This window comes from Erwinia tasmaniensis Et1/99 (assembly GCF_000026185.1).
Taxonomy (GTDB): Bacteria; Pseudomonadota; Gammaproteobacteria; order Enterobacterales; family Enterobacteriaceae; genus Erwinia; species Erwinia tasmaniensis.
This window is the reverse complement of record NC_010694.1, coordinates 230,687-346,029: the sequence shown is the minus strand read 5'-3', so window position 1 is coordinate 346,029 and position 115,343 is coordinate 230,687. Positions and strand designations below refer to the sequence as shown.

Here is a 115,343-nt window from a genome sequence, read left to right as displayed (position 1 = left end):
ATTTACCGGAGGTAATATCCACCTGACCGCCGCCAAAGTTAGGCGCGTACAGGCCGTACTCCACGCTTTCGATGATCTCCTGCGGCGTGGACTGACCCGCCAGCATATAGGTGTTAGTCATACGTGGCATCGGCAAATGCGCGTAAGACTCGCGGCGACCGTTGCCGGTTGGCGCAACGCCCATCAGCCGCGCGTTGAGCTTATCCTGCATGTAGCCTTTCAAAATGCCATTTTCAATCAGTACGTTATACTGGCCCGGCACGCCCTCATCGTCGATGGCAAGCGACCCGCGCAGGCCATCAATGGTGCCATCATCCACCACGGTACAGAGTTCAGAAGCCACCCGCTGGCCCATCTGCCCACTGAACATCGAGGTGCCGCGACGATTAAAGTCGCCCTCCAGGCCGTGACCGACCGCTTCGTGCAGCAGCACGCCCGGCCAGCCCGCACCCAGCACAACGGGGATCGTGCCCGCCGGGGCCGCCACCGCGTCCAGATTAACCAGCGCCATGCGCACCGCTTCACGCGCCCAGGCCTCCGCACGTACTTCACCCGCCTCATTGGCGAGGAAAAACTCATAGCCAAAGCGCCCGCCGCCGCCGCTGGAGCCGCGCTCACGCTTGCCGTTTTCTTCTACCTGAACACTTACCGAAAGGCGTACCAGAGGGCGCACGTCGGCAGCCAGCGTGCCGTCGGTGGCGGCAACCAGCACCTGCTCATAGACGCCGGTCAGGCTGGCAGAAACCTCCTGCACGCGTTTATCTGCGGCGCGTGCGGCGCTGTCGACGCGGTGCAGGAGCGCAATTTTCTCTTCGCGCGTCAGGCTCTGTAACGGATCGAGCGCCGGATACAGTGCTCGATGGGCTACGGCCCCCAGGGTACGTGACTGGCCATTGCCCTGCTCACGTACGATGCTGCGCGCCGCCGTTGCGCTCTGGTGCAGCGCATTTAGCGTGATCTGATCGGCATAAGCAAAACCGGTTTTTTCGCCACTGATGGCACGAACGCCCACGCCCTGGTCAATATTGTAAGAACCGTCTTTGATAATCCTGTCTTCCAGCACCCATGACTCATGAAAGCTGGACTGGAAATAGAGGTCGGCGTAATCCAGCTTGCGTTCAGACAGCTGGCCGAGAATGGAAAAGAGGTCGCTTTGACTCACATTGTTTGCAGTTAGTAACTGCTCACTTACCAGATTCAGACTCATGAACTCTCGCTTTATATGGATAAGCCTGTCATTGCTGCTGGCTTCATCACTTAACTGGGTTTGGATTAATGGCAACGGGGGTAGCCTGAGGCAATTCCCCAGCTACGTCAAATTCACTTCCCGCTGTCCTCACGCGGTTTACGCATCACTTCGTCAATTTGCGGTTTATCGATGGGGCCACTGATGTGATAGCGCAAGACGGAAATCTTATTCCACAATGGCCCAAGCACCTTGCTGGCGGCGAATACGGCAGCACCGATCACCGGGTTCACCACGAATGCCGTAGCAACGCCCACCGATGCTGAAATTTCCGGAGCCACCGTGGCCTGTAGGTTGATTTGACTCCGCACCAGGTCGACATCACCATTTATCGCAATATCCGCCTCCAGACCGTCTACCAGCAGATTATCGGTATGCATCACGCCATTCTCAATCCAGGCCGTGGCATTAACCGCATCAAAGTAGAAACCCTGGCTGAAGGTATCGCTGAAGTCGAGGCGCAGCTTGCGCAGCAGGGCGTCAAAGCTGACCAGCCGCAGCAGCTGTCCGGCCCGTCCGGTGGACACGTCGGCAATCTGACCCGCGCCGAGATGCGATTTCAGCACGCCGCTCAAGGTCTCAATGGACGGCTGCCACGGCGTTGAGCGCCAGTGCAGATCGTATTCAAAATCAAACGGCGAGTCGCGCAGCGGCGAAGTCATGCCAAACCAGCTGGTCGCCCGATCGATTTTCCTGCCGCTCAGTGAGCCTTTTAGCGATGTGCGCTGCCCACCGGTACGGTTTACCCACTCACCGCTGGCCGTAAGCCGAGCGTTCCCGCTGTCTATCAGCCCATTTTGCAATTTCAGCGTATCGCCGGACGGGGTCAGTTCAGCCTGGATGCGGCCAAAATTCTGCCCACGCAGCCAGCACTCATCGCAGCTAAGGCGCAACGCTGGCCAACTGCTGAAGTTCACCGTGTTGGCGTGGTCGGGCAGCGGAGAAGCGCTCTCTTTGCTGCTCCACTGCGGATTATAATAGAGGTATTTCAGGTTAACCGCCCACGGGGCACCCTGCCTGATAGCCAACGAGCCTTTGATATCCTTGCCGTTGGCATCCACCGTCATTTCACCCGTCGTCCCCTGGCGCAGCGTGGCGGTAAGATCCCGCCACTGCTGGCCCGCCAGCGACAGGGCCGGGGTATGCAGGTGAATATCCCCCGGAAGCAGCGTCCGGTCGGCTTTACCGCCAGTACCCATGCCGGCCCCTAACAGCCCCAGCCAGGCTTCGCCGTCCAGCGCCGGCAGATTTAACATCATGCCGCGGCCGTCCGGCAGCGCAGGGATGCGTTGCGTATCGTTTTCCCAGATGCCGCGCTCTACCCGCAGCGGGTTACCCAGCAGCCAGCGACTGTTAAAACGCTGTCTGTCGCCAAGCGCACCGCTCAGCTCAAAACTTTTCAGGTCACCTTTAGCCGCCAGTTTTACCGGTAGCGTACTGCCCGATGCTTTCTCAAGAGGAGAAGGTAAGTGACTACTTACATCCTTCAGATCGCCGTCGATATCGATCTGGTAGTTGGCTCCCCCCCGGTGCGGCAAGGCAATCTGTACCTTACCGCGCCACGGCAGATTGCCGCTCAGCTGCTGGAGTACCGCGGGCGGTAAGGACTTCATCTTGCCCGGCTGCCAGTCCGCATTAAGATCCACGCCAATGCGGTAATCTTTATCGCCTTCCTGGGTTGTAAAGCGTACGCCAAGCGGCTGCCCGAACCAGCGGGCGCTCATGGCATCGCTTTTCAGATTGCCGTTATCATAAACAAAACGCCCGCTAAGCTGCTCGAAGCGCGTTTCAAGCGGCTTAATCAACAGCGAATTTTGCTTCAGATTTACATCCCCCGTGGCCCGAACCTCCTGCCCGTCCAGCGGTATATCAAGATGTAAGCGACCACTTACATCTCCACCAATCTGTAGCTCATCCAGCGCGGCACCCAGCGAGGATTTCAGCGGCGAGTGGTTAAAATAGTCGCGGATCTGCGGGCCTTCACCCTTAATATCGCCGTTAATAATCAGCTTCTGCTGCATATAATCCGGAATGACTGCCGAAATATTGCGTCCGTCAACCTCACCCAGCTTCACGTCCGGCGCCTGCATCCACAGCCCGTTGTTGGCAAAATCGAGGTCGATATCCAGGTTTTCCAGCGCTGGCCATCCGGGCTGAAACGCAAAGGTCGCCTTACGCAGCGGTACCGCCACCTCGAACATCCCTTCGTGCTGGGTAAACGGGAACTGATGGGGATTGCCGGAAAAGAGCAGCGTAGCGTTCTTCACCTCGCCCCCTTTAATCGCCCCGCTGAGGTAGTCGGTAAGGGATTTGCCCATCAGCGGTTCGGGGAAATAGCGCCAGGCGTCACCCGCGTTGGTCAGATTGATGCCGCCGAGAATGGCGAGGTGCGGGGCGCTATCCTTCTGCTGCTGATAGCGAAAATCGCCGCGCGCCCAAAGAGAGCGCGCCTGAATATCCAGCTGTCGACCGGAGAGCGTCAGTCCATCCTGTCCATACTGCCAGCGCAGTGCGCCACTGGCCCGTTTGATTTCCAGCGGCGCGCGGAACATATCTCCATAAGGCAGCGACGCTTTCTGAAGATCAAAGGTGATGCGCCCGTCGGCCACGCCTCCGGCCAGGGTGCCATCCAGGTTTTCCATGCCGGGCAGTAGCTGCCACTGCCGCCAGCTTAAATCGTGCCATTTGGCCTGAAAGCGCGTCAACTCCGGCTGTTGCAGCGGAATATCTACCGCCAGCGCGCTCACCTGGCCGCGCGGCTGTAGCGTACGCCAGTTTTCCAGCATCTCCGGCGATAGTCTGGCAAACAGCGGGATCAGCGGTTCAAGATGTTGCAAATCGAGATGGTTAGCACGTATCCGGAGCTCTTGTTGCGCCTCCGTTGCGGGCAGCTGGTCATTCTCTGGCAGCCACAGCAATGAGAGCTGTCCCTGGGGCCAGGGCCGATCGTCCAGTATAAACCGGGTCTGTGGCACATTCAGATCCCAGCCACCCTTGAAGCGGCTGATATGAGCAGTGAGATTATCAACGCTAAGATGATGTGACCGCGCATCACCCTGCCAGTTGGCGCCGCCCTTTTTCAGCCAGACATCCCCGGCATGAACGTTACCGTTTTTGACCTCCATCCAGGCGGCAAGGCTGAAACGTGCGCTTTCCAGGCTAGTATTGTCACGCATCCACTGTCCGAGCCAGGGTTTAACGTCTACGTCATCGGCCTGCATCCATACGCGCCCGGTGTCGAGATAGCCATTGCTGTCGCTCAGATCGAGCCGCACCTGTACCACGCCGTGCTGCCCGGTGATACTGGAAAGGCTGACCAGCCCTTCGGCACGATGGCGAGCCTTTTCATTCATCCAGGTCAGCTGTGGGATCGCCAATTTGGCACGCTGGCCCGAAAGCGTCAAAAAGCTGACTTCACTATCACGCAGGTCAAAATGGTCAAACTGGCGCAGGAAGAGATCGTCCAGGCTTTTGGTAGTGAGATTTGACTTACCGCCGTCGCCAAAAGACAGCGCGGTATTGGTCGAAAGGCGTAATTGCCAGAAGGTGAGATCGCGGAATTGCCAACGCAGATGAAGTAATGACTGCCAGATATCCAGGGCCAGCGTAACGCGCTGGATCTCCAGCTTCCCGCCGTCAGGAAGATCGGCCTCAATATTGCCAATCTCAAGGCGCGGGCCAAAGTTTTCCCAGCTTCCCTGTAACGCACTGGCCTGCACCTTCACACCCGTGGTCGCAGAGACACGCTCAAGGATCGGCGCACGCCAGCTGTCCATATGCGGCATCAGCAGGCGCAGGCCACTGACCACTAGCGCAATAACAACCACTAATGTTGCACAGGCCAGTAACAAAATCCTCGGCAGTTGCCTCACTCACCTCTCCTTGTCCGCTACGAAAACGCGCTTGCGGCCGGCCACCGTCAAAGGCCACCGGCGACAGATTTACATCATCACCACGTCAAATTGCTCCTGAGTATAGAGCGGTTCAACCTGGACTTTAACCTGTTTACCGACGAAGATTTCCACTTCGGCCAGCGCGTGTGATTCGTCGCTTTTCAGCGCCTCTCCCACTGACGGCGAGGCGTAGACCAGGAAACGGTCGGAGTCATAGGCATGATGCACTCGCACGATCTCACGCATAATTTCGTAGCATACCGTTTCAACGGTTTTCAACGTGCCGCGCCCTTTGCATACCCGGCAATCCTGGCAAAGCACGTGCTCAATACTTTCGCGCGTACGCTTGCGCGTCATCTCAACCAGCCCCAGCTGCGAGAAGCCGTTAACGCCGGTCTTCACCCGGTCTTTGCTTAGCGCCTGTTCAAGCGAGTGCAGCACGCGGCGGCGATGGTCTTCATTATTCATATCGATAAAATCGATAATGATAATGCCCCCCAGATTGCGCAAGCGCAGCTGACGGGCAATCGCCTGCGTTGCTTCAATATTGGTATTGAAAATAGTTTCTTCCAGATTGCGATGCCCGACAAACGCCCCGGTATTAATGTCAACCGTTGTCATCGCTTCCGTCTGATCGATAATCAGGTAGCCGCCGGACTTCAGCTCAACTTTACGATCGAGCGATCGCTGAATTTCATTTTCGACATCAAACAGGTCAAATATCGGCTGTTTGCCGGTGTACAGCTCCAACTTCGCCGTCATTTCCGGAATGTATTCACCGGTGAACTCCAGCAGATGCTCGAAGCTTAGCCGGGAATCGATACGAATGCGATCCAACGCGGCCCCGGCAAAATCACGCAGAATGCGTTGCGACAGCGCAACCTCGCCATACAGGCGACAGCGCGTCTTATTGCGTTTTTTACGTTCAATGACCTTGGTCCACAGACGTTTCAGGAACGCAGCGTCGGAGGCCAACTCGTCTTCACCCACGCCTTCGGCGGCGGTGCGAATAATGTAGCCGCCCAGCTCATCACAGTAGGCCGCTACCACGGCTTTCAGGCGGTTACGTTCCGCTTCGCTCTCAATACGCTGCGATACGCCAACGTGTGAGGCACCCGGCATAAAGACCAGATAGCGTGACGGTAAGGTAATGTCGGTCGTAAGACGTGCGCCTTTGGTGCCCAGCGGATCTTTCACCACCTGCACCATCAGATCCTGCCCCTGGCGCACCAGCTCGGATATATCACGCACGATGAAGTTTTTCTTTTCGTCACCGGCCACGCACTCGGTGTGCGGCATAATATCGGAAGCATGCAGAAACGCCGCTTTTTCCAGACCAATATCGACAAATGCCGCCTGCATCCCGGGTAAAACACGGCTGACGCGTCCCTTGTAAATGTTGCCAACGATACCGCGACGCGCTTCGCGTTCAATATGGATTTCCTGCAGGATGCCGCCGTCTATATAGGCAACACGCGTTTCGGACGGAGTAATATTGACCAGTAGTTCCGCTGTCATTTCAACCTCTCACTTCACGCAACGCCTGGAAATGACGCCACAGCTCCGCCGTTTCCACTAAGGGCAACCCAACCACCGCGTGGTAACTTCCATTGATTTTTCTGACAAAATTGCCGCCCAGCCCCTGAATGCCGTAACTCCCGGCTTTGTCCATCGGCTCTCCGCTGGCGATATACTGTTCGATATCTTCAGGCGTAAGCTGGCGGAAGGTCACCTCGGTCACCACCAGACAATCACGTATCTGTTGGCGATCGGCCAGCGCTACCGCCGTCATAACATGATGGGTCTGCCCGGAGAGTTTGGCCAGCATGGTGGCGGCCGCCACGGCATCAGCAGGTTTTTCCAACACGTCATGATTAAGCACAACGATCGTATCCGCACCCAGTACCGGCAGATCGCACGGGGCAACGGCCACGCCAGCCTGCGCTTTATCCCGCGCCAGGCGCTTAACATAGTGTTCTGCCGTTTCACCTTCGTTCCGTTGCTCTGCAACATCCAAAGTCAGGCGTTCGAATGACAGGCCCAGTTGGGCCAGCAACTCACGGCGGCGCGGAGAAGCGGAAGCCAGATACAGGGATAGCATATAAGTCCTTTATTGTACGGCAAACTGGCGGCGGATCTTTCTCATCAGCAGGAATAGCCACGGCCAGAGAACACCGTCGATAACGCTACTCCAGAATATTTCCGGGCGGAAAGAGACATTAACCACAATAAATTCTGACCAGAAGACGATGATATCCATCGTCAGCGACAACACCGTCACCATCAGCGCCTGCTGCCAGAGTGCGAGATTGCGGAATAGCTGGAATTTAAAGGCGACCAGGTAGGCAACAAGACTCAAAGCCAGCGCACGCACGCCGAGGGTCGAACCTGAAATAAGATCCATGATAGATCCCATCACAAATCCCGTACCGACATTCACCCGATGCGGCAGCGCCAGCACCCAGTAAATGATGATCAACAATAACCACGATGGCCGGAAGTATAGCAGCTGCTCCGGCCACGGCATGATTTGCAGCATTAGCGCGACGAGGAAAGAAAGCCATATCACCCAACGGCCGTGGCTGCGGTAGCTGCTCAAGGCCGGGCTCCCTGCACCGCTGGCACGGGGTCATTACCGGAGGGGGTGGCCGCGGGTACCGATGGGGCCGGGGGGCCTGCCATTTCGCTGGTCTGTGGCAGCACCTGCGGCATCATCTGCATCAAACGCTCATTGGCTACGCGATGCACCTCATCCGGGGCCATTGGCATGGTGCCGTTACGATCGGCCCCCCACAGCAGCAGCAGATAGCGCAGACGTTGCAGACCCGCCGTTGGACGCGCCTTAATCACGGTATAGGCGCGCTGGGTATCCAGTTTTACCGAGGAGACAACGCCAACGGGGTAGCCTTCAGGGAAACGCCCGCCGAGACCGGATGTCACCAACACATCGCCAACGCGAATATCGGTGTTGGCCGGCAGGTGTTCAAGCTGCAGATCTTCGGTACAGCCATTTCCGGCGGCTATCACACGAATATCGTTACGCAGTACCTGGATAGGCAGCGCGTGCGACGCGTCGCAAATCAGCAGTACGCGGCTGGTAATTTTACCCACCGCGATCACCTGGCCGACAACGCCTTTATCGCTGATCACCGGCTGCCCTTCATACACGCCACTGATGCTACCTTTGTCGATCACCACCTGGTCGGTGTAAGGATCGGTGCCGGTGGAGATCACCTGCGTCACCATTTTATGCTCGTCCTGACGCAGCGGTGATCCCAGCAATTCTCTCAGGCGAGCATTCTCCTGCCTGAACTGTCCCAGCATCAGCAATTCGCTGTTCTTTAGCATCAGTTCGCGTTGTAACGCTTTGTTTTCCAACTCGAGCTGCTGGCGCGAGGCCAATGTTTCAGAAACATTGTCCAAAATCTGACGGGGGCCGTTGGCCAGGAAATAGAACGGACTGACGGCCGTGTCCATATAGGTGCGGATACGGGAGAAGGCTCCCAGGCGACTGTCGGCAACAATTACGCCTATTGCCACAATAATCGCTAAAATTAAGCGTAACTGCAGGGAAGATTTCCTGCTGAACATCGGCTTCATAAACTCGGCGCATTCCTCGACAACATAAAAAAGGAGCGCGGGCAACGGCCCACCGCTCCTTCAGGCAGATTATTCTTCGCTGAACAAATCGCCGCCGTGCATGTCGATCATTTCCAACGCTTTGCCGCCACCGCGCGCCACACAGGTCAGCGGATCTTCTGCCACGACGACGGGAATACCGGTCTCTTCCATCAGCAGGCGATCGAGGTTACGCAATAGCGCACCACCGCCGGTCAGCACCATGCCACGCTCGGAGATATCAGATGCCAGCTCAGGCGGGCACTGCTCAAGGGCAACCATCACGGCACTGACGATACCGGTTAACGGCTCCTGCAACGCTTCCAGGATCTCGTTAGAGTTAAGGGTAAAGCCACGCGGAACCCCTTCGGCCAGGTTACGGCCACGTACTTCAATCTCGCGCACTTCGTCGCCCGGATAGGCAGAACCGATGCCGTGCTTGATGCGTTCAGCGGTAGCTTCACCAATCAATGAGCCGTAGTTACGACGAACATAGTTAATAATCGCTTCATCGAAGCGGTCACCACCGATGCGGACAGAAGAGGAGTAGACCACGCCGTTCAGCGAGATCACCGCCACTTCAGTGGTGCCTCCACCGATATCCACCACCATAGAGCCGGTTGCTTCGGAAACCGGCAGACCGGCACCGATAGCCGCCGCCATGGGCTCTTCGATCAGGAACACCTCACGTGCCCCCGCACCCTGGGCGGATTCACGGATGGCGCGGCGTTCTACCTGAGTCGCACCCACCGGCACGCAGACCAACACGCGCGGGCTTGGGCGCATAAAGCTGTTGCTGTGCACCTGTTTGATAAAGTGCTGCAACATCTTTTCAGTCACGAAGAAATCGGCAATCACGCCATCTTTCATCGGGCGAATAGCGGCAATATTGCCAGGGGTGCGCCCCAGCATCTGCTTTGCATCATGACCGACTGCCGCTACGCTTTTGGGAGAACCGGCGCGATCCTGTCGGATAGCAACAACGGAAGGCTCGTTCAGCACGATACCCTGCCCTTTCACGTAAATCAGGGTATTGGCAGTACCCAGGTCGATGGACAAGTCGTTGGAAAACATGCCACGGAATTTTTTAAACATACTAAAGGATAATCCTGCAAGCTGGGGGCGAAAAATAAAATCCGCTTACTCTACCAACCACACGAAGCAGCGACAAGGCGCAAAAATGTCCTGCTCCGGTGAAAAATCATGCTATTTCGTGCCGACAACACAACCTGTACGCTATCAAGCGCAACTGAGCCCGTCATTACGGCATTCAGACTTGGTTTCGAGACGGATAAACGGACATAACATACATAAAAATTAACATTTTTAGTTTTGCCTCGGTCGGCGATAACGCCGCTCTTGACCACGACCGCGCAAGTATTCTACGTGAAAACCCGGCGAACGTGAGACTAAACTCGATATCTTTGCGAATATTTTTTTACGCTGGTGTTAACCAATTGGGAAGCGGCGAAAAAGTCTCCCTGCCCCCCGGTTACGCCCAGCTCCACCAGCGTTTGCCACTCTTCCCTGGAGTGCACGCCTGCCGCAAAAACCTGGGCGGAGGTTTGCTTACAACTCTCAAGAAGACTCTGCACAAACAGCTGATTTTCGGTGCGCCTGTCGATATTACGCACCAGTCCCGGATGCAGTTTAATCAGCCGAATCTGGAACTGTTTGATGTAGGCCGTACTCACCACCTTTAATCCCGCCTGATTCACCGCAACGCTGCAACCAAAACCATAAAGCAGGCGGAAGACAGGTTCCAGACGATTAATGTGTTGACACACATCTGCTTCAGCAAGTTCAAATAAAATACGTTTTCTTTGCGATTTGGCGCATTGCAGCAGGGTATCACGGAGCCAGCGCATAAACGGACGGTGCAGCAGTGAGTCGAGCGTCAGGGGGACAGTCAGCGTCTCTTCAGGCCACCATTCCGCCAGCGTCACGATGCGCTTCACCAGCAGGCGATCGTAGCGTTCTGCCAGCCCCAGCTGCTGCAACATGGGCAGGTATTCGGCCGACAGCAGCTCTTTCTCACCGTCAAAAATGCGCGGCATGATTTCGCGGTGGTGCACCTGCCCCAGCCTGTTTACGGCGGGCTTCTGATACAGACGCGGCCCGCCCTGATTGACGGTATTCTCCAGCAGGGTGCGCCACTTAACGCTACCGCGTGCCAGAGACTGCTGCGCGCCTTCGCCGACTGACCAGCTGTTACCACCCTGTAGCACGGCATGCCGCGTTGCCCGTTCGGCGTTATCCATGACCTGCTGAGCGCTCTGCCCGCTGTGCCAGCCGCTGATACCGATATGGATCATATCATCGCGATCGACCATGCGCGTCGGTGGCAGGCTGTCTACCGCTTTAATCAGCTGTGAGGCGATGCCATCCGCATCTTTTACGCTACGGTGCGGTAGCAAGACGGCAAAGTCGCTGCGAAAATATCGCGCCAGTAATGCACCAGGATAACGCAAAACGAACGTTGACAGCATATTGGTCAAAGCAAAAAAATACTCCTGTACCTCGGCATGCCCCCAGCGTTCGCACAGGGTGTCAAAATCCGGCAGGCGGATCATCATCACCATGCCGTGCGTGCCCACCGCTTCGGGATCTTCCAGCAATGTGGTCAGCTGATTATCGAAAAACAGACGATTATTGAGGCCTGTGCGCACATCCTGCGCGGCAAAAGTGCGGATTAGCGTATCGATACGATTATGCTGCTCCCCCGCTTCTTTAAGATCGGACAAAAGCAGATCGATGGCGCTGCTGGCCATCGGCGGCCATTCATGAACCGATCCCGATCTCACGTCGCCCCTGTTTCCTTTAATCACCGCCCCGGCACGCGCCTCCAGCCGCTCCATTCCCTGTAACTGCCGGTATAGCCAGCGATGCGCCTGTAGCAGCAGCAGCAGCATAATCACCACCACGCCGATAATCGCCGACAGGCTTGAAGCACCAATTAATGAGGTAAACCAGGTGAGGGTAGAGTCGACCCACTGGATATGTAACGTCATATCCTTGTGTTGCGTCAGCGGCAGCACGGTTTGACGATAGCGGTTTGGCTCATCTTCCAACAGCGGCCGCTGAGGGCGTATCACCTCAAACAGCGGCCTGTTGTCTTGAATCAGCGCGATGCGTTCTATACGCAAGGGGCTCATGACCGGACGCAGCCAGGATGCGATCTGCTGGGCCGTCTGCGTTGATAATGCGCTATCCACTTCATCGGCTATAAGCTGAACCCGGTACTCTGCTCGCTGGTTGCTAAGATAAAAGAAGCTCAGCACACAGCCGACCAGCATTAACAGCATGGCCAGTGAACACAGCAGGGTAATGATTGCAGAGAGTTTGGTGGTTAATCGCATTCTTATGCCAGTTAAATGCGGTGGGCGAAATGTCATCAACACAGTACCGCGAACTGTTTGTTAACGATCGTAGGCAACAGGATGTCAGACTGTAGCGGCAGATGAAAATAACACATCGTGTCCAATAAATGCTTGCTTCGAATCAGATCAATATCCATTTTGGCGAGTATAGTCATAGCTGACCGTTTTTAGAGAATGATTATCCCGTTTTCAGGAGATCCTTATGCAAGCACTGGTTCTTGAACAGTCCTCAGGTGAAACTATCGCCACCGTCAAACACCTGCCTGATGACAGCCTCCCACCGGGCGATGTCACGGTCGACATTGACTGGTCGGGTATTAATTACAAAGACGCGCTGGCGATCGCCGGTAAGGGCAAAATTATTCGCCAGTTCCCTATGGTGCCCGGCATCGATTTCGCCGGCAGGGTAGAGAGTAGCAGCGATGCGCGTTTTCAGCGTGGCCAGTCGGTATTGCTGACCGGTTGGGGCGTTGGCGAAAACCATTGGGGTGGTCTGGCAGAACGGGCACGGGTAAAAGCAGACTGGCTGGTGCCGATGCTACAGGGCCTGGATGCCAGGAAGGCGATGATCGTCGGCACGGCGGGTTTCACCGCTATGCTCTGCGTAATGGCGCTGGAGGAAGGTGGCGTGACGCCAGAAGACGGTGAAGTGCTGGTGACAGGTGCCAGCGGCGGAGTCGGCAGTACCGCCGTGGCGCTGCTCAACGCGCTCGGTTACCGAGTCGTTGCCGTTAGCGGTCGCGCATCGACCCACGACTATCTGCACCAGCTGGGAGCCAGCGAGGTGCTGCCGCGCAGCGCGTTCAGCGAACGATCTCGCCCGCTTGAGAAACAGCGCTGGGCCGCAGCGATAGATACTGTCGGCGGAGAGGTGCTGGCAAGCGTGCTGGCGCAAACCCGTTATAATGGTGTGGTCGCCGCCTGTGGGCTGGCGGGGGGAACCGACCTGCCCACCAGCGTGATGCCATTTATCCTGCGTAACGTGCGCCTGCAGGGCATCGATTCGGTAATGACTCCGGTTGCGCGCCGTCATCTTGCCTGGAAGCGTTTGCAGCAGGCGTTGCCCGCGACATTTTATCAGCAGGCTACCACTGAAATCTCGCTGGCTGAGGCGGCGGACGCGGCGGAAAAATTGCTCAATAATCAACTAACCGGGCGCACGTTGGTGCGTATCCGCTAACCGTTTGCTGGTAAAACACGCAACGATCCATTATCACAGGCAGGGCCAAAGATGAAAGCCGTTAACCCACTGACAGAAAATGACGTCACGCCAGAGAGCCTGTTTAATGCTCGTCGCCGTACGGTGCTAAAAATGCTGGGCATGAGCGCGGCGGCGCTATCTCTGCCCGGTGCTGCGCGCGCCGACCTTCTTTCTTGGTTCAAAGGCGGCGACCGCCCACGCGCCGCCTCGGGCCGCCCGCTTGATTTCAGTCAGCCACAGCAGTTTCAGGCCAATCTTCCGCTGACGCCGGAAGATAAGGTGACGGGTTATAACAACTTTTATGAATTCGGGCTGGATAAAGCCGACCCCGCCGCCCACGCCGGAACGTTGAAAACCGCCGACTGGAAGATTGAGATAGATGGCGAGGTGGCAAAACCCCTGACGCTAAGCATGGATGACATATTTAAACGCTTTGCGCAGGAGCAACGGATTTACCGCATGCGCTGCGTGGAAGGCTGGTCCATGGTGGTTCCCTGGGTTGGCTTTGAACTGGGCAAACTGCTCCAGGCCGCCGAGCCCACCAGCAACGCCCGCTTTGTGGCTTTCCATACCCTGTACGCGCCGGACCAGATGCCGGGCCAACAGGATCGCTTTATTGGCGGCGGGCTGGATTATCCTTACGTGGAAGGACTACGGCTGGATGAAGCCATGCACCCCCTGACCCTGTTAACCACCGGCGTGTATGGCAAGGCATTGCCGCCGCAGAACGGGGCGCCGATCCGCCTGACCGTGCCGTGGAAATACGGATTTAAAGGCATCAAGTCCATTGTAAAAATTAGCCTGGTCAAGGCGATGCCGCCGACAACATGGAACCAGTTAGCGCCGAATGAGTATGGGTTCTACGCTAACGTCAATCCCCATGTTGACCATCCGCGCTGGTCGCAGGCGACCGAACGCTTTATTGGTTCCGGCGGTATTCTTGATGTGCAGCGCCAGCCAACGTTGCTGTTCAATGGTTATGCCGACCAAGTGGCGTCACTGTATCGTGGTCTCGATCTGCGGGAGAACTTCTGAGATGGTGCGCCTGACGTTACCCCAGATACGCTGGCTGAAAGTGCTGCTGCATCTGGCGGGCTTTCTGCCGCTGGTGTGGCTGCTGCTGACCCTCAATCAGGGCGGGTTCAGCGCCGATCCGGCGAAGGATATCCAGCATTTTACCGGCAGAATGGCGCTCAAGTTCCTGCTTGCCACGCTCGCGGTCACGCCGCTGGCGCGTTACGCTAAACAGCCGTTATTGATCCGCGTACGCCGCCTGCTTGGACTCTGGTGTTTTGCCTGGGCATCGCTGCATCTGGTGAGCTACTCTCTGCTTGAGCTCGGCATCAATCATCTGGGCCTGCTGGGATCTGAGCTGATTTCGCGTCCTTATCTGACGCTGGGCATCGTCAGTTGGGTGATTTTACTGTCACTGGCGCTGACGTCGTTCCAGCGCGCGCAACGCAAGCTCGGCAAGCGCTGGCAAACGCTGCATAACGCCGTCTATCTGGTGGCGATACTCGCGCCGGTTCACTATTTGTGGTCAGTAAAAACCTATTCGCCCCAGCCGTGGATTTACGCGCTCATCGCCGCGATCCTACTGGCATGGCGCTATAAAAAGCTAAGCAAGTGGCTGGCACGCTAATTCACAATGGCGACTGACCACGGGCTTCTTGCTGCCAGCCCTGTCGCCGTCAAAGATCAACTTCGCTGATACGCCCCCGACTTATAGGCTAAATGCATTGATATGGTGACAATGACTGCCTTTTTCGGCAGCCTGTCACCAATTTTCATCTGAAAAGGTGACAAACCGGCTTTAGCCATGTATTTTGTGCGATGCCTAAATTATCGCGGGAGATGGCAGCAAAATGAGCGACAAGTTGCATGTACTGCTTTTGAACGGCCCCAATCTGAACCTGCTGGGTACGCGTGAGCCGGAAAAATACGGCCACACCTCGCTGGACGAGATTGTCAGTGAGCTGACATTGCAGGCCAGTGCGCTGGGCGTCACGCTTAGCCATCTCCAGTCCAATGCGGAACATGCGTTAATCGACCGCATTCATCAGGCGAAAGGCAATGTCGATTATATCGTCATTAACCCGGCAGCATTTACCCACACCAGCGTGGCGCTGCGTGATGCGCTACTGGCCGTCAGCATACCGTTTATTGAAGTTCATCTTTCAAACGTGCATGCTCGCGAGCCTTTTCGCCATCATTCGTATCTTTCTGATATTTCTACCGGCGTGATCTGTGGACTTGGCGTCGACGGTTATTCCTGGGCTTTACAGACGGCGGTTAAACGCCTGTCACTATCTCATTAAACAGAGTACGGAACCACACTCATGGATATTCGTAAGATTAAAAAACTGATCGAACTGGTTGAAGAATCAGGCATTGCTGAACTGGAAATCTCTGAAGGCGAAGAGTCCGTTCGCATCAGCCGTGCCCCGGTCAATACCGGCTACCCAATGATGCAGCAGGCTTATGCCGCACCAATGATGCAGCAACCCGCGCTGGCAACCGCAGTGGCTCCGGCTGCCGCTCCGGCAATGGAAGCGCCCGCTGCTGCTGAGATCAGTGGCCATATCGTGCGTTCTCCTATGGTCGGTACTTTCTACCGCACCCCAAGCCCAGACGCAAAAGCGTTTGTGGAAGTCGGTCAGAAAGTTAACGCCGGTGACACCCTGTGCATCGTTGAAGCAATGAAAATGATGAACCAGATCGAAGCCGATAAGTCTGGCGTCGTGAAAGCGATTCTGCTCGAAAGCGGTCAGCCTGTTGAATTTGACGAGCCGCTGGTCGTCATCGAATAACGAGGCTACCCATGCTGGATAAAATTGTAATTGCTAACCGTGGTGAAATTGCGCTGCGTATTCTGCGTGCCTGTAAAGAGCTGGGCATTAAAACGGTTGCGGTGCACTCCACGGCCGATCGCGACCTGAAGCACGTGCTGCTGGCAGATGAAACCGTCTGTATTGGCCCCCCTCCGTCAGTGAAAAGCTATCTGAATATCCCGGCGCTGATTTCTGCCGCCGAGATCACCGGTGCGGTGGCTATTCACCCTGGCTACGGCTTCCTCTCTGAAAATGCAGACTTCGCTGAGCAGGTTGAGCGTTCGGGCTTTATCTTTATCGGCCCCAAAGCGGATACTATCCGTCTGATGGGCGATAAAGTGTCGGCGATCACCGCAATGAAAAAAGCGGGCGTTCCGACGGTTCCGGGCTCTGACGGCCCACTGACCGAGGATATGGATAAGAACCGCGCCTTTGCGAAACGCATCGGCTACCCGGTGATTATCAAAGCCTCCGGCGGCGGCGGCGGTCGCGGTATGCGCGTCGTGCGCAGCGACAAAGACCTGGAACAATCCATCAACATGACGAAAGCGGAAGCCAAAGCGGCTTTCAACAACGACATGGTTTATATGGAAAAATACCTGGAAAACCCGCGTCATATCGAAATTCAGGTATTGGCAGACGGCCAGGGCAACGCGATATATCTGGCCGAACGCGACTGCTCCATGCAGCGCCGTCACCAGAAAGTGGTGGAAGAAGCGCCGGCACCGGGCATCACCGAAGAGATGCGTCGCTACATTGGCGAACGCTGCTCGAAAGCCTGTATCGATATCAGCTATCGCGGCGCGGGCACCTTCGAGTTCCTGTATGAAAACGGTGAGTTCTACTTCATTGAGATGAACACCCGTATTCAGGTTGAGCATCCGGTCACCGAGATGATCACCGGCGTTGACCTGATCAAAGAGCAGCTGCGCATCGCTGCCGGTCAGCCGCTGTCGATCAAACAGGAAGAGGTCATTATTCGTGGTCACGCGGTGGAATGCCGTATCAACGCCGAAGATGCGAATACTTTCCTGCCAAGCCCGGGCAAAATTACCCGCTTCCACGCGCCGGGTGGTTTTGGCGTGCGTTGGGAATCCCATATCTACGCCGGTTACAGCGTGCCGCCGTACTATGACTCAATGATTGGCAAACTGATTACCTTTGGTGAAAACCGTGATGTGGCGATTTCACGCATGAAAAATGCGCTGGCTGAACTGATCATCGACGGGATCAAGACCAACGTCGAACTGCAGATGAAAATCATGTCGGACGAGAACTTCCAGCACGGTGGAACAAACATCCACTATCTGGAGAAAAAACTCGGCCTGCAAGAGAAGTAAGCGCGCCAGATGCCCGGTTCACCGGGCTGAGATCGACAGATGCAGGGGCCGATTAATCGGCCCCTTCTTATTGGGGAAGCGCATGGAAAAACGTTTTGTACAGGCCCATCGCGAGGCGCGCTGGTCATTTGCGCTCGCGGTGGCTTATCTCGCCTGCTGGGCGCTGGCCGCCTGGCTACTGGATGACCAGCAGGGGCTGACCGGTTTGCCCCACTGGTTTGAAATGGCCTGCCTGCTGGTGCCGCTGCTGTTTATTTTTCTCTGCTGGTTAATGGTGCGCGTTATCTTCCGCAATATCTCTCTGGAGGATAAAGGTGAAGCTTGAAATAATTTTGCCGCTGGCGGGTTATCTGCTGCTGGTCGCGGGCCTGTCGGTCTGGGCGATGCGCAAGCGGCGCGAAGGGAGCTTCCTTACGGAATATTTCCTCGGCAGCCGCTCAATGGGCGGCTTCGTGCTGGCAATGACGCTGACGACCACCTATATCAGCGCCAGTTCGTTTATTGGCGGCCCCGGCGCAGCGTATAAATACGGGCTGGGCTGGGTGTTGCTGTCGATGGTACAGGTCCCGGCGGTCTGGCTTTCACTGGGCGTACTCGGCAAGAAGTTCGCCATCCTGGCGCGGCGTTATCATGCCGTGACGCTGAACGATATGCTGTATGCACGCTATCGCAGTACGCTGCTGGTGTGGCTGGCCAGCCTCAGCCTGCTGATCGCCTTTATTGGTGCAATGACCGTGCAGTTCGTTGGCGGGGCGCGCCTGCTGGAAACGGCGGCCGGCATTCCCTACGACAGCGGGCTGCTGATCTTTGGCGGTACCATCGCGCTGTATACCGCCTTTGGCGGTTTCCGCGCCAGCGTGCTCAACGATGCGATGCAGGGGCTGGTGATGCTGGCCGGCACCGTCCTGCTGCTGGTTGCCGTGATACACGCAGCGGGCGGACTGCATAACGCGGTGCATACCCTGCAACGCATCGATCCCCAACTGGTTTCTCCCGCTGGCGTAGGCGATATTCTGACACCGACCTTCCTTGCATCGTTCTCGGTATTAGTCTGCTTTGGCGTGATTGGCCTGCCGCATACGGCGGTGCGCTGCATCTCCTACAAGGACAGCAAGGCGGTCCATCTTGCCATTCTGCTTGGCACCATCGTGGTGGCCGTACTGATGCTGGGCATGCACCTGGCGGGCGCGTTGGGGCGAGCGGTGATCCCCGATCTCCAGATCCCGGATAGCGTGATCCCGACGCTAATGATCGCGGTGCTGCCGCCGCTGGCAGCCGGGATCTTTCTGGCGGCACCGATGGCGGCGATCATGTCGACGATCAATGCCCAGCTGCTACAATCGTCGGCAACCATCGTGAAAGATCTCTATCTGCGGATATACCCACACCAGATAAACAATGAGCCCCGTCTGAAGCGGCTCTCTTCGCTGGTTACCCTGGTGCTGGGCCTGCTGCTGCTGCTGGCGGCATGGCACCCGCCGCAGATGATTATCTGGCTCAACCTGCTGGCCTTTGGCGGGCTGGAGGCGGTATTCCTGTGGCCGCTGGTGCTCGGCCTGTATTGGGAGAAAGCCAATGCCGCCGGTGCCCTGAGCAGCATGATCTGCGGCGCTGCCTGCTATACCCTGCTGGCCAGCCTGTCACTACAGCCCTGGGGATTCCACCCGATTGTGCCAGCGCTGCTGCTCAGCCTGCTGGCATTTATGATTGGCAACCGTTTTGGCCGCCCGGCGCTCGCCACAACGTCTGCCCCTACCCTGTTTGAATAGAAGAGACTCGTTATGCCCTGGATACAGATGAAGATGAATACCAGCGGCGCTCAGGCTGAAGAGCTGGGCGACGCGCTGATTGAGAACGGTGCCGTGTCGGTCACCTTCCAGGATACCCATGACAACCCGGTGTTTGAACCGCTGCCGGGCGAAACGCGCCTGTGGGGCGATACCGATGTCATTGGCCTGTTTGACGCCGAAACGGATATGGCCGACGTGATTGCCGGACTGGAACACCATCCCCTGCTGGGCAGCGGTTTTCACCATAAGATTGAGCAGATTGAAGACAAGGACTGGGAGCGTGAGTGGATGACCAACTTCCATCCGATGCGTTTCGGCCAACGTCTGTGGATCTGCCCAAGCTGGCGCGATGTGCCAGACCCGAATGCGGTAAACGTGATGCTCGATCCGGGGCTGGCATTTGGCACCGGCACCCATCCCACGACGGCCCTGTGCCTGACATGGCTCGATGGGCTTGACCTGGCCGGTAAGACGATTATCGATTTCGGCTGTGGTTCCGGCATTCTGGCCATCGCCGCGCTGAAACTGGGAGCCGCCGCCGCTATCGGTATTGATATCGATCCCCAGGCCATCCAGGCAAGCCGGGACAATGCCGAACGCAATGGGGTTTCAGACCGCCTGTCGCTCTATCTGCCGCATCAGCAGCCGGATAACCTGATTGCTGATGTCGTTGTGGCGAATATTCTGGCCGGCCCGCTGCGTGAGCTGGCACCATTAATCAGCGTGCTGCCAAAACGGGGCGGGCATCTGGGCCTGTCGGGCGTGCTGGCCAGCCAGGCTTCGGGCGTTTGTGAAGCATACGCCGACCTCTTTGAACTTGATGCAGTAGCCGAGAAAGAAGAATGGTGCCGGATTACCGGCGTACGGCGTTAAGCAAGGGCACTGGCAAAGTCCATAACCGCTTTGCCGGTGCTTTCTTTCACGTCACATGTTTTGTTTAACAGGCGAAATAACGGGGTTTATGTCGATATCTTGCTGACAATAAAAGAAAATTCTTTGTATGCAAAATCATCATATTTTACTAAGCCACTGTTAAATAAATAAATATTGCATGAAGCAGGGGCTGATTCCGTATTCCCTTAATCTGTAACGGCGTATTGTTCAAAGTTTGGCCTTTCATCTTCCTGCAAAAATGCGTAATATACGCCGCCTTGCGGACACACTATGGTCACTTTTTTTTCATGCGCATAGGAAATCACCAGCTTCGTAATCGTTTGATTGCGGCACCAATGGCCGGGATCACTGACAGGCCATTCAGAACCCTTTGCTATGCGATGGGCGCTGGTATGACCGTCTCCGAGATGCTGTCGTCGAACCCCGAAGTCTGGGCCAGCGATAAATCTCGGCTGCGTATGGTACACAGTGACGAACCGGGTATTCGTACCGTGCAAATTGCCGGTTGTGACCCGACAGAGATGGCGGGAGCCGCGCGCATTAACGCTGCATCAGGCGCGCAGGTGATCGACATCAATATGGGATGTCCTGCCAAAAAGGTGAATCGTAAGATGGCAGGTTCGGCACTGCTTCAACACCCTGAATTGGTGAAGTCTATCCTTTCAGCCGTGGTGAATGCAGTTGACGTGCCCGTGACCTTAAAGATCCGCACCGGCTGGGACAGCGACAACCGCAACTGCGTAGAGATTGCCCAATTGGCTGAACGCTGTGGTATTCAGGCCCTGACAATTCATGGACGCACCCGCGCCTGTTTGTTCAACGGTGAAGCTGAATATGACAGCATTCGGACAGTTAAGCAGAACGTATCCATTCCGGTTATCGCGAATGGAGACATTACTGACCCGCATAAAGCCAGAGCGGTGCTTGACTATACGGGGGCTGATGCCCTGATGATAGGACGGGCTGCTCAGGGAAGACCGTGGATCTTCCGGGAAATCCAGCATTATCTGGACACTGGGGAGCTGCTGGCACCGATGCCACTGGCTGAAGTAAAGCGCTTGCTCATCGGGCACTTACGGGAACTGCACGACTTTTATGGTCAGCGCAAGGGATACCGTATTGCCCGGAAGCACGTCTCCTGGTATCTCCAGGAGCACGCCCCAAACGACCAGTTTCGGCGCACATTCAACGCCATTGAGGATGCCAGCGAACAGCTGGAGGCGTTGGAGGCATACTTCGAAAATCTTGCGTAATTAGAAATAAAGAGCTGACAGAACTATGTTCGAACAACGCGTAAATTCTGACGTACTGACCGTATCTACCGTGAACTCACAGGATCAGGTGACCCAAAAGCCACTGCGTGATTCGGTCAAACAGGCACTGAAGAACTATTTTGCTCAACTGAATGGTCAGGATGTTAATGATCTGTATGAGCTGGTACTGGCTGAAGTAGAACAGCCTCTGTTGGACATGGTGATGCAATACACCCGTGGCAACCAGACCCGTGCAGCCCTGATGATGGGCATCAACCGCGGTACGCTGCGTAAGAAGCTGAAAAAATACGGCATGAACTAATAGCCTTTGGCTATCATGGTGTTTTAAAAGGCGTTTTACCTCATGGTATTACGCCTTTTTTATTTATTTTTATACAAAAGGCTGTACATCCGAGGGGGGCGACTACTGGAAGCGTAAGAACAAATTAGCGGTTGAAAGCAAGCCTGATATTGGTAACAGGTCCTAAAAATGAGGGCATCGTTTCAGTTACCATACCTTGTCACCACCACCAGCTATGCGATTATATGCAGTCATTGTGCTGCATGCGAACCGGCCGAAAGGCTGGAAATATCTTGGTAAAAGTACGTCCCGTTTAGTTCTTCATCGTGTCTATACGTGTTCCTTGCTATTATTCCGGCCTTTAACGTAAACCCAATCGGGCAGTTTGTGTCGTTACTGCTGAAGATGTGCAATCTGTGCGTCGGGCCGTTCACGTTTGTGGCAAAGAATTCATTATAAAAGTGCCCTTCACCATCATAATGATCTGTCCAGAAGGTCATCATCCCCGCAAAGGCTCGGGTCACGACCTTTCTGCATATCCTGTCATAAGCGTAAGACAGCTGCGTGAGCAGGAGTACTGCCCCTGCAACCGGGCCGGGTCGCCAAGAGCAATTAATGCCCCTGGGCGACATGCGTTGAGTGGCTGTTGTCTATCCTGAGCTCATAAACCATCGTTGCGTTTGGTGGTACTTTCGGTGGATAACCTTCAGCGCCATAGGCCAGACCCGCCGGCACCACCATGGTCAGCGAGCCATGATTCTTTATATAGCTCATCGCATCGCGGAACAGGGGCGGATATGCCTTCAGGGGTTGAGATAATACGTTGCTGGTAAGTGACATATCCTGAATAACGGTCCCGTCCGTTAACGTCTCTTTGACCACCACATCGACAATATCGTTTTCCTGCAACGGCGTGTCACCTGCATAATCTACTCGATACAAAAAACCGGACGGCGATTGTTTGACGCCCTTTTGCTTTTTAAACTGTGCGAGAAAATCCTCACCGCTTTTTTGCTGACTGATTGTCATCTTCTTACGCGCGGCGTCGACCGCCTGCTCCGAGTCAGCCAGAGCACGGCTCAGTTCATCAGCGGACAGCTGATACTTCCCGGCAAATGCATCCACCACCCCGGCGAGGACAACCTGCCGGTCAGCGTTCACACCCCATCCCTTGCGCTGGTTGAGCAGTGTCAGAATATCACGCCCCAGCGCATCACCCGCAGCATAGGCCTGTTTTTGCTCGGGCTCTTTCAGCATCTGCGGCTTTGCCAGCAATGTCGCCCGTGAGCGCAGGCCGTCTGCATCGGACTGCGCCTGATGCAGTTTCTGCGACTGCCTGGCCAGCTCGGCCTCCCCCCCGCTCAGCTGCCTGGTCAGCTTATCTTTTTGGTCTTTATACGTTTTATTCTCCTGCTGTAACGCCAGCAGCGACGCCTCTTTTTGCTGCTTAACCTGCTGCAACTCCTGTACCTGTTTTTCCAGTTCCGTCAGCTGCTGATCGCGCTGTGCCAACCGTTGGCCCAGCGCGATCTTCTCTTCTTGCAGAGGCGTGACCAGCGCCGTATGCAGGCCTTTCTGTTCCTCCTGCAATTTTTTGAGTTCAAGTTTAAGGGCATTCTGTTGAGCCTGTTCCGCCTCCAGCTGCTGCTTCAGCGTCTGCAACTGTGCCACCATCGGCGACTGCTCGGGGTTATTTTTTGCCTCCCCCTCCTGCAACTGCTGTGTCAGGAGGCTAATCTGCTCTTTAAGAGTAACGATTTGTTCATCTGCCTTGCGCACGGCTGCCTGCTCACGCCTGGCGCTCTCCTTCGCCCGGGCGATCGTTGCATTAGCGCGCTTCTGATCAAACATTCCCGTTACGCTATGGTGTAGCTCGCTGAGCAGCTTACGTAGCGGCGTCCAGTCAGCCATCTTGCTCTGCCCCTGTAGCGCCTCTTCCGCCCGGACGCGACGTGCAGTTTCTGCCACCAGCGCCTCCTCCTGCTGTTGAAGGGTGGTCTGCAGTCTGGTCAGTTGCAGCTCCCGCTCCTTCAGCGTGCGCTGCAGCGCATGACTCTCCGACTGCCTGCCCGCCGCTGGCTGGTTGACCTGCTCTTGAGAAAGGAGGGGGGCGAACGCTTCCTTGTGCCTGCTGCTATATTTTTCGGCAAACTGTAATAAGGCCGGAATACCGTCATCTGCGCGGACGCTCTCCGCGCCCCACAGCAGAGGTAACACAACGGCCAGACGGCGTAACCGGGTACTCAACATCATTTAGCCGACTCCGCCATCTCAGACAGCCCGTTCATCAGTGCCTGGCTAATATTTGCGCACAGACGCTTAGCTTTATAGCTGTAAAGCGCATCCACGGCTTCCTGAGTATTGCCATTCACCTGTGTGCGCACCACAGCATATTTAGCGGTGCTACGCATCAGCTTGCTGAACTCGTTCTGGTATAAGTTATATTGTCTGGTGGATATCTGCTTCAGCGCCTCCATCTCTTTTTGACAGAGCATCATTTTTGCCGATCCGTGCTCAGGCTCTGCGCTTGGCTCCGGTGCCTCGATAGTTTCAGATTGCTGCACGCCGGGCTGTTGCTTCGCGGGTGAAGATGCTGAAGCGTCTCTTTTACCCACTGACGGTTTAGCCATTTCACAGCCGCTTAACAGCAGGCTACCGCCGAGCAACAGGCTCAGTGACAGAGTACGGCAATACAGAAGGTGCATGTTTCTCACGGTAAAGGTCTCTCTATTTGTTCAAGTCCACCACTGCGAAGCCAGTGGTACAGTTCTTCATTACGTTTAAATCCCAGCTTGCGCATCACTGAGCGCTTGTGTGCACTGATGGTTTTGGGGCTGATTTTCAAATACTGAGGCAGGCTTACAGGCGACATTTCCTGCGCCATACAGCTTATTACACGTACTTCACTTCTCGTCAGCTTCAGCAGCGCACAGCTGCCGCATGCGGTGACAGGCAATGTCAACGTCTCCCGCACCCCTAGTCTTTTTTCGACCAAGGTAAGAAGATCCCCGGGGGATGCGCCCCGCCACAGCATGCCCTGCTCACAAGTGCAGCGGAGATCGTCCCGCTGTCTGCTGCACAGCTGGATGTACACCGGTGGCCTTGTCTGGCTCTTAACCGCCCGCCGGCACAATCGCCCCGGCAGACGGCTAAGGGCAGACCAGAACACCAGGTCAGCATGCTTAATGCTCTCCTCACCGACAAAAAATATCTCCTGCCCGATGCTTTTAAAATGACGCAATAAAATGAACTTAATACCCAGAATAAAGAACCGATCGGTATCGAGAATGCACACGCCCATGATTTTTTTCATCGGTTTCTCTGGTCAGTTTAGCCAGGGGACAATGCGGTCTGAAAACGGACATCGGCCGGAAATAAAAGACCCGCCTGACGAAAAAATGTTTGGCCGGCACCTCTTGTTCCTGATGCTGTAAAATCGCGATCAAATTGACGTAAACACCGGTATCGATGCGACGCTGCAAATAGTCCTGCACCCAGCGTGCGAGGGATGGCATGGTTTACCACTGAGAGACGCTACCCGCCATCCCGGGTCTGAAATACCTGCCGGGCTGGCACACCACAGCGGAAGGCTAAGCAGAATCACGTCAATAAAGAAAAATGGCAGTGCAGCGGTGGTAATATAGTCATTTTTTCTATTAACATGACAGCGAGAAATAATACAATCAGCGCCTTACATATCCATATAATAACATTCACAGGGAGCAACACTCCCGCCCCTGACTGGTTTTGAATATAGTCGTACATACCCAGCATCATTAATCACACAGGGAAAATAAGGATAGTTTTAGCCAGCGAATAACATTAGTTATATAAATAATTAAATATCAAGCGGAAATTAGTGCAACAAATCGCTTATCGCTTACGTTAAAATGCAGACAAGCTGCCGATAAAAAATTCATTATTCAAATAGTGTGCTAAACGGGGGTAAAAATTCAGCCCCCCGTCAGAAAGCAGCATATCCCGGATCCGTGCGATTGTTCCCATCAACACACAGGGATAAAACCCTGCACGAACTTCTTTATTCTGGTTCAGTATGGTGATACGGACACAACGATGGCTTTTGAGTATTCACCCGGTTTGGCCGATTTTTCTACAGACAAATCAGATTCAAACTGAATTTGATTGTTTGACAGAAGCGTCGCTTTCAGTTGCGTCCGTACGCCCGGCGCAAGTTCAACATCAGAGGCGCCCACAATTTCCAAAACGGGTGAATTCCCACATGAGAGCGATCCATAGAGGGTCTTTTTGTCCCTCGACGGCGCCATCATTTCCCCGTGATCGATCTTCGGTGGCAAAGTCACCGTACAGGTCACCCCAGGAGGTAATGGCTTGATACAGAATCGGTTGCCAGAGTTCGCTGCCTGCGTTGCATTTACAATCGCAAAGGGAGTGTGCAATTCGCTAGCCACGAGGTGTCCAAACATGACACATTCACCTCCCGGTGCAGCGCCGGTGTGGCCTCCCCACGTTGGCGATGCACTGCAAGGTTGAGAAACGTCCCACTCCCCAGGTTTCTTGTAACGACAGCCAGATAGGGACGGTGAGTGATCGCGAGGCGTCCAGTTGCATTGGGAAAAGGGTATACCGCGAGATTTATCCCCGAATTGGCAATGGACGCCATAAGAACCTACCACCGCAGAGGCCGTGTAAGGGAACGGTACTACTGGCTCTCCAGACTCTAGCAGTTCCATCGTACCTCTATAATACACCAACTGTGAGCACTCTCCCTCCGCGCTATTATCACAGTCAGTGATTGTTACATCGGTCATAGCGGGATACATGATCGACATGCAGGGTGTTGAAATAGTGAACAACATTAGTATAGTAAATAAACGCATTATTTTTCCTTTTTATGTAGAAGGGAATTTCGTTTTAAGAAAAACCTCTTTACCTCTGTAGGGTAATATTGATACAGCCTTATTCATTTATCCTTACAGAGATAAAAGCCACACAAACTTCTTTATTCGCTTGCTCAGTATGGTGATACGGACACAATAACGGCTCTTGCGTATTCACCCGGCTTGGCCGATTTTTCTACAGACAAATCAGATTCAAACTGTATTTTATCTCCTGACAGAAGAGTCGTTTTTAGTTTTGTCCGGACGCCCGGCGCAAGTTCAACATTAGAGGCGTCCACAATTCCCAACAACACCTCCGCTTTACCTCTTTACCACACGAGGTCCGAGCACAAAGCGTCGGAACAACTCCTAATTTCCACATGGGTCAACACAGGAAATCGGATCGAAAAGGATGGTGTTGAAATAATTAACAGCATTAGCATAGCCAGTAGACGCATTATAGTTACCTTATTATATAGAACGTCATCATGTTAGAAGAAAACTTCCTTATCTCATTCTCACTCTGATTATATCTATTAATTACGTAGACTACGGTTAACTAACGTACGCATTTCCGATAATTTAATCAGAGAATATTTCACCCGGCGTTTACTGATAAAATTCTACTTGCCTTATTTTCAATCGGGACTAACCGAAATTTATAGATATAACAGTACCAAAGCGGATTTAAAGTAAACCGTTTTTCCCCGTGGGGATTTACACTCATCGCCAAGTTTAAGAGCTGCAATATTCCGATCTTACTCATACTCCAGATGGAAGGTCGCCACTGCGCTAAACGCCCCTATTCTGATTTTCTTGTCTTTAATTGCCTCTGGTTCACCTTTGATATAGGCCTTGAGGGCGATCACATTGCTGCCATTAGTAATATCCTGAGCGCTACCCGGCTGGTTTAACGCCAGCGCTTCACCTTTATGAGTTTCCAGACCGATAGCAATACCGCTGCCCTCGCTGCCACCATCAGGTGCCAGCAGCCCAGGAAGCGCGATGCTCTCCGTGCCGCGGAAGGTTATTTTCAGGCTATTGCCCAGTGATATATCACAATCCATCAGATGCAGCTGGAACAGCTTGCCGTGAGTACGGGTATTCAGGTACAGGTATTTATCTATCACCGAGCCAAAATCCAGGACGATACTTTCATCCTCTGGCAGCAGCGTACAGGGATCTGCCACCAAATTACCGTCGTAGGATATATTGACCGAGGGCGCTGATGCAGCCTGCGCCACATTAAGGCCGCCGGCCAGCATCAGTATTAGCATCAGCCCGCTACCTGGATTTTTCATTAACATTGTTGTCTCCTACGGGTATTCCAGCTGCAGCATTGCCGACGAAGTAAAAGCCTCTGCGGGTAACTCACTCCCTGGCTTCTTCACCGGCGTGGCCACAAAGGTTGACGAGCTCTGATTAGACGCAACGGTGAGCGCGGTTCCCACCACAAAAGCCGTAAGAGCGCCATCTACTGACTTGCTGCGTAGCTGAATACCAAAATCTTTGATATTGCTTTCCACCGCGGCGTTATCAAATGCCGTCGCTACTCCCAGGTAACGCACGATGATATTGCTATCTCTTTCCGCACAGTCGTAGGTAATGGTGAACACCTGCTCGTAGTTTTTACCGTCAACCTTATTAACACCCACTTCACCAAAAGAAATATTGATTGGTTGCCCGCTGTTGATTTCACAGGGGGGGTGTTCCCTTAGCGTGCCATGAAATATCATATTATCAGCGGCACCCACGGGTGCCGCCAGCCATGGACTTATCATGCTTAGCACCAGCGAAAGTACCTGAAGCCTGGTTTTCATCTTTTCTCCCCCTTTCACTGGTAGTACACCATCAGGGTAGCGCCCGCGCTAAAATCTCCCCCCGTCAGTGTGGCTCCCGCTTTTTTTACCGGCACAGCCTGCAGCACGGGTTTATCCGGATAGGTGAATTTAATCCAGTCATTGATGACCAACGGCTGGCCATTGGCGCGCAGCGCAATACCGAAATCATTGATATTCGTTTGCAGTGCGCTGGTATTAAAAGTGGTGCTATTACCCCGTATACTCAGTTTCATGGCATTAGAAGGACCATTCTGACAATCCAGGTTGTACTCCACCGTTTTGAGATACTCGCTGCCGTCTACCTTGTTGGCAATGATATTGCTACCGAAGTCGACGTCGATCGACTGGTTATCATTGATTGTGCAGGGAGGCGGCGCAACCACGGTGACTTTAACCTCAACCGTTGAAGTGACTGCACTGGCGCTGAAAGCCAAGAAAAGCACTACCGCAGCCAACGTCACCCGTGGCGCAACCGCCCACGTCTCTTTTATTTTCACAGGATTTACCTCAGTCATAGCTCAGCTGGAAGTCAACCGCCGCGCGGTAAGCACCCGCCAACAGAGGCGCTGAGGTTCTCTCCGGGATCACCGTGTAATAAAGGCTGCTGTGCCCCGGCGTTAGAAACAGCGGCTTGCCACGACTTCCCAACCGCACATCTTCGCCACGGCTGTCGAGCAGGCGCAGCCCCAGCCCGGACACTCCCTGTGCTTTCACTAACTGCGGATTGTCCATATCAGCCGGCGCATGAAAACTGACGCTGACCGTGGGCTGCACGCTAGACCAGGACAAGGCTCCCGTTCGACCGTCGCGCTGACCAGCCTGAGTACGCAGACAGTCAGTCAGGCGCATCTCAAAGGCAACGGGCGCAGCCCTGTCGCCGGGCACAGCAAGGCGAGCCGTGCCGGTATCCTTCATCCAGACGTCCTGCCGTGCGCTGCTCATATCCAGACGGCAGGCGCTCTCGGTCAGATTGCCCTGCACCTGCAACGTGCCGTGAGAACCCTCGATTTCCCAGTTGTCCGATGCGTGTGACGATGGTAACCAAAGCAGGATCGCGCACAGCGTCAGCGGCATCATCATCGCCGACGCTCTGAGGGTGCTATCACCGTGCAAATCACTGGACAGGTATACCCACTGCCGTTTTTTTTCTTTATTTTCTGCCATTTCCACTCCCCCACGATCCGCTCATAGTGCTACGCGTAGTGCCAAACGCAATCTCTCGCTTAAGACGTCGTCTTATCTGGTACCACCTTGCAGCTACTGCCGTTGCAGCTGAAGCTCAGCTGAGGACGGCCGCCGTAGTCGTTGATATAGGTCAGTACCGGGGCACTGCCTACGCTGGAGGCACTCACCGTCAGCGGTACACTGCTTTTTGGTGCGACCATAAAGGGTTGAAAGCCTTTTGCTCCGGTGCCGTTTTTCATGTTGCTCGCATCGATAATGGTCACGTAGTAAGGGGTCGGATTGTTCACCACAAAGCTGTCGCCCTGCCGACTCAACGTCATCTGCTCCTGCGCTGGTGCGCTATTTTTCTGCACGGCAATCGCTGCCGGACGGAAGAACAGCTTGATGCGGGTCTGCAGCGCTATCTGCAGGGTATTTGCCTTGTCACTCTTCGGCGGGATTTCACGCAGATTGAAGTAGAACAGCGTCTCCCTGTCCTGCGCCAGCTGCGCGGCCTGTGGCAACGCCTGAATTTTTATCTGGCTTGGCTTGTTCGGCTCAATACGCTGTACCGGTGGCAGCACCGTCATTGGAGTCTGGATTTTGTTGCCTTTATCATCTTCCAGCCAGCCCTGCGCAAGGTAAGGCAGCTGTTTATTCTGATTGCTGATATTCAGACTGACCGATGTCTGGTCACCGTTAAAAATGACTCTGGTACGATCCAGCGCAATCGCGGCCTGAGCCTGTTGGGCCACCATCACGCACAGCAGGCAAGCTGACAGGCTGGAGGTAAGTAAAATATTTTTCCGTTTCATCGCTAGTTTCTCATCACTTTTTCATGGAGCCGATCGGGCCAGACTCCGGCGTTGTAATATTGTTCGTCGGCTTAGTTGCTTCAATCTTGTCCGGGTTACCGCTAGCGGAGCCACGGCTAACCGTTGCCATCGGCTGACAAGGCAACAACAGGTTATTCGTCAGGTCAATCTTCAACGGAGCAGGCAGCTGCACTTCACACTGCGCCTTGCCATCCCAATGTACCGTCATACGATCGCCGGCGTTAATTCCGCTGAGGTACACAACACCACCGTCATTAACGATCCCTGTATCCTGCTCACGGCGATTTCTTACCGAGGCACCAAAAGGTGGCGTACTGCCGTCAGCCAGCTTAATGATGGCCATCGCTTTTTCACCGGCGATCACCTCAAACTTACGGTAACCAATTGCTCCTTCGGTCAGGGTGGCCTGTACCACCGACCGGGTAGCCTCAACCTTATCGCCAAGCTTGTTCAGGTCGATGCTGGCCTTATTGCGGTAGTAGCTATTGACGTCCGCGACAACGGCCTTACCCCATAGGTTGGTCTTTGATGTTGGACCGTAGCCGCGCACCGGTACACCCGCCACGCCATCGGTATCGAGCAGCATACGTGAGCCCCCCATCATGCCACCACGGTGCAGCGCACCGCCTTCCGCCGTCAGGGTCGCACCGCCCTGGGCCGTTAAACCGACCGCGCTATAGCCTCCCTGCTGGAAGCTGGCGTTGGCGCTCATCCTTGCCAAATCTCCCTCGTGGTTATAGTAACCACTCACGTTGGCTCCCCTACGCGAAGCTCCCGTCGTCATCTGGTAGCTGTTGTTCTCATCAATCCTGTCGTAATAGCCCACCCGGTGGGTAATGTCTTTTTTGTCCGCCGTGGTGGTATAACTCAGGTTGCCACTTCTGCCCCATGGCATCGCCAGCGACAGATACACGCCGTCGTCATTAGTCTCGTTGTAGCGATTACGGTAAGCCGATAGCGACACGCTCAGATTTTTGAAGCGGCCGATATCGAAGTAGCGTGACATCGTCAGATTGTAACGATCGTTCGCCGGGCGATCCCAGTAGGTCTGATGGCTGTAGTTCAGATACGTACTCAGGCCAAGATCGCGGAACTGCTTGCTGAAGGAGAGGGTATACATCTCCTTGCTACCACCAACCCGGTTGCCATTATGACGCGCATCGAGATATTCACTCATGCTCATAAAGTTCTCTTCCGAGAAGCGGTAGCCTGCAAAGGTCACCTGACTGTCAATCTCTTCAAAGGTCTTAGAGTAACTGACCCGGTAAGAACCGCCGCTAAGGGTTTCCTTCTCTGAAGGAAGAGTTGCCCGCGACTGGGTGGCATCAAAGGACAACGCCCCTAAAGCCATCAGATCGCGGCCGATACCGATCGACAGCGCATTATAATCGCCACCTGCCAGTGCCCCCCCATACAGTGACCAGCCGTTACTTACCCCCCAGGAAAACTCACCGGTGCCGAAGAGCGGGCCGTTTGAGCGATGATCCCAGTCAGACGGTCTGCCCGCTGCGAACTTAAAACGCAGCGAACCCGGTCTCGTCAGGTAAGGGATATTGGCCGTGTTCACAGTAAATTCCTGTACGCTGCCATCCTGCTCTTCCACCCGAACCTTGAGCTCACCGGATACGGCATCGTTAATATCCTGGATGCGGAATGGTCCGGATGCGACTTGGGTTTCGTACAACACCCTTCCCAGCTGGCTGATGATCACTTTAGCATTGGTCTTCGCCATACCCACCACTTCCGGGGCGTAACCGCGCAGGTTCGGCGGCAGCATATTGTCGTCTGATACTATGCTTGCCCCGGTAAAGCGAAAACTGTCAAACATGCCGGAGTCGAGATAACTCTCGCCCAGCGTCAGTTTGGAGCGTATCGCGGGCAGGGCGCGATAGGCGTAATAGCGGCTCCAGTCTAATCTCTTTGATGAGCCCTGCGCGCTGCCGTTTTGCTGTTCCAGGTTACCCTGCCAGTCTGCACGCAGCCGCCAGGCACCCATATTAACCCCCGCCGTTCCGGCGCCGCTGACGCTATAATTCTGGTTGCCGGTACGCTGTTGGCGCTGCGCCTGGGCACTCAGGTTATAATCAAATAAGATCCCCGGAATACCTTCATCCCAACGCGACGGAGGATCCCAGTCAGGCGAGGAATACTCCAGATAGGCCTGTGGGATGCTCAAATAGAGTGAGGACGTAGCCAGGTCCGGACGAGTCTCCATCCCCTTGAGGCTATCGGTATTTAAACAAGCCCCTTGATGCCACCAGGTGAGTCCTTTCATCGCTTCGGGTTTTAATCCCAGCAGCGCAATCAGCTCTGGTGAAAGACAAGGCTGACTGTCCTTTACATCGTCGTCGGGTGGATAGAAATTAACGGCCTGCTCAGGAATATCGTCTTTATTAATGTGCACGACCATATTGTAGGTTCCCGGCATGATGTAACCGCCACGGGAAAACTGACTCAGGTCGATATTTGTTCTGTCGTTGACATCCAGCACATCCATATTGAATTCAATTGTCTCTGCGGCATATAAAGGAGCACTACCCAACGCCAGAGAAACACTCAGATGCAATATTTTGAGGCGAAAAAAACGCTCAACTAATGGAGGTAAAATAACCATATAAACAGACCCAATATATAAAAATCGGAAGAACTCACTGAGTTTAGTAATAATCCATTTTAAACCGAACAGAGGAGTTAAACGGACCGGGCTTTAATACCTTATTATTGGAAACAAGCCTCAGCATATAATCGAGCTTCAGACTTCCTGGAATAATTTCTCGTAGCGGCATTGCCTCGCCCGGCTTCGCAATATTTCCAAGGGTATCTTTTATCTCCAGCGCAATCCCTGCGGCTTCACCATTAATGCCGAAGAGATTTCCATCAACTTCACCGTCAAACATCACCTGAAAATTTCGCCATTGCGGTGATTTTGGATGAGACTTATCAAGCTCACAGTGAATTAATTTCAAACTGAATGATTTGGCGGGACCATACCCTTCGCGAACAATATTACCGACGGGCACCGTATCCATATCAATCGTCTGATCCCGGCTTTCTGCGGCAATAGCACAGGCGCTATCCATAATAGCCCCTTCCATATTGACAATCCCCTTCCCCGAAAGAGTCGCTAAGGCCTGCGGCACAAAAAAAATCGCGGCCGATATTATCAATAAGGAAAGAGACACTACACGATAATGTTTTTGAGTCATAACCCTGATAACCAGTAGAGTCATTGATAGAGCATGCGGATGACTCCGCATGCCCGGATATTAGTTATCTAACAGGATATCACTCATAAGCCATAGTGAAGTCGGCAACGCTGGTGAAATTACCAGGAGTTACTGCAACGTCCTTACCGTCGCCCTGCAGAGCAGCATTGAAGCGCAGGATATTTTTACCTTCGGTAATTTTATGTGCAGCAGTTGCGGTACCCAGCTTAATTGGTTTACCACTGGTATCGCTTAACAGGATGCTTGCACCTTTCGCTTCGCCGTTGATAGCCAAGTTGCCTGAAGCTGCCTTTACACCGGTAAAGGTTAGGGAAACATTTTGTTTACCTTCTTCAATTTCACAGTTTTCCAACAGGATCTGGAACTCTTTCGGCGTAGACTGGCCGCCATCTTTCAGTGCAATCTTTGACACCTGACCAAGGTTTACGGTCTGGTCAACTGTATCTGGGTTAATAGAGCAAGGTGCATCGATGATTGAACCTTCAAATTTAACTACGCCCTGACCCTGGTTTGCAGCGTGAGCAATAGAAGAAGCACCGAAAGCGATTGCAGCAACCATCATAATTTTATTCAGTTTCATAATTTTATCCCTAATTTAGTTGAGGTCTGATTTCCTACGTCCCAGTAATGTTTACGTAGTAATTTTTTACGTAGTGCACACAACAACTATGTGAAGCTTCAACATACATATCTGCCCCGTTGTTGCGATGAGAGACACTTTACTCGGAAAAAACCAAGACAGTCATTTGTTTTTAAAAAACAAATTAATATAGATTTTTATTCTGATATAAGTAGAAATAAAGAAATTAAAAACCAAAAGAACAGAATAAAGCAAAACTAGAAAGATGGAAAACCTGTAGCCATATCTTAAAAAAATTATCTATTTTCGATGAAACTTGACAGGATAGGCTTATGAGGGATAAAAATCGGGAAAAACCACAAAAAAATGAACAGGAAGATTCGCATGTATTTCATTTTGAATAAGACTATAAAGTTTTATCCTGACACCAATGAGCTTGCAATCATCAATGAGCAGGACAACAGCATAGTACTTTCAAAACCTGCCAGCAGGCTGTTATTGACGCTTATCAATCATCTTAACGTTGTTGTAACCAGAGACTATTTACTCAAAACGGTATGGGAGGATTACGGCTACACCCCTTCCAATAACAATCTCTATATGGCGATAAGCGAACTCAGAAAATCCTTTTCATCTTTAAATGGTGGTGAATCTATTCTGGTGACAGTCCCTAAAGTTGGACTCAGGCTGGAAGCGCTGGTTGATGCTTTAGAAAAAGGAGGTAATGCCGAAGAAAAAAAAGAAACACGTACGGAGACTGAAATAGAACCATTAGCAGAAGAAAAGCCGGGGGAAGAGGAAGAAAAAAAAATCAGCTCTATTTACCGATTAAAGTCTAACACTGGCGTGAAAGTAAAAATTTCATTGGCATTAATACTCTCATCTTTGGCAATATTTCTTTTTAACTTAGAAGAAAACGTGCCCATAAAAATTCTGTAGACGACCCTGTTTTCAATTATGGAACCTGTGCGATATTTAGCCACACTCTTTCATTAGGGGTCGCATCAAATAATGATAGCTTTCAGAAAAGCATAATAAATAAACTAAATGAACATAATATAAATTGTGATAATGTGAAAAAAAATATCTATTTTCAAACTACACTAAAAAGATCGGGTGATGTCAGAAGTTATTTCATAGGTGTTTGTAGCGTGATAAAAAACTCTGAAGTAAAAAAATGTGAAACTATTAATGAAACACTTGAGTAAAATATGATAATCAAAAAATCTAGCCTTCTACTAATTGCATCGATTGTTTTTTCTTGTGCTGCCATTATCTATAGCACTAAGCGTTCAAACGCTTTCTACTGTATTTCACATATCGATAGTTTTTATCCATCAAGCTCTATTCATACCAGTCTTCAGCTTTTTATCGACAATGATAATATCGGTTCTATAGCGTATAGGGGTGCCATGCTTGCCGGCCAAAAAAAAATATCACATTGACAGAGATATCACGTTTTCCGTATATGATGATAACAAGGATGGAATAATGACAGTGGAGCTACTTGATATGGTAAAAAAACCTGGCGATAACGTTCCTGATGAGGCTATGTGGAATAAACAGTTTTCATCTGGTTTAAGATACTATCCATTAATACTCAAGACAAAAAACGATGACATTATTATTACCGAAAAAGGAGCCCCTCTTTATGTATGCTCAAAAAAAGTTAAGTAATGTATCTGTTATTGCTAGATTGACTGCGTACAAAGGCTAAATCTCGTGGATGCCAGGAAAAAGCGACGGGGCCATCTATGATGAGAGTCATTTTAATATGCCAGGCATCAGGGACAACGTAGCCACGGATTATTCTTGAGAGCGGCAAAGCTTTCCTGCGGGCTCATACCTTTGGCCTACAGGGATAAAATCTGGTTGTCCATCTGTGTGATACGCGCCTGGTTTTTCTTTATCAGCTTCGTTTCAAAGGTGTGTTCGACGCCATGTCCCTCGTCAGCTCGGGGAATAACTGATTGAGATCTCCTCCAGCTTTAAGTCCTGTAGCCAGTTCAGCAACGAGCGCCCGGAGTCTCTTTCCGTCCAGATTTTACCTGTCTCCGTTATTGGAGTGAAGGTATCAACAACCGGCAATGACACAATCTCGCTTACCATCCACCCAATCATAGAGCCAGCGCCCCGCTGGAGGGATAGGTCAAAACAGTTCAACGAAAAAAATTCCGGCAACCCCGGCTGGCGGTCATATGCGCCTGAACGCTGAACCTGATGTCTGATGTCTGATGTCTGATGTCTGATGTCTGATGTCTGATGCCTGATGCCTGATGCCTGATGCCTGATGTCTGATGTCTGATGTCTGATGTCTGATGTCTGATGTCTGATGTCTGATGTCTGTCCAAAGGAGCTGCGATTTTTTATCAATGGTTTGATTTTAAAACAAATACCTGCAACAACTTTAAGCCTGTACCGTGCTATCATGGTGCAATATATGGGCTGGTTCCATCCCGACTATCAAGTTGTTTTAAAGCGCTTATTCCTTCGGACAGGCGCTTTTTTATTATCCGTACAGAAAGTGGATGAAGCTGGCGGCAAAAATACATCAATACTACAAAACGCTGTTTTAAGAAAATACCTGTTAATCTCGTAAAGCAGAATCGGTATCTTATGTATAAAATAGCCCGTTATGGACATCTCTTCGCAGAGCCCTCACCATCTCTACTACGCTGCACGTACCTCCCGCGAGTGTAAATTTTTCGTCAAGAGTAGAAAGCGGCTAAACCATAGTCCTGAACGGGTGTCTGAGTCATTGTACCGCAACTGATTGGCTTCATGATGCGTTACAGGTTCTCTAACTCTCAACGTCTGAATGAGTATTTATGAAGCAGTCACAGAATTTCCACAGAAGCTTTCTGCATCCGCGCTACTGGTTAACCTGGTTTGGCGTGGGCGTCTTATTTCTGCTGGTTCAGCTACCCTACCCGCTGTTGCACAAGCTGGGCACCTGGATGGGACGCACCTCCATGCGTTTTATGAAACGCCGCGTTTCTATTGCACGCCGTAATCTTGAGCTCTGTTTCCCCGAGATGGATAGAGAGCATCTGGAACGCCGCATTATCGGTAATTTCGAATCACTTGGTATGGGATTACTGGAAACCGGCATGGCCTGGTTCTGGTCAGACCGCCGGGTAAAGCGCTGGTTTAGCGTTAAGGGTCTCCATAACCTACAGGCTGCACAGGCGAACGGCCGTGGGGCATTGATTATCGGCGTGCACTTCATGTCACTTGAGCTGGGCGGCCGCACGATGGGCATGTGCCAGCCAATGATGGCGATGTATCGCCCGCACAATAATAAACTGATGGAATGGGTGCAGACAAAAGGTCGCATGCGTTCCAATAAGGCCATGATCAACCGGCGTGACCTTCGTGGCATGGTACAAGCGCTGAAGCAGGGTGAAGCCGTCTGGTTTGCTCCTGATCAGGATTACGGCCCGAAAGGCAGCGTCTTTGCCCCGCTGTTTGCCGTTCCAGAAGCGGCTACCACCAGTGGAACCTGGATGCTGGCACGAATGGCCAAACCCGCGCTGATCACCGTCGTTTTGGTGCGTAATGAGGACGGAAGCGGGTATGAGCTGGTGATCCAGCCAGAGCTGAAGGATTACCCTATCGAAAGCGAGCAGCAGGCTGCTGAGTATATGAACCGGGTCATTGAGCGCGAAATTATGCGCGCACCGAATCAATATATGTGGCTCCATCGCCGCTTTAAAACACGCCCGGCCGGCGCCAGCTCATTATATTAACCAACCCTGCTTTCCCTTCAGCGCCTGCGGGCGCTGCCCCCCAAAGCTCCCCATTTTTACTCTTCTGTTATGCCATGTTGCGCGTGACTTGCCGCAGCTGAAACGATTCGCACTGCTTCTGCTCTTTCCCACTGATTTCGCCCTTTATTGGTGCAAGCCATCAGGCCAGGCTTCAAACCATCTTCATTAAACATCTAAAGTTTCTAATAAGTTCAGGGTACTGCAACTCTGGCATCCTCCTTGCACTGTTGTAAATGGCTTCGGCTACAGACAGGCAAAGCGCACCAAAGCGTACGCCAAAAATAATAAATGAAATTGCCACACAGGATGCTTTATGAAAAAGATGATGCTCTCCACGCTGGTTAGCGCCGCAGCACTGTTTTCGATTGCTAATCAGGCACATGCCGGCACTACGCTGGATGCGATAAAAAAGAAAGGCTTCGTCCAGTGCGGTATCAGTGACGGACTGCCAGGCTTTTCCTACGCCGATGCCAGCGGTAAATTTAGCGGCATCGATGTCGACGTCTGCCGCGCTGCCGCTGCGGCAGTGCTGGGTGATGCAGGGAAAGTGAAATATACCCCGCTAACGGCCAAAGAACGCTTTACCGCTTTGCAGTCCGGTGAAGTGGACATTCTTTCGCGTAACACCACCTGGACCTCCTCGCGTGACGGCGGTATGGGCTTTATTTTCGCTGGCGTGAACTACTACGACGGCATCGGCTTCTTAACCCACCAGAAAGCAGGACTGAAAAGCGCGAAAGAGCTGGACGGCGCAACCGTCTGTATTCAGGCCGGTACTGATACCGAACTGAACGTCGCCGACTATTTCAAAGCAAACAAAATGCAGTACACCCCGGTAACCTTCGACCGTTCTGACGAATCGGCAAAAGCGCTGGACAGCGGTCGCTGCGATACCCTGGCTTCCGACCAGTCCCAGCTGTATGCGTTGCGTATCAAACTGGGCAAACCAGACGACTTTATCGTGCTGCCGGAGGTGATTTCGAAAGAGCCACTGGGCCCGGTGGTGCGCCGCGATGATAATGACTGGTTTACCATCGTCAAATGGTCACTGTACGCCATGCTGAATGCCGAAGAGATGGGGATCACCTCGAAAAATGTCGATAGCCTGTCGGCGAAACCATCCAACCCGGATATGTCACATCTGCTCGGTGCTGAAGGTGATTTCGGTAAAGATCTGAAGCTGGATAACAAATGGGCTTATAACATCATTAAGCAAGTGGGTAACTATCAGGAAGTCTTTGACCGTAACGTCGGAAAAGACAGTCAGCTGAAAATTGCCCGCGGCCAGAATGCACTGTGGAACAATGGCGGTATTCAGTACGCACCGCCAGTACGCTAACACCTCCGATTAGCGGGCACCGGGATCCCGGTGCCCACCCCCGAATATTCGTCACTGAGGTTTTATCATGTCTCCACGCCCAGCCGTAAAAAGGGAATTTTCCCTTGGTCATCCTGCGGTGCGCGCCTGGCTTTTCCAGATTGTGGCGGTCGTCGCGGTCCTTATGGTGGCTGGTTATCTGATCCACAACACCATCAATAATCTTGCCAGCCGTGGCATTACCTCCGGATTTGGTTTCCTTGAACGTAGCGCTGGCTTCGGCATCGTCCAGCATCTCATTGATTACACGGAAGGAGATAGCTATGCGCGCGTATTTCTGGTTGGGTTAACCAACACCCTGCTGGTCTCCGCGCTCTGTATCTTTTTCGCTTCATTACTGGGCTTTTTTGTCGGCCTGGCGCGCCTGTCAGACAACTGGCTATTGCGTAAACTGTCCACTGTCTACGTCGAGACTTTCCGCAATATTCCACCGCTTTTGCAGATCTTCTTCTGGTACTTTGCGGTGCTGCGCAATCTTCCGGGACCACGCCAGGCGCTGAATGCCTTCGACCTGGCTTTTGTCAGTAATCGTGGACTATACGTTCCGTGGCCTGAATATGCCGCTGGAACCGTGCCCTTCCTGCTTGCCCTGCTGCTGGCAATAGCTGTCACGACCGTGCTGTTTCGTTATAACAAGCAGTATCAGCTGAAAACCGGGCGACAGCGCAGGACTTGGCCCGCCGCCGTTGCCACGCTGGTTATGTTTCCGCTAGTGGCTTTTCTGCTGGCAGGCAGCCCGATGCACTGGGATGTCCCGCAGCTGCGCGGATTTAATTTCCGTGGCGGATTTGTCCTAATCCCGGAGCTGGCTGCGCTGACGCTGGCGTTGTCGATCTATACCTCTACGTTTATTGCCGAGGTCATACGCTCTGGGATCCAGTCAGTACCACACGGTCAGCATGAAGCAGCATCTTCTCTCGGCTTACCGCATGCGGCCACGCTGCGTCAGGTAATTATTCCGCAGGCGATGCGCGTCATTATTCCCCCGCTAACCAGTCAGTATCTCAATGTTGTCAAAAATTCCTCATTGGCTGCGGCAATCGGCTATCCCGATATGGTGTCGCTGTTTGCCGGTACGGTGCTCAACCAGACGGGACAGGCGATTGAAACCATCGCTATCACTATGGGGGTTTATCTCATCATTAGCCTGTCGATTTCGCTGTTAATGAACATCTACAACCGCAAAATCGCCCTGATTGAGCGCTAGAGAAGAGAATATTATGACTTTTATCACTCATGAAACGTCAACCGCTAATCACAATACGCTTTCACGTTCTATCGCATGGGCCAGAAAAAATCTCTTCTCAAGCATCGGTAATTCTTTGCTGACGCTGTTATGCCTTTGGATTATGTGGGAAGCACTTCCCCCTGCACTTAACTGGTTGGTATTTCAGGCCAACTGGACAGGCGATACGCGCACAGACTGTAGCAAAGAGGGGGCATGCTGGGTGTTTATCCATGCGCGCTTTGGTCAGCTGATGTATGGGCTTTATCCACATGAGCTGCGTTGGCGCATCAATCTGGCTCTAATCGTCGGCCTGCTGTCAATTGTTCCGATGTTCCTGAAAAATCTACCGCGCCGTGGCAGTTATATTATTGGCTGGGCGGTGGTTTATCCCCTGCTGGTATGGCTGCTGATGTACGGCGGCTTACTGGGGCTGGAGCGCGTGGAAACCCGCCAGTGGGGCGGTCTGACCCTGACGCTGATTATTGCTGCGGTGGGTATTGCTGGTGCATTGCCCACCGGCGTTCTGCTGGCTCTGGGCAGACGATCGCAAATGCCGGTTGTGCGTACCCTGTGCGTATTATTCATTGAGTTCTGGCGTGGGGTTCCGCTTATCACCGTCCTGTTTATGTCCTCGGTGATGCTACCGCTATTTATGGCAGAAGGCAGCTCCATTGATAAGCTAATACGTGCTTTGGTTGGCGTGATCCTGTTTCAGTCTGCCTATGTAGCGGAAGTGGTACGTGGTGGGCTGCAGGCGCTGCCGAAAGGTCAGTACGAGGCCGCTGAATCGCTGGCGTTAGGTTACTGGAAAACACAGGGGCTGGTGATCCTGCCTCAGGCATTGAAGCTGGTGATACCGGGGCTGGTGAATACTATTATTGCCCTGTTTAAAGATACCAGTCTGGTGATCATTATCGGTCTGTTCGATCTGTTCAGCAGCGTGCAGCAGGCTACCGTTGACCCGGCCTGGCTGGGCATGTCCACCGAAGGCTATGTTTTCGCAGCCCTTATCTATTGGATCTTCTGTTTTAGTATGTCGCGCTACAGCCAGCATCTGGAGCAGCGCTTCCACACCGGGCGTACACCGCACTAAGGTTAATAATATGAAAAATGACAACGCGATGATGATAACGCTTGAGAACGTTAACAAATGGTATGGCCAGTTCCACGTTCTGAAGGATATAAACCTGCAGGTTAAGCCTCGTGAACGTATCGTTCTCTGCGGGCCTTCCGGTTCTGGAAAATCGACCACGATACGCTGTATCAATCATTTGGAAGAGCATCAACAGGGGCGTATTGTTGTCGACGGAACCCTGCTGAATAACGATCTACGCAACATCGAACGTGTGCGTACTGAAGTCGGGATGGTGTTCCAACATTTCAACCTGTTCCCGCACTTGAGCGTATTACAGAACTGTACGCTTGCCCCCATTTGGGTGCGCAAAACGCCGAAGAAGGAAGCTGAAGAGCTGGCAATGCATTATCTGGAACGCGTACGTATTGCTGAACACGCGCATAAGTTTCCCGGTCAGCTATCGGGTGGACAGCAGCAGCGCGTAGCAATCGCTCGCTCTCTGTGTATGAAACCAAAAATCATGCTGTTTGATGAACCCACCTCCGCGCTGGATCCAGAGATGGTTAAAGAAGTGCTGGATACCATGATTGGCCTTGCGGAAGACGGTATGACAATGCTGTGTGTTACCCATGAAATGGGCTTTGCCCGCACCGTCGCCGACCGTGTGATCTTTATGGATCGCGGTGAAATCGTTGAACAGGCTCCGCCAGAGCGGTTTTTTGCCAACCCTGAGTCCGAACGTACTCGCGCTTTCCTCTCGCAAGTTATTCACTAACTCCCTCTCTCATTCTCCCGTAGCTTACAAAACTTCCGTCAGAAATGGCGGAAGTTTTATTTGCCGCTCATTGAGTGCGGCTTTTCCCGGAAACAGGCAGGGCTTTGGCGGAGTTTTCGGGTTAAATAACGCAAAAAGGCCACCCCGAAGGATGGCCTTTTGCTTTATTTGATGCTTGGCAGTTCCCTACTCTCGCATGGGGAGACCCCACACTACCATCGGCGCTACGGCGTTTCACTTCTGAGTTCGGCATGGGGTCAGGTGGGACCACCGCGCTACAGCCGCCAGGCAAATTCTTTATTTACCGAACTCATTTAATTTTACTGGTGCTGATACCCAGAGTCGAACTGGGGACCTCACCCTTACCAAGGGTGCGCTCTACCAACTGAGCCATATCAGCACACTTAATTTTAAAAGGCGACATTGATATCGCCCTTATATATTTGATGCCTGGCAGTTCCCTACTCTCGCATGGGGAGACCCCACACTACCATCGGCGCTACGGCGTTTCACTTCTGAGTTCGGCATGGGGTCAGGTGGGACCACCGCGCTACAGCCGCCAGGCAAATTCTTTGTGCACGAAACGAATCTTTTTCACTGGTGCCGCGTTGGCCCAGCGCAAAATCTTTCGTTTCCGCTAATTCTTTTATCCGGTACAAGCTGAAAATATCTTTGCGTCTCTCAACACAACCCAGAACGCTTCTGGCGTTGTAAGGTTAAGCCTCACGGGTCATTAGTACCGGTTAGCTCAACGCATCGCTGCGCTTACACACCCGGCCTATCAACGTCGTAGTCTTCAACGTCCCTTCAGGACTCTCAAGGAGTCAGGGAAGATTCATCTCGAGGCAAGTTTCGCGCTTAGATGCTTTCAGCGCTTATCTTTTCCGCACTTAGCTACCGGGCAATGCCATTGGCATGACAACCCGAACACCAGCGGTGCGTTCACTCCGGTCCTCTCGTACTAGGAGCAACCCCTCTCAATCTTCCAGCGCCCACGGCAGATAGGGACCGAACTGTCTCACGACGTTCTAAACCCAGCTCGCGTACCACTTTAAACGGCGAACAGCCGTACCCTTGGGACCTACTTCAGCCCCAGGATGTGATGAGCCGACATCGAGGTGCCAAACACCGCCGTCGATATGAACTCTTGGGCGGTATCAGCCTGTTATCCCCGGAGTACCTTTTATCCGTTGAGCGATGGCCCTTCCATTCAGAACCACCGGATCACTATGACCTGCTTTCGCACCTGCTCGAGCCGTCACTCTCGCAGTCAAGCCAGCTTATGCCATTGCACTAACCTCACGATGTCCGACCGTGATTAGCTGACCTTCGTGCTCCTCCGTTACTCTTTAGGAGGAGACCGCCCCAGTCAAACTACCCACCAGACACTGTCCCCACGCCGGATCACGGCGCCAGGTTAGAACATCAAACGTTAAAGGGTGGTATTTCAAGGTTGGCTCCACGCAGACTGGCGTCCACGCTTCGAAGCCTCCCACCTATCCTACACATCAAGGCTCAATGTTCAGTGTCAAGCTGTAGTAAAGGTTCACGGGGTCTTTCCGTCTTGCCGCGGGTACACTGCATCTTCACAGCGAGTTCAATTTCACTGAGTCTCGGGTGGAGACAGCCTGGCCATCATTACGCCATTCGTGCAGGTCGGAACTTACCCGACAAGGAATTTCGCTACCTTAGGACCGTTATAGTTACGGCCGCCGTTTACCGGGGCTTCGATCAAGAGCTTCTCCTTGCGGATAACCCCATCAATTAACCTTCCGGCACCGGGCAGGCGTCACACCGTATACGTCCACTTTCGTGTTTGCACAGTGCTGTGTTTTTAATAAACAGTTGCAGCCAGCTGGTATCTTCGACTGGCTTCGGCTCCACGAGCTTGTCGCTTCACCTACGCGCCAGCGTGCCTTCTCCCGAAGTTACGGCACCATTTTGCCTAGTTCCTTCACCCGAGTTCTCTCAAGCGCCTTGGTATTCTCTACCTGACCACCTGTGTCGGTTTGGGGTACGATTGGTCGTTACCTGATGCTTAGAGGCTTTTCCTGGAAGCAGGGCATTTGTTACTTCAGCACCGTAGTGCCTCGTCATCACGCCTCAGCCTTAAAGAGTTCCGGATTTGCCTGGAACTCAAGCCTACACGCTTAAACCGGGACAACCGTCGCCCGGCTAACATAGCCTTCTCCGTCCCCCCTTCGCAGTAACGCCCAGTACGGGAATATTAACCCGTTTCCCATCGACTACGCCTTTCGGCCTCGCCTTAGGGGTCGACTCACCCTGCCCCGATTAACGTTGGACAGGAACCCTTGGTCTTCCGGCGAGCGGGCTTTTCACCCGCTTTATCGTTACTTATGTCAGCATTCGCACTTCTGATACCTCCAGCATGCCTCACAGCACACCTTCGACGGCTTACAGAACGCTCCCCTACCCAACAACGCATAAGCGTCGCTGCCGCAGCTTCGGTGCATGGTTTAGCCCCGTTACATCTTCCGCGCAGGCCGACTCGACCAGTGAGCTATTACGCTTTCTTTAAATGATGGCTGCTTCTAAGCCAACATCCTGGCTGTCTGTGCCTTCCCACATCGTTTCCCACTTAACCATGACTTTGGGACCTTAGCTGGCGGTCTGGGTTGTTTCCCTCTTCACGACGGACGTTAGCACCCGCCGTGTGTCTCCCGTGATAACATTCTCCGGTATTCGCAGTTTGCATCGGGTTGGTAAGCCGGGATGGCCCCCTAGCCGAAACAGTGCTCTACCCCCGGAGATGAGTTCACGAGGCGCTACCTAAATAGCTTTCGGGGAGAACCAGCTATCTCCCGGTTTGATTGGCCTTTCACCCCCAGCCACAGGTCATCCGCTAATTTTTCAACATTAGTCGGTTCGGTCCTCCAGTTAGTGTTACCCAACCTTCAACCTGCCCATGGCTAGATCACCGGGTTTCGGGTCTATACCCTGCAACTTAACGCCCAGTTAAGACTCGGTTTCCCTGCGGCTCCCCTATACGGTTAACCTTGCTACAGAATATAAGTCGCTGACCCATTATACAAAAGGTACGCAGTCACACCACGAAGGTGCTCCCACTGCTTGTACGTACACGGTTTCAGGTTCTGTTTCACTCCCCTCGCCGGGGTTCTTTTCGCCTTTCCCTCACGGTACTGGTTCACTATCGGTCAGTCAGGAGTATTTAGCCTTGGAGGATGGTCCCCCCATATTCAGACAGGATGTCACGTGTCCCGCCCTACTCATCGAACTCACAGCAAGTGCATTTTTGTGTACGGGGCTGTCACCCTTTACTGCGCGACTTTCCAGACGCTTCCACTAATGCACAAACTGATTCAGGTTCTGGGCTGTTCCCCGTTCGCTCGCCGCTACTGGGGGAATCTCGGTTGATTTCTTTTCCTCGGGGTACTTAGATGTTTCAGTTCCCCCGGTTCGCCTCATGCCACTATGTATTCATGACATGATAGTGCAACGGATTGCACTGGGTTTCCCCATTCGGGTATCGTCGGTTGTTGCGGTTCATATCACCTTACCGACGCTTATCGCAGATTAGCACGCCCTTCATCGCCTCTGACTGCCTAGGCATCCACCGTGTACGCTTAGTCGCTTAACCTCACAACCCACAAGCGTCCCGAAAGACGTGTGTCGGTCGTAAGCATTTGAGAGACTCGAACGTATCGTTGATTTCATTCTTATTACGGAGAATGAATACGACACGTCGTTTCAATTTTCAGCTTGTTCCGGATTATTAAAGAGCATAATACTTCGCAGCATACTGTTAGACAGTATGCTCTGAAGTATTGAAATAGAAAAACCATATGGTGGAGCTAAGCGGGATCGAACCGCTGACCTCCTGCGTGCAAGGCAGGCGCTCTCCCAGCTGAGCTATAGCCCCATACGGTCTTACAGAAACCTTTTTCTACCAGGAGTCACATTGTTTTTCGTTAATAAAAACAATGTAATTCGTGCTCAGGCAAGGCATGTATGAGGGAAGTTTACTTAGAGTAAACGACCGAGTACATAACGCCGCATGAGTGCGAATTTGGTAGGCCTGAGTGGACTTGAACCACCGACCTCACCCTTATCAGGGGTGCGCTCTAACCACCTGAGCTACAAGCCTGTAGAGGTTTTTCTGCTCGTTACTTTTTCATCAGACAATCTGTGTGGACACTGCGCCGGAAGGTATCTTCAGGTAAGGAGGTGATCCAACCGCAGGTTCCCCTACGGTTACCTTGTTACGACTTCACCCCAGTCATGAATCACAAAGTGGTAAGCGCCCTCCCGAAGGTTAAGCTACCTACTTCTTTTGCAACCCACTCCCATGGTGTGACGGGCGGTGTGTACAAGGCCCGGGAACGTATTCACCGTAGCATTCTGATCTACGATTACTAGCGATTCCGACTTCACGGAGTCGAGTTGCAGACTCCGATCCGGACTACGACGCACTTTATGAGGTCCGCTTGCTCTCGCGAGGTCGCTTCTCTTTGTATGCGCCATTGTAGCACGTGTGTAGCCCTGGCCGTAAGGGCCATGATGACTTGACGTCATCCCCACCTTCCTCCGGTTTATCACCGGCAGTCTCCTTTGAGTTCCCGACCGAATCGCTGGCAACAAAGGATAAGGGTTGCGCTCGTTGCGGGACTTAACCCAACATTTCACAACACGAGCTGACGACAGCCATGCAGCACCTGTCTCACGGTTCCCGAAGGCACTAAGGCATCTCTGCCGAATTCCGTGGATGTCAAGGCCAGGTAAGGTTCTTCGCGTTGCATCGAATTAAACCACATGCTCCACCGCTTGTGCGGGCCCCCGTCAATTCATTTGAGTTTTAACCTTGCGGCCGTACTCCCCAGGCGGTCGACTTAACGCGTTAGCTCCGGAAGCCACTCCTCAAGGGAACAGCCTCCAAGTCGACATCGTTTACGGCGTGGACTACCAGGGTATCTAATCCTGTTTGCTCCCCACGCTTTCGCACCTGAGCGTCAGTCTTTGTCCAGGGGGCCGCCTTCGCCACCGGTATTCCTCCAGATCTCTACGCATTTCACCGCTACACCTGGAATTCTACCCCCCTCTACAAGACTCTAGCCTGCCAGTTTCGAATGCAGTTCCCGGGTTGAGCCCGGGGATTTCACATCCGACTTGACAGACCGCCTGCGTGCGCTTTACGCCCAGTAATTCCGATTAACGCTTGCACCCTCCGTATTACCGCGGCTGCTGGCACGGAGTTAGCCGGTGCTTCTTCTGCGGGTAACGTCAATCGACGGGGTTATTAACCCCATCGCCTTCCTCCCCGCTGAAAGTACTTTACAACCCGAAGGCCTTCTTCATACACGCGGCATGGCTGCATCAGGCTTGCGCCCATTGTGCAATATTCCCCACTGCTGCCTCCCGTAGGAGTCTGGACCGTGTCTCAGTTCCAGTGTGGCTGGTCATCCTCTCAGACCAGCTAGGGATCGTCGCCTAGGTGAGCCGTTACCCCACCTACTAGCTAATCCCATCTGGGCACATCCGATGGCGTGAGGCCCGAAGGTCCCCCACTTTGGTCCGTAGACGTTATGCGGTATTAGCTACCGTTTCCAGTAGTTATCCCCCTCCATCGGGCAGTTTCCCAGACATTACTCACCCGTCCGCCACTCGTCACCCAAGAGCAAGCTCTCTGTGCTACCGTTCGACTTGCATGTGTTAGGCCTGCCGCCAGCGTTCAATCTGAGCCATGATCAAACTCTTCAATTAAAAGTTCGATTTGCTGAAACAAGTTCAGCGATGCTCAATCGTAAAACGTCATAATGAATGTCATTATGTGTTCACTCATGAGGCTTGATATTTTTTTTGACACCCGGAGGTGTCTGATATCAATCCTGCGAGTGCCCACACAGATTGTCTGATAAATTGTTAAAGAGCGGTGCGAACAGTGCCGGAGCTTCCTGTCGCGAGGTGGCGTATACTACGCTTTCCTCCTTCGGAGTCAACCTCTTTTTGAGAAGTTTTTCCGGCGATTCAGAACTTCCTGAACCTCTCAACACGCTGGCCTGTAAGCCGTTGTTCCGTGTCGATGGAGGCGCATTATAGGGAGTTCTCAACGGCTGACAAGTGTTTATTGCAAAAAAATGACCGTGCGCGTTATTTTTCAGCGAAACGCGTTTTTTTACTACAGTTTGCTGGGTAATTCAGCAAATTCATGAGCAAAACGGCTTACCTGCTGCCAGTCGGTGTACTCGATTTCCTTACTTGTATCCGTTTCACCCTTCGTCATGCGCATAATCAGCTGAATCATCGTGCGATCGAAGAAGCCATATAGCGGATAGCGCAGTGCACCGGCAAAAACCGCACAGCAGTCAGGTTCCCACGGTGACTGAAGCAGGAACTTACGGGTATAGGCGTTGGTCTGCGGCGTACGCTTCTCCGGCTTACGTGCCGTCAGGTTCACAGAGAAAAAACCGCTCGCGCGCTGCTGCAATGCGTTGAGATGTCGTTTGACAAATTTCGCCACGACCGGCTGGAAATGGCCGTAACGGATCGATGCACCAATCAGTACCCTGTCATATTGCGCCCAGTCAATATCGTCAACGTGTTGGATGTTGAAAACATCGCATTCACGCTGCTCTTTAAGGAGGTTAGCAATATAAAAGGCAATCTGGCGGGTTTGGCCATCACGGCTGGAAAATAGAATTAGCGCTTTCATTATTAAACTCTCGCTTACTCACGCCAGAATGTTGGCGTAAACAGAACTAATAAAGTAAAGACTTCAAGACGCCCGAACAGCATCGTCAAAATCAGGATCCACTTAGCAGTGTCATTCATTGAAGTGAAGTTATCCGCCACGACCCCTAAGCCTGGGCCCAGGTTATTCAACGTCGCGGCAACAGCCGCAAAAGCCGAGAAGTCATCAACGCCGGTCGCAATAATCGCCAGCATGCTGAGGATAAAGACCAACGCATAGGCAGAGAAAAATCCCCACACCGCTTCAAGGATACGTTCAGGCAACGCACGATTGCCCAGCTTAATGGTATAAACCGCATTGGGGTGCACAAGCCTCTTCAACTCGCGCGATCCCTGCTTAAACAATAGCAGAATGCGGATAACCTTCAGCCCCCCGCCGGTAGAACCAGCACAGCCGCCGATAAACGCGGAGCACAGCAGTAACACCGGCAGGAATAATGGCCAACGGGCGATGCTGTCAGTGGTAAATCCGGCGGTAGTCGCCATTGAAACCACCTGGAAAAAAGCCTGGTTGAGCGTCTGCATACCGCTTTGATAAACGTCGTGGAACCACAGTACCAGGGTACAAATTATCACCAGCGTAATCTGTACGCCAATGAACATGCGGAATTCCGGATCACGCCAGTAAACGCGCAGATTGCGCCCACTGAGTAATGAGAAGTGCAGACCATAGTTGCAGCCGGAGATCAGCAGAAAAACGGCGATAATGGTATTTATGGTTGGGCTATTAAAGTAGCCAATGCTGGCATCGTGGGTGGAAAAGCCACCAATGGCGATAGTGGAGAAGCTGTGGCCAATCGCATCGAACGCCGACATGCCCGCCAGCCACAGGGCGAGCGCGCAGGCTACGGTCAGCAAAACATAAATGAGCCACAACGTTTTCGCCGTTTCAGCAATGCGCGGACGCATCTTGTTGTCTTTCAGTGGGCCGGGCATCTCGGCGCGGTAAAGCTGCATTCCCCCAACGCCGAGGATAGGCAGGATCGCCACGGCAAGCACGATAATCCCCATCCCCCCCAGCCATTGCAGCATCTGGCGGTAAAACAGAATCGCTTTCGGCAGTGTATCCAGCCCTGTGAGGGTCGTCGCCCCCGTCGTTGTCAGAGCGGAAAATGACTCAAAAAAAGCATCGGTCAACTTGAGGTGCGGCTGCTCTGTAAAGATAAACGGCATGGCCCCCACGCTACCCAACACCGTCCAGAACAGCACGACGATAAGAAACCCTTCGCGCGGCTTCAGCTCACTCTTCTTTTTACGGTTCGGCCACCAGAGTAATGTGCCGATCATCAGCGCCATAAAAAACGTCTGGGTGAATGCACGCCCTGCGCCGTCGCGATAAATCAATGCCACCAGCCCAGGCACGATCATGGTGCCCGAAAACAAAATGACCAGTAAACCCACTATGCGGGTAATGGCGCGAAAATGCATTCTGCCGTTCCTTTCCTGACGTGAAGTATTATTTAAACGAGACTAATTGCAGAGCGCCCCGGCTGAAGTCGGACAGATTTTTCCTGAAGCCCGCCACCTGCGCATGCGGCAGCGCCAGGGTGAGAGTAATGTTTTCCAGAAACTCACTGTTGAGCACCTGCCCATCGAAGCGGGCCACCAGGCGCTCAATTTCACCCAGTTGCCCATAGTCGCAGATAAGGCTGAAGGTGAGCATGGGAACTTTGACCCGGCGAGGCAGCAGGCGCAGCGCCTGCTGGACACCGCCGCCGTAAGCTTTAACCAGCCCGCCGGTTCCCAGCATAATGCCGCCGTAATAACGCACGACCACCGCCGTGATCTCGCCAATATGGCTTCCCATCAGCTGAGCCAGTATCGGTTTACCGGCGGTACCGGACGGTTCACCGTCATCGGAGAAGCCCAGCTGCTGCGAATCATCAGGCGCACCGGCGACAAATGCCCAGCAGTGATGCCGCGCTGCCGGATGCTGCCGCTTGATCTGCTGGACAAAGGCGCGGGCCTCATCGAGGCCATCAGTATGAGCCAGCAGCGTGATAAAACGGCTTTTTTTGATCTCTTCGCTAAGGCTAAACGGCTCCGCCGGAATATCGTAAGCGTTCATCAGGCCAGATGAAGATCGCGCGTCATGTTTTCCACGCTATTTTTGTGGATAACCACGTTATCTTCGATACGAATACCGCCATAAGCCTTCAACTCATCGATTTTCGCCCAGTCAAAATACTGGCTGAATTTCCCCGCACGCCAAGGAGCCAGCAGAGAATCGATAAAGTAGATCCCCGGTTCAATGGTCAGCACCATTCCCGGCTCCAGCACGCGGGTGCAGCGCAGATAAGGATACTGCTGTGGCGCAGCGAGATGCGTACCGCGGTCGTCCTGCATAAAGCCTGCAACATCATGCACCTGTAGGCCCAGCGAGTGCCCAATACCATGCGGCATAAATGGCCCGGTGAGGTTTTCTTTCACCATTGCTTCCGCAGTAAGTCCGTTGACCAGCTGATGTTTAAGCAGCAGGCTGGCGATGCGGTAATGCATCTGCTGATGATATTCAGTGTAGCGTACGCCCGTTTTCATCGTGGCTATCAGCTCCAGCTCTTCCTTATTCATATCTTTAATCAGCTGGGCATAATCGCTGCCTTCACTTGCCGCATAGCTGCGGGTGAGATCGGCGGCGTAACCTTGGTATTCCGCCCCTGCGTCAATCAGGAAACTGCGGCGCTTTTCGGGCGGCTGCTGGTCGAGTTTTGTGTAATGTAACACCGCCGCGTGTTCGTTTAACGCGATGATGTTGCCGTAGGGCACGTCGGTATCCCGGTGGCCGGTGGCGCTAAGGTAGGCCACGTTGATGTCAAACTCGCTCAACCGCGACTTAAAGGCTTCTTTCGCCGCACGGTGGCCGGTGACTGCGATCACCTGCGCCTGGCGCAGGCAGTAGAGTTCATAGCCGGTTTTATACGCACGATGATAATGTAGGAAGTCGATGACGCCCGGAGGATTAATCGCCTCGGTGTTGAAACCCAGTTGGGTAGCACGCGCGGGCACCGGGCCAATATAGGCCACGTTCTGGCGCTGTGTAGGCAACAGCCGGGCGATATCATCGGCGTTTTTCAGCGGGACAATATCGATTTCGCCCGTCCAGAAGCTTTGCGGCAGCGGCTCCACGTCATGCCAGTAATCAACAGGAGAATAGAACCACAGCTTAGGCTTGTTGACGCCATCAATCCACAGCCAGCAGTTTGGCACCTGGGTGACGGGAACCCAGGCTTTGAACTGTGGATTCACTTTAAACGGATAGGTGTGATCATCAAGGAATACCGTGAGTAATTCCCCGGAATGAATCAACATTGCATCAAGACTGTGGCGCGCCAAGACCTGCTGGGCCCGCTGTTGCAGAGTTTTGATATGCTCCTGATAGAGCGTTACTAACGACTCCATGATCCCTCTCCGTGATTACGAAATTGCCGTCATCTTACCACAGCCTGCCGGGGTATGCCGTTTTGCCGCAGCTGTGATCCTGCTGGCAAATACGCAACTTAATATTTGCAAATCATTAACACCAATCCCACACTCCAGATCATCTGGTATGACCAGATCCCCTTATCGCGGTTCAGGAGACAGATATGCTCTACCAAGGCGAAACCCTTTCCCTCGACTGGCTGGAAGACGGCATAGCCGAGCTGGTCTTTGATGCCCCCGGCTCGGTGAATAAGCTCGATACGCAGACCGTTGCCAGCCTGGGCGAAGCCATCTCCGTGCTGGAGCAGCAGCCAGGGCTGCGCGGCGTGCTGCTCAGCTCGCGCAAATCGGCGTTTATCGTCGGTGCCGATATTATGGAATTTCTGTCGCTTTTCGCCGCGCCGGCGGAACGACTCACCCAGTGGCTGGCGTTTGCTAACGGCATCTTTAACCGACTTGAGGATCTGCCTGTGCCAACGGTATCCGCCATCAGTGGCTACGCGTTGGGCGGCGGTTGTGAGTGTGTGCTTGCTACCGATTTTCGTATTGCCAGCACCGATACACGCATTGGCCTGCCGGAAACCAGATTAGGCATTATGCCGGGTTTTGGCGGCTCGGTACGCCTGCCACGCCTGCTGGGCGCTGACAGCGCGCTGGAAATTATTGCCGCCGGAAAAGATATTGATGCCATGCAGGCTTTAAAGGTGGGTCTGGTGGATGCCGTCGTCAGCGTGGATAAACTTCACGCGGCGGCGGTTTCCATGCTGAAAGAAGCCATTGCGGGCAAATTATCCTGGCGTGAACGTCGGCAGCTCAAGCTGGAGCCGTTGAAACTAAGCAAAATTGAGGCAGCCATGAGTTTCAGCACCGCCAAAGCGCTGGTGCTGCACACCGCCGGTAAGCACTATCCGGCCCCGCTTACCGCCGTGAAAACCATTGAGGCGGCGGCCGGCTTGAGGCGCGACGAAGCCCTGAAGCTGGAAACGGCGGCTTTTGTGCCGCTGGCGCGCTCTGATGAGGCCCGTGCTCTGGTTGGCATCTTCCTGAATGACCAGGCCGTGAAGGCCAAAGCAAAAAAACTGACGCAAGGCGTCGCAGCACCCGAGCGTGCCGCCGTGCTGGGTGCAGGCATTATGGGCGGCGGCATTGCCTATCAATCTGCCTGCAAAGGCACCCCCATCATCATGAAAGACATTAACGAAAACGCGCTGATGCTCGGGATGAGCGAAGCCGCAAAGCTGCTCAATAAGCAGTTGGCGCGCGGCAAGATTGATGGCCTGGAGCTGGCCAGCATCATGAGTACGATTCAGCCAGCGCTTCACTATGCCAGTTTTGAGCAGGTCGATATGGTGGTCGAAGCGGTGGTGGAAAATCCGCAGGTGAAGGCCACCGTGCTGGCAGAAACAGAGCGTCATATCCGCCCGGATGCCATCCTCGCCTCGAATACTTCGACAATTCCGATCGACAGGCTGGCTGAAACGTTAACCCGCCCGGAAAATTTCTGCGGCATGCACTTTTTTAATCCCGTACCACGTATGCCGCTGGTTGAAGTGATCCGTGGTGCCAAAACGGCGGATGCCACCATCGCCAAAGCGATCGCCTGGGCCAGCAAAATGGGCAAAACGCCCATTGTGGTTAACGACTGTCCCGGCTTCTTTGTTAACCGCGTACTGTTCCCCTACTTTGCTGGTTTTAGCCTGTTACTGCGCGATGGGGCTGACTTCCGCCAGATCGACAAAGTGATGGAAAAACAGTTTGGCTGGCCAATGGGGCCTTCGTGGTTGCTGGACGTGGTGGGCATTGATACCGCGCATCATGCGCAGAACGTGATGGCAGAAGGATTCCCGGCACGGATGAAGAAAGAGTACCGCGATGCCGTTGACGTCCTGTTTGCGGCAAAACGTTACGGGCAGAAAAATCAGCGGGGATTCTGGCGCTGGGAAACCGATAGCAAAGGAAAGCTGAAGAAAGTCGCCGACGATGAAATCGATGGTCTGCTGCAAAGCGTCTGCCGCCCCAAACGTGCGTTCAGCGATGAGGATATCGTGGCCCGCATGATGATACCGATGATCAACGAAGTGGTGCGATGCCTGGATGAAGGCGTGATCGCCAGCCCGGCAGAGGCCGATATGGCGCTGGTGTATGGTCTTGGCTTCCCCCCCTTTCGCGGCGGTGCTTTCCGCTATCTGGATACCCAAGGCAGCGGGAATTACCTCGCGCTTGCAGAACCTTTCACCGCGCTCGGCCCGCTCTATCAGGTGCCGGAAAGTATACGTGAAAAGGCCGCCGCAGGCGCGAGCTGGTACTCCGCGGCAGCCCCGCTGGACAACACACTATTAAGAACCGCGTGAGGAAAGCAAAATGGAAAAAGTTGTCATTGTTGATGCCATCCGCACCCCGATGGGGCGGTCGAAAGGCGGCGCATTTCGCCATGTGCGGGCTGAAGATCTCTCCGCTCATCTGATGCGCAGCCTGCTGAGCCGCAATCCGTCCGTCGATCCCGCCACGCTGGATGATATTTACTGGGGCTGCGTGCAGCAGACGTTGGAACAGGGGTTTAACATTGCCCGTAATGCCGCACTGCTGGCGGAAATTCCGCATTCTGTGCCCGCCACTACCGTCAATCGTTTGTGCGGCTCTTCCATGCAGGCGCTGCATGATGCCGCACGCGCCATTATGGTCGGTGATGCGCGTACCTGTCTGATCGGCGGCGTGGAGCATATGGGCCACGTGCCGATGAGTCACGGCGTTGATTTTCATCCCGGCCTGAGCCGTAACGTTGCCAAAGCTGCCGGAATGATGGGACTGACTGCTGAAATGCTGGCGCGGATGCACGGCATCAGCCGTGAAATGCAGGATCGGTTTGCCGCCCGCTCCCATCAGCGCGCAGCGGCAGCGACCCAGGCCGGGCACTTTGCCGCCGAGATTGTCGCCGTTTGTGGCCATGATGCCGATGGGGTGCTTAAGCGCTATGACGCCGATGAAGTGATCCGCCCCGAAACCACGGTGGAAAGCCTGATGGCATTACGCCCGGCTTTCGATCCGGTTGACGGTACGGTGACCGCTGGCAGCAGCTCGGCGCTGTCCGACGGTGCGGCAGCCATGCTGATAATGAGCGGATCACAGGCCAGGCAGCAGGGCCTGAAAGCACGCGCCCGCATCCGCTCCATGGCGGTGGTTGGCTGCGATCCGTCGATTATGGGTTACGGCCCGGTTCCCGCCTCTCAGCTGGCTTTAAAACGCGCCGGGCTAAGCATCGCAGATATCGGCGTGTTCGAACTGAATGAAGCTTTTGCCGCACAGACGCTGCCGTGCATTAAAGATTTGGGATTAATGGATAAACTTGACGAGAAGGTCAATCTGAACGGCGGTGCCATTGCACTCGGGCACCCGCTGGGCTGCTCTGGCGCTCGAATTAGCACCACGCTGCTGAACCTGATGGAACGGCGCGACGCACAGTTTGGCCTGGCCACCATGTGTATCGGGCTGGGTCAGGGGATAGCTACCGTGTTTGAACGAATTTGATACCGTCCAACCGCACATTTTTACCGCCTTTCAGGCAGGGGCGGTTTTTATCACTGCGTAAATAAAACAGGGGCAGCCAGGCTACCCCTGCCCGTCAGATAAAGGCAAAGGCATCACCAAACATATGCGCTTCCTGCGCGCCACGCTCGGCGCAGAAACGCTCACGGGCAATTTTTGCCATTTCAAAACGGCCGGCGATATAAATATCGTGCTCGGAAAGACTGCCATAATCCTGCATTACCGCCGTCAACACAGTACCATTTCGACCCGTAAAACCCTCTTCAGGCTGTTCAACCACCGGAACAACCTTCAGATTCGGATGCTTGATCGCCAACGCATTCAGTTCATCCAAATCATACAGGTGCTTCAGCTCACGTCCGCCCCAGTAAATCGCAATGTGGCGATCCGGCTGTTGTGCGAGTGCCGTCAGAAGAATGGAACGTGCGTAGGAAAAACCGGTGCCGCCCGCAATCAGGATCAGAGGACGATCGCCCTCATCACGTAACCACGCATCCCCATGAGGAATATCCACGGTGATCTGGCGCTGCTGTTGAATCCGCTCCATCACCGCCATGGCGTAGAGGTTCAGATCGGAAGCACCAATGTGCAGTTCGATGATGTCTTTTTCCATCGGCGTGGAGGCCAGCGAAAACGGACGTTTATCATTTTCGTCCATCACGACCATCAAATACTGACCCGCACGAAAACTGAAATCAGCCTCCGGGATCAGGCGGACACGGTATACGGTATCGGTAATAGCCTCTACTGAGGTCACTTTACAGCTTAAGGTTGTCATGCGTTCCCCTGTCGGGTCGTCATTATCATTTGACCATCAGCGCGTCAGCGCGCCGGTGTATCACTCAAGATGCCTAACTCATCCCATATTGCATCAATGCGGGCAACAACGGCGGGATCCTTACGGATAGGCGTTCCCCACTCACGTTGCGTTTCACCAGGCCATTTATTCGTCGCATCCATACCCATTTTTGACCCAAGACCGGAAACCGGCGAGGCAAAATCAAGATAGTCAATCGGCGTGTTTTCTACCAGAACCGTATCACGAGCCGGATCCATACGCGTAGTAATGGCCCAGATGACATCATTCCAGTCACGCGCATTGACGTCGTCATCGCAAACGATAACAAATTTGGTGTACATAAACTGTCGCAGGAAAGACCAGACGCCCATCATGACGCGTTTGGCGTGACCCGCATATTGCTTCTTAATCGTCACTACCGCCAGGCGATAGGAGCATCCTTCCGGCGGCAGATAGAAGTCGACGATCTCCGGAAACTGTTTTTGTAAAATGGGTACAAAGACCTCATTCAACGCTACGCCAAGCACGGCGGGTTCATCCGGCGGACGCCCGGTATAGGTCGAATGATAAATCGCATCACGCCGCTGAGTGATATGGGTAACGGTAAATACCGGGAAGTCATCTACTTCATTATAGTAGCCGGTATGATCACCGTAGGGGCCTTCCGGGGCCACTTCACCCGGCTCAATATAGCCTTCCAGCACAATCTCCGCACTGGCCGGCACTTCAAGATCGTTTGAGACGCACTTTACCACTTCGGTTTTCGTGCCGCGTAACAGCCCGGCAAAGGCATATTCTGACAGCGTATCCGGCACCGGCGTTACCGCACCGAGGATGGTCGCCGGATCGGCTCCGAGCGCCACTGAAACCGGGAAGCGTTCCCCCGGATGCTGCTGGCACCACTCCTGGAAGTCCAGCGCGCCGCCACGGTGGGAAAGCCAGCGCATAATCAGTTTGTTTTTACCGATAACCTGCTGACGATAGATGCCCAAATTCTGCCGCTCTTTTGACGGACCTCGCGTTACGGTCAGTCCCCAGGTTACCAGCGGAGCAGCATCCCCCGGCCAACACTTCATCACCGGGATACGGGTTAAATCGACATCATCGCCCTGCCAGATCTGCTGTTGGCAGGGGGCATTACGCAGCCGTTTCGTCGGCATATTTAAAACCTGCTTCCACTGCGGCATTTTATCAAAAAAGTCGCGAAAGCCACGCGGCGGCTCGGGCTCTTTTAAGAAGGCCAGCAGTTTTCCCACGTCACGCAGTGCCTTTACATCTTCCTGGCCCATCCCCAGCGCCACGCGATCCGGGGTGCCAAACAGATTGCAAAGCACCGGCATACTGTAACCTTTCGGGTTTTCAAACAGCAGCGCCGGACCACCGGCACGCAGCGTACGGTCGGCAATTTCGGTCATTTCCAGATCGGGATCGATCTCTTGTTTAATACGTTTTAATTCCCCACGCTGTTCAAGCAGAGAAATGAAGTCGCGTAAGTCGTGGTATTTCATGACTTTCCATCAGTACGGCCAGTGAGTCAGCCATTATAGTGCCGATCCACCGACAGAGGCTAATTTTGTTGGTAAGTTTAGGCGCTCCAGGGCCGTGTAGGCATGAGCATTTCGCTAATTTGAAAAAATTTTGCGTTCCGGCAAACACAAACTACCACGCTTTGCGATCCCCTGTTGCCTTCAATCTCGCTATAACTATGACAACGCTTTTGCTATTCTTATGAGCATGATAATTGGGAAGTGATGTTATGGAATCCTGGTATTTACTTTACTGCAAAAGAGGCCAGCTGCTGCGTGCGCAAGAACACCTTGGACGCCAGGCAGTGCACTGTTTAAGCCCAATGGTTTCAATAGAGAAAACGGTGCGTGGTAAACCTACGCGGGTCAGCGAACCGCTGTTCCCCAATTATCTGTTTGTTGAATTCGACCCGGAATCGATCCATACCACTACCATCAGCGCAACGCGTGGCGTAAGCCATTTTGTGCGTTTCGGCAATCAGCCCGCAACGGTACCGCTGGATGTCATCAACGCTTTGCAAACACATCCCGCGCTGTCGATTGACGACGCTGAATTGCCGCAGGTAGGCGATACCGTGATTATCACTGAAGGGGCATTTGAGGGGCTGAAAGCGATATTCACCGAACCGGATGGGGAAGCACGATCGATGCTACTGCTAAACCTGCTAAATAAGCAGGTCGTGCGCAGTGTCGCCAATCAACAGTTCAGATGCTGTAAGCCAGCCCTTTAGTCAAAGGCACATATCCTGTGCCTCACCACACTAAAGATTGAACAGCCTGCGCGCATTTAACGCCGTTTGCGCCGCGAGTTCACCAGCATCATCCCCACGTAATAACGCCACCTGCTGCACAATATGCGGTAAGAAGCAGGGCTCATTGCGCCTTGAGGGTGGCCGCGGACGCATATCTCGCGGCAGTAGCCAGGGGGCATCCGTTTCCAACAGCAGTCGGTCTGCGGGGATCAACGGCATCAATTCACGCAGCTCTTGTCCGCGCCGCTCATCACATATCCAGCCTGTAATACCAATGAATAAGCCTTCTGCCAGACAGGACTCCAGCTCCGGGCGCGTGCCGGTAAAGCAGTGCAATACCGCCGCCTTAAGCTTGGGCAGCCAGGGTTTGAGGATTGAGATAAAGCGCTCATGGGCTTCACGGCAGTGCAGGAATACCGGCAGGGACAGCTCCGCAGCCAGCGCCAGCTGAGCATTAAAGGCGTAGGCCTGCTGTTCTGGATCTGAAAAATTGCGGTTAAAATCAAGGCCGCACTCGCCGATGGCCACCATTTGGGGACTCTCCGCCAGCCGCCGCAGGGTCGCTGCGGTCTCTCCCGACCACTCGCTGGCATGATGAGGATGCACTCCCGCCGTTGACCAGCAGTAGTCCGGATGCTGGCGCGCCAGACTGAGTGCCTGCTGACTTTCTAGCGCATTAGTGCCGGTGATAAGCATGCCGCTGACGCCCGCCTCACGCGCACGTTTTATCACCTTATCACGATCTTTCGCAAACTGGGTGCTGGTCAGGTTTACCCCAATATCAAACATAGTCTCTTCCAAACGGTAACCGCCCTGACGGGCGGTTAGTAGATTCAAGATGTACTGCCAGCGGCCGTTCGCCCTGCCTTAATCCAATCCTTCGTCCTGTTCCTCATCACGGCGATTTTTGCCTACGTAGAAACGCGAGACAAATACGCCAACTTCAAACAGGCAGTACATCGGAATAGCCAACAGCGTCTGGGAGAATATATCCGGTGGCGTCAGCAGCATGCCGACGACAAACGCCCCAACCAACACGTAGGGACGCTTCACCTTGAGATCTTCCGGTGTAGTCACACCGGTCCAGCACAGCAGTACGATAGCAATCGGTACTTCAAACGACACGCCAAACGCCATAAATAACGTCATCACGAAATCGAGATAGTTATTAATGTCGGTGGCAATCTGTACGCCCTGCGGCGCGGTTTTCGCAAAAAAGCCAAACGCCAACGGGAAGACAACAAAGTAGGCGAAAGCCATCCCCAGATAGAATAGGAATGAACTGGAAAACAGCAGCGGCATGACCAGCTTGCGCTCGTGCCGATAGAGAGCCGGGGCCACAAAGGCCCAAACCTGATAAAGGATCACCGGCACGGCAAGGAATAGCGAAACGATGATGGTGAGTTTAATCGGCGTAAAGAACGGTGATGCCACATCGGTGGCAATCATGCTGGCCCCGGCAGGCATCTGCTTAATCAGCGGAGCAGAGACCAGTTGGTAGATGTCGTTCGAAAAATACGCCAGGCACAGAAAAATGGCCAGAACGGCAATAATGCAGTTCAACAGGCGCTTGCGTAGCTCAATCAGATGACTGATAAGCGGTTGGGTATCTTCAACGGCCATGTTTAACGCTCATCGCTCGGTGGAGTAGAGGTCACGGGTGCACGCGGAGCAACGGATGCTGGCGGCTCTTGTTTACTATCAGCCTGTGATTCAGCCTGTGATCCCGATGAAGCCTTCTGGGTCACCGTAACAGGTGCCTGCGCCGGAGCATCAGCCTGATGCTCCGCCTGCGCGGGAGTGACGCCATCATGGGCTTCCTGTGGGCGTTTCTGCAGCGGATTGTGAATGGTATGAGCTTCGTCATCTGCTTTTTCGTTTTCACCCAGATACGAGCGCTTCATCGAATTAGCAGTTTGCTTCAGTTCTTCAACCGAGGCCTTGAGCTCAGGAGACAGGTTGTCTTTGCTGGCCTGCTCAATTTTCTTCAGGCCATCCTGCAGTTCCTGAAGCTTCAACTCTTGGGCAAGCTCGTTTTGTACGCTGGTTGCCAGCGAACGCAGCGCTCGGATCCAGCCCATCACCGTCCTGACCGCGACCGGTAACCGCTGCGGGCCGAGAACGACCAGACCAATAACGAAAACCAGTACCAGTTCACTAAAGCCTATGTCGAACACGGTTTATACCTTGTCGTTCTTGACGTCTTCTTTCTTCACTTCAGCATGCTGTTTATCGGCCAGTTTGGCGTTAAAATCAGCATCGTCGGCATTTGCTTTCTCTTTTTCCTTATCGTCTTCATCGCTCATGGCTTTTTTGAAGCCCTTGATAGAAGAACCGAGGTCGGAACCCAGCGAACGCAGTTTTTTAGTACCAAACAGCAGTACCACCAGTACGGCTATAATCAATAAATGCGGAAGTGTAATGCCACCCATTATTACCTCTGATATCAATAATTGATGCGAGTTTTCAGTATATAACAGCTTATGTCTTACTGACGATGCGCAAAGTCTTCTACGCGCGCAATAAGCTGCCTATTTACCTTTCATGACAGTCAGCTTGTCTTGCGCCAGCCCACCAGCCAGGCAACAACGCCTGCGGCTATCAGCCCGGCAGCGAGCCCATCCCATTCCGGACGCGACAGCACGACCGCGGTGCCGCTCAGCAGCAGAGTGGCACCGACACCAAACAGATAATGCGACTGATGTTGCCTGACACGCTCACCTCTTAAGTCGGTAGTCAGTCGGTCAACGCTATGCTGCAAATGCTTATGCTGACGCAGGCTATCATAGAACAGCTCCGGTAACTCCGGCAGTTTCTCCGCCCAATACGGCGCTTTCTCTTTTAGCGCACGCACGATAGCTGGAATGCCTATCTGGTCTTTGATCCAGTTTTCAAGGAACGGCTTAGCGGTTTTCCACAAATCCAGCTGCGGATAGAGCTGGCGACCCACCCCTTCCACATACAGCAGCGTCTTCTGCAGCAGGACAAGCTGCGGTTGGACTTCCATATTGAAACGACGCGCGGTATTAAACAGGTTCAGCAGCACGTGGCCGAAGGATATTTCTGCCAGAGGCTTTTCAAAAATCGGCTCACATACGGTGCGGATAGCAAACTCGAAATCTTCCACATTAGTATCTGCCGGAACCCAGCCGGAATCGACGTGCAGCTCCGCAACCTTGCGGTAGTCACGATTAAAGAAGGCGATAAAATTTTCTGCCAGATAGCGTTTATCCTCCTTGTTTAAAGAACCGACAATACCGCAGTCAATGCCGATGTACTGCGGATCTTCAGGATGTTCGTAGCTGACAAAGATATTGCCTGGGTGCATGTCCGCATGGAAGAAGCTGTCGCGGAAGACCTGGGTAAAGAACACCTGAACGCCACGTTCGGCCAGCAGCTTCATGTTAACACCGTGCTGTTCCAGCGTGGCCACGTCGGAGATCGGAATACCGTAAATACGCTCCATCACCAGCATGTTCTCGCTACAGTAGTCCGAGTAAATTTCCGGAACATACAGCATCTGGCCATCGGCAAAGTTACGCCGTAGCTGAATAGCATTGGCGGCTTCACGCAACAGATTTAGCTCATCAAGCAGCGTCTTTTCATAGTCAGCAACCACTTCCTGCGGTCGCAGACGACGACCATCAGGCAGCAAGCGCGGAACCCAGCGCGCCAGTCGGTAAATCAGCTTCATGTCCGCTTTGATCACCGGCAGGATATCGGGCCGAATCACTTTTATTACTACTTCACGGCCGTTCTCTTTCAACGTTGCCGTATGCACCTGTGCGATTGAGGCTGAGGCTAAAGGAACAATATCGAAGTCGTCAAACTGGCTTTCGACCGGTGCGCCCAACGAATGCTCAATCAGCTTTTTCGCCTGTGCGCCGTCGAAAGGAGCCACCTTGTCCTGCAACATTGCCAGCTGATCGGCAATATGAGGGGGGAACAGGTCACGGCGGGTGGACATCATCTGGCCAAACTTGATCCATACCGGCCCCAGCTGCTCCAACGCCAGGCGTAAACGCGCGCCCAGAGGCTCGTCTTTATGGCAGTTTGGCATCCAGAACAGGCACTTACGCCAGAGCCGCAGTGGCAAAGCAAGACGCGTTTTAGGGATCAGCTCGTCAAGGCCGTAACTGAGAAAAACGCGGATAATCAGATAAAGACGTCGCAGTTCACCGAAGATCATTTTTCCTCCTGATGATGAATACGGGCATCAAGAGAATTCAGCGAATGCGTTAGCGCATCAACTTCTTCTGCAAACCACGCAAGTTCAAGCGGCCCAGGGGCCAGACGCCACTCTTCGGTGAGCGTCTGCGCCAGGTCACCCTGTTTACGTTGCACGTTGTTACGCACAGTACTCAAACCACGGCGGACGAATTGCGTGACCCCCTGGGCGGCAATATCGCCGATCCAGGGTGAGAGGTATTCAGCCGGGTCCATTTCAGCCAAATCCAACAGAGCTGAAAATTGCTGCACGACCTGGAGGTCACCCTCTACCTCAAGTTCGCCGCTGCGGATAAGCGCGGTCAGCTGCTGTCGATCGCGCAATTTTGACAACGTGGCGACACGGGTCTTCACCGTACAGTCCGGGATATCATCCCAGTGGCCAATCACATCAACCTGCTGTTCACTGAAGATAAAGGTTATCGGCTGCTTCAGCTCGGCCAGGACAATCGCCAGGCTGCGACCGTTAAGACGCTGACGGGCCGACTTCAGCCCACGGTCGCGATATAAAATCTGGTTTAGCGCGGTTTCCAGACTCGCAGTTAACAGCGGCATTAATGTCATGCGTATCCCTGTTTAAAACTTAAATCCGCGGTGCAAGGCAACAATGCCGCCCGTCAGGTTGTGGTACGTGGTGTTTTCAAAGCCAACATCCGCCATCATTTGCTTCAGAGTTTCCTGATCGGGATGCATACGGATGGATTCGGCCAGGTAGCGATAGCTGCCGGCGTCTTTAGCCACAACTTCACCAATGCGCGGCAGGATATGGAATGAGTAGGCATCGTAAGCTTTGCTTAATGGCTCAAACTGCGGTTTAGAAAACTCCAGCACCAGCAGACGCCCACCCGGTTTAAGCACCCGGAACATTGACGCCAGCGCGTTCTCTTTCTCGGTAACGTTACGCAGGCCAAAAGCGATGGTGATGCAGTCGAAATAGTTGTCTGGGAATGGCAGAGCTTCGGCATTCGCCTGCACGTAATTGACGTTGCCAATAATCCCTTTGTTACGCAGCTTTTCACGGCCCACTTTTAACATTGAGCTATTGATGTCCGCCAGTACCACCTCACCGGTTTCTCCCACCAGACGTGAGAACTTCGCCGTGAGGTCGCCAGTACCGCCCGCCAGGTCAAGAACTCGTTGCCCGCGACGCACGCCGCTGCAGTCGATGGTGAAACGCTTCCAGACGCGGTGAATACCGAATGACATCAGGTCGTTCATCAGGTCATATTTGGCCGCAACTGAATGGAAAACATCAGCAACCATGTCGGCTTTTTCATCTTTCGCAACGGTACGATAGCCGAAGTGGGTGGTATCCTTTGATTCATCTGCCATTTGTTTTGCCTGCTCTACAATCAAATATATTGGTCAAGTGTATCAGAGTCAGACAATGCAAACACTGACCCTGCGCTTATTCATTGACGCCGTGAGGCATTCTCTGGTGAGAAAAATCGCCGTTCTCAGACCCATGTTCGCACAGGTCGTCATGCCCCTCTTCAGCCTCCTCCGGCAGCGCCTGTTCCACCAGGCGCGGATTAATCGGCCGTTTTATCTCAACGCCCATTTGGCGAAAACCTTCGGTCTGGGCAATGAGATTACCCCGTCCTTCCGACAGTTTTTTCATTGCCTGGCGATAGCTGTCCTGTGCCTTATCAAGGCTTTGCCCGATACCGCTCATATCATCGACAAAAAGACGCATTTTGTCGTACAGGCGGGTAGCGCGCTCGGCAATGCGCTGTGCATGGCGGCTCTGATGCTCATAACGCCACAGATTGCTGATGGTGCGCAGCGCCACCAGCAGCGTGGTCGGACTGACCAGCATGATATTTTGGTTCAGCGCTTCGTTAATCAGCTCCGGCTGCCGGTCGATAGCCAGCAGGAAGGCCGGCTCCACCGGAATAAACATCAACACATAATCCAGCGAGCGTAAACCCGGTAATTGTTGATAATCTTTTCGGCTTAGTTGCCGCAGGTGTCCACGAATAGCGGCGATGTGCTCGCTGACCGCCGCCTCACGCCGTGCTTCATCCTCGCCGTTGAAGTAGCGCTCATAGGCGACCAACGTCATCTTCGCATCGATAACCACATCCTTGCCCTGCGGTAAACGGACGATGACGTCGGGCTGCATGCGCCCAGCCTGCTCCAGCTGAATGTTGACCTGGGTTTCGTATTCGTGCCCTTCGCGCAGGCCGGATGCTTCCAGAACCCGACTGAGAACCACTTCCCCCCAGTTGCCCTGGGTTTTGTTATCCCCTTTCAGCGCCTTTGTCAGGTTAACCGCTTCCTGAGCCATCTGGGCATTCAGCTGTTGCAGGTTGCGAATTTCGTGGGCAAGCGTATGGCGTTCGCGCGCTTCCTGGCCGAACCCTTCCTGCACCTGTCGGCGAAAGCCCTCAAGCTGTTCACGCAGGGGGGTGATTAAACCATGCAAACTCTGACGATTTTGTTCATCAACCCGGCGTCCGCTATTTTCAAAAATGCGGTTCGCCAGATTTTCAAACTGGGCATTAAGGCGCTGTTCGCTGTTGACCAGAAGCCGCTGTTTCTCTTCAGCGGCGATACGGGTCTCTTCCAGCCGAATGGTGACTTCGCGCAGCTCCGCTTCCTGGGCGCTGTTAATCTCCAGCTGCGCGCGCAGTTCTCGCGCCAGCCGTTCGGTTTCACTGCGCCAGTGCTCAAGGTGGTGAAGTTTCTCCTCGGCGGCCGCCAGAGAACCATACAGCTGGCGCTGCTCCTGTTCACTCTGCGTTTGCCGCAGCAGATGGCCGTCCAGCTGCTGCTGCAAGCGCTGGCGTTCATCCTGCATCTGGTCAGCCGACTGGAGCAGCAGTAGCCGTTCAGTTTCGCCCTTCGCCAGCTGCTGCTGGCCGCGCAGCGAGGCAAACAGCCAGCCTGCCAGGATTCCGATCAGAGCAAAGCCTGCTCCGTACATAATTGTGACGTCCACCCTCTTTCTCCTGCTAAGCCCTGACTGGGGAAAAATAGAGGCACACTGTATAAATGTCCAGACAAAATGCAGCAGAGCGCGCGCCGTCAAAGTCAAAAAGCGAGGCGGCTCCAGGATATATTGCAAGGAAGCGATATTTGCAGGCCACAAACCGGCGTGGCCCGCATCAGGGATTACTTAAGCAGAAGACGCGCCGCTTCAACCACGATTTTCACCGCGTCACTCTCGGTTCTTTTCATGGTTTCCGCATCCGGGATTTCTTGCTGGGTTCGGTTGACAATCACCCCGGCGACCATTCCGGCGCGCAGTCCCTGACTGGCGCACATGGTGAGCAACGTTGCCGATTCCATTTCATAGTTCAGCACGCCCATCTGCTGCCACTCTTTCATTGAATGTTGGAAGCGGCTCACCACTCGACCAGAGAAGGTGTCATAACGCTCCTGGCCAGGATAGAAGGTGTCGGAGGACGCCGTAATGCCGATATGCGTTTTTGCCCCCTGTGCCTTTGCCGCATCCACTAACGCGGTGGTACAGGTAAAGTCCGCCACCGCCGGAAACTCCAGCGGTGCAAAGTGCAGGCTGGCCCCATCCAGTCTGACTGAACCCGTGGTAACGAGCACATCGCCCACGTTGATGTCAGGTTGGATAGCGCCGGTCGTGCCAACGCGCAGAAAAGTGCGTACGCCAAGCTGTGCCAGCTCTTCCACCGCGATGGAGGTAGAAGGCCCGCCGATCCCGGTTGAACACACAATAACCGCCTTGCCGCCAAGCTCGGCGCGCCAGGTGGTAAATTCGCGGTGCGAAGCCAGATGAACAGGGTTATCCATCAGGGCCGCTATTTTTTTCACCCGCTCCGGGTCGCCGGGCACAATGGCCAGCGTAGCGCCCTGAAGATCGGCATGGGTAAGGCCAAGATGGAAGACGTCAGACTGTGCCATTAAAAACTCCTGATACGAAACATAGGGGGGTATAGAAAATGCCAATGTAGGTAAATCGCGGCAAAATTTATGTGATAGACATCATTTATCAAAATGAAAACCACATCGTAAATACATAAAAATGCGATAAATGTCACATTTAACCATCACCCATGGTCATTTTCCCACGTTTGGTACTGTGGTTCGGCTTTATCTGATGATAAGGAGTTACCCTGATTCGATCGCTAATCCCATCACATTCCCGACTATAGTTAGCTGACAGCACGTAGCGCCTGCACGGAGATGACCATGAAACCCGAAGATAACATGACGCAAGAATCGAGCAACAACGGCTTTGCACCAGCGGCCTTGCCTGCCGCTGCCACCATGATAACGACCCAAAGCGCCGACATTCTCAGTGGTGAGACATCCATCCCAACTCAGGGCGAGAATATGCCCGCGTTCCACGCTAAACCACGCCATGCGCAAGGCCCCTTGCCGGTGGTATTGGTGGTGCAGGAGATTTTTGGCGTTCACGAACATATCCGCGATATCTGCCGCCGACTGGCGCTGGAAGGCTATCTGGCGGTGGCCCCTGAACTTTATTTTCGTCAGGGTGACCCGGCTGATTACCGCGATATTCCCACATTGCTTGAAGAACTGGTCAGCAAGGTGCCTGACAGTCAGGTGCTGGCCGATCTTGACCATGTGGCGAACTGGGCATCACGTCACGGCGGTGATATGCGACGTTTAGCCATGACCGGTTTTTGCTGGGGTGGACGTATTGCCTGGCTTTATGCCGCGCACAATCCGCAGCTGAAGGTGGCCGTCGCCTGGTATGGCAAGCTGGTGGGAGAAAAGACAATGAAGCAGCAGAAGCACCCGGTGGATATTGCGGTGGATCTGAATGCGCCTGTTTTAGGACTTTATGGCGGTAAGGATGACAGTATTCCTCTCGACAGCATTGAAACCATGCGTCATGCGCTGCGTGCCGCCAATGCCAACGCCGAAATTGTTGTTTATCCCGATGCCGGGCACGCTTTTAACGCGGACTACAGACCAGGCTATGATGCCGAAGCCGCCCAAGACGGCTGGCAACGCATGCTGGCCTGGTTCAGACAGTATGGCGTAACGCCTGAAGCATAAAAAAGGGGGCGCTCAGCGCCCCAAGTTAATCGTTACAACAAAGCACAACAACACAGATAATTACGCTTTTTGTGCCTGACGCAGGTTTTGCGCCGCTTTCACCATGTTTGCCAGCGCCTGGCGAGTTTCCGTCCAGCCGCGCGTTTTCAGGCCACAGTCCGGGTTCACCCACAGACGTTCTGTCGGGATACGCTGCGCCGCTTTAAGCAGCAGGGCTTCCACCCACTCTACGCTCGGTACGTTCGGCGAGTGAATATCGTAAACGCCGGGACCGATTTCGTTCGGGTATTCGAATTCTTCAAACGACTCCAGCAGTTCCATATCAGAACGAGAGGTTTCGATGGTAATAACATCCGCATCCAGCGCGGCAATCGAATCCATGATGTCGTTGAACTCGCAGTAACACATGTGGGTGTGGATCTGGGTGTCGTCCTGCGCGACTGCGGCATTCAGGCGGAAGGCGTCGACCGCCCACTCCAGATAAGCCCCCCAGTCGGACTGATGCAGCGGCAACCCCTCACGCAGGGCAGGTTCATCAATCTGAATGATGCCGATGCCCGCTTTTTCCAGGTCTTCAACTTCATCACGCAGCGCCAGCGCAATCTGTTTGGCAATGGTTTCACGCGAAACATCTTCACGCGGGAACGACCAGCACAAGATAGTGACCGGGCCTGTCAACATGCCTTTAACCGGCTTGTCGGTCAGTGACTGGGCATATTTTGCCCAGTTAACGGTAATCGCCTCCGGGCGGCTGACGTCACCGATGATAACGGGGGGTTTCACGCAGCGTGAACCGTAGCTCTGCACCCAGCCATTCTGCGTAAAGATGAAGCCGTCAAGGTGTTCACCGAAGTATTCCACCATGTCGTTACGCTCAGCTTCCCCGTGCACCAGCACGTCCAGCCCTAAGCGCTCCTGCTCGACGATAGCCTGTTTGATGTGCTCGGCGATGCCGGTACGATAGTGGGTGCCGTCCAGACGCCCCTGTTTGAAGTCGAGGCGCAGCCCACGAATTTCAGTGGTTTGCGGGAATGAGCCGATGGTTGTGGTGGGCCACGCCGGCAGCTGGAAGCGCTGACGCTGGGCTTTCGCACGTACCGGATAGCGGTTCTTACGCAGACTGTCCTGCGGTGAAATCGCTGCCAGACGCTGACCCACGGCGGCATTGTGCACGCGGGTAGAGTGCTTACGGGAACGGATGGGCGCACTCCATGCCTCCAGTGAAGCCGGGTCATTGTTGTTCAGCGCGCTGCTCAACAGTGCCAGCTCCGAGCACTTCTGCAGGGCGAAGGCAAACCAGCTTTTCACTTCCTCATCCAGGCGAGTTTCTACGCTCAGGTCGATCGGGCTGTGTAGCAGCGAGCAGGAAGAACCAATCCACAGCCGTTTACGCCGTGCAACCAGCGGCTGCAGGCGCTCAAACCAGCTGCTGAGATCCGCGCGCCAGACGTTACGACCGTTGATCACACCAACGGACAGCAGCCAGTCTGCCGGCACTTTGCTGTTCAGCAGAGTGATCGCGTCTTTACCATGCACCAGGTCAACGTGCAGCCCCTGCACCGGCAGCGCGCTGATGGTATCAAGGTTCTGGCCGATACTGTCGAAATAGGTGGTTAACAGCAGTTTCGTCTGCCCCTGAAGCGCGTCGTATGCGGGTTTAAACGCCGCCAGCCATTCGGCAGGCAGTTCCAGTGCCAGCGCCGGTTCATCAATCTGCACCCATTCGATATCACGCTTAGCCAGTTCAGCCAGCACCTGCCGGTACACCGGCAGAATATCTTGCAACAGGTTAAGGCGGTCAAACGGGTCGCCCTTCACTTTACCCAGCCACAGGTAGGTTACCGGGCCGAGCAGTACAGGTTTCACCTTATGGCCCAGCGCCAGCGCTTCGTCGACTTCATCCAGTAACTGAGTCCAGGTCAGTTTGAACTGCTGGCCCTGCACGAACTCTGGCACCATATAGTGATAGTTGGTGTTAAACCATTTGGTCATTTCTGCCGCGGCGGCGGGCTCTCCGCTCGGTGCGCGGCCACGTCCTAAACGGAAAAGGGTATCAAGGTCAACTGAGCCATCTTTATTCTGGTGACGGGCCGGAACGTTACCCAGCATCAGGCTGGTGGTCAGCACGTGGTCGTACCAGGCAAAATCACCTACCGGCAGCAGATTTACGCCAGCGTCTTTCTGCTGCTGCCAGTGACGGGCACGCAGTTCGCGTCCCACCGTCAGCAGTTCTTCCTGAGTACTGTTGCCAGCCCAGTAGCTTTCCTGCGCTTTCTTCAGTTCACGCTGCAGGCCGACACGGGGAAATCCGAGAGTATGGTTCAGAATAGTCATCAGTTGTGCCTCTCTTAAATAATCGTTAGCTGAACAGGTCCCGATCCTCTTTGATATTCATTTGGACGTCCAGATGTTTACACCGCTATAATCCGCAGGTACTGTATTCACCACAAGCGCAAAATATTCACCGTCGATGTGAAGGACTCTCATGATCGAACTTAAACACCTGCGAACGCTCCAGGCGCTGCAAAATACCGGCTCGCTGGCCGCCGCTGCCGCCCAGCTTCATCAAACGCAGTCAGCATTGTCACACCAGTTTAGTGACCTGGAGCAACGGCTCGGCTTCCGGCTCTTTGTACGCAAAAGCCAGCCGCTGCGCTTCACGCCGCAGGGGGAGATCCTGCTCCAGCTGGCTGAACAGGTATTACCGCAAATACAGCAGGCTCTACAGGACTGCCACGAACCTCATCAAACCACGCTGCGTATCGCCATTGAATGCCACAGCTGTATTCAGTGGCTGACTCCAGCGCTCAATGAGTTCCGCCAAGGCTGGCCACAGGTGATGATGGATTTTAAATCCGGCGTCACGTTTGACCCGCAGCCCGCCCTGCAACAGGGCGAGCTGGACGTCGTGCTGACATCCGATATCCTGCCGCGTAGCGGGCTGTTTTATTCGCCGATGTTTGATTTTGAAGTGCGTCTGGTACTGGCTCCCGACCATCCTCTGGCACAAAAGGCGACGATCTCCCCAGAGGATTTAGCCAGCGAAGTGCTGATGATCTACCCGGTGCAGCGCCAGCGCCTGGATATCTGGCGTCATTTCCTACAGCCTGCGGGCGTCAGTCCGGCGCTGAAAAACGTGGATAATACCCTGCTGTTGATTCAGATGGTTTCAGCCGGAATGGGCATCGCCGCCCTGCCGCACTGGGTGGTGGAAAGTTTTGAACACCAGGGCTTAGTCGTCACTAAAGCGCTGGGTACGGGGTTGTGGAGCAGGCTGTACGCCGCAGTGCGTGACGGTGAACAGCGTCAGCCGGTCATTGAGGCGTTTACCCGCTCCGCGCGCCAGCACGCCTGCGATCATTTACCGCGGGTACGCGATGCGTCACGTCCCGGTACGCCGCTCCCTTCTGCCGACGGCGCCTGAGTTGACCAACAGCTATATCGCCGACGGTTGTTTACCGGGATGCAGGCCGGGGGATGAAGGGGTATACTGCGCCCACTGCAACAGTTTCACTGAAGAGAGTTTTTATGACCAATAATGACGTCCTGCGCAGCGTGCGATATATGCTGAATTTAAGCGATGCTAAAGTTGTGAGCATTCTGGCGCTGGCAGAGAGCGAAGTCACCGAAGCCGAAGTGCACAGCTTCCTGAAAAAAGAGGATGAGCCCGGTTATCGCCCCTGCCCCGATGTCATCATGGGTTACTTTCTTAACGGCCTGATCTTTGAACGCCGTGGCAGAAGCGAAGATGCGCCAGCGCCCTCGATTGAGCGCAAAATGACGAATAACGTCATGATGAAAAAACTGCGCGTGGCGTTCGATCTGAAAACCACGGATATCCTCGAGCTGTTAAAAAGTGCTGATTTTGCGGTAGGCCAGTCGGAAATTGGGGCGATCTTCCGCAAGCCTGGACATAAAAACTACCGTGAATGCGGCGATCAGATCCTGCGTAATTTCCTTAAAGGCCTGACAATGAAGATTCGTCCGGCTAAAAAATAGACGTAATGACTTGTCTCTGATTAACGCCATCGTGTGGCGTTAATCCATTTCGCTTTTCCGCCACAACGACCTGCCTGCACGCGTTCCTTTTAGAACACAACCACTCATCAAACGAAACCTCCCGGTTCCTTCGCGCCATAATCGTGATGAAAATCACAAAACAGCATTCAAGTACGATGATATGCAGCCTTTTAATCACACATGTCGTGCCATATGGTCATAAAAATGTAACATTTGCGCCCTTCTTCACAGTCAAATGCTCTGATACCCCCTATTCTGTGCGCGAAATAGAACATTATGGCCCTATCCGGCAGCATTTTGTTCCTCTCCGCCACATTTCACCAGGAATGTCAGTCTCTGAGCCCAGGGAGGCTTAAATGTTAAGTATTTTCAAACCCGCCGCGCATCAACCCCGCGTTGATGGCACCCGCGTCGACCCGCTCTACCGCAAGCTGCGCTGGCAGATCTTTCTGGGCATCTTCTTCGGTTATGCCGCCTATTATCTGGTGCGTAAAAACTTCGCGCTGGCGATGCCTTACCTGGTTGAACAGGGCTTTTCGCGCGGTGACCTCGGCTTTGCGCTTTCCGGTATTTCGATCGCCTACGGATTCTCTAAATTTATTATGGGCTCGGTTTCTGACCGCTCCAATCCACGCGTATTTTTACCTGCCGGACTGATCCTTGCCGCGGTGGTCATGCTGTTTATGGGCTTCGTCCCCTGGGCAACATCGAGCATTATGGTGATGTTCGTGCTGCTGTTTCTGTGCGGCTGGTTTCAGGGCATGGGTTGGCCCCCCTGCGGACGCACGATGGTGCACTGGTGGTCACAGAAGGAGCGCGGCCGCATCGTGTCGGTGTGGAACTGCGCGCATAACGTCGGCGGCGGTATCCCTCCGTTGCTGTTCCTGCTGGGCATGGCCTGGTTCAACGACTGGAAGGCGGCGCTATATATGCCCGCCTTTGGCGCTATCGTGGTGGCCATTTTCGCCTTTGCGCTGATGCGTGATACCCCGCAATCCTGCGGCCTGCCGCCGATTGAGGAGTACAAAAATGACTATCCGCCTGATTACGATGAAAAACATGAAGAAGAGCTGACCGCTAAGCAGATTTTTAAGCAGTACATTCTGCCCAACAAGCTGCTGTGGTATATCGCGCTGGCCAATGTGTTTATCTATCTGTTGCGTTACGGCATCCTCGACTGGTCGCCGACCTACCTGAAAGAGGTGAAACACTTCACCCTTGATAAATCCTCATGGGCTTACTTTTTCTATGAATACGCCGGTATCCCCGGCACCCTGCTGTGCGGCTGGATGTCGGACAGGGTATTCAAGGGCAATCGCGGCGCGACCGGGGTGTTCTTTATGGTGCTGGTGACCATTGCCACCGTGGTGTACTGGATGAATCCGGCCGGAAATCCGGGCGTGGACATGGCCTGTATGATGATCATCGGCTTCCTGATTTACGGACCGGTGATGCTGATTGGTCTGCATGCGCTGGAACTGGCGCCTAAGAAGGCGGCGGGAACGGCGGCAGGGTTTACCGGGCTGTTTGGCTATCTGGGGGGATCGGTTGCCGCCAGCGCTATCGTCGGCTACACCGTCGACTACTTCGGCTGGAACGGCGGCTTTATCATCATGGTCGGCGGCTGCGTGCTGGCGGTTATTTTGCTCATTCTCACCATGCTCAGTGAAAAGAAACACAAGGAGCAGCTCCGCGCGGCTTAACGCCACAACGGGCAGGGAGTGAAATACTCTCTGCCCGTTAAATACGGCTGGTGTGGCGGCAGAAGACGTTACGCGTCGGTACAGCGCGCGTGCCGATTTTCCTATACGTCAAACAGCCTGCGCAGCGTGTGCGGTACGGCCTGATCGCCATTTGAGCCGATCACTTCCAGCTCTGGTAATAAGTCCTTCAGGCGCTGATGAGCATTGCTCATGATGTAACCTTTCCCGGCCATACCCAGCATCTCTTTGTCGTTCATGCCGTCACCGAAAGTCACGCACTCCTTCAGCGAGGAGCCAAGCGATTTTGCCACCGCGTCCAGAGCGTGACCTTTCGATACGCCGCCGGCCATCACTTCCAGGCAGGTTGGCAGCGAGAAGCTAACGTTTACCCGATCCCCCCAGCGTGCTACCAACGCCTGCTCCAGCGGGATAAGCAGTTCGGGAATAGCACAGGTGAAAAAGACTTTGCTGATGCCATCGGCTGCCAGCTGCCCCGGCTGGTAGATCTGGTAACCAAAGTCAGATTCCTGGAAGAAATCCATTTCATCGGGGCGATGGCGGTTGAGGAACCACTCTTCATCACGGTAGACGTTGGTGTAAATATCCGTATGAGTGTGCTGCATGGTGAACAGTTCGCGCGCGATATCTTCTTCAAGGTTGTGGCTGAATACCAGCTCACCCGCGGTGTTGTGCACGCGCGCGCCGTTGGAGGTGATCATCCAGGCGTCAATGCCGAGGCTGTCACGCATCTGCGACACGTCAATATAGTGGCGGCCGGTGGCGAAGATGAAATGCACACCTTTACGGGCCAGAAGCTGTAGCGTTTCACGGGCAAAGGGGGAAAGCGTATGGTTTGGCAGCAGCAGCGTGCCGTCCAGGTCTGAAGCAACAATACGGTACATAACACCTCTGGTTAATTTTTCCTGGTGGGAAGCGCCCACCGGTAATGTCATTCTGTCGACTCAAGTATGCCGGGCAAAAAAGGTGAGGACGGCTTCGAGCGCCGCTGTGCGCATCCGGTCTCTCTCAAACAGGATCTCGTGACGGGCACCCTCGATAACCAGCGGCTTATCGCCCTCACAGGGCTGACCTGCGGCCACCATCGCCTGGCAAAACAGATCCTGTGCACGGTTGTCGACCACCTTATCGTCGGCGGCCTGTAGCAGCAGCAGCGGGGTGGAAATCTGCGCTGCCTGATGCAAAACGCTTTGCCCGGCGCGCACGGCTTCTCTCACCCAATGATACGTTGGGCCGCCGACGCGTATGCCGGGATCGTCAGCGTAAAAACGCACGTTGCGGCGATAGCGTTCGCGGCTATGGGTTAAATCGTTTATCGCAAAGGGGCGCGCGCGCCATTTGCCGGTGCCCAACGCATAATCATCGCGCACCAACGGGCGTTTTTCCGCCCAGTTGAGAATGCGCCGCGCCATCCATAACGGCATCGGCAGAAAAATGCCAAACATCGGCGCAGCCAGCGCCACCGCGTCAAAGGCCGCCGGCTGTCTTAGCAACATCAGGGCGAGGATCGCTCCCCCCATCGAATGCGCCAGCGCGTAGCGATGCCGATAGTGACGCGTTACGATTTGTTGCAAATACAGCGTTTCCAAATCGTCAACGTAGTCTTCGAACGCCGCAACGTGCCCACGATGTGAATCCTTCAGCAGCCTGCCCGATCGCCCCTGCCCGCGATGATCGATAATGAAAACGTCATATCCGCTATGGAACAGATCGTAGGCCAGCTCCGGGTATTTGACATAACTTTCAATGCGCCCCGGACACAATAAAATAACCTTGTCATGTTGCGGTGAGATGAAGCGGACGTAGCGGATTGGAACGTTTTCCACCCCGACAAACTCGTCCTCTTCGCGCTGCCTCCAGAAATCCAGCAGCGGGCCGGTGGCAAACGCCGCAAAGGCTTTTTCACGCGTTAACCAGCTTTTTTGGCGCAGTTTCATCAGACGTTTTCCACTCGGGGCACTTCATTTAACATGAACAGAGTTACCCGTAGCAAGGCGTTCAGCAATAACGTATTGTGTCACAATTGAACGTTTTCCGGGAGTGTTACCATGACTACCGAATGGTGGCTGACTTATCTGTTAACAACTATCGTCTTAAGCCTGTCACCGGGTTCTGGTGCCATTAATACCATGAGTACCGGCATCAGCCACGGTTATCGCGGTGCGGTAGCCTCAATTTCCGGTCTGCAGGTGGGATTGTCGCTCCATATTGCGCTGGTCGGTTTTGGGCTGGGCGCGCTGTTTTCCCAATCACTGCTGGCTTTTGAGATCCTGAAGTGGGGCGGTGCGGGTTACCTCGTGTGGCTGGGCATTCAGCAGTGGCGCTCTGCCGGTGCGATAAACTTAAATGCGCTTGCCGCAGCAATGCCGCGCCGTAAGCTGTTTAAGCGTGCGGTCATGGTGAACCTGACCAATCCCAAAAGTATTATCTTTCTGGCGGCGCTTTTCCCGCAGTTTATCATGCCGGATCAGCCGCAGGCCATGCAGTATCTGGTGCTGGGGACGACAACCGTAGTGGTCGATATTCTCGTTATGATAGGTTACGCCACGTTGGCGAGCCGTATTTCAACGTGGATTAAAGGCCCACGTCAGATGAGGTTACTGAACCGCATCTTCGGCAGCCTGTTTATTGCAGTGGGCGCTTTACTGGCCTCAGCGAGGCGAATTGCCTGAATAAAAAAAGCAGGCCCCGCGCCCGGAGCCTGCTTTGATATGACGTGCGGCGCAAAGTTTACTCGTCGTCACCGCCATCAACATGTTCTTTAATCATCAACAGGAACGGTTTGCCAAAGCGTTCCAGCTTTTTGTGCCCCACGCCGTTAACACTCAACATCTCTGACGCCGTGATCGGCATCTGCTCCGCCATTTCAATCAGCGTTGCGTCGTTAAACACCACGTACGGCGGTAGATTATCGTCATCAGCAATCGCCTTGCGCAGTTTACGCAACTTCGCAAACAGCTTGCGGTCATAATTGCCGCCGAAAGATTTCTGGCCGCCGCCGCGTGGTTTTACGCTGACCAGACGTGGCACGGCCAGCTGCAGGGAAACCTCACCGCGCAGCACCGGACGAGCCGCTTCAGTCAATTGCAGGGCAGAGTGCATAGCGATATTCTGCGTCACCAAACCGAGGTGGATCAGCTGGCGCAGCACGCTGGTCCAGTGTTCATGGCTTTGATCGCGGCCAATGCCATATACCGGCAGCTTATCGTGCTGCATATCGCGAATACGCTGGTTATTGGCACCGCGTAGGATCTCAACGATATATCCCATGCCAAAGCGCTGGCCAACGCGATAGATGCAGGAAAGCGCTTTTTGTGCTTCGACCAGCCCATCGTACCGCCGGGGCGGGTCGAGGCAGATATCACAGTTATCGCACGCCTGCTGACGCCCTTCGCCGAAATAGTTCAACAGCACCAGGCGGCGGCAGGTCTGCGCCTCGGCAAAGGCGCCCATCGCGTTCAGCTTATGGCGTTCAATGTCCAGCAGCGGCCCCTGAACCTTCTCTTCCAGACAGCGGCGCAGCCAGGCCATATCCGCCGGATCGTACAGCAGCAGCGCCTCCGCGGGCAGGCCATCACGCCCGGCGCGCCCGGTTTCCTGATAGTAGGACTCAATGTTACGCGGGATATCAAAGTGAACCACAAAGCGCACGTTGGGCTTATTGATGCCCATTCCGAACGCTACCGTTGCCACCACGATTTGCAGGTCATCGCGCTGAAATGCTTCCTGCACCCGGGCGCGGTGTACGTTATCCATTCCGGCATGGTAAGCCCCAACGCTCAAACCACGGCTTTGCAGCCGGGCGGCAGTATCTTCGACTTTCGCCCGGCTATTACAGTAAATAATGCCGCATTTGCCGCGCTGATCCTGAACGTAGCGCAGCAGCTGTTCGGTTGGCTTAAATTTTTCCACCAGCGTATAGCGAATATTAGGCCGATCGAAGCTGCTGACCTGGATCAGCGGGTCGTCGAGCTGAAGCAGGCGAGCAATATCGTTACGGGTGGTGTCATCGGCCGTGGCCGTCAATGCCATGACCGGCACATCGGGCAGCCGCTGACGCAGCTGGCCCAGAGCACCATATTCCGGGCGGAAGTCGTGCCCCCACTGCGAGATACAGTGCGCTTCATCCACGGCAAGCATCGCCGGGTTACAGTGCGTCAGCTGCTCAAGGAAGTTGTCCATCATCAGGCGTTCAGGGGCGATGTAGAGCAACCGCACTTTTCCGCTGCGACAGCCTGCCATCACATTCTGCTGCTCTTCACGATTTTGCGTCGAGTTGAGGCAGGCTGCGGCGACCCCATTGGCCAACAGCTGATCGACCTGATCTTTCATTAGCGAGATCAGCGGGGACACCACCAGCGTCAGCCCCTGACGCACCAGCGCCGGAATTTGATAGCAGAGCGATTTACCCCCACCGGTTGGCATCACCACCAGGCAGTCACGCCCGTTCAGCGATTCCTGGATGATGGTTTGTTGTCCCGGGCGAAACTGCTGATAGCCGAAGGTATCACGCAATACCTGGTCCGCCAGCGCTTCGTTATTGATGACTGCTGCCGTAGACACATTGTCCCCATATCTGCAATGACATAAATTTCAACCGGGCAGTACCACCCGGTTGCTGTAACGTTAGAACAGGTCGTTAAGCGTTACGCCGACACCCACGCGCGTTTGGCGATGGTTATAGTCGATCAGGGATTCCCCGTACCCGCTGAACACCTGGGTGTAAAAACGCACATGTTCCGTCAGAGGGTAACTCCAGCCCAGCTCGGCACCGCCGTAGCCACTATTCCAGTTGTAGTTGCTCTTCAGGCTAAAGATGCTGTCACCCAACTGGTAGCCGACCGTCAGGCGATAATACCCCATGTATTTGGTGATATCCGGGTTATCGTCATTATTTTCACTTTCTGGAAGACGGTACCAGGGTTTGACTTCCACCAGCCAGTTACCGTTTTCTGCCATCAGGCGCGCATAGACCCGGTTCCAGCTGCGGGAGGTAGGTTCAGAACGGCCGTTAGACTGATGATTAAAGCCGGTTTCAACATCGCGCAATGTCCATCCGGCAAAGCTGTAGTCGGTAGCCCAGCCGAGAAAGATTTGCGGCTCATAATCGGTTTCACGGAAGGGTGAAGATTCGCTGCGGTTGGAGAGCTGCCACCAGGATTTCTGCGTATAGGAAGCGGCCAGAACCGAGTTGTCGCCAACAATACCGCGCCACAGCGGGAAAGCCAGGCTGAGCTGGAACTTCACCTCATCATGCTTAGCTTTATCGCTCCAGCTGTAACTCTGGATCGCTTCTTTATTCAGGTTGCTGGTGTCGGTATACAGCAGATAATTACTTTCGTAAGGATACATCACGAAGGGGTTATCATGCTTTTCCAGCAGATTGGCGATAATACTGCCAGGCACCGCAGGCTGGTCATGCACCTCTTTAATCGTGGCTTCCTGTGCCACTACTAACGTCGGAAACAGCAGAGCCGTTGCCAGCAATCCTTTCAGCAGAGCCATAATATTCTCCAGGGAGAGACGGATAAGGTGGGTTAAAGCACGTCATTCTACACAGAAAATTCTTAGTGCAAGAGTGCAGATTTCCGAATCTAGAAACTGCTGAATATTAAGCATAAAATACCCTCCTTATTCACTGCGTCAGGTCGACTGCGTCAGAAGGAACTTCGTTATCATGTCCGTGCTCACTTTAGACCCGGCGGCCGCGCGCCGTCTGATTGGCCAGATTTTTGTTTATGACATGCCGTTTAACCGTGCTCTCGGTCTGGAACTGGACAATCTTGAATCCGACTCCGCGCAGCTGAGTCTGACTAATCAGCCTCCGCTGGTCGGCAATGCCGCCCAGGCCATTTTGCACGGTGGCGTCATCGCCTCAGTGCTGGATGTGGCCGCCGGGCTGGTGTGTGTCAGTGGCGCGCTGACCCGCCAGCAAAGCATTCACGAAGACGAACTGCGCCAGCGCCTCTCGCGTATGGGCACCATCGACCTGCGGGTGGATTATCTGCGGCCAGGACGCGGAGATCGCTTTATTGCCAGCAGCAGCCTGCTGCGCGGGGGTAACAAGATCTCCGTTGCCAGGGTAGAGCTGCATAACGACGCTGGCGTACATATTGCCAGCGCCAGCGCCACTTATCTGGTCGGTTAACCAGGGAACGGCAGTCAGCCTACAGCCAGTTTTTGCGCTTGAAGTAAGCATAAGGTGCCAGCCCGGCGAGGATCATCAGGACAATCGCCCCCGGATAACCCAGGCTCCACTTCAGCTCCGGCATAAATTCAAAGTTCATGCCGTAGCTTGATGCCACCAGCGTAGGCGGCAGGAACACCACCGAAACGACCGAGAAGATCTTGATGATGCGGCTTTGCTCAATATTGATAAAGCCCATCGCCGCCTGCATCAGGAAGTTGACCTTCTGAAACAGCGACTCATTGTGCGGCAGCAGGGATTCGATATCACGCAGAACCTCACGCGCCTGCTCCAGCTGATTGGCCGGCAGTCGCGCTTTGCGTACCAGGAAATTCAGCGCTCGCTGGGTATCCATCAGGCACAGACGCACCTTCCAGCCAACATCCTCCTGCCCGGCCAGCGTCGACAGGGCGTCATCAAATTCATCGCCCTGCTTCCCTTCCATAATCACCCGGCTGAGTTTTTCCAGGTCGCTGTAGACGGTTTCGATCTCATCCGCCAGCTGCTCTATTTTGGTTTCAAACAGATCCAGCAGCAGCTCATAGGCATTGCCGTCGATCAGGGTTTGACTACGCGCACGCATGCGGTAGAGGCGAAACGCCGGCAGCTCACGCTCGCGCAGGGTGTACAGGCGCCCTTCGCGGATGGTGAAAGCCACCGTGGAGTTACCGGCATGATCTTCTGCATCTTCATAAAAGAAGAAGGAGTGGATATGCAGACCGTCTTCATCTTCAAAGAAACGCGCTGAGGCTTCGATATCTTCCAGCTCAGGGCTGGTCGCCAGGACCTGGCCCAGTTCATCCTGAACGCGTGCGCGCTCGGCTTCTTCAGGTTCAATCAGGTCCACCCAAACGGAATCGCTCAGGTCATCTCTGCCGCCCGCATCATCCAGTTCAAGACGAGTCAGACGGTTTTTATCCAGTTTAAATGCACTCAGCATAGCTATCTTCCCAATTCGCGGTGATGATTGGGACAAAGCGCTTGAACACCGGAAACACACGTTTCAGTCAGCGATAGGAGAGGACTCACAGCGACGGGGAAATAGCATCGCCAACAACCACGAAGGCTATCGGCAAAGGAGGATAGCCTTAGGAGTTGTACCTGTTGTCCAGGTCAGTGAGCCAGTCTCTACTGGGTGTGTCCAAGGCGAATGTCCTCTAAGGATAATAATGGGCGCATGTTACGCCGAGAGGAAAAAGTCGTCAAGCCAGGCAATAAGCCTTGACGACCTGCCTGCATCACATCGCTTCCAGTTTGGCATACGCGGCGACCAGCCATTTAATCCCCTGGCCCTGAAACGCCACCTGCAGGCGGCTGTGTTCACCGCTACCCTCAAGGTTGACGATCGTTCCTTCGCCAAATTTCGCATGATGCACCCGCTGGCCGAGGGTAAACCCGCTGTCATTTTTCGTCACCGGCGTGCCCATACGCTGATGGCTGACCGGCCGACTGACGCTGGCGCGCAGCCGCACTTCCTCTACGCACTCCTCCGGCAGCTCTCCGATAAAGCGCGAAGGGCGATGATAGACCTCCTTACCGTAAAGCCGCCGGGTTTCAGCGTAGGTCAGGGTCAGTTTCTGCATCGCACGCGTCACGCCGACATAGGCAAGACGGCGTTCTTCTTCCAGCCGTCCCCCCTCTTCAAGCGACATCTGGCTGGGGAACATGCCCTCCTCCATGCCAACGATGAAGACCTGCATAAATTCAAGACCTTTCGCGGCGTGCATGGTCATCAGCTGCACGGCATCCTGCCACTTATCGGCCTGACCTTCCCCGGCTTCCAGCGCGGCATGAGATAAAAATGCCTGCAGCGGCATCAGGTCTTCATCCTCATCCTGATAGCTGTACTGGCGGGTGGCGTTGACCAGTTCTTCAAGGTTTTCGATACGCGCCTGGCCCTTCTCACCTTTCTCCTGCTCATACATCAGCCACAGGCCGGAGTCTTTGATCACCCGATCCGTTTGAACGTGCAGCGGCATTTCGCTGGTTTCATGCGCCAGCGAGTCCACCAGTTCGGTGAAACGTTGCAACGCGGAGGCCGCACGCCCGGCCAGCGCTTTTTCCTGCAACAGCGCGCGGGCGGTTTGCCATAATGTTAGCTGGCGCTCACGCGCCGTCTGGCGAACCACATCAAGCGTGCGATCGCCAATACCGCGCGTTGGGGTGTTGACCACCCGCTCGAAAGCCGCATCGTCATTACGGTTGGAGATCAGGCGCAGATAGGCGAGAGAATCCTTGATTTCCTGGCGTTCGAAGAAGCGCATGCCGCCATAAATACGGTACGGCATGCTGGTTTGTAACAGCGCTTCTTCCAGCACGCGCGACTGGGCGTTACTGCGGTACAGGATGGCGCAGTCGTTCAGCGCGCCGCCCTTCTCCATCCATACCTTAATACGATTAACCACAAAGCGCGCTTCATCCAGCTCGTTAAAGGCGCAGTAAATTGCGATGGGCTCACCGTCGCTGTCTTCAGTCCACAGCTCTTTACCCAGGCGACCATTGTTGTTGGCAATCAGGGTGTTGGCGGCTTTCAGAATATTGTTAGTCGAACGATAATTTTGCTCCAGACGAATGGTTCCTGCCGCCGGAAAATCGTTCAGGAAACGCTGGATATTTTCCACCTGCGCCCCGCGCCAGCCGTAGATCGACTGGTCATCATCACCGACGATAATCACTTTCCCCGTGTCGCCGGCCAGCATACGGATCCAGGCGTACTGGATATTGTTGGTGTCCTGGAACTCGTCCACCAGAATGTTGGTGAACCTTTCTCGATAATGATTAAGGATATGAGGTTTATTCAGCCACAGCTCATGTGCACGAAGCAGCAGCTCGGCGAAATCCACCAGTCCGGCGCGATCGCAGGCCTCCTGATACGCTTGATAAATACGCAGCCAGGTTTGCTCAATCGGGTTGCCGTAGCTTTCGATATGCTTCGGGCGCAACCCTTCGTCTTTCTTGCCGTTGATGTACCACATTCCCTGGCGGGCAGGCCACTGCTTCTCATCCAGATTCATCGCCTTGATCAGGCGTTTCAGCAGGCGCAGCTGATCTTCGCTGTCGAGGATCTGAAAGTCCTGCGGCAGGTTGGCATCAAGATGGTGCGCACGCAGCAGACGGTGCGCAAGGCCGTGGAAGGTGCCGATCCACATGCCGCCCTGGCTGGTGCCGATCAGCTGTTCAATACGATGGCGCATTTCTGCCGCCGCCTTGTTGGTAAACGTCACCGCCATAATCGAATGAGGAGAACAGTTTTCTACCGCCATCAGCCAGGCGATGCGATGCACCAGCACGCGCGTTTTGCCACTGCCCGCTCCGGCCAGCACCAGCAGATTGCTGCGCGGCGCGGCTACGGCTTCACGTTGTTTGTCATTCAAGCTATCGAGCAGGTCAGAAACGTCCATAGGCACCATCAGGGATCGGGAGCGGCGAGCCGCTCCACTGGTTAAATAACCAGGTTATTATATCAGCGCAGTCAGCGATGCCAACTGCGAAATTTCCAACGTGGGGAGCAGACGGGAATCATCGATACGCATCAGATCCCCTTCACACAGGTTAATCCAGCACGCCTGCATCCCGGAGCGCACCGCGCCAGCCACATCGGTGGTCAGATCGTCGCCAATATGCAGGATTTGCTCCGGGCGCAGATTAAGGCGTTGGGCGCTGCGGTGGTACATATCCTGATAAGGCTTGGCGCGGCCATCCGGCCCGGCCCGTAAAATAAACTGGAAGTATTTACCCAGTCCGCACAGATGAGGTTCTGCGTTACCATTGGTGATCGCCACCAGCGGTATACGCGCGGCCAGGGCGGCCAACGTAGCGTGCGTTTCAGAGGGGACGTCAATCTGGCTACGCCAGTGAGCGAATACGTTCATAATTTCACGCGCCCCGCTGGCGGCCTGCGCGGCCGGGATACCGACGTCCAGAATCGATTGTTCGACGGCGCGACGCCGCCATTCCGTCACGTCGTGATACATTTCCGGATCGGCGATCAGCAGCCGGTCACGCACCTGCTGATACTGCTGCACGCTGAAGCCCTGTAGCGCCGGATGATATGCCTGCAACGCGGCGTGAGAGGCCTGCGTGGTGCGGCGGATCACCGGATGATTGTCATACAGGGTATCGTCGAGGTCGAAGGTCATGGCCGCGATAGGACGCAGCGAGCGGTAAAAGTGCATCAGGATTTTCCTCGTTTCGCACGGGGATGGGCGGCATCATAAACCGATGCCAGATGTTGAAAGTCGAGATGAGTATAGATCTGCGTGGTGGTCAGGTTGGCATGGCCCAGCAGCTCCTGCACCGCACGCAGATCGCCACTGGATTCCAGCATATGTGTGGCGAAGGAATGGCGCAGTTTATGCGGGTGGATATGGCTGGATATGCCCTGTTTCACGCCCCATTCGGCAAAGCGCTTTTGCACATTGCGCGTCGAGATGCGCTTCCCTTTATTCGACAGAAACAAAGCATTGTCTTCCGGGTCAAACAGCTCGCGCATTTCCAGCCAGTTTTCGATCCAGTGCACGGCGGTACGCCCCATCGGCAGGCGGCGCTCTTTGCTCCCTTTGCCCACGACCCATACCTCGCCGGATGCCAGGTCGAGATGCCCGAGATCAATTCCCACCAGTTCCGACAAGCGTAACCCGGCGCCGTACATCACCTCCAACATGGCGCGATCGCGCACCGCCAGCGGATCGTTAAGGTCGATCTCCAGCAGGCGGTTCACTTCATCAACATCAATGTTTTTCGGCAGATGGCGGCCCGCACGCGGCGTTGCCACGCCTTTTGCCGGGTTGGCTTTAATCATGCCTTGGCTCATCAGCCAGTCAAGGAAACTGCGTAGTGCCGAAAGGCGCAGAGCAAGGCTGGCAGGCTTTAACCCGCTGCGGGTACTGCGGGCGGCAAGAGAGCGTACCAGCGCCGCATCCAGTCGCGCCCAATCAACCACTTTTAGTTCGTCGAGCAGGACAATAAGGGCGCTAAGCTGACGACGGTAGTTGATCTGGGTGAGCGGACTCAGCTGACGCTCGACCTTTAAAAAGCGCAGAAAACCCTCTACGGCAGCCAGCAGAGGGGATACGCCGTTCACACGCGCTCAATCCAACGCGACAGCAGCTGCGGCAGCATCACTGACAGATGCTGTAACAGCACCGTTCCCATACCGGACTGATAATGCTGGCCGTCACGGCTGCTGAAAATTAGCACGCCAAGATCGCCTTCTTCGCCCAATAGCGACACGGCCACCGAACCGATCGCTTTTGCCTGTGGCAACAGCAGCAGTAATTCGGGGCCGTTGAGGCTACCGAGGTAATGATTGTGCTTACCCATCCGCTGAATACGTACTGGCTCAAAGGCCTGCCGAGACAAGGCGAGCTGGGTAAAATCAGATGGGGCACCGATACGCCACTTCTCGCTAAATAAGCGGATATTGGCTCCCGCCAGGCCAAACTCACGCGCCCAGCGATGCAAACGATTAAGCATATCATGCAGGCTGGAAGCCGAAGACAGCCGGCCCTGTAGGGCTAGCAGACGTTCAAACAGCAGTTGGTTAGCGCTGGCCTGCTCCATCAACAGCGTGATCTCTTCTTCCAGCTGCTGAATATGATGGCGCTGACGTTTTAGCTGCCACTCGACCAGCGACACCGAGCCCCGCACCGGGTGAGGGATCATCATCTGCTCGACCTGGCGCGCATTGCGCATAAAGAAGTCCGGATTTTGCCGCAGAAAATCACTGACGGTGTCATCGTCCAGCAGAGTGGCTTCGGCGTTCTGCGCGTGTTCTCCAACCTGTTTCATAAATGAATAAATCCGTCGTAAACATGAGTAGCGGGCCCGGTCATATACAGGGGATGCCCCGGCCCTTTCCAGGCAATATGCAGCGAGCCGCCGGGCAAGTCGACCCGCACTTTTTCTGCCAGCGACGCCTGCTGGATACCCACCGCCACCGCCGCACAGGCTCCGCTGCCGCAGGCCTGGGTTTCACCCGCGCCACGTTCATAAACGCGCAGCCGGATATGCTCACGATGAACCACTTCCATAAAGCCAACGTTAACCCGCTCCGGGAAGCGCTCATGGCTTTCCAGCACCGGGCCGAGCGTTTCAACAGCCGCCGTTTTGACGTTATCAACCTGTAACACGCAGTGCGGATTACCCATTGATACCACGCCACACATGACGGTTTGTTCAGCGGCACGCATCAGATAGATGTTTTCCGCTTTGTTGGCCCGGAACGGAATCTGTTGCGGTTCAAAATTAGGCTCGCCCATATTCACGCAGACCAGCTCATCCTGAGTGATGCTCAATACCATTCGACCCGACTGGGTGCTGACGCGGATCTCATTCTTATTTGTCAGCCCTTTAAGCCTGACAAAGCGGGCAAAGCAGCGCGCGCCGTTGCCGCACTGCGCCACTTCGCTGCCGTCAGCATTAAAAATACGGTAGTGAAAATCGAGGTCAGGATCGTAAGGCGGTTCGACGATCAGTAGCTGATCGAAACCGATCCCCAGATGACGATCGGCCAGACGCCGGATCAGCTCCGGAGAGAAATAGACATTTTGCGTGACGGCATCAACCACCATGAAGTCGTTGCCGAGACCGTGCATTTTCGAGAACTGCATTTTCTGCTCCGCCGAGTGCGTCATAGTTTACTGAGTCGGTTGCGCACTCTGCTCTTTCACAGTGGCAGACGGTTGTGCATTGCTGCCGGATTGGGTCGATGGGGCTGTATGAGTGGTTTTCGGCCTGTCCTGCTCATGATTTGGAAAATAAAGCGGCCCCTTCAGACCACATCCCGTCAGGCTGGCGGCGGTGATTACCAAAGCCAGCTGGCAAATTCGTTTTTTCATTCTCATTCTGCTCATCTTCAATCTTTATATGCCGCCTATCATCGCAGTTGAAGTCCGAAAAGCAACAGGAAAAGCGAATCTGGCCCAGCGGAAAATACTGATGTTAATGCATCTGGTAGCAACGATCGCCGTCTTCACCCGCAGCCGCATCCGGCGAGTTGGCGCTCGGCGGCGTCATCACCTGGCTGCGAAAAGGGATCACCTGACTGCGGTCACCGACCTGCACAATCTGATAGAACTGCGGCAGGTTGAAATTGATAAAGCTTGACCCATAGGTAAAGCGGTCGTGAGAAGACGAGTAAAAGCGGCTGACGTCGCGCACCAGCTCCTCTTTACTGCCCTCACAATGATGATAGATCTCAACGCGGTTTGTTTCATCGAGGATATAGATATTAAAACCGTGATCGTCACGGGTATCTTCAAAGAAAAACTGGATAATTCCTTCACTGGCATAGCCATTGACCACCGTTGGCAGCCGGGTCTGGTCGCTTTCAACCTTGAGCGACAGGCCGTGCAGTTTGTTATTTGAGATTGCCCCGTAGAACTCCACCGCGTTCTCCAGCTTTTGCACCGAAACGCTAAGACGCTCGAAGAACAGCCCCCAGGTTTGACCGGCCACGCGCAACGCTTTAAAACGGCCCGGCTCCTGCCGCGTGCTCGAAAGACGCAGCTCAATACATTCAGATATCAGCTGCTGTACGCGGGTGCGGATGAGCCCACGTAAATGCTGACTGTAGCAAAACACGTCGACTGAATCCGGCGGCGAGGCATCCTGATGCATTTTGCCCAGGATCGTTTTCAGCGCTTCAATCATCGACTGCTCGCCGCTGAAATGCAGAGTACGCACCTCATTCCACGAATTGCGATAGAGCAGGTCAACGCTGCCTACCAGACACTGCTGTTGCTGACCAAAACTGAAAATGTCCAGCTTGCGGAAATCAAAATGTACCACCTGGTTGCGGAAGGCTGCCGTCGGATCGGCTTCCAAATTAATGATAATGGCCAGATGGCGAATTTCACACGGGCTGTAAAGCGCTTTCGGCGTGGGCGTCGGTAGCCTGACGGGGAAATGGTGCGTCACATCCGCCACCAGCTCCTGCAGGCGAGACAGCTCAAAGCTCTCGTTACCTTTGATATGCAGGTGCGTTTTGCGGGTCAGTAAACCGTTAAACCACGCCCATGCCACCAGCTTATTCAGGTAGCGGTTATATTCAAGTGGCTGATGGCTGATAATCGAATCCATATCCGGTGCCTGATTATACAGATACCAGCCCGCCCGGTTTGCGCGGCCATTGGGCACATGGATAAACGTCAGATGCGGCTCGGAGAGATCGGGCGATATCTGCGGATTAAGCAGCGTCACTTTGCCCGGTAACGCTTCAAACGCGGCGTAGAGTTTGCGCGTCAGTACGCCAATATCCTGCGGGCTGGCGCTCACGCTCAAATTATTACGCCGTGCAAAGCGGATCAGGTTGCGGTAGCTCTGCATCATCGCGTCCAGCAGCTCATTGTGCGCTTCACGTACCTGCGCGATTTTCCAGTCCGCACGGCTGTCGAGCATGGCCAGTCGCTGCTTATCCCAGCCCCATTCCCGCACCAGCTGGCTGAGGATTTCACGCCGCCAGCCACCGTTCTCTGATGCCAGCGACAGCTTCTCACACACCTTCAGGTAGAAGCAGCGGCGTACCAGATCGAGGCGGGCATGATCGTTAATGCCGGTGAGATACCGGGTAACGCGCTCAAGCATCATGCAATAGGGATCAAGGCCGTAAGAAACAATCTCTCCGTCGTGCAGGCGCTGTTTAATGTCCATCGCCAGCAGGCGCGTATCCGGGTATTCCCAAGAGTAAGCTTCAAGCAGCAGGGTTTTCAGCACGGCTTTATACGGCGAGTCGATACTTTTATACAGCTGCCACAGGCTGGCACCAAAATACTCTTCTGCCGATAGCGTACCCAGCCCGCCAAGATCCAGCCATTCGTTGGGCGTCAACACCCCGCGTTGGTACAGCGACATAACATAGTCGTCGTACTGATCTTCTTCCTCACGCGGCACCATATTCCACAGGATGCGTTTACCCGCCATGCGGACGGCCGTGCGGTAAAATTCGTCAAGCAGCAGAATATGTTGGGTTGAACCGCAATCCTCGCCACCGAGGCTGCCACTTTCATTATGACGGAAGCGATTTTCATCGATCAGGAAGAAACTGACCTCAACGCCCATTTCCTTACACCAGTTTTGCAGCAGAATACATTTCTTCTGCAGGCTGAGGCGTTCGTCATTATCCAGCCATGACTGGTGGCAGACCCAGATATCCAGATCGGAGGTGGCGTTCTGCCCAACGGAAGAGGTGCTGCCCATTGAATACACCCCGGTAACAGGCATTTCGCCATGCGGAGGCGTAGCGACATCGGAGCCGGATTTTCCTTCCAGCGCGCGCAGATAGGTGAGTTGACTTTCATCGGGCGTGTAAAAGCTGATGCCATGTGGGACGTTACCTTCCAGGTAACCTGGCATCAGTGGATGGTGATAATGTAATAAGGTTGGCAGAAGACTGTAAACCTGTTGGAATTCAGGCCCCATCGCAGCCAGAGCGCGGTCAACGCGCAGCTGATTGATGGCATCCAGTCTCTGTTTCAGTGTCTCTATGTAGAGGTACAAGACGTTTCACCTGATTATCCCAGTGCCTATACCCCGTTGATGACCGACAAGGGTATAAAAAAGTTCGGTTTCCGAAATCTGCCGTTTGCTTTAAAAATATAAGGGTACACATTATGGCTGGAAACGTGACCAATCTAACACCCGCCAGATTGACCATAAAGAAATTTGCGCTACCTGCTAGTCTAGCACATTTTACTGTCAAACTACCGTAATACCACCCTTCACCGCCGTTTAACTGACAGCCTTCCCGGTTCAATGATAGGATAATCAGTGAACGATCAAAACGGTATCAAGCATGTCAGACAAAATTTTAAGAATTGCCACCAGGAGAAGTCCTCTTGCCTTATGGCAGGCGGAGTATGTACAACGACGTTTAATCGCCTGTCATCCGGGGCTGCGCGTAGAGCTGCTGCCGATGGTGACGCGTGGAGATGTGATCCTCGATACCCCGCTGGCGAAGGTGGGAGGTAAGGGGTTATTCGTGAAAGAACTGGAGCAGGCCATGCTGTCAGGCAGCGCGGATATTGCCGTACACTCAATGAAAGATGTGCCGGTTGCCTTTCCGCCAGGGCTGGGGTTAGTGGCTATCTGTGAGCGCGAAGACCCCCATGACGCGTTTGTGTCACATCATTATACATCGGTGGACTCATTGCCCCAGGGTGCCATTGTCGGCACATCCAGCCTGCGCCGGCAGTGCCAGCTCAGCGCCCGCCGCCCAGACCTGGTGATCCGTTCACTGCGTGGTAACGTCGGCACTCGCCTCGGGAAACTGGATGCGGGAGAATATGACGCCATTATTCTGGCCGTTGCCGGATTGAAACGACTGGGCCTGGGCGATCGTATCCGTCAGGTGATGCCCGCTGAAGAGTCGCTGCCTGCCGTTGGCCAGGGCGCGGTCGGTATTGAATGCCGCCTCGACGATATACAGACTATCGCTTTGCTCGCTGCGTTAAACCATAGTGAGACCGCATGCCGGGTGAGCGCCGAACGGGCCATGAATACCCGGCTGGAAGGCGGTTGCCAGGTGCCGATTGGCAGTTATGCGCTGCTGGAAGACGACCAGCTGTGGCTTCGCGGGCTGGTTGGCTCACCGGATGGCAACGAGATGGTACGTGGCGAACGCCGCGGCCCGCGAGCGGATGCCGAAAAAATGGGCATCTCACTGGCTGAAGAACTCCTGGAGAATGGCGCGCGCGATATTCTCGCGGCGGTATATCAGGGGAACCCACCGGCATGAGCATTCTGGTCACTCGCCCTGCGCCGGCAGCAGATGAGCTGGTTAGCCGTCTGCGTCTTCAGGGGAGAGTTGCCTGGTCGTTCCCGCTGATAGAATTTACCCCAGGAACCCAGCTGGACAGACTGCCCGATCGCCTTGAGGCGCTGGAGGCAGGAGACCTGGTTTTTATTCTGTCGCAACACGTCATCCACTATGCTCAACCCACATTTAACCGTTTAGAGTCAACATGGCCCGCCAGCCTGAACTATTATGCAATAGGGCGCAGTACCGCACTGGCATTTCATGCGGCCAGCGGGCGTCAGGTTTCGTGGCCACACGAGCAGGAAACCAGTGAAATACTGATCCAGCTGCCCGATTTGCAAGTCGTAACGGGTAAACGTGCGTTGATTCTGCGCGGCAACGGGGGGCGTGAATTATTGGCGGAAACACTGCTTAATCGCGGCGCTAAAGTAGAATTTATTGAGTGTTATCAACGCTGCAACAAGCACTATCACGGCGCAGAAGAGGGCCGACGCTGGCGCAACCAGGGCATCGACACGCTGGTGGTGACCAGCGGTGAAATGTTGCAGCAGCTCTACTCGCTTTTCACCGATATCGATCGTGATGAATGGCTGTTGCACTGTCGACTGGTGATCGTCAGTGAGCGCCTGGCCACTCTGGCGCGAAAACTCGGATGGGCGAACATTGATGTCGCCGACGGTGCGGATAATGATGCACTATTGCGTGCGATATAATTATATCCTTAAAGACTTCGCGTAACAGGAAGGCAGTCACTACGCCTGCAATGCGAAAGATTAAGACTTTGTCACTTAAAAATGGGATGAGCCATTATGACGGAACACAAAGATTCCTCCGCCATGGTTGAAGAGACCACCCCAGCGGTTGAAACCTCAGCTGCTGAACCTCAGCAGCCGTCACAAGGTGGGCGTAGCGGAACCGTGCTCGGTGCAGTCGCTATTGCTATCGCTCTGGCGGTAGGTGCGGGTCTCTATATGTATGGAAAACATCAGGCGCAACTTCAGGCCGAGACCAATCAAAGCCTGGCGGCACAGCTTTCCGGGCTACAGAAGCAGTCCGCGAACGATAAGCAATCTCTGGTTGAGAAGCTGACGGCGCAAACCGGCGCGCTGGACACCGCGCGCCAGCAGCAGGCCGTACTGAACCAGCAGCTGGACGAGCTGAAGCAAAAAGTGGCCACCATTTCAGGCAGCGATGCCCAAACCTGGATGTTGGCCCAGGCGGACTATCTGGTAAAAATGGCCGGACGCAAACTGTGGAACGATCGCGATGTCACCAGCGCCGCCGCCCTGCTGAAAAGCGCAGATGCCAGCCTGGCGGATATGAACGATCCCAGCCTTATCGGCGCACGCCGTGCGCTTGCCCAGGATATCAGCACGCTTTCCGCGCTAAGCCAGGTTGACTATGACGGCGTCATTCTTAAGCTGAATCAGCTATCTAACGGCATCGATAATCTGCGTCTTGCTGATAACACCAGCGACGACGAGCCGATGGATGCCGACAGCGGTGCCCTCTCCTCCTCACTGCGTGAGTGGCGGCAAAATCTGGTAAAAAGCTGGCATAACTTTATGGATGACTTCATCACCATCCGCCGCCGCGATGCCACGGCGGAACCTCTGCTGGCGCCGAATCAGGACGTTTACCTGCGCGAGAACATCCGTTCACGCCTGCTGATTGCGGCCCAGGCCGTTCCTCGTCATCAGGACGAAATTTACAAACAGTCGATCGACACCGTTTCCGCGTGGATACGTGCCTGGTACGATACCAGCGACGCGAACACCAAAGCTTATCTTAGCCAGCTGGATGACTTGAGCGAACAGAGTATCTCAATGGATGTGCCGGAAACATTACTCAGCCAGCCCGTTATCGATAAACTGATGCAGACTCGCGTGCGCAATCTCCTTGCACAGCCTTCCGCTGCAGCGGCTCCGCAGCCGAAACAGGGAGAATAATTATGTTAAAAGTTCTGCTGTTATTCCTGCTGTTGATTGCTGGTGTGGTCGTAGGGCCAATCATTGCCGGCCACCAGGGCTACGTGCTGATCCAGACCGATAACTGGAATATCGAAACCAGCGTCACAGGTCTGGTCATCATCCTGCTATTATCCCTGGTCGTCATTTTGTCGGTTGAGTGGCTGCTGCGCCGGATGCTTCGTACCGGTGCCCGGACCCGTGGCTGGTTTACCGGCCGCAAAAGACGCAGTGCACGTAAGCAGACTAACGCCGCGCTGATAAAGCTCGCGGAAGGCGATTACAAGCAGGTTGAGAAACTGCTGTCTCATCACGCAGACCATGCCGAACAGCCTATGGTCAACTACCTGCTGGCGGCTGAAGCTGCCCAGCAGCGCGGTGACGAGAAGCGCGCCAATCAGCATATGGAACGCGCCAGCGAACTCAATGACGGTGACCCGCTGCCGGTGGAGATCACCCGCGTGCGCATTCAGCTGGCACGTAATGAAGATCATGCGGCACGCCACGGTATTGACCGCCTGCTGGAGATCGCACCGCGTCATCCTGAAGTGCTGCGGCTGGCGGAACAGGCTTATATACGCACTCAAGCCTGGGGCGCGCTGCTGAATGTTCTGCCCGCTATGGAGAAAATTCAGTTAGGTGATGCAGCACACAGGCTTGAACTGCAACAGCAGTGCTGGCTTGGCCTGATGAGCCAGGCGATGGCCGACCAGGGCAGCGAGGGTCTGAAACGCTGGTGGCAAAATCAAAGCCGCAAAACGCGCCATGAGACAACGCTACAGGTGGCAATGGCAGATCATCTTATCGTCTGTGACGATCACGATACCGCGCAGAAAATTGTGCTGGAAGGTCTGAAACGTCATTATGATGAGCGTCTGGTGCTGCTGATGCCGCGTCTGAAAACCGGTAACCCGGAACAGCTGGAAAAAATGCTGCGCCAGCAGATTAAGCAACACGGTGCCACACCGTTGCTACATAGTACGCTGGGTCAGCTGCTGATGAAACACGGCGAGTGGGAGCAGGCAAGTGAAGCTTTCAGGGCCGCACTGCAACAGCGCCCGGATGCCTTCGATTATGCGTGGCTGGCCGATACGCTCGACCGCCAGCATAAGACGGAGGAGGCCGCAACCATGCGTCGTGACGGCCTGATGCTGACGCTAAAAAACAATCCCTGAATCATCCAGATATAACCAGCCGGGCACACAGCCCGGCTTTTTTATGCCTGTAACACGGCCGACGATAAGGTGGTGATAAAAAAAAAACCTGCCGGTCGGCAGGTATAAATATCAGGTCGGTAAGACAACCGATTGGTACCCGACTCAACGGTGTGCCCGAGATCCAATAAGGCCTGAACGATATTGGCGGGTTGGGCAACAGGTACCGTAAATGGCTCTGCATCATTCCCAGGTTTATGAAGCTTGCGCAAACATAAGAGGTGGAATGAGCATCTACGCGACTATTCTTGCACACTGCATGCCAAAATGGGAATGATACCAGAAATAAATTTATATCTTACTGATTTTAATATGATTTTTTTATAATGTACGCCATGAGTTAACTGGACAGAAGCCAGACGCAAACGGAACGGTGGCGTAAACGTCGCCAGCGAAAGACAACTTGCAGAATATTTAGAAAAAAGGTGATAATACAGAGGATTATACGTCTTCTAATAGCGACAGCGCGTGCCAACGACTTATTGATAGCGAATGCAATCTCGCTATTATGACCTGTCCACCTTGTTAAACTGGAGGCTCGGGTGCCGAAAATCTTAAACAGGCATAAAAAAACCGGCCTTATGAGCCGGTTATTTTTTGTTCCAGGGCGATGGGTAGTCGCTTTCAGGAACAATGCTGCTTGTATCTGTCAACAAGGGTAGAGTCTAGCACTTTTCGTTGTAGCGTCAACCAAACTTGATTTGTCTGTATCATGATCCCGTGCATATAATCAGCAGGCTGACAGATACTCAGAGTGGCACTTTTCAGGTGACTGAATGCAGCCGTTTCGAGTTTTCCCGACCGGAAACAGGTGGTGCTGCCTGGTCTGCCTCCACTCAAAAGAGTGCTGCTTGTGTCTGTCAACAGGATACGCACCGGGAGGGAAGCCCAAAGGCATAACCGGCGTGTGGCGCTCTCTTTGAAAGGAGATTGCCCAAGTGATAAGCCCGGCTACTATCCTTGTAGCGCTGGAGATTATCCTCGTTACATTGCAGATTATCGTTGCCATCAAGCAGCTGACCGGATGCCCGTGAGGACTGAAGGAACTTGATTAAAGGCGGGGGATTGACCACCCCGCCTTTATTCGTTTCTGGCTTAAAGATGTGCTCTCGCTTCGCTCGGCTCAAACCTCCTTCGGAGGTTCTCATCCTGTTAGCTACGGACGAAAAAAAACCTGCTTTTTCAAGCAGGTTTCTAAATTGGTCGGCGAGAGAGGATTCGAACCTCCGACCCACTGGTCCCAAACCAGTTGCGCTACCAAGCTGCGCTACTCGCCGAATACTTCTTTATTGCCACTACTTTTCTTTTTTATACTAAACCCGAAGGTTTTAGCAAAAAACCCGCAATAGCAGGTTTTTAAAATTGGTCGGCGAGAGAGGATTCGAACCTCCGACCCACTGGTCCCAAACCAGTTGCGCTACCAAGCTGCGCTACTCGCCGAAAACTGCATTTACTGCTGTCGATTTTGTGGTGCGAAGAGAGGGACTTGAACCCTCACGTCCGTTAAGACACTAACACCTGAAGCTAGCGCGTCTACCAATTCCGCCACCTTCGCATACTACAAAATCTGGGGTGGCTAATGGGACTCGAACCCACGACAACTGGAATCACAATCCAGGGCTCTACCAACTGAGCTATAGCCACCACACCTACTACCAGAACAACTTTACTTCTTACTAACGCGGTAAATGTTACCACCGCAGCTCTTGCGCACAAAGTTAATGGCGCGCCCGACAGGATTCGAACCTGAGACCTCTGCCTCCGGAGGGCAGCGCTCTATCCAGCTGAGCTACGGGCGCGTAGCGCCGTTGCGGATGTGCATACTACGGGCGAGAGCCCTACCTGTCCAGTGCTTTTTTCACAAAAAAAACGCGTTTGCTTACGCTTTGTGCATTCCGTCTAAAGTCGCAGCGCTTTTTGTGCATTTTACTGCAAAAACAGAGCGTACACGCACGTGAATGAGCAAATATACCGCTGTTCAAAGGTCTCCACGCCAGTGATAGTTGAGATATTTCAGCAAACTAAACTGACGTTTAAGGCGTGAAGGCTGCAAAATCAGGCGATAGAGCCATTCCAGCCCCATATTTTGCCAAATTTTGGGCGCTCTCTTCACCTGCCCGGTGAACACGTCGTAAGTTCCCCCCACTCCCATATACAGCGCATCGGGATAAACAGCCTTACAGGCCTGCATCAGTATCTCCTGACGTGGAGACCCCATGGCAACCGTGACCAGCCGGGCACCGCTGGCTTTGATACGCGCAAACAGCGCGTCGCGTTCCCCGGACGTGAAGAAACCATCCTGTGACCCGACGATATTGACATTCCACTGCTTACAAAGCTTGTCTGCCGTCTGCGCGAGGATCTCCGGCCGCCCGCCTACCAGAAACACCGGCGTACCTTCACGTCCGGCCCGCTCCATCAGCGCCTCCCACAGATCGGCACCGGCAATACGCGACACCTTAGCCTGTGGGTACTTTTTACGGATGGAACGCACGATGCTAATGCCATCGGCATAGTTATATTCAGCCTCGGTCAGCAGTTGGTAGATTGCAGGGTTGGCCTCAGCGGTCAGTACTTTCTCAGCGTTGATGGCCACCAGCGTGCCTTTTTTCAGCTCTCCCTGCTGATTGAGGTAATCGACAAACTGCGCCATGTCGGCAAAGCCTGACAGGGTTAAACCACGTATCTGATACTTTGGCACGGTGACGGAGGCACTCATGAGTCATTCCCTACAAAACAGTGTTTAAGGCTGGAGCGAGCGCACGCCGGGCCTTTGCGCGCACGCACAAGCCCGGCGCTGTCGAGCAACCAGTAAAGCAGTTTTGCCACCAGCACACAGGCAGCAAAAATAACGCAGAAAAAGACCACGCGAGAAACAAAGGCATCTAACCCCTCACGCGCCAGCACGATCATATTAAAGACCGCGCCGAAGCAAAAACTTTGCAGGATAGCCGCCTTATAAGGGTTCTCCTCCTGGCGGCCTTTTTCATACAGCCAGTCGAACCATTTGATAATCAGCCCAACCATGACGGCCCCTAGCATAATAAACAGCGCGCCGCCCATGACGACGAGCGAACCGATCAGCGTAGGGGAGATGGCCAGCCCGGAGTGGTTGTCCAGCACTTCCCAGGTAAAGTAGTTCGCGCTGTTGAGAACCACAGAAGGTCTTTCATGCCATAGCCAGCTTGGAATAAACACATAGAAATCACGCCAGACTGGTGCCAGGCCCTGAAAATCAATCCTGTCGTAGTTTTGCAGTAGCAGCCCCAGGTTTTCCCACGGCGAGAAGGTGTCACGCGTCAGATAGAGGAAGGTGTAAAACGCCTGCGAGCCGCTTACGTCAAGGTTATAGCGCTTCAGCGCCAGCCAGAACATCGCGACAATCGCGCCAACGCCTGCTAAAGCCAGCATCCAGAGCGTTATCCAGCCACGAATAATGCCGATAAACAGAAACAGGGCGAAGGCGATAATAATATTGGCGCGCGTGCCGCCAACGATCGCATAGGTTAACAGGCCAAACGCCACGGTGCCGACCAGAAACAGCAGCCAGCTGCGCATATTCTGCTGGAGAAAATAGACCACCAGCATGGCCGGAATAAAGAAATAGAAAAAGCGTTTCAGCGCCACGCCGGAGACGTCGGCCGAAAAGATTTGACTGTATTTTTGCAGCTTAAACAGCAGGAAGCCATTGTGCAGGAAAAACACGCTCACGGTGATTAAGGCCACCAGTGCCATGATCATCCAGCTCAGGTGCGCCTCAATGCGGTTAATGGTAAATGCCGGACGAGAGGGGGCTCGGTGGCGTGTTCGCAGCCGGGTTTTGTAGGTGACGTAGTAGATGGCATAAAAGCAGCCTGCCGACAGCAGCGCCTGCAGCAGATACTCCGCCGGAACCACCTCGACATCAAAACCAAATACCAATATGCAGGTCAGTGGGAAGCCGAAGAAAAACGTCAGCAAAAACAGCATGGAGAAGAACACGTTAAAGTTAAAGCGCACGCGACGGAATTCACGCCAGGTTAGCGTGAGGATAAACCCACCGCACACCAGCCAGACCAGCAGCAGGCCGGCGAACTGTAATAACGTCATGCGTCATCTCCTTCGACCAAACGCAACGCCTGCCGCCAGCCTGCGAGATAGCCCGGCTCGAAAAAGGCGACCTGTTTCTTATCGACCTGTAGCATCTGACGCCGGGCCTCATTTATCGTTGCCGTATCCAGCCGGTCGCTATTGAACAGCACCGGCACCTGTTGTTCGACCAAATCCTGCCAGAACGGATTTTGGCGACTGAGTACAAAAGGCACATTTGCCTGCATCAGCAGACAAAGCGTGCCAATTCCCTGCTGACGTTGAAAAATAAAGTAGCCCAGATGGCAACGGCTGAGCAGCTGCAGGTAGTCACTGAATGCCAGCTTATCGGTCAGCAGCTGCACCATGCCGGGCGCAAACAAAGCGTCAGCGGCTTCACGCACGCGCTGGATGTAGGCTTCATTGTCAGGCGGGTATCCCAGCGGCACGATCACCTTAGTCCCGGCACCAAACTGCTGACGGATCTCCTCCAGTGCCTGAATGTGGCGATTGCTGGCATCTCCCGAATTCCCGAGCAGTATGGTCAGTGGGCCATTCGTCCGCTCGCTGGGCGCGACGTGCTGTGCCAGGCGGGTGGGAAAATAGAGCAGCGAAGCCGGGATCTGCGGATTGCGCTGGTGAAAGTGATTGATATCACCGCGCGTGGCGAACACATGCGCAACGCGTTTTTGCGCCAGACGTCGCATCAGGTAAAACAGGCGAAATTTCAGCCCGGCCGCATCTTCATACAAATCGGCCCCCCAGATGTGCCAGTAAACCTGGCCGCGCCGGAGTTTGCCCGACAGCAGCGCCAGCCACAGACGCAGATTGAACTGACCGTGACAGAAGAAGCGCAGCTCACGCTGCCGACGACCCGCGTCAATCACGGCGCTGGCCAGTGTCGCCTTATCGGCAAACACGCGAACGTTCAGCCGGGGAAACGACTCCGCCGGTTCCGGTTGCCCGCTCACCAGCCAAAACTGACGCGCTGCCGCCGTGGGTGCCTCGGCAGATAAGGTGCGATCGAAAAAATTCAGCACCGTCTGGTTATGATGTGGAATATCCGAGCCTAAAAGATGAATTACTGTGGTCATACTCTTCTACGGTAAATAATAAAAATGCCGGCACAGAGTGCAAAATAAGCGATATAGGTCGCCATATAGGCCTGAGCTGCACCCGTCGCACCGTGCAGCGGGATCAGCCAACGGGAAAATCCGCTAAGCAGTACAAACTGGCTCACTTCCGTCAGCAGATAAAAGCGCAGTGAGGCTTTGGCGATCACCAGATAGCCAAAAACGTAACAGCCCACTTTGAGCACATCGCCGATCAGCTGCCAAATAAACAGATCGCGCATGGCGTGAAACTCGCTGGAGAACAGCAGCCAGATAGCAACATCGCGCAGCAGCCAGACGGTAAAGCTTGCCGCGGCCACCGCCGGTAATACGAAGCGCAGGGCCTTCAGGATTTCCCGCGCGATGTCCTCTTTTCTTTGCAGACGCGCCAGGGTCGGCAGCAGCCAGACGCTGAACGAGGCGGTAATAAACTGCAGGTAAGCATCCGAGATGCTGCTAACCCCCTGCCACAGCCCCACCTGCTCCCATCCGGCATGCTGCGCCAGCAGGTTACGCATCATCATCCAGGCCAGCGGCAGCGTGACGGCGGTGATGAGTGCCATCAGGGTAAACTTCCCCAGGCTACGAACATACTCCGGCTGCCATCGGGGTAACAGATAGTTCATCGGCAGGCGGTCACGCCGCGCCAGTAAAATAAAAGCGGGCACCACCACCAGCGTGGGCACCATTGCCAGTCCAACCAGCGCGCCGCTGTAACCCCCCAGCCAGTAGCAGACAAACCACGCGGCAACGCCGATCGGGCTGCCGACAATCAGGGCAATAGCGTTGCCGGCGGCATCGCGGAAGCCCTTCATCAGCGCCAGCGCCAGGTTAGCCCAGGCAATCCCCATTTGCAGAAACGCAACGATGCGGATGACCTGCTGATAATCATCGTGGCCGAACAGCGCCCGGCTGATTGGCGCGGCAAACAGCAGGAAGACCAGCCCCAGCAGGATAGAGAACCCCAGCACCATCGACGATGCGCTGCCAACAACCGCACGCAGCTGCGCGGGCTGCTGCTGAAACTGCGCCACGTATTTAGTGACGCCGTTGAAAATGCCGGCCCCGGCCAGTACTCCCAGTACGGTAATCAGCTGACGGAAGTTTCCCGCCTGTCCGACTCCGGCCGGTCCGTAAGAGACCGCCAGCATCTTTACCACCAGCAGTCCGGCAACAATTTTTATCAGCGTGGAGGCCGCCGTCCACATGGATGCTCTCGCCAGTGACATATCAGGAGAAGTAACTCAATAAAGAGCCGATCACCGTTTTCTGATTATTGTCAGAGAGGTTATAAAAGAGCGGCAGACGCAGCAGTCGATCGCTCTCCTGCTGCGTGCAGCGGTCCTCACCGCAGAAACGGCCGAAGCGCCGTCCGGCAGGGGAGCTGTGCAGTGGAATATAGTGGAATACGGCGAGGATCTCTGCCTCTTTCAGCCAGGCAATCAGCGCGCTGCGATCGCAGCCATCGCGCAGTTTCAGCCAGAACATATGCGCATTGTGTTCGCAGCCAGCAGGAATGGCAGGCAGCGTGATACGCCCTCGTGCGGCAATCGGTTGCAGGGCATCATGGTAATTTTGCCACAGGCGCAGCCTCTGCTGGTTAACGGCTTCCGCCACTTCCAGCTGCGCCCAGAGATAGGCAGCCTGCAGGTCGGCCATCAGGTAGCTGGAGCCGATATCGCGCCAGGTATACTTATCCACCTGTCCACGGAAGAACTGGCTGCGGTTCGTGCCCTTCTCGCGGATAATCTCCGCCCGCTCGACCAGCGCCGCCTCATTGACAAGCGTTGCGCCCCCTTCCCCACCGGCGGTATAGTTTTTGGTTTCATGGAAGCTGAAGCAGCCGATATGGCCAATCGTGCCGAGCGCCCGTCCTTTATAGGTCGACATCACCCCCTGAGCGGCATCCTCAACCACCCATAGCCGATACTTTTCCGCCAGCGCCATAATGGTGTCCATCTCGCAGGCCACGCCAGCATAATGCACCGCAACAATCGCTTTGGTTTTTTCTGTGATTGCCGCTTCGATCAGGTTTTCGTCAATGTTCATCGTGTCCGGACGTACGTCGACAAACACGATGACGGCGCCACGCAGTACAAACGCATTGGCGGTAGACACAAAGGTATAGCTCGGCATAATCACTTCATCGCCGGGCTGAATATCCAGCAGGATCGCCGCCATTTCAAGCGAAGCGGTACAGGATGGGGTCAGCAGCACCTTATGGCTGCCGAAACGCTGCTCCATCCACTGCTGGCAACGGCGGGTAAAACCACCGTCACCGCACAGCTTACCGCTGCTCATCGCCGACTGCATGTATTCGATTTCAGTGCCCACCACGGGTGGAGCGTTAAACGGGATCATATGATTTCCCTGTATAGCCAGTAGGCGGTGCGTTCAATGACGCCACCGCAGCGCAAATAAAGACGCAACGCGGAGAGATTACCCAGCTGCGTTGCAACGTGGAGCCGTGTGAGGCGACGAGCCCGGCACCAGTCATTGGCGGCATCCATGAGCCGCTGGCCGATGCCCAGCCCCTGATATTCTGGCAACACGGCCAGCAGACCAATGCGCCCGGTGCCATCCGACAGCTCACGCAGCGAAACAAAACCCTGCATCGCACCCTTTTCGTCTACCGCCAGCAGGCACTGGTGATCAAAGGTGCCGCGCACGGCGTTCTCAATCCACTGCGCATAGAAGCGTCCGCTGTCTCCGGCAGCAAACCAGGGGAAGCGAAAGCGGCTGTAGATGAACAGTTCTGCCGCCGCATGGCGAAGCGGCGGGATATGCTCCACGCGGGCGATTCGGATACCGGCCGGGCGCTCAACGGCGGCAATACCCAGCACGCAGTCCGCTTCCCCTTCGACCAGACGGAAACCCAGCGCGTTCAGCGCGTCCAGCTCGGCGCTCTGCTGTGCCATCACCTTGACCTGCACCAGATCCCAGTCGTCCAGCCGCGCCGCATCCAGCATGCTGTCGCCTTTCAGCTCCAGCAGTGCGCAGCGGCGGCCAAAAAAGGCGCTCTCCCACTCCAGGGGCTTAATACTGGCGTGGATGGACATGCAGCAAGTCAGATAAATACTGGCCGTAGCCGGTTTTTGCCAACGCAGCCGCAGAGCGGCGTACCTCATCGTCCGACAGCCAGCCGTTGCGCCAGCCGATCTCCTCCAGACAGGCGATCTTAAACCCCTGGCGTTTTTCCACCGTCTGCACAAAGGTGCTGGCCTCAATCAGGCTGTCGTGCGTGCCGGTATCCAGCCAGGCAAAACCTCGCCCCAGCAGCTGCACGTTCAGCTCACCGCACTCCAGGTACATCTGATTAATGGAGGTAATTTCTAACTCACCCCGTACCGATGGCCGCACCCGTTTGGCAAACTCAACCACACGATTGTCATAGAAATAGAGGCCCGTCACCGCCCAGCGCGACATCGGCTGGCTGGGTTTTTCTTCCAGCGACAGGGCGCGGAAGTTGTCGTCGAACGCCACGACGCCAAAACGTTCCGGGTCCATCACCTGGTAGGCGAACACGGTCGCACCGGAGGGATTTCCTACCGCCTGCTTCAGCTTGGGGCTAAACCCCTGGCCGAAGAAGATATTATCGCCCAGCACCAGGCAGCAGCTGTCTTCGCCAATAAACGCCTCGCCGAGAATAAAAGCCTGTGCCAGGCCATCGGGGGTCGCCTGCTCGGCATAGGTAAGCTGAACGCCAAACTCATGCCCGTCCCCCAGCAGCCGCTGATAGTGCGGCTTATCTTCCGGCGTGGTGATAATTAAAATCTCACGAATACCCGCCAGCATTAGCACCGACAGCGGGTAATAGATCATCGGTTTGTCATAAACGGGCAGCAGCTGCTTGGACAGCCCCCGTGTAATGGGGTGCAGGCGCGTACCTGATCCCCCGGCAAGAACGATACCTTTCATCGGTGACCTCTCGTCATGGTCATAAAGATAACCCCAGGCGTTCCCCCCGGTAGCTGCCATCCAGCACACCTTGCCACCAGGCAGGATTATGGATAAACCAGCTCACGGTTTTACGCATGCCGCTTTCAAACGTTTCCTGTGGACGCCAGCCCAGTTCGCGCTCAATTTTACCGGCGTCAATAGCATAACGTCGATCGTGGCCGGGCCTGTCGGTAACGCGGGTGATCAGGTCGCGATAATAAAGTAAACCGCGCGGCTTCTGCGGCGCCAGCTCTTCCAGCAGGGCGCACAGCGTTTCAATGACGTCAATATTACGCCGTTCATTGTGACCGCCGATATTGTAGGTTTCTCCCGCCTTGCCGGTGGTCACCACTTGATAAAGCGCACGTGCATGGTCATCAACATACAGCCAGTCACGGATCTGCCCGCCATCTCCATAAACCGGCAGCGGCTTACCCGCTAACGCATTGATAATCATCAGGGGGATCAGTTTTTCCGGGAAATGGTAGGGGCCGTAATTGTTGGAACAGTTGGTGACAATCACCGGCAGGCCATAGGTACGATACCAGGCGCGAACTAAGTGATCGCTGCTCGCTTTGGTCGCAGAATAGGGGCTGCTGGGAGCATAAGGCGTGGTTTCGGTGAAGAAATCGGTGTCATTTTCCAGATCGCCAAAAACTTCATCAGTAGAGATATGGTGAAAAATGAAGGCCGATTTCTCTGGTGCAGGCAACGAGGCCCAATAATGTCTGGCGGACTCCAGCATCATATAGGTGCCGACAATATTGGTTTCAACAAACGCCAGCGGGCCATCAATGGAGCGGTCAACGTGGCTTTCTGCCGCCAGATGCATGATCAGCTGCGGCTGAAAGGCCGCGACTTCCGCATCCAACGCGGCGCGGTCACAGATATCAACTTTTTTGAAGGTGAAACGCGGGTTATCGGCAACCGGATCTAAAGAGGCAAGGTTGCCGGCATAGCTGAGCTTATCCAGCACCAGAACCCGATCCTGCGTGGAAGACAGGATGTGGCGGACAACCGCAGAGCCGATAAATCCGGCACCGCCGGTGACCAGGATACGCCTCACTTCCACACCCCTTTAGTATCAACAATCCACGGCTGGGTGAGCACGGACGGATCGACCGCCTTAAACTGCCGATGATCGACCAGCATCACCAGCACGTCAGCCTGCTGTAGAGCGTCTTCCAGCGTGACCAGCGTGACCTTTTCCTGCAAGTCGGCGGGAAGTTGCTGCACGTTTGGCTCAACCACCAGCGTTGTGCCCTGATGCCAGGCGGCGATCATTCCGGTGACCTGAACCGCCGGGCTTTCACGCAAATCATCGATATCGGGCTTAAACGCCAGCCCAAGGCAGGCTATTTTCAGCTCGCTGCCGCGACGGTCGCTTGCCATCAGACAGTTGGCAACCTGCTGCTGCACCTGTTCCAGTACCCAGTGCGGCTTACCATCGTTAACTTCACGCGCGGTGCGGATCAGGCGCGCCAGATCCGGGTTCTGGGCCACGATAAACCACGGGTCGACGGCAATACAGTGGCCGCCCACGCCAGGGCCAGGCTGTAGAATATTGACGCGCGGATGGCGGTTTGCCAGCCGGATTAATTCCCAGACGTTGATCCCCTGCTGGGTACAAATCAGCGACAGCTCATTGGCAAAAGCGATGTTCACATCGCGGAAGCTGTTTTCGGTGAGTTTGCACATCTCCGCCGTGCGCGAATTGGTGACCACGCACTCGCCCTCCACGAAAAGTCTGTAGAGCTCGCTGGCCCGCTGCGAACAGGTATCGGTCATGCCGCCAATCACCCGATCGTTTTTGCGCAGTTCGGCCATCACTTGCCCCGGCAGTACGCGCTCCGGGCAGTAGGCCACCTGGATATCGGCGGCATCCCCCGCCTGCTGAGGGAAGGTTAAATCTGGCCGGACGGCCGCCATCCACTGCGCCATTTGCTCGGTAGACCCTACCGGCGAGGTGGACTCAAGGATCACCAGATCGCCCTTTTTCAGTACCGTTGCAACGGACTCTGCTGCCTCCTGTACGAAAGCCATATCCGGCAGGTGATCGCCCCGGAACGGCGTAGGTACGGCGATCAAAAAGGCATCCGCAGGCTGCGGCCGGGTGGCAGCACGTAAGAAACCGCCCTCTACCGCCGCTTTTACCGCGCGATCCAGGTCAGGTTCGGCAAAATGAACCTCACCGCGATTGATGGTGGCCACCGCGTGCTCTTTGATATCAATGCCGATAACCTGCCTTTGACATGATGCAAAGGCCGCGGCGGTGGGCAGGCCAATATAGCCCAGCCCGATCACTGAAATGGTTTTGAAAATCATAGTGTTGTCCAATTATTCTTCAGCGCCTGCACAATTCGCTGGCAGGCCAGCCCATCGCCGTAAGGATTGTGGGCGCGGCTCATGGTTTGCCAGGCTTCATCGTCGGTCAGTAAGCGGGTCACTTCACTCACGATTTTCGCGCCGTCAGTGCCAACAAGGCGTACCGTACCGGCAGCCACCGCTTCAGGGCGTTCGGTGGCATCCCGCATCACCAGTACCGGCTTGCCCAATGAGGGTGCCTCCTCCTGAATCCCGCCCGAGTCAGTCAGGATGAGCCAGGCACGATTCATCAGCCAGACAAACGGTAGATACTCCTGCGGCTCAATAAGAATAACGTTATCAATACCGTGCAGAATGCGATTGACCGGCTCGCTCACGTTGGGATTAAGATGCACCGGATAGACGATCTGTGCCTGCGGATGCAGGCGCGCAATTTCAGCCAGCGCATTGCAGATGCGTTCAAAACCCTCACCAAAGCTTTCGCGCCGATGTCCGGTGACCAGAATCATTTTTTTATCGGAGGAGAGGAAGGGATAGCGCGCCACGAGGCCGTTTCTTAAGCCATCATCACTGAGCACCCGGTCACGCACCCAGAACAGCGCGTCAATCACCGTATTACCCGTCACGAAGATCCGTTCAGCCGGTAGGTTCTCACGCAGCAGGTTCTGCTGCGAGCCGGCGGTCGGGGTAAAGTGATAACTCGCCAGATGCCCGGTCAGCGTGCGGTTTGCTTCTTCAGGCCACGGAGACCAGATATCGCCGGTGCGCAGCCCTGCTTCCACATGCCCAACCGGAATACGATGATAAAAAGCGGCCAGGCTGGCAGCCAGCGTGGTGGTGGTATCACCGTGAACCAGCACCACATCAGGGGTAAAATCAGCAAATACCGTCTTCAGCCCGGCAAGAATACGACTGGTAATCTCGGTCAATCCCTGACCCGGCTGCATGATATTAAGATCGTAATCCGGCACGATGGAGAACAAATGCAGCACCTGATCGAGCATTTCACGATGCTGCGCCGTTACGCACAGGCGCGACTCTATTGTGTCGTCCTGCGCCAGCGCATGCACCAGAGGTGCCATTTTTATTGCTTCAGGCCGCGTGCCAAAAACCGTTAATACTTTCACCGTTGCTCTCTTCATCCGAAATTGTTTAACAGCACGAGTCTGCGACAGGCTTAACGACGGGGGCGTCGAACCAGCGCCGTACCGGCACCGACCAGCACACCCACTGCGCCCCACATCACCATAAGCAGCGCGCGGCGCGGGCTGTCTCGCTTCACCGGCTCTTCCGGGGTACGTAGATAACGCCAGGTCTGGAACGATTTCACCAGCGTTGGCCCTACGTTCAGCGTCATCATCATCGCCCGGTTCTGGTAGTAATCAAGACCGTAAGACGGGCCGCTAGACAGCAGATTTTCTAGCCGCGCCTGCAGCATAGCGCGCCCAAGCATGAACAGCTCCGAGTCTGGCAGCTGTTCGGAAGGCGTTTGCGTTTTCGCCTGCTCAAACCCGTGCTGCTGCGCAATTTTCAGAGCCTGTTGCACGCTGTTAACCTGGCGATCGTAAATCGCTTTGGCGACGTCTTCCTGACGTTTAACCTGAGCTTTTAACTGTATGCTGCGTGCCGCCCAGGCCGCGCTCAACTCCTGATTAAGATGGGTCGTAGCACGTTCATTGGCGAAGGCCACATACTGGCGTAAAAGAATATTCGCATCGGCTGACGTTTCCGCCACCATCTTGACGGTGTCGTTAATGTTTTTTGCGCTATCGGCGGGCTGCAGCTGAATATCCGCGATCAGCTCGTCGAGAAACGCGGCATCCTGACGCGCATCACCGCTCTTTCTCTTCTGGTAATAGCTGGACTGTAGCCAGAAATCACGCCGGGTATCCCAGGCAAATAGCTGCATCACAAACTCCTGATACACCTCATCAATGACGGGGGTTGGCACCGCATTCGCACTGCCTACTGAGATATCCAGGTTATTCAAAAACTGCTGTTGAGAATAAAAGCCGGATAACGCATTCACCGTAGGCCGATCGACGATGGCAGTGGTACTCCATTGCGGCGTCACCAGCAGTGAATAGATCCAGGCCAGTAAAGCAAACAGGACACCACCAGCAGTAATCCAACGTTTACCGCACCATAGTGCGCAGCAAAGGCCACGAATATCCAGTTCGTTATCAGCAGCATCAGGATATGTCATACTTCATTTTCCTTGTGATCGGGCGTCTATCTGTCAGCAGAGGATTTTTTGCCGTTGCTGCTATTACGCAGTCGGCGCTTCAGGCGTTTTATCATGCGTGCCACACGCCATGCCCGCTTTATGCAGTAGCCATAAAGCATGAAAGCCAGTAAAAACAGGACCAGCATGACCCACTCAGGGACGAACGTCAGATATTCCCCAATTCCACCAATCAACGCCAGTAGAGCCGCCGCGGCGGTGATCAGAACAAAGGCCTGGCGTGAGGTAAACCCGGCACGCATGATCAGATGATGTATATGTTGGCGGTCTGCGGAGAAAGGGCTCATGCCTTTACTAAGACGACGATACATAATTGCCACCATGTCCATCAGCGGGATAGCGATCAGCCACAGCGCCGTGACGGGTGTTATCGGGTGACTCTGGCCCTGCGTGGTTTCCAGGAGTATCCAGATAATGGTAAATCCAATCAGCGTACTGCCCGCATCGCCCATAAAAACTTTGTAGCGACGACCGAGCAGCCCAAGGTTCAAGAAAATATAAGGGATGATGGCGGCAATCATGATGAAACACCACATGGCAAGGCTATGCTGACCGTCAAACAGTAAGATTGTGCCCATCGCGAGAAATGTTACGCAGGACAACCCTCCCAACAGCCCGTCAATACCATCAACCATATTGAACGCATTGATAGCAGCCCAAACGGCAAATAGCGTCAGAACATAGCCAAAGGGGCCGACAATGAGCTCCCAGGGGCCAAAAATATAGCCAAGACTCAGCAAATAAATCTTGGCTTTCATCATCATGACGACGGCAACGGCAGCCTGAACAACCGCGCGGAACTTCACGCTGATGTCATAGCGGTCATCCAGTGCGCCAACCATGACCAGGCAGCCCGCACACCCCATATACAATCCGATATGAGGGATATAGAAATCCGTCAATGTAAAGGCGAAGCAACTCCCGGCAAAGACTGAAATACCGCCGACTAACGGAATCGCTCCCTGATGACGCTTGCGATAGTTGGGTTTATCCACCAATCCAATTTTCTTGGCCGCTTTACGCGCAAAAAAAAGAAACACCAAAGAAAATAAAAAAGTTAGGGCAAGCTCCGTACTCATATTGAGTAAATTCACATTAACCAGCTCTCTGCTAAGAATTGCGTCGTGTTATAAGCAATATTAATGCCATTGACACTCGTCTAATTCTGATTCTATTCACCAGGGCAAGCATAATCAATGCTCCCTGTGGCTTTCATCCTGCGCCATATATTATGGTGTAATTGGGCTTGTTGAGAATAGCCTATAGACCAAAAACAAAAAACGCCACGACTAAGCGTGGCGTTACCCGAGTTTTATGCTGTTTATTGATGATTTTCGTACAACGTCACGATGCGTTCGTCGTTAAACTTCGCCAGCCGTGACCTGGTTACGAACGTTTCATCATATCGAAGAACTCATCGTTGGTTTTGGTCATCGCCAACTTGTTAATCAGGAACTCCATCGCATCAATTTCACCCATTGGATGGATAATCTTGCGCAGGATCCACATTTTCTGTAGCTCTTCCGACGAAGTCAGCAACTCTTCTTTACGGGTACCAGAACGATTGTAATCAATCGCAGGGAACACGCGTTTCTCGGCAATTTTACGTGCCAGATGCAGTTCCATGTTACCCGTACCTTTAAACTCTTCGTAGATGACTTCATCCATCTTCGAACCGGTATCAACCAGTGCGGTCGCGATAATGGTCAGGCTACCGCCCTCTTCCACATTACGTGCCGCGCCGAAGAAACGTTTTGGACGGTGCAGGGCGTTAGCATCCACACCACCGGTCAGTACCTTGCCAGAGGCAGGAACCACGGTGTTGTAGGCGCGTGCCAGGCGGGTAATCGAGTCCAGCAGGATGATAACATCTTTTTTGTGCTCGACCAGGCGTTTGGCTTTCTCAATAACCATTTCAGCAACCTGGACGTGACGTGATGCGGGCTCATCGAAGGTAGAGGCGATCACTTCACCTTTCACCAGACGCTGCATCTCTGTCACTTCTTCCGGGCGCTCGTCAATCAGCAGCACCATCAGCACGCAGTCAGGATGGTTGTAGGCAATGCTCTGCGCAATATTCTGCAGCAGCATGGTTTTACCCGCTTTCGGCGGAGCGACGATCAAACCACGCTGACCACGACCGATCGGCGAAGCCAGATCCAGTACGCGTGCGGTCAGGTCTTCGGTAGAACCGTTGCCACGCTCCATACGCAGGCGAGAGTTGGCATGCAGCGGCGTTAAGTTTTCAAACAGGATTTTATTACGCGCATTTTCCGGTTTGTCGTAGTTAACCTCGTTAACCTTCAGCAGTGCAAAATAGCGCTCACCCTCTTTCGGTGGGCGGATCTTGCCAGAGATGGTGTCGCCGGTGCGGAGGTTGAAACGACGGATTTGGCTGGGGGAAACGTAGATATCATCAGGGCCGGCGAGGTAGGAACTGTCTCCTGAACGGAGGAAACCAAATCCGTCCTGCAATATCTCAAGTACGCCATCGCCGAAGATGTCTTCGCCACTTTTAGCATGCTGCTTAAGGATGGCGAAAATAATATCCTGTTTGCGCATGCGGGCCAAGTTTTCCAGCCCCATATTTTCGCCGAGAGTGATCAGGTCAGAAACCGGCGTATTTTTTAATTCGGTAAGATTCATAATGGTGGGTTCTTAAACTCGGGGTATATCTTGAACTGTTTGTCGTGAATGGTATGGCGAAAGATCCATGCCTGTTTATATCGGTTCCTGATTCGGAAGTCCGCTCGACGATCGCGTGAAGGAAAATGCAGATCTGAAACGAGGGACGGTAGAGAGGAAGCCGGAAATCAGTTAGTACTAACCGTCAGATTGCTGAACGTGTGTAAGACTTTAATAGATTAAGCTGTTCAACAAGGAGTAATTCTAAAGATTCAAACTACAAGGTAAAGGTAAGTTCGTCGTGCAGTAGGTTTAAGTTAGCACGCTTAATGCCGGGCGTCTAGCGGTCAAAGAAAAATTCGAACCGCAAGGCGCCGGCGGGGCAGGGTTAGCCCAGATTCGCGTTCAGGAACTCTTTCAGCTGGCCTTTAGACAGCGCGCCAACTTTAGTCGCAGCCACTTCACCATTTTTAAACAGCAGCAGGGTAGGAATACCACGAATGCCGTACTTCGGTGCCGTTGCCGGATTTTCATCGATGTTCAGCTTAGCGATAGTCAGTTTGCCTTCATATTCAGCAGCCACTTCGTCGAGAATCGGGGCGATCATTTTGCAAGGGCCGCACCATTCTGCCCAGAAATCGACCAGCGTTAAGCCATCCGCTTTAAGGACGTCGTTTTCAAAGCTGTCATCGGTCAGGTGAACAATTTTATCGCTCATGTTTACTCCAGGAGATTATCTTTACCTTGTGATGTCGCGTTAAGCAGCATCAGGCTGAGTTTATATCACTGCTTTTATTTCACCGGATATGCTTTCGTAAAGCAATAGTAAGCTGATATTCTACCACACTATGAGCAAAACACACTTAACAGAACAGAAGTTTTCCGACTTCGCCCTGCACCCTCAGGTGATTGAAGCCCTTGAAACTAAAGGGTTTCATAATTGCACGCCTATTCAGGCGCTGGCATTACCGTTTACGCTCTCCGGGCGTGATGTAGCAGGTCAGGCGCAAACAGGTACCGGCAAAACGATGGCGTTCCTGACGTCAACGTTTCATCATCTTCTTTCTCACCCTGCTCCGGAAGGCCGTCAGACTAACCAACCGCGCGCACTGATTCTGGCTCCAACGCGCGAACTGGCGGTACAGATCCATGCAGACGCCGAGCCGCTTGCGCAGATAACGGGCCTCAAGCTCGGACTGGCATACGGTGGCGATGGTTACGATAAGCAGCTAAAAGTACTGGAAAACGGCGTCGATGTGCTGATCGGCACCACGGGTCGTTTAATCGATTACGCTAAACAAAATCACGTCAATTTGGGTGCCATCCAGGTAGTGGTACTCGACGAAGCTGACCGTATGTTTGATCTTGGCTTTATTAAAGACATTCGCTGGCTGTTCCGCCGCATGCCTGCCGCTAATCAGCGCCTGAATATGCTGTTCTCTGCCACTCTATCGTTCCGCGTGCGCGAGCTGGCCTTTGAGAACATGAACAATGCCGAATACGTTGAGGTCGAACCGGACCAGAAAACCGGGCATCGTATTAAAGAAGAGCTTTTCTATCCTTCCAATGAAGAAAAAATGCGTTTGCTGCAAACGCTGATCGAAGAAGAGTGGCCGGACCGCACCATTATTTTCGCCAATACCAAGCATCGCTGTGAAGACGTCTGGGGCCATCTGGCCGCCGACGGGCATCGCGTCGGCCTGCTGACCGGCGACGTTGCGCAGAAAAAACGCCTGCGCATCCTTGATGACTTCACCAAAGGTGATGTCGATATCCTTGTCGCCACCGACGTTGCCGCACGAGGCCTGCATATTCCTGCGGTGACTCACGTGTTCAACTATGACCTGCCTGACGACCGCGAAGATTATGTTCATCGTATCGGTCGCACCGGGCGTGCGGGCGCTAACGGTCACTCTATCAGCCTGGCCTGTGAAGAGTACGCGCTGAACCTGCCGGCCATTGAAGAGTATATTGGTCACAGCATTACGGTCAGCCGTTACAACAGCGATGCGCTGATGACTGACCTTCCGCCGCCTAAACGCCTGACCCGCAACCGTTCAGGAAATGGCCCACGCCGTGGTGGAAATAACAACCGCCGCAGCAGTGCATCACGCAGCCCTAACCGTAAACGTTCAGGTTAAGTCATTATGCGGAGCGCATCATCACTCTATGCTGCGATCGATTTAGGGTCGAACAGCTTTCACATGTTGGTGGTGCGTGAGGTGGCTGGCAGCATCCAGACCATCGCCCGCATCAAGCGTAAGGTGCGCCTTGCTGCCGGACTCGATGCGGATAATAACCTCTCGGCCGAGGCTATGGATCGTGGCTGGCAGTGTCTGCGGCTGTTTTCTGAACAGCTGCAGGATATTCCTCCCGAACAGATCCGCGTTGTGGCAACGGCGACCCTGCGGATTGCCGCCAATGCGGGAAGCTTTCTGGCACAGGCACAAAAGCTGCTTGGCTGCCCGGTAAACGTCATTAGCGGCGAAGAGGAAGCGCGCCTGATTTATCAGGGAGTGTCCCATACCACCGGTGGTTCTGATAAACGTCTGGTCGTCGATATCGGCGGCGGCAGTACCGAACTGGTCACCGGCAGGGGCTCGCAACCCACCACGTTATATAGCCTTTCTATGGGCTGCGTCACATGGCTGGAGCGCTATTTTAGCGATCGGCAACTCGGCAAGGTCAATTTCGAACAGGCCGAACAGGCAGCACGCGCAATGATCCGACCGATAGCCGACTCGCTTAAAGCCCAGGGCTGGCAGGTGTGCGTGGGAGCATCCGGTACTGTCCAGGCGCTGCAGGAAATCATGATGGCGCAGGGCATGGACGAACGCATTACGCTGAACAAACTGCAGCAGCTGAAACAGCGTGCTATCGAGTGTGGCAAGCTGGAAGAGCTGGAGATTGAAGGGCTTACCCTTGAGCGTGCGTTGGTCTTTCCGAGTGGCCTGTCGATCCTTATCGCCATCTTCAGCGAGCTGAATATCAGTAGCATGACGCTGGCGGGCGGTGCGCTACGTGAAGGGCTGCTGTACGGCATGCTGCCTCTTCCGGTCGATCGCGACATCCGCAGCCGCACGCTGCACGATGTGCAACGCCGTTTTTCTGTCGACCCGGAACAGGCGGAGCGGGTGCGTCAGCTGGCGGATAGTTTCGCCCGTCAGGTGAGCCTGCAATGGAAGTTGGACGATCGCAGCCGCGAGCTGCTGGGCAGCGCCTGTCTGCTGCACGAAATTGGGCTGAGCGTCGATTTCCGTCAGGCGCCACAGCATGCGGCCTACCTGGTTCGCTATCTGGATTTGCCGGGCTTCACGCCGGCACAGAAAAAATTGCTGGCCACGCTGCTACAAAATCAGGTTGGCAACATCGATCTTCCGCTGCTAAGCCAGCAAAACGCCCTACTCCCGCGCATTGCGGAGCGGCTGTCTCGCCTGCTGCGCCTGGCGATTATTTTTGCCAGCCGCCGACGCGATGACAGGTTACCGGCGGTACGTTTACAGGCCGATGACGACAACCTGACCGTCACTCTGCCGTCCGGCTGGCTGGAAGCACATCCGTTACGTGCTGAACTGCTGGAGCAAGAGGCTCGCTGGCAGGGTTACGTGCACTGGCCGTTAATTATTGCCTGAAAGCGCAGCTTTATATCCCGCTGACTCATGCAGGGCGGACGTTATTTCCTGGATTTATCCAACATTGCACGCAGACCGGCGACCCGACTTTGCCCGGTCTGCATCCGCTCTTCTGCACTCACCACCTTGCGTTCGCTTTCCCACTGTAAATCGTCCTGCGGCAGTTCCAGGAGAAAACGGCTTGGTTCCGGACGAACCAGCTCGCCATACTGACGCCGTTCGCGGCACAGGGTAAACGTCAGCTCCTTCTGCGCGCGGGTGATCCCCACATAGGCCAGGCGACGCTCTTCTTCAACGTTGTTTTCGTCAATGCTGCTCTGATGCGGTAACAGCCCTTCCTCCATACCCACCAGAAAGACGTACGGGAACTCCAGACCTTTTGAGGCATGCAGGGTCATTAGCTGTACCTGGTCGGATCCTTCATCACTTTCACCGCGTTCCATCATATCGCGCAGGGTAAAGCGTGTGACCACCTGGGTTAGCGTCATCGGTTCATCAATGTCGCTGCCTTCCAGCATTTCCGTCATCCACTGGAACAGCGTATTGACGTTTTTCATACGCATTTCGGCCGCTTTCGGGCTGGCCGAGGTTTCAAACAGCCAGCTTTCATAGTCAACGCCACGGATCAGATCGCGCACCGCCGCCACCGGCTCACACTCCGCAAGCCGGGCGATCTCCTGTAACCAGTGGGTGAAACGCTGTAACGACTCCAGCCCGCGTCCGGTCAGGGTTTGCCCCAGACCCACGTCGAAGCTGGCGTTAAACAGGCTTTTGTTACGCTGCGTGGCCCACTCGCCCAGCTTCTGCAAGGTTGCCGAACCGATTTCGCGGCGCGGCGTGTTGACGATACGCATAAAGGCGCTGTCATCGTCGGCGTTGGTCAGCACCCGCAGATAGGCCAGCAGGTCTTTAATTTCCGGGCGCGAGAAAAATGAGGTGCCGCCCGAAATGCGATACGGAATACGGTTCTGCATCAGCATCTTCTCAAAGACGCGCGACTGATGGTTACCGCGATAGAGAATGGCGTAATCCCCGTACTGCGTTTTATTAAT

General features: G+C 54.3%; 97 protein-coding genes, 8 tRNA genes and 4 rRNA genes (2 of these 109 running past the window's edge). 34 read left to right on the top strand and 75 right to left on the bottom strand.

Annotation, left to right across the window (positions count from 1 at the left end):
- From tldD to csrD, 8 genes are all read right to left on the bottom strand, one after another.
- Positions 1-1,207, bottom strand: the 5' portion of a protein-coding gene (gene tldD / locus ETA_RS02565; protein ID WP_012440054.1) for a metalloprotease TldD. Its footprint begins 239 nt before the window's first position; 1,207 of the gene's 1,446 nt are visible here — the first part of the coding sequence; it begins with the start codon at positions 1,205-1,207; its stop codon lies off the left edge, out of view.
- A gap of 113 nt (positions 1,208-1,320) precedes the next feature.
- Positions 1,321-5,118 carry an AsmA2 domain-containing protein YhdP gene (gene yhdP, locus ETA_RS02560; RefSeq protein WP_012440053.1) on the bottom strand — a complete coding sequence of 1,266 codons (3,798 nt, stop codon included), beginning with the start codon at positions 5,116-5,118 and terminating at the stop codon, positions 1,321-1,323.
- 69 nt (positions 5,119-5,187) lie between these two features.
- Positions 5,188-6,657: a ribonuclease G gene (rng, locus tag ETA_RS02555; RefSeq protein WP_012440052.1), complete on the bottom strand. Its 1,470-nt coding sequence runs from the start codon at positions 6,655-6,657 to the stop codon at positions 5,188-5,190.
- Between the two features lies 1 nt (position 6,658).
- Positions 6,659-7,240: a Maf family protein gene (locus ETA_RS02550; protein WP_012440051.1), complete on the bottom strand. Its 582-nt coding sequence runs from the start codon at positions 7,238-7,240 to the stop codon at positions 6,659-6,661.
- 9 nt (positions 7,241-7,249) lie between these two features.
- Positions 7,250-7,738, bottom strand: a complete 489-nt coding sequence (gene mreD / locus ETA_RS02545) for a rod shape-determining protein MreD (protein ID WP_012440050.1) — start codon at positions 7,736-7,738, stop codon at positions 7,250-7,252.
- Positions 7,735-8,739, bottom strand: a complete 1,005-nt coding sequence (gene mreC, locus ETA_RS02540; RefSeq protein WP_012440049.1) for a rod shape-determining protein MreC — start codon at positions 8,737-8,739, stop codon at positions 7,735-7,737. Before mreC ends, mreD begins: the two co-directional genes overlap by 4 nt.
- A gap of 69 nt (positions 8,740-8,808) precedes the next feature.
- The gene (mreB, locus tag ETA_RS02535; RefSeq protein ID WP_004155044.1) at positions 8,809-9,852 is read right to left on the bottom strand and encodes a rod shape-determining protein MreB; all 1,044 of its coding nucleotides are present in this window, start codon (positions 9,850-9,852) and stop codon (positions 8,809-8,811) included.
- Positions 9,853-10,166: 314 nt separating this feature from the next.
- Positions 10,167-12,116: an RNase E specificity factor CsrD gene (gene csrD, locus ETA_RS02530; RefSeq protein WP_012440048.1), complete on the bottom strand. Its 1,950-nt coding sequence runs from the start codon at positions 12,114-12,116 to the stop codon at positions 10,167-10,169.
- Between the two features lie 223 nt (positions 12,117-12,339).
- Here csrD and acuI point away from each other — a divergent pair, with 223 nt between their 5' ends.
- From acuI to fis, 11 genes are all read left to right on the top strand, one after another.
- Positions 12,340-13,317, top strand: coding sequence for an acrylyl-CoA reductase (NADPH) (acuI, locus tag ETA_RS02525; protein ID WP_012440047.1), 978 nt, complete (start codon positions 12,340-12,342; stop codon positions 13,315-13,317).
- Between the two features lie 51 nt (positions 13,318-13,368).
- Positions 13,369-14,373: a protein-methionine-sulfoxide reductase catalytic subunit MsrP gene (msrP, locus tag ETA_RS02520; RefSeq protein ID WP_012440046.1), complete on the top strand. Its 1,005-nt coding sequence runs from the start codon at positions 13,369-13,371 to the stop codon at positions 14,371-14,373.
- A gap of 4 nt (positions 14,374-14,377) precedes the next feature.
- The gene (gene msrQ, locus ETA_RS02515) at positions 14,378-14,980 is read left to right on the top strand and encodes a protein-methionine-sulfoxide reductase heme-binding subunit MsrQ (RefSeq protein WP_042959235.1); all 603 of its coding nucleotides are present in this window, start codon (positions 14,378-14,380) and stop codon (positions 14,978-14,980) included.
- 223 nt (positions 14,981-15,203) lie between these two features.
- Positions 15,204-15,656, top strand: a complete 453-nt coding sequence (aroQ, locus tag ETA_RS02510) for a type II 3-dehydroquinate dehydratase (RefSeq protein WP_012440044.1) — start codon at positions 15,204-15,206, stop codon at positions 15,654-15,656.
- Between the two features lie 21 nt (positions 15,657-15,677).
- The gene (gene accB / locus ETA_RS02505; protein WP_012440043.1) at positions 15,678-16,148 is read left to right on the top strand and encodes an acetyl-CoA carboxylase biotin carboxyl carrier protein; all 471 of its coding nucleotides are present in this window, start codon (positions 15,678-15,680) and stop codon (positions 16,146-16,148) included.
- Positions 16,149-16,159: 11 nt separating this feature from the next.
- Positions 16,160-17,509 carry an acetyl-CoA carboxylase biotin carboxylase subunit gene (accC, locus tag ETA_RS02500; protein ID WP_012440042.1) on the top strand — a complete coding sequence of 450 codons (1,350 nt, stop codon included), beginning with the start codon at positions 16,160-16,162 and terminating at the stop codon, positions 17,507-17,509.
- 82 nt (positions 17,510-17,591) lie between these two features.
- Positions 17,592-17,834, top strand: a complete 243-nt coding sequence (locus tag ETA_RS02495; RefSeq protein ID WP_012440041.1) for a YhdT family protein — start codon at positions 17,592-17,594, stop codon at positions 17,832-17,834.
- A complete protein-coding gene (gene panF / locus ETA_RS02490; protein ID WP_012440040.1) occupies positions 17,824-19,278 on the top strand; it encodes a sodium/pantothenate symporter in 1,455 nt (484 codons plus the stop codon). The genes ETA_RS02495 and panF overlap by 11 nt, the downstream gene beginning before the upstream one ends.
- A gap of 12 nt (positions 19,279-19,290) precedes the next feature.
- Complete coding sequence (prmA, locus tag ETA_RS02485; protein WP_012440039.1) at positions 19,291-20,172, top strand: 50S ribosomal protein L11 methyltransferase; 882 nt, start codon at positions 19,291-19,293, stop codon at positions 20,170-20,172.
- A 308-nt stretch (positions 20,173-20,480) separates the two neighbouring features.
- The gene (gene dusB / locus ETA_RS02480; protein WP_012440038.1) at positions 20,481-21,446 is read left to right on the top strand and encodes a tRNA dihydrouridine synthase DusB; all 966 of its coding nucleotides are present in this window, start codon (positions 20,481-20,483) and stop codon (positions 21,444-21,446) included.
- A gap of 25 nt (positions 21,447-21,471) precedes the next feature.
- Entirely contained in the window at positions 21,472-21,768 is a 297-nt protein-coding gene (fis, locus tag ETA_RS02475; protein ID WP_000462905.1) for a DNA-binding transcriptional regulator Fis, read from the top strand.
- Between the two features lie 591 nt (positions 21,769-22,359).
- Here the strand turns inward: fis and ETA_RS02465 are convergent.
- The 12 genes from ETA_RS02465 to ETA_RS02410 form a co-directional block, all read right to left on the bottom strand.
- A complete protein-coding gene (locus ETA_RS02465; protein WP_012440037.1) occupies positions 22,360-24,000 on the bottom strand; it encodes an FKBP-type peptidyl-prolyl cis-trans isomerase N-terminal domain-containing protein in 1,641 nt (546 codons plus the stop codon).
- A complete protein-coding gene (locus ETA_RS02460; RefSeq protein WP_012440036.1) occupies positions 23,997-24,452 on the bottom strand; it encodes a hypothetical protein in 456 nt (151 codons plus the stop codon). The genes ETA_RS02465 and ETA_RS02460 overlap by 4 nt, the downstream gene beginning before the upstream one ends.
- Positions 24,453-24,457: 5 nt before the next feature.
- The gene (locus ETA_RS02455; protein WP_012440035.1) at positions 24,458-25,060 is read right to left on the bottom strand and encodes a helix-turn-helix transcriptional regulator; all 603 of its coding nucleotides are present in this window, start codon (positions 25,058-25,060) and stop codon (positions 24,458-24,460) included.
- 736 nt (positions 25,061-25,796) lie between these two features.
- Positions 25,797-26,192 (bottom strand): hypothetical protein, encoded by a 396-nt coding sequence (locus ETA_RS19640; RefSeq protein WP_049778737.1) that lies wholly within the window; start codon positions 26,190-26,192, stop codon positions 25,797-25,799.
- 1,172 nt (positions 26,193-27,364) lie between these two features.
- Positions 27,365-27,913, bottom strand: coding sequence for a fimbrial protein (locus tag ETA_RS02445; protein ID WP_012440032.1), 549 nt, complete (start codon positions 27,911-27,913; stop codon positions 27,365-27,367).
- Between the two features lie 9 nt (positions 27,914-27,922).
- Positions 27,923-28,426, bottom strand: coding sequence for a fimbrial protein (locus ETA_RS02440; protein ID WP_042958550.1), 504 nt, complete (start codon positions 28,424-28,426; stop codon positions 27,923-27,925).
- A gap of 14 nt (positions 28,427-28,440) precedes the next feature.
- Positions 28,441-28,944: a fimbrial protein gene (locus ETA_RS02435; protein ID WP_012440030.1), complete on the bottom strand. Its 504-nt coding sequence runs from the start codon at positions 28,942-28,944 to the stop codon at positions 28,441-28,443.
- A 10-nt stretch (positions 28,945-28,954) separates the two neighbouring features.
- On the bottom strand, positions 28,955-29,611 hold the full coding sequence (locus ETA_RS02430; RefSeq protein ID WP_042958548.1) for a fimbrial protein: 657 nt from the start codon (positions 29,609-29,611) through the stop codon (positions 28,955-28,957).
- Between the two features lie 59 nt (positions 29,612-29,670).
- Complete coding sequence (locus ETA_RS02425) at positions 29,671-30,426, bottom strand: fimbria/pilus periplasmic chaperone (RefSeq protein WP_012440028.1); 756 nt, start codon at positions 30,424-30,426, stop codon at positions 29,671-29,673.
- Positions 30,427-30,439: 13 nt separating this feature from the next.
- Positions 30,440-33,061, bottom strand: a complete 2,622-nt coding sequence (locus ETA_RS02420; RefSeq protein ID WP_012440027.1) for an outer membrane usher protein — start codon at positions 33,059-33,061, stop codon at positions 30,440-30,442.
- A 43-nt stretch (positions 33,062-33,104) separates the two neighbouring features.
- Positions 33,105-33,653 (bottom strand): fimbrial protein, encoded by a 549-nt coding sequence (locus tag ETA_RS02415; protein WP_068794414.1) that lies wholly within the window; start codon positions 33,651-33,653, stop codon positions 33,105-33,107.
- Positions 33,654-33,732: 79 nt separating this feature from the next.
- Complete coding sequence (locus tag ETA_RS02410; protein ID WP_012440025.1) at positions 33,733-34,254, bottom strand: fimbrial protein; 522 nt, start codon at positions 34,252-34,254, stop codon at positions 33,733-33,735.
- A gap of 384 nt (positions 34,255-34,638) precedes the next feature.
- Here ETA_RS02410 and ETA_RS18650 point away from each other — a divergent pair, with 384 nt between their 5' ends.
- The 8 genes from ETA_RS18650 to ETA_RS02370 all read left to right on the top strand — a co-directional run bounded on the left by ETA_RS18650 (position 34,639) and on the right by ETA_RS02370 (position 42,480).
- Positions 34,639-35,193 (top strand): winged helix-turn-helix domain-containing protein, encoded by a 555-nt coding sequence (locus ETA_RS18650; protein WP_049778736.1) that lies wholly within the window; start codon positions 34,639-34,641, stop codon positions 35,191-35,193.
- Between the two features lie 552 nt (positions 35,194-35,745).
- Entirely contained in the window at positions 35,746-35,931 is a 186-nt protein-coding gene (locus tag ETA_RS02400) for a hypothetical protein (RefSeq protein ID WP_042958546.1), read from the top strand.
- Positions 35,932-36,586: 655 nt separating this feature from the next.
- Positions 36,587-36,853: a hypothetical protein gene (locus ETA_RS19820; RefSeq protein WP_012440022.1), complete on the top strand. Its 267-nt coding sequence runs from the start codon at positions 36,587-36,589 to the stop codon at positions 36,851-36,853.
- 229 nt (positions 36,854-37,082) lie between these two features.
- Positions 37,083-38,003, top strand: a complete 921-nt coding sequence (gene lpxP / locus ETA_RS02390) for a kdo(2)-lipid IV(A) palmitoleoyltransferase (protein ID WP_012440021.1) — start codon at positions 37,083-37,085, stop codon at positions 38,001-38,003.
- A gap of 334 nt (positions 38,004-38,337) precedes the next feature.
- Entirely contained in the window at positions 38,338-39,363 is a 1,026-nt protein-coding gene (locus tag ETA_RS02385) for an amino acid ABC transporter substrate-binding protein (protein ID WP_012440020.1), read from the top strand.
- 67 nt (positions 39,364-39,430) lie between these two features.
- Positions 39,431-40,609: an amino acid ABC transporter permease gene (locus ETA_RS02380; RefSeq protein WP_012440019.1), complete on the top strand. Its 1,179-nt coding sequence runs from the start codon at positions 39,431-39,433 to the stop codon at positions 40,607-40,609.
- A 13-nt stretch (positions 40,610-40,622) separates the two neighbouring features.
- Positions 40,623-41,723, top strand: coding sequence for an amino acid ABC transporter permease (locus ETA_RS02375; RefSeq protein ID WP_012440018.1), 1,101 nt, complete (start codon positions 40,623-40,625; stop codon positions 41,721-41,723).
- Between the two features lie 10 nt (positions 41,724-41,733).
- A complete protein-coding gene (locus tag ETA_RS02370; RefSeq protein ID WP_012440017.1) occupies positions 41,734-42,480 on the top strand; it encodes an amino acid ABC transporter ATP-binding protein in 747 nt (248 codons plus the stop codon).
- A gap of 173 nt (positions 42,481-42,653) precedes the next feature.
- Here the strand turns inward: ETA_RS02370 and rrf (ETA_RS02365) are convergent.
- The 11 genes from rrf (ETA_RS02365) to pepQ form a co-directional block, all read right to left on the bottom strand.
- Positions 42,654-42,769 (bottom strand): 5S ribosomal RNA (gene rrf / locus ETA_RS02365).
- Positions 42,770-42,804: 35 nt separating this feature from the next.
- Positions 42,805-42,880: transfer RNA gene (locus tag ETA_RS02360), tRNA-Thr, on the bottom strand.
- Positions 42,881-42,928: 48 nt separating this feature from the next.
- Positions 42,929-43,044, bottom strand: a 5S ribosomal RNA gene (gene rrf, locus ETA_RS02355).
- Between the two features lie 148 nt (positions 43,045-43,192).
- Positions 43,193-46,099, bottom strand: a 23S ribosomal RNA gene (locus tag ETA_RS02350).
- 206 nt (positions 46,100-46,305) lie between these two features.
- Positions 46,306-46,381: transfer RNA gene (locus ETA_RS02345), tRNA-Ala, on the bottom strand.
- Between the two features lie 148 nt (positions 46,382-46,529).
- Positions 46,530-46,606: transfer RNA gene (locus tag ETA_RS02340), tRNA-Ile, on the bottom strand.
- Between the two features lie 73 nt (positions 46,607-46,679).
- A 16S ribosomal RNA gene (locus tag ETA_RS02335) occupies positions 46,680-48,219 on the bottom strand.
- The 16S, 23S and 5S rRNA genes sit together here with 3 tRNA genes alongside, the layout of an rRNA operon.
- 415 nt (positions 48,220-48,634) lie before the next feature.
- Positions 48,635-49,168 carry a menaquinone-dependent protoporphyrinogen IX dehydrogenase gene (gene hemG, locus ETA_RS02330; protein WP_012440016.1) on the bottom strand — a complete coding sequence of 178 codons (534 nt, stop codon included), beginning with the start codon at positions 49,166-49,168 and terminating at the stop codon, positions 48,635-48,637.
- Positions 49,169-49,182: 14 nt separating this feature from the next.
- Positions 49,183-50,634: a Trk system potassium transporter TrkH gene (gene trkH / locus ETA_RS02325; protein WP_012440015.1), complete on the bottom strand. Its 1,452-nt coding sequence runs from the start codon at positions 50,632-50,634 to the stop codon at positions 49,183-49,185.
- 28 nt (positions 50,635-50,662) lie between these two features.
- Entirely contained in the window at positions 50,663-51,274 is a 612-nt protein-coding gene (locus tag ETA_RS02320; protein ID WP_012440014.1) for an IMPACT family protein, read from the bottom strand.
- Positions 51,274-52,605 carry a Xaa-Pro dipeptidase gene (gene pepQ, locus ETA_RS02315; protein ID WP_012440013.1) on the bottom strand — a complete coding sequence of 444 codons (1,332 nt, stop codon included), beginning with the start codon at positions 52,603-52,605 and terminating at the stop codon, positions 51,274-51,276. Before pepQ ends, ETA_RS02320 begins: the two co-directional genes overlap by 1 nt.
- Positions 52,606-52,790: 185 nt before the next feature.
- Here pepQ and fadB point away from each other — a divergent pair, with 185 nt between their 5' ends.
- Both fadB and fadA read left to right on the top strand, forming a co-directional pair.
- Complete coding sequence (gene fadB / locus ETA_RS02310; protein ID WP_012440012.1) at positions 52,791-54,977, top strand: fatty acid oxidation complex subunit alpha FadB; 2,187 nt, start codon at positions 52,791-52,793, stop codon at positions 54,975-54,977.
- Between the two features lie 10 nt (positions 54,978-54,987).
- A complete protein-coding gene (gene fadA, locus ETA_RS02305; protein WP_012440011.1) occupies positions 54,988-56,151 on the top strand; it encodes an acetyl-CoA C-acyltransferase FadA in 1,164 nt (387 codons plus the stop codon).
- Between the two features lie 94 nt (positions 56,152-56,245).
- Here fadA and fre read toward each other — a convergent pair whose 3' ends face one another.
- A complete protein-coding gene (gene fre / locus ETA_RS02300; protein ID WP_012440010.1) occupies positions 56,246-56,947 on the bottom strand; it encodes an NAD(P)H-flavin reductase in 702 nt (233 codons plus the stop codon).
- 44 nt (positions 56,948-56,991) lie between these two features.
- Positions 56,992-58,476 (bottom strand): 4-hydroxy-3-polyprenylbenzoate decarboxylase, encoded by a 1,485-nt coding sequence (gene ubiD / locus ETA_RS02295; RefSeq protein WP_012440009.1) that lies wholly within the window; start codon positions 58,474-58,476, stop codon positions 56,992-56,994.
- A gap of 248 nt (positions 58,477-58,724) precedes the next feature.
- Between ubiD and rfaH the strand changes: the two genes are divergently transcribed.
- On the top strand, positions 58,725-59,225 hold the full coding sequence (gene rfaH / locus ETA_RS02290; RefSeq protein ID WP_012440008.1) for a transcription/translation regulatory transformer protein RfaH: 501 nt from the start codon (positions 58,725-58,727) through the stop codon (positions 59,223-59,225).
- Between the two features lie 30 nt (positions 59,226-59,255).
- Here rfaH and tatD read toward each other — a convergent pair whose 3' ends face one another.
- From tatD to udp, 9 genes are all read right to left on the bottom strand, one after another.
- On the bottom strand, positions 59,256-60,035 hold the full coding sequence (gene tatD, locus ETA_RS02285; RefSeq protein ID WP_012440007.1) for a 3'-5' ssDNA/RNA exonuclease TatD: 780 nt from the start codon (positions 60,033-60,035) through the stop codon (positions 59,256-59,258).
- Between the two features lie 78 nt (positions 60,036-60,113).
- On the bottom strand, positions 60,114-60,869 hold the full coding sequence (gene tatC / locus ETA_RS02280) for a Sec-independent protein translocase subunit TatC (protein ID WP_012440006.1): 756 nt from the start codon (positions 60,867-60,869) through the stop codon (positions 60,114-60,116).
- Between the two features lie 2 nt (positions 60,870-60,871).
- Entirely contained in the window at positions 60,872-61,423 is a 552-nt protein-coding gene (gene tatB / locus ETA_RS02275) for a Sec-independent protein translocase protein TatB (RefSeq protein ID WP_012440005.1), read from the bottom strand.
- 3 nt (positions 61,424-61,426) lie between these two features.
- Positions 61,427-61,678: a twin-arginine translocase TatA/TatE family subunit gene (gene tatA, locus ETA_RS02270; protein ID WP_012440004.1), complete on the bottom strand. Its 252-nt coding sequence runs from the start codon at positions 61,676-61,678 to the stop codon at positions 61,427-61,429.
- Positions 61,679-61,797: 119 nt separating this feature from the next.
- Positions 61,798-63,435 (bottom strand): ubiquinone biosynthesis regulatory protein kinase UbiB, encoded by a 1,638-nt coding sequence (gene ubiB, locus ETA_RS02265; RefSeq protein WP_012440003.1) that lies wholly within the window; start codon positions 63,433-63,435, stop codon positions 61,798-61,800.
- Complete coding sequence (ubiJ, locus tag ETA_RS02260) at positions 63,432-64,037, bottom strand: ubiquinone biosynthesis protein UbiJ (RefSeq protein WP_012440002.1); 606 nt, start codon at positions 64,035-64,037, stop codon at positions 63,432-63,434. Before ubiJ ends, ubiB begins: the two co-directional genes overlap by 4 nt.
- A gap of 12 nt (positions 64,038-64,049) precedes the next feature.
- The gene (gene ubiE, locus ETA_RS02255; protein WP_012440001.1) at positions 64,050-64,805 is read right to left on the bottom strand and encodes a bifunctional demethylmenaquinone methyltransferase/2-methoxy-6-polyprenyl-1,4-benzoquinol methylase UbiE; all 756 of its coding nucleotides are present in this window, start codon (positions 64,803-64,805) and stop codon (positions 64,050-64,052) included.
- A gap of 76 nt (positions 64,806-64,881) precedes the next feature.
- On the bottom strand, positions 64,882-66,417 hold the full coding sequence (gene rmuC / locus ETA_RS02250; RefSeq protein ID WP_012440000.1) for a DNA recombination protein RmuC: 1,536 nt from the start codon (positions 66,415-66,417) through the stop codon (positions 64,882-64,884).
- A 173-nt stretch (positions 66,418-66,590) separates the two neighbouring features.
- The gene (udp, locus tag ETA_RS02245; RefSeq protein ID WP_012439999.1) at positions 66,591-67,355 is read right to left on the bottom strand and encodes a uridine phosphorylase; all 765 of its coding nucleotides are present in this window, start codon (positions 67,353-67,355) and stop codon (positions 66,591-66,593) included.
- Positions 67,356-67,643: 288 nt separating this feature from the next.
- Between udp and ETA_RS02240 the strand changes: the two genes are divergently transcribed.
- Entirely contained in the window at positions 67,644-68,480 is an 837-nt protein-coding gene (locus tag ETA_RS02240; protein ID WP_042958543.1) for a dienelactone hydrolase family protein, read from the top strand.
- A 60-nt stretch (positions 68,481-68,540) separates the two neighbouring features.
- On the opposite strand, the gene metE is transcribed toward ETA_RS02240, so the two are convergent.
- A complete protein-coding gene (gene metE, locus ETA_RS02235; protein WP_012439997.1) occupies positions 68,541-70,814 on the bottom strand; it encodes a 5-methyltetrahydropteroyltriglutamate--homocysteine S-methyltransferase in 2,274 nt (757 codons plus the stop codon).
- Between the two features lie 151 nt (positions 70,815-70,965).
- On the opposite strand from metE, the gene metR reads away from it, so the two are divergent.
- From metR to glpT, 3 genes are all read left to right on the top strand, one after another.
- Positions 70,966-71,904 carry an HTH-type transcriptional regulator MetR gene (gene metR / locus ETA_RS02230; protein ID WP_012439996.1) on the top strand — a complete coding sequence of 313 codons (939 nt, stop codon included), beginning with the start codon at positions 70,966-70,968 and terminating at the stop codon, positions 71,902-71,904.
- Positions 71,905-72,008: 104 nt separating this feature from the next.
- Positions 72,009-72,479, top strand: a complete 471-nt coding sequence (locus tag ETA_RS02225) for a YehS family protein (RefSeq protein WP_012439995.1) — start codon at positions 72,009-72,011, stop codon at positions 72,477-72,479.
- Positions 72,480-72,856: 377 nt separating this feature from the next.
- Positions 72,857-74,203: a glycerol-3-phosphate transporter gene (gene glpT, locus ETA_RS02220; RefSeq protein WP_012439993.1), complete on the top strand. Its 1,347-nt coding sequence runs from the start codon at positions 72,857-72,859 to the stop codon at positions 74,201-74,203.
- Positions 74,204-74,304: 101 nt separating this feature from the next.
- Here glpT and yigL read toward each other — a convergent pair whose 3' ends face one another.
- Positions 74,305-75,105 (bottom strand): sugar/pyridoxal phosphate phosphatase YigL, encoded by an 801-nt coding sequence (yigL, locus tag ETA_RS02215; RefSeq protein WP_012439992.1) that lies wholly within the window; start codon positions 75,103-75,105, stop codon positions 74,305-74,307.
- Between the two features lie 60 nt (positions 75,106-75,165).
- The gene (gene pldB / locus ETA_RS02210; protein WP_012439991.1) at positions 75,166-76,158 is read right to left on the bottom strand and encodes a lysophospholipase L2; all 993 of its coding nucleotides are present in this window, start codon (positions 76,156-76,158) and stop codon (positions 75,166-75,168) included.
- A 111-nt stretch (positions 76,159-76,269) separates the two neighbouring features.
- Here pldB and rhtB point away from each other — a divergent pair, with 111 nt between their 5' ends.
- Positions 76,270-76,893 (top strand): homoserine/homoserine lactone efflux protein, encoded by a 624-nt coding sequence (gene rhtB / locus ETA_RS02205; protein WP_012439990.1) that lies wholly within the window; start codon positions 76,270-76,272, stop codon positions 76,891-76,893.
- Between the two features lie 58 nt (positions 76,894-76,951).
- On the opposite strand, the gene recQ is transcribed toward rhtB, so the two are convergent.
- Together recQ and pldA are read right to left on the bottom strand one after the other, a co-directional pair.
- A complete protein-coding gene (gene recQ, locus ETA_RS02200; RefSeq protein WP_012439989.1) occupies positions 76,952-78,784 on the bottom strand; it encodes an ATP-dependent DNA helicase RecQ in 1,833 nt (610 codons plus the stop codon).
- 63 nt (positions 78,785-78,847) lie between these two features.
- Positions 78,848-79,726 (bottom strand): phospholipase A, encoded by an 879-nt coding sequence (gene pldA, locus ETA_RS02195; protein WP_012439988.1) that lies wholly within the window; start codon positions 79,724-79,726, stop codon positions 78,848-78,850.
- A gap of 172 nt (positions 79,727-79,898) precedes the next feature.
- Between pldA and ETA_RS02190 the strand changes: the two genes are divergently transcribed.
- The gene (locus ETA_RS02190) at positions 79,899-80,369 is read left to right on the top strand and encodes a thioesterase family protein (RefSeq protein ID WP_012439987.1); all 471 of its coding nucleotides are present in this window, start codon (positions 79,899-79,901) and stop codon (positions 80,367-80,369) included.
- Between the two features lie 19 nt (positions 80,370-80,388).
- On the opposite strand, the gene corA is transcribed toward ETA_RS02190, so the two are convergent.
- The 8 genes from corA to ETA_RS02155 form a co-directional block, all read right to left on the bottom strand.
- The gene (gene corA / locus ETA_RS02185) at positions 80,389-81,348 is read right to left on the bottom strand and encodes a magnesium/cobalt transporter CorA (RefSeq protein WP_012439986.1); all 960 of its coding nucleotides are present in this window, start codon (positions 81,346-81,348) and stop codon (positions 80,389-80,391) included.
- Between the two features lie 298 nt (positions 81,349-81,646).
- Positions 81,647-83,809: a DNA helicase II gene (gene uvrD, locus ETA_RS02180; RefSeq protein ID WP_012439985.1), complete on the bottom strand. Its 2,163-nt coding sequence runs from the start codon at positions 83,807-83,809 to the stop codon at positions 81,647-81,649.
- 57 nt (positions 83,810-83,866) lie between these two features.
- Positions 83,867-84,583 carry a 5-amino-6-(5-phospho-D-ribitylamino)uracil phosphatase YigB gene (yigB, locus tag ETA_RS02175; RefSeq protein ID WP_012439984.1) on the bottom strand — a complete coding sequence of 239 codons (717 nt, stop codon included), beginning with the start codon at positions 84,581-84,583 and terminating at the stop codon, positions 83,867-83,869.
- A complete protein-coding gene (gene xerC / locus ETA_RS02170) occupies positions 84,583-85,491 on the bottom strand; it encodes a tyrosine recombinase XerC (protein ID WP_012439983.1) in 909 nt (302 codons plus the stop codon). The genes yigB and xerC overlap by 1 nt, the downstream gene beginning before the upstream one ends.
- Positions 85,488-86,198, bottom strand: a complete 711-nt coding sequence (locus tag ETA_RS02165; protein WP_012439982.1) for a DUF484 domain-containing protein — start codon at positions 86,196-86,198, stop codon at positions 85,488-85,490. Before ETA_RS02165 ends, xerC begins: the two co-directional genes overlap by 4 nt.
- Complete coding sequence (gene dapF / locus ETA_RS02160) at positions 86,195-87,019, bottom strand: diaminopimelate epimerase (RefSeq protein WP_012439981.1); 825 nt, start codon at positions 87,017-87,019, stop codon at positions 86,195-86,197. The genes ETA_RS02165 and dapF overlap by 4 nt, the downstream gene beginning before the upstream one ends.
- Positions 87,020-87,046: 27 nt before the next feature.
- Entirely contained in the window at positions 87,047-87,247 is a 201-nt protein-coding gene (lptM, locus tag ETA_RS19025; RefSeq protein WP_071819153.1) for an LPS translocon maturation chaperone LptM, read from the bottom strand.
- Positions 87,248-87,350: 103 nt separating this feature from the next.
- On the bottom strand, positions 87,351-89,906 hold the full coding sequence (locus ETA_RS02155) for a class I adenylate cyclase (protein ID WP_012439979.1): 2,556 nt from the start codon (positions 89,904-89,906) through the stop codon (positions 87,351-87,353).
- A 295-nt stretch (positions 89,907-90,201) separates the two neighbouring features.
- Here ETA_RS02155 and hemC point away from each other — a divergent pair, with 295 nt between their 5' ends.
- From hemC to hemY, 4 genes are all read left to right on the top strand, one after another.
- Positions 90,202-91,143: a hydroxymethylbilane synthase gene (gene hemC, locus ETA_RS02150; RefSeq protein WP_012439978.1), complete on the top strand. Its 942-nt coding sequence runs from the start codon at positions 90,202-90,204 to the stop codon at positions 91,141-91,143.
- Positions 91,140-91,877 (top strand): uroporphyrinogen-III synthase, encoded by a 738-nt coding sequence (gene hemD / locus ETA_RS02145; protein ID WP_012439977.1) that lies wholly within the window; start codon positions 91,140-91,142, stop codon positions 91,875-91,877. The genes hemC and hemD overlap by 4 nt, the downstream gene beginning before the upstream one ends.
- A 96-nt stretch (positions 91,878-91,973) precedes the next feature.
- Positions 91,974-93,113 (top strand): uroporphyrinogen-III C-methyltransferase, encoded by a 1,140-nt coding sequence (gene hemX / locus ETA_RS02140; protein WP_012439976.1) that lies wholly within the window; start codon positions 91,974-91,976, stop codon positions 93,111-93,113.
- A gap of 2 nt (positions 93,114-93,115) precedes the next feature.
- Positions 93,116-94,306, top strand: coding sequence for a protoheme IX biogenesis protein HemY (hemY, locus tag ETA_RS02135; RefSeq protein ID WP_012439975.1), 1,191 nt, complete (start codon positions 93,116-93,118; stop codon positions 94,304-94,306).
- 1,239 nt (positions 94,307-95,545) lie between these two features.
- Here hemY and ETA_RS02125 read toward each other — a convergent pair.
- The 19 genes from ETA_RS02125 to trxA form a co-directional block, all read right to left on the bottom strand.
- Positions 95,546-95,622 (bottom strand) — tRNA-Pro (locus ETA_RS02125).
- 86 nt (positions 95,623-95,708) lie between these two features.
- A tRNA-Pro gene (locus ETA_RS02120) sits at positions 95,709-95,785 on the bottom strand.
- 28 nt (positions 95,786-95,813) lie between these two features.
- A tRNA-Leu gene (locus tag ETA_RS02115) sits at positions 95,814-95,900 on the bottom strand.
- 13 nt (positions 95,901-95,913) lie between these two features.
- Positions 95,914-95,989: transfer RNA gene (locus ETA_RS02110), tRNA-His, on the bottom strand.
- Between the two features lie 78 nt (positions 95,990-96,067).
- Positions 96,068-96,144 (bottom strand) — tRNA-Arg (locus tag ETA_RS02105).
- 179 nt (positions 96,145-96,323) lie between these two features.
- A complete protein-coding gene (wecG, locus tag ETA_RS02100) occupies positions 96,324-97,064 on the bottom strand; it encodes a lipopolysaccharide N-acetylmannosaminouronosyltransferase (RefSeq protein WP_012439974.1) in 741 nt (246 codons plus the stop codon).
- Positions 97,061-98,434 carry an ECA oligosaccharide polymerase gene (wzyE, locus tag ETA_RS02095; RefSeq protein WP_012439973.1) on the bottom strand — a complete coding sequence of 458 codons (1,374 nt, stop codon included), beginning with the start codon at positions 98,432-98,434 and terminating at the stop codon, positions 97,061-97,063. The genes wecG and wzyE overlap by 4 nt, the downstream gene beginning before the upstream one ends.
- The gene (locus tag ETA_RS02090) at positions 98,431-99,507 is read right to left on the bottom strand and encodes a TDP-N-acetylfucosamine:lipid II N-acetylfucosaminyltransferase (RefSeq protein WP_012439972.1); all 1,077 of its coding nucleotides are present in this window, start codon (positions 99,505-99,507) and stop codon (positions 98,431-98,433) included. The genes wzyE and ETA_RS02090 overlap by 4 nt, the downstream gene beginning before the upstream one ends.
- Positions 99,504-100,754: a lipid III flippase WzxE gene (gene wzxE, locus ETA_RS02085; protein WP_012439971.1), complete on the bottom strand. Its 1,251-nt coding sequence runs from the start codon at positions 100,752-100,754 to the stop codon at positions 99,504-99,506. The genes ETA_RS02090 and wzxE overlap by 4 nt, the downstream gene beginning before the upstream one ends.
- A 1-nt stretch (position 100,755) precedes the next feature.
- Entirely contained in the window at positions 100,756-101,886 is a 1,131-nt protein-coding gene (rffA, locus tag ETA_RS02080) for a dTDP-4-amino-4,6-dideoxygalactose transaminase (protein WP_012439970.1), read from the bottom strand.
- On the bottom strand, positions 101,883-102,584 hold the full coding sequence (gene rffC, locus ETA_RS02075; RefSeq protein WP_012439969.1) for a dTDP-4-amino-4,6-dideoxy-D-galactose acyltransferase: 702 nt from the start codon (positions 102,582-102,584) through the stop codon (positions 101,883-101,885). Before rffC ends, rffA begins: the two co-directional genes overlap by 4 nt.
- Entirely contained in the window at positions 102,562-103,443 is an 882-nt protein-coding gene (rfbA, locus tag ETA_RS02070; protein ID WP_012439968.1) for a glucose-1-phosphate thymidylyltransferase RfbA, read from the bottom strand. Before rfbA ends, rffC begins: the two co-directional genes overlap by 23 nt.
- Before the next feature lie 19 nt (positions 103,444-103,462).
- Positions 103,463-104,530, bottom strand: a complete 1,068-nt coding sequence (gene rfbB / locus ETA_RS02065; RefSeq protein WP_012439967.1) for a dTDP-glucose 4,6-dehydratase — start codon at positions 104,528-104,530, stop codon at positions 103,463-103,465.
- On the bottom strand, positions 104,527-105,789 hold the full coding sequence (gene wecC / locus ETA_RS02060; protein WP_012439966.1) for a UDP-N-acetyl-D-mannosamine dehydrogenase: 1,263 nt from the start codon (positions 105,787-105,789) through the stop codon (positions 104,527-104,529). Before wecC ends, rfbB begins: the two co-directional genes overlap by 4 nt.
- The gene (wecB, locus tag ETA_RS02055) at positions 105,786-106,916 is read right to left on the bottom strand and encodes a non-hydrolyzing UDP-N-acetylglucosamine 2-epimerase (protein ID WP_012439965.1); all 1,131 of its coding nucleotides are present in this window, start codon (positions 106,914-106,916) and stop codon (positions 105,786-105,788) included. Before wecB ends, wecC begins: the two co-directional genes overlap by 4 nt.
- A 50-nt stretch (positions 106,917-106,966) precedes the next feature.
- Positions 106,967-107,995 (bottom strand): ECA polysaccharide chain length modulation protein, encoded by a 1,029-nt coding sequence (gene wzzE, locus ETA_RS02050; protein WP_012439964.1) that lies wholly within the window; start codon positions 107,993-107,995, stop codon positions 106,967-106,969.
- Between the two features lie 26 nt (positions 107,996-108,021).
- Positions 108,022-109,128, bottom strand: coding sequence for a UDP-N-acetylglucosamine--undecaprenyl-phosphate N-acetylglucosaminephosphotransferase (gene wecA / locus ETA_RS02045; protein WP_012439963.1), 1,107 nt, complete (start codon positions 109,126-109,128; stop codon positions 108,022-108,024).
- A 292-nt stretch (positions 109,129-109,420) separates the two neighbouring features.
- The gene (gene rho / locus ETA_RS02040) at positions 109,421-110,680 is read right to left on the bottom strand and encodes a transcription termination factor Rho (RefSeq protein ID WP_012439962.1); all 1,260 of its coding nucleotides are present in this window, start codon (positions 110,678-110,680) and stop codon (positions 109,421-109,423) included.
- Between the two features lie 367 nt (positions 110,681-111,047).
- Complete coding sequence (trxA, locus tag ETA_RS02035) at positions 111,048-111,377, bottom strand: thioredoxin TrxA (protein WP_012439961.1); 330 nt, start codon at positions 111,375-111,377, stop codon at positions 111,048-111,050.
- Positions 111,378-111,507: 130 nt separating this feature from the next.
- Between trxA and rhlB the strand changes: the two genes are divergently transcribed.
- The gene (gene rhlB / locus ETA_RS02030; RefSeq protein ID WP_012439960.1) at positions 111,508-112,800 is read left to right on the top strand and encodes an ATP-dependent RNA helicase RhlB; all 1,293 of its coding nucleotides are present in this window, start codon (positions 111,508-111,510) and stop codon (positions 112,798-112,800) included.
- Between the two features lie 6 nt (positions 112,801-112,806).
- The gene (gene ppx / locus ETA_RS02025; RefSeq protein WP_012439959.1) at positions 112,807-114,291 is read left to right on the top strand and encodes an exopolyphosphatase; all 1,485 of its coding nucleotides are present in this window, start codon (positions 112,807-112,809) and stop codon (positions 114,289-114,291) included.
- Positions 114,292-114,332: 41 nt separating this feature from the next.
- On the opposite strand, the gene rep is transcribed toward ppx, so the two are convergent.
- A protein-coding gene (gene rep / locus ETA_RS02020) for a DNA helicase Rep (RefSeq protein ID WP_012439958.1) crosses the window boundary here: on the bottom strand, positions 114,333-115,343 show its 3' portion. 1,008 nt of this gene lie beyond the right edge of the window; 1,011 of the gene's 2,019 nt are visible here — the last part of the coding sequence; its start codon lies off the right edge, out of view — the gene reads right to left on this strand; its stop codon occupies positions 114,333-114,335.

Coding starts and splice junctions, on each gene's coding strand:
- rng (WP_012440052.1), bottom strand. CDS start 6,657: ATGACAGCGGAACTACTGGTCAATATTACTCCGTCCGAAACGCGTGTT.
- ETA_RS02550 (WP_012440051.1), bottom strand. CDS start 7,240: ATGCTATCCCTGTATCTGGCTTCCGCTTCTCCGCGCCGCCGTGAGTTG.
- mreC (WP_012440049.1), bottom strand. CDS start 8,739: ATGAAGCCGATGTTCAGCAGGAAATCTTCCCTGCAGTTACGCTTAATT.
- mreB (WP_004155044.1), bottom strand. CDS start 9,852: ATGTTTAAAAAATTCCGTGGCATGTTTTCCAACGACTTGTCCATCGAC.
- csrD (WP_012440048.1), bottom strand. CDS start 12,116: ATGCGATTAACCACCAAACTCTCTGCAATCATTACCCTGCTGTGTTCA.
- acuI (WP_012440047.1), top strand. CDS start 12,340: ATGCAAGCACTGGTTCTTGAACAGTCCTCAGGTGAAACTATCGCCACC.
- msrP (WP_012440046.1), top strand. CDS start 13,369: ATGAAAGCCGTTAACCCACTGACAGAAAATGACGTCACGCCAGAGAGC.
- aroQ (WP_012440044.1), top strand. CDS start 15,204: ATGAGCGACAAGTTGCATGTACTGCTTTTGAACGGCCCCAATCTGAAC.
- accB (WP_012440043.1), top strand. CDS start 15,678: ATGGATATTCGTAAGATTAAAAAACTGATCGAACTGGTTGAAGAATCA.
- accC (WP_012440042.1), top strand. CDS start 16,160: ATGCTGGATAAAATTGTAATTGCTAACCGTGGTGAAATTGCGCTGCGT.
- ETA_RS02495 (WP_012440041.1), top strand. CDS start 17,592: ATGGAAAAACGTTTTGTACAGGCCCATCGCGAGGCGCGCTGGTCATTT.
- prmA (WP_012440039.1), top strand. CDS start 19,291: ATGCCCTGGATACAGATGAAGATGAATACCAGCGGCGCTCAGGCTGAA.
- dusB (WP_012440038.1), top strand. CDS start 20,481: ATGCGCATAGGAAATCACCAGCTTCGTAATCGTTTGATTGCGGCACCA.
- fis (WP_000462905.1), top strand. CDS start 21,472: ATGTTCGAACAACGCGTAAATTCTGACGTACTGACCGTATCTACCGTG.
- ETA_RS02465 (WP_012440037.1), bottom strand. CDS start 24,000: ATGATGTTGAGTACCCGGTTACGCCGTCTGGCCGTTGTGTTACCTCTG.
- ETA_RS02460 (WP_012440036.1), bottom strand. CDS start 24,452: ATGCACCTTCTGTATTGCCGTACTCTGTCACTGAGCCTGTTGCTCGGC.
- ETA_RS02455 (WP_012440035.1), bottom strand. CDS start 25,060: ATGAAAAAAATCATGGGCGTGTGCATTCTCGATACCGATCGGTTCTTT.
- ETA_RS19640 (WP_049778737.1), bottom strand. CDS start 26,192: ATGTTTGGACACCTCGTGGCTAGCGAATTGCACACTCCCTTTGCGATT.
- ETA_RS02445 (WP_012440032.1), bottom strand. CDS start 27,913: ATGTTAATGAAAAATCCAGGTAGCGGGCTGATGCTAATACTGATGCTG.
- ETA_RS02440 (WP_042958550.1), bottom strand. CDS start 28,426: ATGAAAACCAGGCTTCAGGTACTTTCGCTGGTGCTAAGCATGATAAGT.
- ETA_RS02430 (WP_042958548.1), bottom strand. CDS start 29,611: ATGGCAGAAAATAAAGAAAAAAAACGGCAGTGGGTATACCTGTCCAGT.
- ETA_RS02425 (WP_012440028.1), bottom strand. CDS start 30,426: ATGAAACGGAAAAATATTTTACTTACCTCCAGCCTGTCAGCTTGCCTG.
- ETA_RS02420 (WP_012440027.1), bottom strand. CDS start 33,061: ATGGTTATTTTACCTCCATTAGTTGAGCGTTTTTTTCGCCTCAAAATA.
- ETA_RS02415 (WP_068794414.1), bottom strand. CDS start 33,653: ATGACTCAAAAACATTATCGTGTAGTGTCTCTTTCCTTATTGATAATA.
- ETA_RS02410 (WP_012440025.1), bottom strand. CDS start 34,254: ATGAAACTGAATAAAATTATGATGGTTGCTGCAATCGCTTTCGGTGCT.
- ETA_RS18650 (WP_049778736.1), top strand. CDS start 34,639: ATGTATTTCATTTTGAATAAGACTATAAAGTTTTATCCTGACACCAAT.
- ETA_RS02400 (WP_042958546.1), top strand. CDS start 35,746: ATGACAGTGGAGCTACTTGATATGGTAAAAAAACCTGGCGATAACGTT.
- ETA_RS19820 (WP_012440022.1), top strand. CDS start 36,587: ATGTCTGATGTCTGTCCAAAGGAGCTGCGATTTTTTATCAATGGTTTG.
- lpxP (WP_012440021.1), top strand. CDS start 37,083: ATGAAGCAGTCACAGAATTTCCACAGAAGCTTTCTGCATCCGCGCTAC.
- ETA_RS02385 (WP_012440020.1), top strand. CDS start 38,338: ATGAAAAAGATGATGCTCTCCACGCTGGTTAGCGCCGCAGCACTGTTT.
- ETA_RS02380 (WP_012440019.1), top strand. CDS start 39,431: ATGTCTCCACGCCCAGCCGTAAAAAGGGAATTTTCCCTTGGTCATCCT.
- ETA_RS02375 (WP_012440018.1), top strand. CDS start 40,623: ATGACTTTTATCACTCATGAAACGTCAACCGCTAATCACAATACGCTT.
- ETA_RS02370 (WP_012440017.1), top strand. CDS start 41,734: ATGAAAAATGACAACGCGATGATGATAACGCTTGAGAACGTTAACAAA.
- hemG (WP_012440016.1), bottom strand. CDS start 49,168: ATGAAAGCGCTAATTCTATTTTCCAGCCGTGATGGCCAAACCCGCCAG.
- trkH (WP_012440015.1), bottom strand. CDS start 50,634: ATGCATTTTCGCGCCATTACCCGCATAGTGGGTTTACTGGTCATTTTG.
- ETA_RS02320 (WP_012440014.1), bottom strand. CDS start 51,274: ATGAACGCTTACGATATTCCGGCGGAGCCGTTTAGCCTTAGCGAAGAG.
- pepQ (WP_012440013.1), bottom strand. CDS start 52,605: ATGGAGTCGTTAGTAACGCTCTATCAGGAGCATATCAAAACTCTGCAA.
- fadB (WP_012440012.1), top strand. CDS start 52,791: ATGCTCTACCAAGGCGAAACCCTTTCCCTCGACTGGCTGGAAGACGGC.
- fadA (WP_012440011.1), top strand. CDS start 54,988: ATGGAAAAAGTTGTCATTGTTGATGCCATCCGCACCCCGATGGGGCGG.
- fre (WP_012440010.1), bottom strand. CDS start 56,947: ATGACAACCTTAAGCTGTAAAGTGACCTCAGTAGAGGCTATTACCGAT.
- ubiD (WP_012440009.1), bottom strand. CDS start 58,476: ATGAAATACCACGACTTACGCGACTTCATTTCTCTGCTTGAACAGCGT.
- rfaH (WP_012440008.1), top strand. CDS start 58,725: ATGGAATCCTGGTATTTACTTTACTGCAAAAGAGGCCAGCTGCTGCGT.
- tatD (WP_012440007.1), bottom strand. CDS start 60,035: ATGTTTGATATTGGGGTAAACCTGACCAGCACCCAGTTTGCGAAAGAT.
- tatC (WP_012440006.1), bottom strand. CDS start 60,869: ATGGCCGTTGAAGATACCCAACCGCTTATCAGTCATCTGATTGAGCTA.
- tatA (WP_012440004.1), bottom strand. CDS start 61,678: ATGGGTGGCATTACACTTCCGCATTTATTGATTATAGCCGTACTGGTG.
- ubiB (WP_012440003.1), bottom strand. CDS start 63,435: ATGATCTTCGGTGAACTGCGACGTCTTTATCTGATTATCCGCGTTTTT.
- ubiJ (WP_012440002.1), bottom strand. CDS start 64,037: ATGACATTAATGCCGCTGTTAACTGCGAGTCTGGAAACCGCGCTAAAC.
- ubiE (WP_012440001.1), bottom strand. CDS start 64,805: ATGGCAGATGAATCAAAGGATACCACCCACTTCGGCTATCGTACCGTT.
- udp (WP_012439999.1), bottom strand. CDS start 67,355: ATGGCACAGTCTGACGTCTTCCATCTTGGCCTTACCCATGCCGATCTT.
- ETA_RS02240 (WP_042958543.1), top strand. CDS start 67,644: ATGAAACCCGAAGATAACATGACGCAAGAATCGAGCAACAACGGCTTT.
- metE (WP_012439997.1), bottom strand. CDS start 70,814: ATGACTATTCTGAACCATACTCTCGGATTTCCCCGTGTCGGCCTGCAG.
- metR (WP_012439996.1), top strand. CDS start 70,966: ATGATCGAACTTAAACACCTGCGAACGCTCCAGGCGCTGCAAAATACC.
- ETA_RS02225 (WP_012439995.1), top strand. CDS start 72,009: ATGACCAATAATGACGTCCTGCGCAGCGTGCGATATATGCTGAATTTA.
- glpT (WP_012439993.1), top strand. CDS start 72,857: ATGTTAAGTATTTTCAAACCCGCCGCGCATCAACCCCGCGTTGATGGC.
- yigL (WP_012439992.1), bottom strand. CDS start 75,105: ATGTACCGTATTGTTGCTTCAGACCTGGACGGCACGCTGCTGCTGCCA.
- pldB (WP_012439991.1), bottom strand. CDS start 76,158: ATGAAACTGCGCCAAAAAAGCTGGTTAACGCGTGAAAAAGCCTTTGCG.
- rhtB (WP_012439990.1), top strand. CDS start 76,270: ATGACTACCGAATGGTGGCTGACTTATCTGTTAACAACTATCGTCTTA.
- pldA (WP_012439988.1), bottom strand. CDS start 79,726: ATGGCTCTGCTGAAAGGATTGCTGGCAACGGCTCTGCTGTTTCCGACG.
- ETA_RS02190 (WP_012439987.1), top strand. CDS start 79,899: ATGTCCGTGCTCACTTTAGACCCGGCGGCCGCGCGCCGTCTGATTGGC.
- corA (WP_012439986.1), bottom strand. CDS start 81,348: ATGCTGAGTGCATTTAAACTGGATAAAAACCGTCTGACTCGTCTTGAA.
- uvrD (WP_012439985.1), bottom strand. CDS start 83,809: ATGGACGTTTCTGACCTGCTCGATAGCTTGAATGACAAACAACGTGAA.
- yigB (WP_012439984.1), bottom strand. CDS start 84,583: ATGCACTTTTACCGCTCGCTGCGTCCTATCGCGGCCATGACCTTCGAC.
- ETA_RS02165 (WP_012439982.1), bottom strand. CDS start 86,198: ATGAAACAGGTTGGAGAACACGCGCAGAACGCCGAAGCCACTCTGCTG.
- dapF (WP_012439981.1), bottom strand. CDS start 87,019: ATGCAGTTCTCGAAAATGCACGGTCTCGGCAACGACTTCATGGTGGTT.
- lptM (WP_071819153.1), bottom strand. CDS start 87,247: ATGAAAAAACGAATTTGCCAGCTGGCTTTGGTAATCACCGCCGCCAGC.
- hemC (WP_012439978.1), top strand. CDS start 90,202: ATGTCAGACAAAATTTTAAGAATTGCCACCAGGAGAAGTCCTCTTGCC.
- hemD (WP_012439977.1), top strand. CDS start 91,140: ATGAGCATTCTGGTCACTCGCCCTGCGCCGGCAGCAGATGAGCTGGTT.
- hemX (WP_012439976.1), top strand. CDS start 91,974: ATGACGGAACACAAAGATTCCTCCGCCATGGTTGAAGAGACCACCCCA.
- hemY (WP_012439975.1), top strand. CDS start 93,116: ATGTTAAAAGTTCTGCTGTTATTCCTGCTGTTGATTGCTGGTGTGGTC.
- wecG (WP_012439974.1), bottom strand. CDS start 97,064: ATGAGTGCCTCCGTCACCGTGCCAAAGTATCAGATACGTGGTTTAACC.
- wzyE (WP_012439973.1), bottom strand. CDS start 98,434: ATGACGTTATTACAGTTCGCCGGCCTGCTGCTGGTCTGGCTGGTGTGC.
- ETA_RS02090 (WP_012439972.1), bottom strand. CDS start 99,507: ATGACCACAGTAATTCATCTTTTAGGCTCGGATATTCCACATCATAAC.
- wzxE (WP_012439971.1), bottom strand. CDS start 100,754: ATGTCACTGGCGAGAGCATCCATGTGGACGGCGGCCTCCACGCTGATA.
- rffA (WP_012439970.1), bottom strand. CDS start 101,886: ATGATCCCGTTTAACGCTCCACCCGTGGTGGGCACTGAAATCGAATAC.
- rffC (WP_012439969.1), bottom strand. CDS start 102,584: ATGTCCATCCACGCCAGTATTAAGCCCCTGGAGTGGGAGAGCGCCTTT.
- rfbA (WP_012439968.1), bottom strand. CDS start 103,443: ATGAAAGGTATCGTTCTTGCCGGGGGATCAGGTACGCGCCTGCACCCC.
- wecC (WP_012439966.1), bottom strand. CDS start 105,789: ATGATTTTCAAAACCATTTCAGTGATCGGGCTGGGCTATATTGGCCTG.
- wzzE (WP_012439964.1), bottom strand. CDS start 107,995: ATGACATATCCTGATGCTGCTGATAACGAACTGGATATTCGTGGCCTT.
- rho (WP_012439962.1), bottom strand. CDS start 110,680: ATGAATCTTACCGAATTAAAAAATACGCCGGTTTCTGACCTGATCACT.
- trxA (WP_012439961.1), bottom strand. CDS start 111,377: ATGAGCGATAAAATTGTTCACCTGACCGATGACAGCTTTGAAAACGAC.
- rhlB (WP_012439960.1), top strand. CDS start 111,508: ATGAGCAAAACACACTTAACAGAACAGAAGTTTTCCGACTTCGCCCTG.
- ppx (WP_012439959.1), top strand. CDS start 112,807: ATGCGGAGCGCATCATCACTCTATGCTGCGATCGATTTAGGGTCGAAC.